This window comes from Wolbachia endosymbiont (group A) of Ancistrocerus nigricornis (genome assembly GCF_947250785.1).
In the GTDB taxonomy this organism is placed as follows: Bacteria; Pseudomonadota; Alphaproteobacteria; order Rickettsiales; family Anaplasmataceae; genus Wolbachia; species Wolbachia pipientis.
The window spans coordinates 173,014-288,356 of sequence record NZ_OX366348.1 but is presented as its reverse complement, the minus strand read 5'-3'; the positions used below and the strand labels follow the sequence as shown (position 1 = coordinate 288,356).

Genomic DNA, 115,343 nt, shown 5'->3' with positions numbered 1-115,343 from the left:
TGGACTTTGCTTTTCAGACAACGAAATTTCCGCTCACCTATTTTCATATAGCCCTTGCACGAGAATTTCTCTTCTGGTGTTATTATCCCGTCTTTTAAACCCGCAAGCGCAACTATTACTTTAAATATTGAACCAGGTGGAATTTGATATGATAACGCACGATTCACAAGCGGTAATGAAGGAGCATTCAAGCTCTCCCAAGTCTCATTTGATAGCCTGCTAGCAAAAAGATTATTATCGTAAGAAGGTGAATTATATAATGCTAAAATTTCTCCATTATTTACATCAATTACCACTGCGGAGCCTTGGTGATCTTTAAATACCTCTGCGGTTTTCTCTTGCAGATTAATATCAATTGTCAGTTGTACATCTTGTCCGTCTTGTTGTGGTATGCTTGATAATTCTTTTATGACGCGTTTTTTAGAATTTATTTCCTGCTCAGATTTTCCTGACTTGCCTTTCAATATATGATCATATGTATATTCAATACCGCTGATTCCTACTTCGCTTATGCCTTGCTGTCTTTTTGTATATCCGATTACATGAGAACACATTGAACCAAACGGGTAATAACGTTTATAAAGAGCAGTTATTTTTTCTGACGATTTTGCTATTTTAGACTCGACTTCTGATAATGTCTGCAAATCAACTTCCTTACCAGAACCATCAAACAAAACAACATACGAAATTTTGTTCATCGCAAGTTCAATGCTATTCCTATCTAAAATTTTGCCCCGCTTAGGCATAATAGTAGCAACTCTTATTCTATTACTATTAGATAGTGCTTCGTACTTTTGTCTGTTTCGTATTTGTAAATTATATAACCTGCAACTAAAAACCGCAGAAATGGTAAGCTGAATACCACCTAATATGAATGCTCTGCGGTTAAAGACTTTGTTTTTTGTCCACATAACATTCCTTCAAAACGCACTTTTTTCCCCTCTTTTATTGTTACACTTCTGGCTTTTACCGTATTACAAACCCTTTTTTCCCACTCACTTAAGGTCACAAACTTATAACCTGATTTTTTTAGTATTTTAATAATATGAGGTAAAGCTTCAATTGTGTTTGACCTGTTATTGTGATCATGAAACAGTATAACTGCTCCATTATGTACATTACTTAAAACTCTTTCAACTAAAGTTTCTGGCTTATCACCTTGCCAATCTAGCGAATCAACTGTCCATAATATTGAATACATATTTAATTGATCAGTATTTTCAATCAGATTATCGTCATAACATCCATATGGCGGACGAAACCATTTTACATCTTGTTTTATTGCATTTTTAATTGCTGTATTTGTCTTTTCCAATTCTTGCAATTGTTCCTCACTTGAAAGTGATGTCAACTTCCTATGCGACCAAGAGTGATTGCCTAACTCATGACCTGATTCATGAATTTTCTTTACTATTTCAGACGTTTTTTCATTTATACGTTCACCAAGCACAAAAAATGTTGCTTTTGCTTCATAGCTTTCCAGAACATTAATAATATCGTTTACTCTATTGTTAGACGGTCCATCATCAAACGTAAGCGCAACAAACTTATCGTCGTTATTCAATAATTTTTTTATATTACTTAAATTTCTATATGATAGATCTAGATTACAACTGAGCCCACAGTATGGTAAATTAAAATTACAATCACTACAAAAAGCCGTACTTGAATATAGTAAGAAAAAAGTGATTATCCTTATAAACATTTGTAATCAGCAAAGTGATAGAATACTACACTTTTTTGCTAAGTTAAGCCATCTTTAATTGCTGTAGCCTTTACTTCATCGCTTCTTTAATATATTGTATTAACAATTTTATATAATATATTATGATTGCAAATATAAATACCGTTGCGCTTCAGGGAATTAGCACAGTAAATGTCAATGCACAAATTCATATGGCAAATGGTATTCCAGCTTTTAATATTGTTGGATTGCCAGATAAAACTGTTGCGGAATCCAAAGAACGCATCAGAGCAGCGTTAAATTCAATCAATCTACTACTACCTCCAAAAAGAATTACAGTTAATCTCTCCCCTGCGGATTTACTGAAAGAAGGTAGTCATTATGACTTGGCTATTGCTATTGGACTACTTGTTGTAATGAATGTGATACCAGTTGAAAAAGTTCAGTCTTATATCATTATGGGTGAGCTTGCCCTTGATGGCAGAGTTATTCCAGTTTCAGGAGTGCTGCCAACAGCGATCAATGCAAAACAGGCAAATAAAGGAGTAATTTGCCCAAGGGGAAATGGAGTAGAGGCTTCATGGGTAAAGAATGTTTCAATTCTAGCTATAGAGAAATTAACTGATATTATCAGACACTTTAAGGGTGAGCAATTAATTCAGCCAGTAATTTTTAAATATAGTGATGCACCCAAAGAAAAAAGATTGGTTCCCGATATGAAGGATATTAAAGGCCAAGTTGTTGCAAAAAGAGCAGCTGAAATTGCAGCAGCAGGTGGGCATAATATGCTTCTTGTTGGCCCTCCTGGTACTGGAAAATCAATGCTTGCTAAGCGCTTTATAGGATTGCTGCCTGATTTAACCGAACAGGAGATGATTGACGTTAATATTATTTCCAGCATAACAAAAACTGGTAATGAAATATTCAAAGTAACTCGCCCCTTTCGTGAACCTCATCACTCATGTTCCATGCCAGCAATGATAGGAGGAGGAAAGAATGCAAAACCCGGAGAAATTACCATGGCTCACAATGGCGTGTTATTTCTTGATGAGCTACCTGAATTTCCAAGACTCGTGCTTGATTCTCTGCGCCAACCACTTGAAGATAGAAAAGTTACCGTTGCAAGGGCAAATGCTCACATAACCTACCCTGCCAATTTTCAACTGATAGCTGCAATGAACCCTTGCAGGTGCGGTTATTTAGGTGATGCAAGCAGATCGTGCAACAAAGCTCCAAAGTGTGGCACAGATTACAAAAACAAAATATCAGGCCCATTGCTTGATAGAATAGACATATGCATTGAAATGCCAAACGTTAGCATACTCTCTCCTGAAATCTCTGTGGAGGGAGAAAGTACTAAAATTATAAGAGAAAGAGTGATAGCAGCAAGAAAAGTTCAAACTGAGCGCTATAGTGAATTAAATATTCGTTGCAATTCAGAAGTAAGCGGTGAAGCATTTAATAAATTTACTGAACCAGATCAGGCAGGGTTAGAATTGCTAAAATACGTACTGAAAGAAAATTACATTTCCAATCGAGGCTACACACGCGTATTAAAAGTTGCAAGAACTATTGCAGATCTTGCAAAAAGTGAAGAAGTAAAAAGAGCACACATTGCTGAAGCGCTCAATTACAGAATAAAGGTATATTAAAAAATTAGTTTACTTGACAGGCAATTTTTTTTACTATATGCTTCCTTAATGAAATTTTAACATTCTATTTAAGGAGTAGAGTTATGGCATTAACAAATTATGAGTATAGAAAAGAGGATGGCATTTTTCATGCTATTTCAGAAGGATATATACAAGCTGAAAAATACTGGGGAATTCCTGGTGCTGCTGGTGGAGCTGGTCAGTACGCTATGCATAATAAAGGGAGAACAGCATTATTTCCGCTTGCAGTTGCAAGTGTTGTCTTTACAGCAATGAATATGAAAGCAGGCTTTGTTAGTGCAGCAGAAGCTTCTGGGTTTCTTGCTAAGACTGCCAGTTACTTTGTTGGAACAAATCAAGCAATAGCTGCTTCATTACCTGGATTTATCGGAACAGGTGTTGCTGGTCAGATAGTTGCGGGTGCCATAATGGCAATTGCTGCAGTTGCTGCTGTTTATGGAACATATCAAGTTGCCTCAAAATTAAAAGATGTTGCAGTTGAAGCATTGAAAGGGAAAGATCAGACAATATAATAATCTTCAACAAAATAAAAAGGGATAGGTTTCTGTCCCTTTTTATAAACGTTTTCTATTTTTTGCATCGGTTAAGTGATGTCATCTAAGAATCTAGTTATTATAATTAACGGCACTTATTAGTATAAATGTTAAGAATAAGTAAATCCCGTTTACTATTTACGCCTATAGAAGTGAAAAGTATTTGCATATTATTAAAAAAGCGGTAACTTATTATCAAGTGAATTCGCTAAATTTGAGTAATTTAAATGTCTATTGATCTTAGTCTGCCGGAGTTGCCTATATTACACCCAAGGATTACCGTTGTGGGAGTGGGTGGTGCTGGTGGAAATGCTGTGAATAACATGATCCAATCTAATTTGCAAGGAGTGAATTTTGTTGTCGCAAATACCGATGCTCAAGCACTAGAAAAGTCGTTATGTGATAAAAAAATTCAGCTTGGCATTAATTTAACTAAGGGGCTTGGTGCTGGTGCTTTGCCTGATGTTGGCAAAGGTGCAGCAGAAGAGTCAATTGATGAGATTATGGAGCATATAAAAGATAGTCATATGCTTTTCATCACAGCAGGAATGGGCGGTGGTACTGGAACCGGTGCAGCACCGGTAATTGCAAAAGCAGCCAGAGAAGCAAGAGCCGCAGTTAAGGATAGAGCGCCAAAAGAAAAAAAGATATTGACTGTTGGAGTTGTAACTAAACCGTTCGGTTTTGAAGGTGTGCGCCGTATGCGCATTGCAGAGCTTGGACTTGAAGAACTGCAAAAATACGTGGATACACTTATTGTCATTCCAAATCAGAATTTATTTAGAATTGCAAATGAAAAAACTACATTTTCTGATGCATTTAAACTTGCTGATAATGTTCTGCACATTGGCATCAGAGGAGTAACTGACTTGATGGTCATGCCAGGGCTTATCAATCTTGACTTCGCTGATATAGAAACAGTAATGAGCGAGATGGGCAAAGCGATGATCGGCACCGGAGAGGCAGAAGGAGAAGATAGAGCAATTAGTGCTGCAGAGGCTGCAATATCTAATCCATTGCTTGATAATGTATCAATGAAAGGTGCGCAAGGAATATTAATTAACATTACTGGTGGCGGAGATATGACTCTGTTTGAAGTTGATGCTGCAGCCAATAGAGTGCGTGAAGAAGTAGATGAAAATGCAAATATAATATTTGGTGCTACTTTTGATCAAGCGATGGAGGGAAGAGTTAGAGTTTCTGTTCTTGCAACTGGCATTGATGGTCGCAATAATAAATCAGAAACTTCACCTATAAGTCAGAGCGAAGACTCAGAGAAAGAGAAATTTAAGTGGCCATATAGTCAAAGTGAAAGTACACAAGACAAAACACTGGAAACAAAACCAGCTGAACAGGTAAGCGAAGGAGCTAAGTGGGGCAGCAATATCTATGATATACCAGCTTACTTAAGAAGAAAAAAATAATGCAATTTTGGCTACTTAAGTCAGAGCCAAGTGAATACTCATGGCAAAAAATGGAAAAGGAGCAGGTAGTTGAGTGGGATGGTGTGCGCAATTATCAAGCTCAAAATTACATGAAAATTATGAAAGCAAGCGATCTTGCGTTTTTTTATCATACAGGTAAAGAGAAAGCAATACTTGGAATCGTTGAAGTATTTAAAGAGTATTATCATGTTAATGATCCCAAGTTCGGATTAGTGAATGTAAAGTTTTTGAAACCTTTAAATAACCAAGTAACGTTAAATAATATAAAACAAAACCCACTTTTGAAAAATATGACTATATTAAAACAACCACGTTTATCAATTGCCCCAGTTTCGGAAATTGAATGGAATGAAATAATAAGGATGAGTGATGTGTAATACCTGTCATTTCAGTTCCTAAATGATGTCATCTCAGCACACAACGCACAGCTGTATGAATATTTGTCTCGAAGGCAGTGCATTAAACGTTATAGCCGATTTTGCATCAAACACAAAGGTGTCATTCCAGTGCTTGACACTGGAATCCAGCCTTAATGCAACCACATTAAAGCCGTTGTGTTTTAATATAAGATTAGCTACTTTTATATTCACTAACTTGATGTCTAATCAAAATTCCTGGATCCCAGTGCCTAGACACTGGGATGACATCCTTCTAGTGTACAATATTCGTACAGTTGTGTACATGACACAAGGGTCTATAACTCTTCTTTTTTGGATTCCAGTGTCAGCTATTTGCATGACACCCTTACTGATGTGTCACTCATGTTAGAAGTAAATATTCTTGACAAGAAATGGTGCAGCATTATAGAAAATCCTAAAAATTTTGTATTAGGTGTCATCAATGCTTCTCTAAAAGAATTAAAAATAGACCACTATAAACCAAATATATCAATAGCTCTGGCTGATGATGACTTGCTACATCAACTTAATTTAAAATTTAGAGAAATGGATAAGCCAACTAACGTACTATCATTTCCGTATGAACAATTGTCTAATGAGTGCGATTTAGGAGACATAGCAATTTCAATAGACACAATAAAAAGAGAATCGCATGAGTATTATATACCCATTCTTGCTCACATTGCACACATGTTAGTGCATGGATTACTGCATTTACTTGGTTATGATCACCAAAAAAAAGATGAAGAAATTATAATGAAAAATCTAGAAAGAGAGATTTTAGCTTCGCTTGGCTACAATATGTGTGCGATTTAAAAGGAATTTAATAAAAATATAGTAGATGATAATAAAATATGTTATCTACAAAGGGTTTTAGCTATAAACAATAAAAGGTAAGTGATATGGTTCAGTTTTCTTTGCCAAAGAATTCTAAAATTAATCAAAAGGGCAAAATTTATCCTATTCCTGCTAGAGCAAAAAACATCAGAAGATTTCAAATTTACCGTTGGTCTGCTGATGACGAGAAAAACCCTAGAATAGACACATTTTTTATTGATATGGATAGTTGTGGCCCTATGGTACTTGATGCATTAATAAAAATAAAGGATGAAATAGATTCGACTTTAACTTTCAGACGTTCTTGTAGAGAAGGCATATGTGGATCTTGTGCCATGAATATTGACGGAACCAATACTCTTGCATGTACTAGATCTATACATGATATAAAAGGTGACGTAAAAATATATCCATTACCTCACATGTATGTAATAAAGGACCTAGTCTCGGATTTGAGCCAATTTTATGAGCAATACAAATCAATTAAACCTTGGTTACAAGCAGATAAGCCTGCCCTACCAAATAAAGAATACTCTCAATCTTCTGAAGATAGAAAAAAATTAGATGGCTTGTCCGACTGTATATTATGTGCTTGCTGTTCGACTGGTTGCCCAAGCTACTGGTGGAATAGTGATAAATTTTTAGGACCAGCAATACTATTACAAGCTTACAGATGGATTGCTGACAGCCGTGATAATAAGACAGGTGAAAGACTTGATGTTTTAAACGACCCATTCAAGTTGTATCGTTGTCATACAATAATGAATTGCACAAAAACTTGTCCTAAAGGACTTAATCCAGCAAGAGCAATAGCGAAAGTAAAACAGCTCATGGTAGAGAGAGAAGGAGTTTAAGTATTATCTTTTGCATTCTTCGTAAGAGAACAGCAAACCTTCCGAAGCGTAGGGTATTGTTAATACCCTGAACGCTTTTCCGTTTGTGAAGTGCATCGTATCATCGTACGATTCAAATAATTTTTTGAACAACTCATGTCTTTGGTTACTAATAGTTTGAAAATCCTCTTTTTCTAAAAGCTTTTTAGATTCGAAGAGGTAAAGCATAACTTCGTGATAAGTTGGGTAAGATGCCAAAAATTTTGGGTCAAATTGAAAGGTTTTTATAAAAGCATTATTATAAAATTTTAGCTTTTGATTCTTACTATATATTACTATAGCAACCGGTAACCTCTCAAGCAAATTTTTCTGTGTAGCTAAATAACTGTTTAATTCAGTATATAATTTCTCTGCATCACTAACATCTTTCCCATACATTACTATGCTACCAGAACCTTGTATTGGAATTTTAACAAAATCGAAAACCTTAGGTTCGTTCTTATAAGTTATGACATGTCTTCCTGGTTTTGTGCTATGAGCGCTACCGGTAATAGCAAATTTCTTAGAACCATCTACATATTTATCATAAAACAAGTTATAAAATTCCACCTTTCTACTCTTGTTATATCTTAGTATTGGAAATGGTAAAGAGTTGAAAACGTTTTTATAGCTCTCCACTTCCTGTGTAAGCTTACTATTTTCTAACTCAAGTCCGTTAGCCTTTATCTTACAGTCTGAGACATTCCTTATCCATAACAGCACACCTATCACATTGTTAGAATCATCTATTATGCTTCTACCGTAACATATGCAATAAACCTCACTGTCTTTTGACTTTAAATCTAGAGTAAAAGATTTATTTATTTCCTTTGCCTCAACAAAATTTTTGATTAAGCTTTCTGATTGCTCAAAAAAATTCACAAACTCATTAAATGAGTAAAAAACAGTATTAAGCAAAATTAGTAAATTGGGAGAGAACTTTTCTATACGTTTTTTTGCATCCCAAATATAAAACCCATCATTCACAGTATCAATTAAATTATTTATGATAACATTTTGATGCTGTAAGTTCTTAATCTTATTACTAATTTTTAATTTAGAATAAGAGAGAAAGAATAATATTAGAATCAATATTAAAACCACTTCATACAAAAAAAACATAGCACTTTTAAAACAAATGTAAAAATTTGTAACCGCTCAGAATTATGCTGAAGAGGTATATAAGTAAAGATTGCCTAACATTTGAAAGCCCAATCTCTTATAAAGGTTCACAGAAGATTTCATACAATGTGCTACTATATATTTGCATTCAAGCTGTTTAGCTATCTTTATTCTTTCTAAAACCATTTGGGTACCTATTCCACGATTCCTGTAAATTGGTAAAACTCCATCACTATAAAAACCAGCTACGCTATCTTGAACATAAAGACCGCATGTCCCAATAATTTCATTATTTAGTGTTACAAGAAAAAATCTTAATCTTGAGTTCTTATCATCATAATTTGATAATCCGCGAAAAAATGTGCTGACAATTCCAACGCCATGATAAAAAATTTTAGAAGTGTGTAGATCTAACTGTTCTAAGAGGTTGCTACCATTCACAGCATTTAACCTCAAGTTTGGAATAACATCAGCAGGTAAAAAGTAATTTTTCATATTAAGTAAAGCTTTTTTTGGTGTGCTAACGTGTTTTATTTCACACTTTTCTAAAATATCTCTTATTTTCATATGTGAATTTATTACCCATGTTGCTTCTATATCTCTTGTTCTGAGATAATCTAGAGTTTTTTGTATAGAAAGCTCGGTACATTGATCTCCACAGAACACAAAATTAAATAATGACTCCCTGGTACCATTTATTGTAAATATGATGTTATCAAATTCATCGTGTACTTCCCACTCAGATAAATTCGCTGTGTACAGTATATAATCCTTTAGATTTTGAACAATTAAGCTTGAATAATAAATTTTTTTATCCTGCATACACCAACAATAAACAATAAAAGGCTCCTATAAGAACACAGGCTAAAATTGCAGCTATAACGTCATCTAGCATAATACCTAAAGGACCTTTGGTATTTTTATCGATTAAATTTATAGGCCACGTTTTTATTATATCAAAAAACCTAAAAGAAAAAAAGCACAACAACAATGAAGAACAATTCATCTCTTGGCTTAACAATATCGAAACTAAAAGTATCGTCAGCAATTGACCAACCACTTCGTCAATTACTACCTCTTTTGGATCACATGAAGTCTTGTAATGTTTTATATAATTACCTGTAGACCATAATCCAATTAAGAATAAAAAAGAAATAATTGCTGCACCTAAAATTTTGTTGCTCAGGATTACAGGAACAAGCGGAAAAGAAGCCAAACTACCCACAGTACCTGGCATTTTTTTTACTGTTCCAGACAGCCACCACGTTGATATTAATTTATATAAAAATTTCACAATATATCCAAATACAAAATTAACTTATAAGAACAGAAAGAGTATCCTCTATAGAGGCGCTTTCATACAATAATCTGTAGACCGCTTCACATATAGGCATTTTTATCTTTAGCTTTCCTGCTAAATTAAATATGGACTCAGCAGTGCTAAAACCTTCAATCACTGACTTGCCTTCTGACAAAATCTGCTGAACATTAAAGCCATTGTCACTATTACCTATTTTAAACCCAAAAGATAAGTTTCTTGAATTCAAGGATGTGCATGTCATAATTAGGTCACCCAGACATGCTGGCCCAAGTAGTGTATTTATATCCACACTACCGTCACCAATTTTTGCTGAGTATAAAGCCTTAATTTCGCTCATACTTTTCGTAATCAATGCTGCATGAGCATTAAACCCAAGTTTACTACCTAGAACAATCCCACACGCTATAGCAAAAACGTTCTTTAACGCTGCACAAATCTGTACTCCTATAATGTCGTTACTAAACTCCAATTTAACATTTTCTTGTTGCAGCTCTGATACTAGCTTTGAACCTAATGTGTTATTTTGGCATGCAAGAACCATTGAATAGGGTAATTTTCTTGCAACTTCTACAGCAAAGCTAGGACCTGAAAAAATAGCAATAGGATTGTTAGGTAAAATTTCATTTACTATTTCACTAGGTAATTTTAATGTAGACTTTTCTATTCCCTTACAAGCTAAAATTATTGCTACATCTTTTTTCAGATTACAATTATGCAATTGCTGACATACCTTCCTCAGAGACTGAGTGGGAACAGCGAGGATTGTTACTGAAGCATTAATTATGTCTTCAATAGCCAATTTTACTGACACATTATCAGAAATTCGACAACCGGGTAGCTTGTCACTTTCTCTTTTCCCGTTGATTGATTCAAATGTAGTTTCATTGTGAGTCCACAAAATCACATCTTTCTTACTACCTAATGAAATTGCGATTGCTGTACCCCATGCACCAGCACCTAAAATTGATATTGCCACACAATATTCCTGAAAATATTACTTATACTTTAAAATAGTAGGATAAGTAAATTAAAAATATAACACAGACATATAGAATAGTTAAATATTTATTAACCGAAGTATTCTTTTAATAATAGTAACTTTAATTCAATATTTACTAAAAATATTATTACTATCATGGTATGTCTATTATATTTTAGATCTATTTATATAACTTTGGAACAATATATTTACTATTAATTAATAAGTGTAATTTTGATCATTTGTTAATAAAAATTTGATTTATTACTTTCCTTAGTTATATATATTACTAAAATTATAAATTATTTATGGGGTGTAAAATATGCGTATATTATTAATTGAAGATGATCAAGTAAGTGCAAAGACTGTAGTTAACGCCTTAACTTCTGATGGACACTTCTGTGACGTTGTTACTTCTGCACAAGATTATAACAATAATATGGTTTCCTCAAACGGAGATTACTATGACCTAGTTATTTTAGATATACACTTACCTGGTGATATTGACGGATATGATATATTGTTAAGACTAAGAAGTGCAAAAATCAAAGTTCCTGTCTTAATACTTTCATGCATATCCGCTGTCAATCACAAAGCTAAAGGACTCGGGTATGGTGCCGATGATTACTTAACCAAGCCATTTCATAAAAGCGAGTTATTAGCTCGAATTAAGGCCATAGTGCGTCGTACTAAAGGCCATCCTGAATCGGTGATAAAGATTGGTAATATAAATATCAATTTTGATCACAGGGTTGTTGAGGTGAAAGGTAAAACGGTTCACCTTACTAATAAAGAGTATTCTATGATAGAATTGCTAGCACTGCGTAAAGGAACAGTACTAACAAAAGAAATGTTCTTAAATCATCTTTACAATGGCTTGGATGAACCTTCAGATAACAAGATAGTTGATGTTTTTATGTGCAAATTACGTAAGAAACTTGAAAGTGCAAATGATGGAAAAAGCCACATAGAAACCGTTTGGGGCAGAGGGTATGTTCTGAAAGAGTATATTGATGATGATGAATATTCTAATGTTAATGTAGGCGAAAGTAGTGATGGCTATCAAGCAGAACAAGTGAAGGACAACGCATGAAATGCCTACACATTTAAATATAGCATGGCTTATATCGCACGTATCATGTGAACGCCTAGGTGAAATATAAGCCGAGTTCTGTTTATGTAGCTATTTATCTGGAGTAAATGTTACCATTTACCGCATGCGATTTACCCGAGTAGATATGAGGAAAACATAAAATCTACTTCTATTTAATCTTGCTCCTAGTGTTGGTTACTCGACTACCAATGTTGCCATTGCCATGGTGTGCTCTTACCACACCTTTTCACCCTTACCTAAAAATATTTTAGGCGGTAATTTTCTGTAGCCCTATAACTGGAGTTACCTCCGGCGGGCATTACCCGTCACTATTTTTCCTTGGAGCCCGGACTTTCCTCTGCTATGTTTATCACACAACAGCAGCTACTTATTTCACCTAGGAATTATACTTTAACATGAAAATCACAAAAGCAAAAGACAATTTCCTAACAGTCTACATATTAAAAACATTTAGACAAATAGCTAAAGGTGATATTCCGGCACATCATCACTATCCCAAGATAAGCTTTTTTCACTTTTAGACTCCGCTTCAGTTAGTCAAGAGCCTGGTCCACCGCTTGAAGACGATGAGCTACTTCTTGATCGACTACTACTTTCTACTGATATACTATTTAGCACTGTTTCAGATTGATATATAGTTCGCATTCTGTTACCAGTGGTAAAAATTTCTTCATCGCTACTTGAAGATGATCGCCTTCTATAACCCAAATCAGTTAGTTCTAATACAGGAGCAGCATTACGACCCTTAACATATCTATATGCTATGAATCCTATAATTCCAACAATACCTATTGCTCCAACCAAAGATCCCCCTATCATTCCTGCCTTATTAGACCCTATAGCAAGTTGAGTAGGTTGTGGTGAAGAAGTAGACTGAGGAAGTAAAGTCGTGGTGAATATAGGAGTTGTTGACTCTTTTGTTCTAGTACTTGGTATACTAAATACTGTTTGTGTAGTTTTCTCTGAGCTTGTTGTTGGCGCAGTTGGTTCCACTGTTACTGTGCTTGTTTGAGTCGTTGACTCTGTTGAAGGTTTATTCGTTGTAGAAGTAGGTGCAACGGCTTCTGTTGTTGGCTTCACTGTTACTGTACTTGTTTGAGTCGTTGACTCTGTTGAAGGTTTACTCATCGTAGAAGTCGACGCACCAGTCGCTGCTGTAGGTTTTACAGTACTTGTCTCAGTCCCTGAAGTTACTATCGGCACACTAGTTGACGTTGTAGCAACCGTGGTCGCTTGTGAAGTAGTAGTTGTTTTTGCTACTGTCGTTGACTCCGTTGAAGGTTTACTTATTGTAGAAGTAGGTGCAACGGCTCCCGTTGTCAATTTAGTAGTCTTCACAGCGTCGGTTTCTGCTGTGCTAGTAATTGCAGCAGTCGGCGTCTTCTTAGAAGTCACAACCGTTTCTGCAACAGTTATAGGAGCCACGGTACTACTAGAAATAATATCTGGCGTTAATCGACCGTTAATGATATTAACAAAATCACTGAGAGTTTTGATGCTATTTGCCGGTATTATTGTTGCTTCAGAAGATTTTCCAGAGCCGTTTTGATTAAAAGTTACAATATTTTCTCCACTTACCGCAGTTACGATAAAACCACCCTGACCGTTGCCTTTAATATATAATTGCTCTATAGGATCTGTAAATTGATAGATAGGAAAATCTGACACTGATCCATTTTTAAGTAGAGTTGCTATATGTAACCTCTGCTCATTAGCTGATTGGTCATTTTCAAGAAAAGCAACTAGATCATTTCCTTCCGTTTGTTCAACATACTGCAAAAAGCTTATTTCATGTTCTCTAGAAAGAGATAGTGCTTTATTATCTATTTGACCTTTTCGATTACCAAGTAAAAAGCCATTAACTCCATCCTTCAGACCCTGAATCACTTTAGCCATATCAAATTTAAAAATACGTGTTTTTCTCACCTCTTGATTTTCCTTAGTAATCCTTTTGCTCACTTGCGAATAAAGCATCGTGTTTCCATTTAATGCCAATTGCCCCTGATTATCAAAATTGAACAATTTTCTTTCTGTAACACCTTTTTCTCCAGTCAATACCTTAAATTTTCCGCTCTCGCTTGACTTTAAGTACCAAGAAACTAAAGTTTGATCCTTTAAGTTATGGGCGATTACAATTACGTCACCATTACCAACTTTCACTGCTCTTGGTTGAAAGTAACTATTGCCCACATTTGCAAGACTATTATTATCAATATTCTTTTGTAATTTTCTTTTATCTAAATGTTCAACTGAAGGAGTATTAACTGATTGTTTAATTCCGTAAGTGTTAAAAGATAAGCCTTTAACGCATTTTTCTCCTTCTTCGCTAATTCCTTCTTCAGGAAAGATAACTCCAACTTTATCTATTTCAGCTGAATCTTCTATTAATGTGAGAGATAATTGATCTTTGAATTCATTTGCTACGCTGATATTTGTACCACATTCGTATGTTTTTGATTGATATAATGGACTAATAAGTAATTTTACTTTACTGCTCCCATTACCATTATCTTGATAGCTGAGTCCGTAAGCAACTCCATTCCCCTCAATTAATTCTACGTTTGTTGGATTAAAACCTATCGCTTCTTTAATTTCCGGTGTATTTGAGTTGATCCCGAGCAATCTTCTTAATATAGACATAATTTTATTTAAAATATTAATAAAATGCTATTATGATTACTCCTGTGTGTTAATGTCAATGAAAATTTTAACTAAAATTAAAAAATTAATATAATATTTTATACTAAAAGGTAAATATAAGCTTGAAGAGGGCTAAGAAGCTTTATGCTATTTCTCAAAAAACCAACAATTGCAATCATTGGTTCTACAGGTATAATCTGTTAAAGTTTACACGAGTCTCATGAATGATAGAAAAAGAAGAGCAGTTTAGTTTTACATCAGAAAACCTCAAGAAAGCGGGAAAGTTTATAGAGATGTATCCCAAAGGTAGAGAAGGTAGTGCTGTTATGCCTTTACTATATCTGGTTCAAGAGCAATGCGGATGGGTTTCTGAATCTGCTATGCGTTATGTTGCTGATATGCTGCATATTCCACATATTCGTGTATATGAAGTGGCAAATTTTTACACCATGTATAATTTAAAACCAGTAGGCAAATATCTAATACAAATTTGTAGAACAACTCCTTGCTGGTTGTGCAATAGTGAAGAAGTTTTAAATACCTTAAAAAAAAAACTTGGAATCAATATCGGTGAGACTACTAAAGATAATTTGTTCACTTTAAAAGAAGTTGAATGCCTAGGTGCATGCGTTAATGCTCCCGTTGTGCAGATCAATAATGACTTCTATGAAAATCTTACTCCTGAGAAAGTAGAAAACATCATAACAGAACTTTCAGGCAAATAGATGAAAGAAGAATTTTCATTCAAGAGAATCAAGCAATCAGGTTCTGCAAGAGTTGGAACAATTAAAACTCCAAATGGAAGCGTAGAAACCCCCGCTTTTATATTCTGCGCAACAAAAGCTGCAATTAAAGCTGCAGATATTGAAAGAATAAGTGAAGCTGGTACCCAAATCATACTTTCCAACACCTATCACCTAATGCTTCAACCAGGAGAGAATACTGTTGCAAAACTTGGTGGTTTGCGCAAGATGATAGGATGGAATGGGCCAATGCTAACTGACTCAGGTGGATATCAGATATTTAGCTTAGGCCACGGATCAGTTTCGGAAGAGATAAAAGGAATAAGAAAAAAACAAAAAACTTTGATCAAAATTAATGAGGATGGGGCAATTTTTCGTTCTTACATTAATGGTAAAATTTATTGCTTAACTCCTGAAAAATCTGTACAAATTCAACAGAAATTAGGTGCAGATTTAATCCTAGTTTTAGATGAATGCACTCCATTTCACGTAAGCAAAGAATACACAGCAAAATCAATGCTCATGAGCCACAGATGGGCTGAACGTTCTTTAAATGAATTTGAAAAAAACAATAATGGCAAGCAGGCACTGTATGGAATTAGTCAAGGCGGAGTGTATCAAGATTTACGTAGAGAAAGTTGTGATTTTATCAACGATTTGCCATTTTTTGGTCAAGCAATAGGTGGATCACTTGGTCAAAGTAAAGAGCAGATGCATGATGTAGTTTCTTTCACTATGGACCACCTGAAAAAAGACAGGCCTACTCATTTGCTTGGTATTGGTGGAATTGTGGACATCTTTCGCGGAGTAGAGCTTGGAATTGACACGTTTGATTGCGTGCATCCAACCCGCTTAGCAAGGCATGGTGGCGCACTTGTTAAAGTAAAAAACAGAAATTCTATTTCTTCAAAGTGCAAAGAGCATATTAATTTGCGGAATCAACGATTTGAGCTGGACAACAACCCAATTGAAAGTGACTGTTTATGCTTTACCTGCAGAAAACATTCAAGAGCTTATATACACCATTTACTGAAAGCTAAAGAGCTCCTGGCTTACACGCTCGTTACCATTCATAATATTTTCTTTATGAATAAGTTAATGGCATCAATAAGGCAGGCTATATTAGATGATAGGCTAGATCGGGAGAAAAATAATTGGATTAGTGAGACACCACTACACTGTGAATTATACACCTAGTTCATATTTTTCTACGCTTATTTTATATTCCCTAAAACAGAAAAAGCCTTCCTCTTCCTACTCTTTCTTCCTTGGCTAATCCATAGTTAGCGTTTTTTGCACATGTGCGTTGCATTTTTTAATCTTCTTTAAAAACTTGACAATACATGACAACACTGGTATGTTAAAAATATAGTTTTTGTGAGGTATTTATGGTTAACAATAAAGAAAAACATCAAATAGCGTTTTGCGTTTCAGCCGTTACATTCTTAGCTGGGTTATCATTAATCGCAACTGCAATTGCAGTGGGTACCGTACCTGCTATAGCTGCTTGTCTAGTGATAGGAGGAATTTTGACTGTCTTGTCTGGTGTGCAAGCAGTAGAAAGCTATTTATTTTTACGAAACAGCGAGAAAACTTTGAATAAACTGATAAGTAATATACGCGATGAACCAGAAAGCAAACTTTTTATAGAAAGGATTTTGCAACCGTTCATTGAACTTTTTAGTGAGCTTAAGCAACATAATTAAAGTACACTAAGCTTTAAGCATAGAAACCACTTTATCGTAACTTGGCAATGATTCAATTTCTCCAATTGCAGCTAGAGTGGTTTTTTCATGCTGAGATAACAATTCTTCTGCTGCTTTTTTTACGTTAGCAGTGGTAACTGCACTAATTTTTTCTATTAATTCATTTTTACTGATGTACCTATTATAGTTACCGTAGTAGTGTCCCAATGTTTCAGCACGTGAGCTAACACTTTCGCGTGACATTAAAATTTGGGATTTTACTCGCTCTTTCACTCTATTTACTTCTTCTTCCTTCAGATCATCTGTAGACAACTTCTTCAACTCTGTCGTTATAGATTTTAAAAGCTTATCTAAGTTACTACTGTCTGTACCAGCAAAAATGGAAAACATTCCTGTATTAGTATAGCTGGAATTAAATGAATAAACAGAGTAAGCTAATCCCTGCTTTTCCCTTACTTCCTGAAATAAACGTGATGACATTCCGCTCCCTAATATAGAATCAAGCACTTGAAACGTGTGATATTTATCGTCATGGCGAGAAACACTAGGTAGACCAATTAGCAAGTGTACCTGATCTAATTTACGATGTTCTAAATACTCACCACCAGTACAGCTCGCATTTTGGCTTTTTTTCAGCTTTTTAGAATGAATCTTTGAGAGAAAATCTTTGGTTAATGCAACAACTTCTTCATGTTCAACATTTCCTGCAACGGCAAATAGCATATTCTCACCAAAGTAATGCTCATTTATGTAATTATCTAGATCTCCTCGAGTAAAAGATTTTACAGTATTTTGCGTGCCTAAGATTGACCTACCAAATGGTTGGTCTTTATAAGCTGCCTCAAAATATTTGTCGAAAATAATGTCACTTGGTGAATCATTAGTTTGAAAAATCTCTTGTATTACAACACCCTTCTCACGTTCCAATTCATCTTCTGGAAACGTGGAATTCATCAATATATCTATTAATATATCAATACCAGTTTTTATGTCTTTCTTGAGGACTTTTGCATAATAGGTGGTGCTTTCCCTACCGGTGCTAGCGTTGAAAACTCCACCTATGTCATCAAAAGCTTTTGCAATTTCAAAGGCAGTTCTTGTCTTCGTCCCTTTGAAAGCCATGTGTTCTAAAAAATGGGATATTCCATTTTGCTTTGCACTTTCTGCTCTACTGCCAACACCAACTCGTATGCTTAAAGCTACGGAATCAATATCACGCACCTGCTCAGTTATTATGCGCAGACCATTATCTAATTTTGTTACCCGGGGTATATTCATCTCATATATTCTTCTAAGTTCTCTTCTGCAAAATCCCAATTAATCAAATGATCAAGGAAAACTTTTATGTAGTCAATTCTACGGTTTTGACAATCTAAATAATAGGCGTGCTCCCACACATCCATAGTGAGTAGTGGCACTTGGCCATAAATTATTGGCAAATCTGCATTTGGAGTCTTGGTGATTTTGAGCTTTCCTAACCTACCTTTTTCGAGCACTAACCATACCCATCCACTGCCAAACTGGCTTACTCCATGACTCGAAAATTCTTCATAAAATTTATCAAAGCCACCGATATCGTCTTGAATTTTTTTTGCTAGAAGACTACCATCTTTAGGCTTACCACCACCATTTTTTTTCATTGAATTCCAATAAAAAGTATGGTTCCAAACTTGTGCTGCATTATTAAATATAGGCAAGTTGCCGCTATTACCATGCACTTTTGTTATTAATTCCTCAATTTTTACATGTTGATAATCCGTATTTTCAACTAGCTCATTGAGTTTATTTAAATATCCTTTATGGTGCTTATCATAATGAAAATCTAAGGTTTTTGCAGATATATAAGGCTCCAAAGCTGTTTTATCGTATGGTAATTCAGGTAAAGTAAAACTCATAAAAACCTCTTTATTTCTAACCTACTTGGATGGTAGGGCAATATATGCTTTTGTGCAACATATAATTAATAGCTAAAACATTTAGGTATCTATTGCATTATTCTAAATTATACTACAATAACGATTATTATATAAGCCATAGAAATGGATTAAATGCAAAAGTTACTTGACACCCTTCGCCAACCCCCTTATCATGAAACTGAAGCTATTTATTTATCTTCTCTGTACAGATTAAATGACAAAAAAACTCACGTATCTGGCGTCTCATGTTTAATTTTTTGCACTATGTGCACCTTATGTCTTATAAAATTTCTACCTACATAAGCTGAAACGCGCTTATAAAGCGTTTAAAACATAAAAAAACGCCAACTTAAAAAATGGATAGTGAATAACTAGCTACCCTAGGGTTTCTTTTGCCTTTTTTTCTGTTTAGTAAATTTCTTAACGTTTATAATTTAGATTAGTTGCGGTTTAAAAGTAGCTGAATCGCGGTTATTAAACGTTTAGAATAAAAAAACGCCATACTTGAAAGTATAATGTAAGTAATTAGCCAACCACGGGGCTTCTTTTGCCTTTTTCTCCGCTTGGTAAATTTCTTAATGTTTATACGGAAGGTGTCATTCCAGCGCGTGACGCTGGAATCCCAAAAAAAGGATGATGTCATCCGAGTAGCTGACACTGGGATGACAAAAAAAGGAGCACTGGGATGACATCATAGGGGCGCTGGCCTGACAATCGTCATTCCGCTACGTGTTAGCGGGATCTAGAGATACCGTGACGGTATGACAAGGGAGAACAGTTGTATTCCTGCACAATTTATTCTCATGACAAAAACTTCTTAACTTTCTCTCTACTTTTTCTGGGTAAGGTCAATTTTGTGAAAAAATGGATTGAATTATAGGCAGATTTGGCTATTATTTGTAATACATGGGTATTAGGTAAAATGTTTAAATTTGATCCTTTATCATTAGCTCGAATTCAGTTTGCCTTCACAATAGGCTTTCACATTATATTTCCTGCTTTCACGATCGGGCTTGCAAGTTTTCTAGCCTTTTTGGAATGGTGTTGGCTTAAGACTGGTGATACACGTTTCCGTGATGTTTATAAATTCTGGATCAAGATTTTTGCCGTTGCTTTTGGCATGGGAGTGGTATCTGGAGTTGTAATGTCATATCAACTTGGTACCAATTGGTCGATTTTTTCTGACCGCATAGCCAATGTTCTCGGCCCTCTATTTTCCTTTGAGGTTTTAACAGCCTTTTTTCTGGAGGCATCTTTTTTGAGTATTATGCTATTTGGATGGAATAGAGTAAGTTCTCGTATGCACTTTGCTTCTACTTGTATTGTTGCAGTGGGAACGCTTATTTCAGCTTTTTGGATTATTGCGGCCAACAGTTGGATGCAAACACCCGCTGGATTCACGATTGGTGAGAATGGTCTCCTATATCCAACCAATTGGTTAGAGATTATTTTTAATCCTTCTTTCCCTTATCGCTTTATTCATATGGTAACAGCAGCCTATCTTACAACAGCTTTTGTGGTTGGTGGTGTAGGAGCATTTTATCTTTGGAGAAAACGACATGCTCCTCAAGCAAGAATTATGCTTGGTATGGCAACCATTATGGTAGCTTTAGCTGCACCATTTCAGCTGTTCATGGGAGATAGGCATGGATTAAATACACTAAAGCATCAACCTGCTAAGATTGCTGCAATGGAAGGTATATGGGAAACCGAAAAAGGGGCTGGCTTACTTTTATTTGCTTATCCGGATCAGCAAAATGAAATTAATCACTACGAGATAAAAATTCCTAATCTTGCCAGCTTGATCTTAACACATGATTTTTTAGGAGAAGTAAAAGGATTAAAGGAATGGAAAAAAGAAGATAGACCACCTGTAGTATGGGTATTCTGGTCCTTCCGTATAATGGTTGGAGTTGGAATTTTAATGATCATAATTGGGTCAGTAAGTGTTATACAGTATCTTCGTGGCAAATTATTCCAAAGTTGTTTCTTACATGGATGGTGGATATCAATGATGCCGTCTGGGTTCATAGCGTTACTTGCAGGTTGGTTTACTACTGAAATTGGCCGTCAACCTTACACTGTATATGGAATTATGCGCACAATTGAATCATTTTCATCTGCGATTACCGGTCCTCAGGTTGCATGGTCTTTGATTGCATTTATCGTTATGTATACCCTTATATTTGGAGCAGGTAGTTACTATATTCTGAAACTTATATACAAAGGAATTCCTGTCATTAAAGAAGAAGAGCAATTTTATAAACACGGTATTGGAGCTTCAGTGATTGATGCTGGTACATCTGGAAAGGACAACAATCATGTTTGATTTTTCTTCCTTAATTAATTTACCCCTAATCTGGGGATTACTAATTGCCATAGCTGTTTTACTGTATATTTTAATGGATGGGTTTGATTTAGGTATTGGTATTTTACTTCCTTTTGCACCGTCAGATAAATGCCGTGATCACATGATAAGCTCAATTGCACCATTTTGGGATGGAAACGAAACATGGTTGGTATTGGGTGGTGGAGGGTTGTTTGCTGCTTTTCCTCTTGCATATTCAATATTAATGCCTGCTTTTTATATTCCAATCATTATTATGCTGCTTGGCCTTATAGTGCGCGGAGTATCCTTTGAGTTTCGTTTTAAGGCAGAAGGAAAATACAGGCGATTATGGGATTATGCCTTTCATTTTGGGTCACTTGGTGCTGCATTTTGCCAAGGCATGATTTTAGGTGCATTTATACATGGTGTAGAAGTAAACGGACGCAACTTTTCTGGTGGCCAATTTGATTGGGCAAGTGCTTTTAGTGTAATGACAGGCATTGCTGTGATATTTGGATATGCACTTTTAGGTTCTACATGGCTCATAATGAAGACAGAAAATATAACACAAGAATGGGCACGCAAGGTTGCTTCTTATACGCTTGGTTTTGTAGGTATTTTCATGGGACTAGTGAGTGTAGTGACACCATTTTTAAATGAACGTATTAAAAACTTTTGGTTTAGCATGCCAAATTTTTATTATTTATTTTCTATTCCATTACTCACATCTTGGCTATTTTTCATGCTGTGGTTTGATCTTCAGAATACTAAACGGGAGTACCGTCCATTCTTTCTCAGTATTGCTATTTTTTTTATGGGATATTTAGGTTTAGGAATTAGTATCTACCCATGGATTATACCTTTTCAATATACCATTCTGGATGCAGCCGCTTCTGGGCCAAGTTTATCTTTAATGCTCATTGTTATAATACCGCTTTTACCAATCATTTTAACTTACACTGGTTATTGCTATTATGTCTTTCGTGGAAAATCAAATTATGAACACACATATTAAGGAGTTAGTGACCTTATGGTTAAAACGTTACCCTTAAATCAAGCAGTCGTTCAGGCAATGGCGTCAACTCAAGAACCTTCATTAGCAAACCCTCCTATGGATTTTCTGAAAAGTTTTTGAGTATATTGTATTTTTAATTTGTAGAATAAGTTTTTTTCCTTTTTGCATGCTAACCAAAAAGGGTTCTGTCATCCTTCTTGTCATATAAGTAGCTTGACGCGGGCATTCAGTTTTCTTTATAATTTTCTTTGTGAAAGAACAAAAATGCTTATTTGTAACCATAGCTGGCTTACCAAATGCTGGGAAGTCTACATTAATTAACAGCATCATAGGCAAGAAAATTGCAATTGTCACCCCTAAAGTGCAAACAACAAGGACGCAAATAAGGGGTGTTGCAACATGCAACAACACACAAATTGTCTTTACTGACTCCCCAGGAATTTTCTCAGCAGAAACAAAACTTGAAAAAGCTTTAGTCAAATCTGCATGGTCGGCAGTTAAGGATAGTGACATCACTTTGTTGCTTGTTGATGTAAGCAATTATTTGAAAAATATAGAAAGAATTAAGACTATATTTATGCGGCTGCAGCGCACAAAAGGCAGATGCATTTTGGTTATCAATAAAACTGATTTGGTAAAAAGGCCTGAATTAAAGATGGCGCATGAGCATCTGAATTTGCTTTATAAATTTGAAAAGGTTTTTATGATATCAGCATTAAAGAATGATGGACTTTCTGATTTGATGAATTACTTGTCTGAAGTTGCATCGGTGAGCCCCTGGTTTTATGAAGAAGATCAAATAACCGATTCCTCGACAAATTTTTTATCAGCAGAAATTACGAGAGAAAAATTATTCTTGAACTTGCGTGAAGAATTGCCATACTCTACAGCTGTTATAACTGAACAATTTGAGGAAAAAAAAGATAAGAGTTTAGTCATCAAACAGATCATATTTGTGTTGAAAGATAGTCATAAAAAAATAGTACTAGGAAAAGATGGCAGTAATATTAAAAAAATTAATATCGAAGCGCGTGCTGAACTAGAAAAATTATTTGAGTGCAAGGTACACCTCTTTTTATTTGTGAAAGTGCGACCTTGGATCGACCGTCCGGAGGAGTATATAGGCAATGCTTAATTCTTTATTGGTATTTGATATTGAAACTATACCAGATGTAAATTCCTGCAAAAATTTACTCAATATTAGTGATGATAGTAGTGTAGAAGAGAAGAGGGATGCATTAACAAAATATCATCTTGAAATAACAAACGGGCAAAACTCTTTTCTGCGTCAGCCTTTTCACCTTGTTGTAGTTATTAGTTTTTTACTTTGCAATATAAGCTACCAGAGTGGTTATGAGGTGTTCACACTGCAAGAAATAAGATCTGGAGGCACACTAAATTCCAGTGAAAAGGAGCTAGTGAAAGGATTTTTTAACTACATATCAGAGAAAAAGCCAAGATTAGTTTCGTTCAACGGACGCACTTTTGATATACCAGTGCTGAAGTATCGTGCTATGGTCCATGGCATTCAAGCAGAATATTTTCATAAAGCTGGCGATAAGTGGAATAGTTACAATCAGAGATATAGCAGTGATTGGCATTGTGATTTGCTTGAATCCCTCTCTGATTTTGGAGCTTCTGCGAGAGTAAAAATGAACGAAGTTTGTGCAGCATTTAATCTTCCTGGTAAGATTGGAGTTGATGGGTCACAAGTTATGGACTTATACGATAGCGGCAAGATACAAGAGATTCGAGATTATTGTGAAACAGATGTAATTAACACTTATTTGATTTACTTAAGGTTCATGCATCATCAGGGAAGGATTACTACTGAAAGCTACAACAAAAGTGTGGAAGAGCTACTTTTAGAGTGCGAAAAAAAAGAATACCTAAAGAAATTTAAAGAAGAATGGCAAATAACTTGTGGTGGAAAAATTTTACTTCCATAGAATAAATAGTCGAGTTATAATGCACTAACAAGCGAACCTCTGTACTAAATTTTGGTTAATATACACGTTGAGCATATTAAGAAAGTTGCTTTTAAGGTATTGCATTTTACTTTTATTTTCGTTATAAGGTTGCTTTAAGTTGAATTTTCAACATTTTTATACTATTTACATTTAAGATATGATTTCGAAATTTTCTGGGGGCACTTCATGAAAAAGTCTATGTATACTAGAACTGCTCTAGTTTCTTTATTAACTTTATGTTCTTTCAGCAGTTTTGCAGCTGACTTTCCTGATGAGAGTATGAAGGAAATAAAAAAGCAAGAGAGCACAAAAACTTCTGGAAAAGTGGAAGTTATGAAAACATCAAATAAAAAACTGAAAGAAAAGATGGACAGAATATGTAATGCTGATCCAAGAAAAAAAGCTGAAGAGCTTAAGAAAAAAGAGGAGCTAAGATTAGCAGCCGAGCAGAAGAAAAAAGAGGAGATCAGGCTAGCAAATGAGAAAAAAGCAAAGCTTATAGAGGATTCAAAAGCGAAAGCTCTAAACGCTAAGAATTCTAATATAGAAAAAGGTAAAGTTTCAAAAACTAAGCGTTCTAAAACTAAGAATGCTAAAGTTGAAGCTAAAGATGTAAAGAAGGATATAAAAGTTGTTAACAAAAATACAGAGGAAAAAGGTAAGGCAAGTCCTGTTGTTTCAGTTGGTGGAGTTGATATTATCGATACCAATCAAGGGCAAAGTAATTTAAGAATAACTTTTGGTGGTGTTGTTGATGCTCAAGGTTATGGCAAAGCTGGACCAAGTGGCGCAGATTATAAACGTTATAACGTTATGCCAAACAGATCTACAGAGTATTATAATGCCACTCCAGATATAACAAGAGGAGCAAATCCAATATTCTATGAAGGAATAGGAAATATTGGTGATTACAGCAACGATATGGGTATGATTGCTGACGCGATATTGCACCTCAGAGCAGAAAATAAGAATGAAGATTTAGGTCTTCTTTATGGTGCTGACGTGCAGTTTCATGTTCCAGTGACCGAAGGTAAGGGAGCTTCACAGGGTGTTTATGCTGCAAAAGGCAGAAGTGCGCATGTGTTTGTTAACTCAAAATATGGTGACGTGAAGCTTGGTTACCAATTTGGTCCTGAGGCTCTGATGAGGCTTGATGCAACAAGAATTGCGACTGTTGACGGAGCTGCAGATAGTGACTGGTTCAGAAAAGTGAACTTAGAAGGAAGCGCTGCTAGCTTTCCATTTTATGTAACACCACGTCTTTACACTGAAAGTTTTTCGAGTGAAAGTGAAAAATTCTCTTTCCGCATGGCAGGGAAATATAACAAAGGCGTTATGACTACACTGCCATTTAGAGTTGCTTACTACTCACCAAATTATATGGGCGCAAGATTTGGTATCAGCTACTCACCTCGTTATGATAGTGGTTTGTTTACTGTAAAAGAAACAGTTTCAGAAGATAAAGGCGGTAAGATAGAACATAAGGAAACGATAAAGCATGTCGGCCCAGACTATGAGCACATAGTAAGTGCTGGTGCATCATATGAATATGACTTTGATAAACATAACATAAAAGTTAAAACTTCTGCAGTTGGTGAATATGGCTTTCCAAAGCAACCAAGTAAAGATAAGCATCTTTATAAGGAATTTGTGGAGTATAATGACCTGATGGGTGTTAATTTTGGTGTAAGCGCTGATTATAAGATTAATGAAGATCAAGGCGTAAAGTTTGCTGCCTCTTTTGCATACTTGGGCAAATCTGGTCAACCGAAGGGTATTAAAAAATTAATTGGTGATACCTATACGGAAATTGATAGTAAAGATGCTACTGATGGCAAAAGAGTGGAAGGGCTGAAAGCTCAATTTGGTAAAGATAGTATAGATACCATGTATTGGACTGTAGGAGCTGGGTATCAACATGAGAATATCTACACAAGTTTGACGTATTTTGGCAGCAGAATGAATGACAAAGATATGCTTCATGATGGTGCACTTGGCGTTCAATATGATCTGTCTCCTGCATGCAGTAAGAGCAAATTTGTTCCTTACGCAGCTCTCCATTATTTTATGACTAACGAAACAGGTAAGCTGAAAGATGAGTCTGATGCTGATGTACCTTCTAACCAAGGAATTCTCCTTCTTACTGGTGTGAAGTTTTCTTTCTAACCAGCCAGTACACACCACAGTTAACTGTGGTGTATTCTTGTCTGTTAGTGTTTATTTGTCGATCAAATAAACATATGGTGTCCTCTCTCCTGTCATCCCAGTGCGTGACACACAACTGTACGAACATTGTGATTTGAGGACACTCCACCAAGAAGGATGTCATCCCAGTGCCCAGACACTGGGATCCAGCTTTCCATGCAACTTCATCAAAAGCGTTTATTCAGCATAAGATCAGCCACTTTTTATGCTCACCAAATCAGTTTGCTTACTTACAAGCAAAATTTCCTGGATTCCAGTGGGCTTTGTTGCATCGCTACTTATGAAAGGCTAACTATAGTTAGGATTATAAGTAACCTATTGAAAATCTTGTTTTTTTGCAATCAATCTGATCAAATTTAAGAATAGTAATTTATTATTTACATTAATAAATTTAATTCTATTGAAAATAGCTAAAGCATTGAAATTCTTGAATTTTAGCCGGATTAGTGAGTGGTAGTGAAATTTCTTTTACTCAAATTTAGGTATTCACTGACCGTTCTTGTTATAAATACCAGAATAATAAGCTACTGATATTCTCCATCTTTTTTATCTTTAATCCATCATAGCTAGCGATGCAACAAAGCCATTCCAGTGTCAAGCACTGGAATGACACCCTATGGTCACCGGAATGACGCTTTATGGCTACTTAGATGATGAGAAAAGAACACACTGCCCTTATTCTACTGGCCGTATAGCTACTTTCAAATTTAATCAATTAAGCAGGAGGCCCCTATGCAAACCACACTAAAAAATCATTTAGCTGGAGAATTACTTACCACCGCTACGTGCTGGAAATTAAAGCTCGCAGGTGGAGAAGTAATGGGATTCACTGACTATGATGAAGATTTAAATATTGATAATATACTCTATAAATCTTCAAGTGGATTTACAGCCAGTAGTATAATATTAAACAGCGATTTGAAAACTGATAATCTAGAAATTGAAGGGATATTAAATAGTGCTGATATTAAAGAAGAAGATGTTTTATCAGGAAAGTACGACTTTGCAAATATTGAAATATTTCTTGTGAATTATAAAGACTTGACCCAGGGAACAATGAATCTACATTCAGGAATTTTTGGTAAAGTGACATTAAGTAGTGGAAGATTTATTGTTGAAATTAGAGGGCTTTCAGCAAAGCTTGAGAGAAGCATAGCAGAATTATACTCTCCTGCATGCAGAGCACAATTTTGCGATGATAAATGTAAAGCCGATACTAAAAAATTTAGTAAAATAAGTACAATCACTAAAGTAATAGACGAAAGAAGATTTGAAGACACGAATTTAACTGAGAGTGATGAATATTATAAGCACGGAGTAGTAAAATTCTTTGGCTCAATAGCGTTTGAAGGTGTAGTAAAAGAATATAAAAATAAAGTAGTTACGTTGTTTACTTCGCCTCCATACCAAATTTTTGCTGGAGATAAATATTCAATACTCGCAGGTTGCGATAAAACATTTCCAACTTGCAGAAGCAAGTTTAACAATACTGTGAATTTTCGTGGTGAACCCTATATACCAGGTTTTTATATTGTTTAGCAGTACAATTTTCAATATTATGAATAAGCATGGAAAGGTGGCTGAGTGGTCTAAAGCACACGCTTGGAAAGCGTGCACATATGAAAATATGTCGGGGGTTCGAATCCCCCCTTTTCCGTATGTTACTTCTAGAATAGTATAAAACCCCCGGTCGCGCACACAACTGTACGAACATTGTAATATGGTACAATGTTACAACTATGCGGTGGTAATTTACGATAAATTCATGTAGCCATTTCAAATTTAGCCATACCAATGTCAGTAAATTGATTAAGCAAATAACACTTGAGTAGCAGTTCCTTCCCACGATTAATTTCAGATTTGTTCCGAAAATTAAACCCGAATGTTTGTTTCAGTCGCGAGAAAAAACTTTCTACATAAGATCTTTTTCCGTAGTTTGTTTGCCTTTTCCACCTCTTCATTCCATCTTCGCTGTATGACTTTATTAGTCTAATTGCAGCATTTCTCTCTGCCATACTTTGGATGCTCTGCTGCATTGTTTTTTTGGAGGAATTTTTGTCTTTATGCCGCATTCATCACACAATTTATAGAGTTTATGTCTGTCATATGCTCTGTCTGCATATAGTGCTTTTATGGCATGCTGAAAATTAACTCCTTTAAGTAAATCGCAAGCTCCATAGTGATCAGACCGTTACTGTATTTTGCAGCTATGGCTTTTTTGCTGTTTATATTCAACATTACATGCAATTTTCTTGTCTGTTCATAACCACGATATTTTCTGTCAGCGCTATTTTCCTTGCTGTGTGTTGTTATAAATGCTGATGCTTGTGCTATCTATGGCAATTTCGATATCTTCCATATTATTTTTATCAATTCTGCAATCATTGATCTTAATATTAAGTTTTTTTTGAAGCTTGCGAATAGCTGATAACTGCCAAATCTCTTCCTATTTGTTGCAAATATCCTTTTATAAACCCGACTGTTTGTCTTAAGCCAATTCTAAAAAGATTAACGATTATATGCACTAAAATCACAACTTTATCACTATAAATATAGTTGCCGCCCTGCATTTTTGGACTATTTTCATACCAATTTTCGATAGCTTTATCGATGTAACGAAAAATATTTCCTCTTTTTTCTAGAAATTTGTTATATTCATGGCAGTTACTAACTCTCATTTTTTGTGGCATATTTTTCCTTAAGCGGTTAAATGGCTATTTTATAATGAATTTTGTCAGTAGCCACCAGATTTTTTCAGTTGCGATGCAACAGAGCCATCCCAGTGTCAAGCACTTGGATGACAGGAAAAGAGGCTATTTGGATGACATCTTTCTTCTTGGTATAAATTACTTTTATATCTCAATGTTCGTACAGCTATGCACGTTGCCGCATAGTGGATGAGGTGTACTACCTCTAAGAGTATACATTATCTCACATAATAATATAATATTTCGTTCATAAATCAACGTTTTTAACATGCAGCAAGAACATTTCCGTTGTAATTAAGGTTCTTAAGATGTATATTAATGAATCTTGTTTTCAATAAATAATGAAAGTAATAATTGTCATGATAATGTTATTGTGTAGCAGTTACACAATGGCAAGCGAGCGAATAATTCTAGTGGATAAAAAACTATCTCAAGGATATGTAGCTCCAGTGCTTACAGAAGATAGCGTTATTTTATCAGACAAGCACGGCGCTTTATATTCCTTTGATATTGATAACTCAAAGGCTATGAATTGGAAATTACACCTCTCACATAGGAAAAAAATTAGTAACATGAGCCTATTGCGTCACAGAGGAAACGTTTTCTTTATAGTGGATAACGTTCTACACACAATAGATGCAAAAACCGGCGAGATTCAGTGGGAAAAAGAATTGAGAGCTCCAGTAAGAGGGAAAGCAGCAGTAATAAATAATAAATTGGTAGTATTGACTATTGATAATTATCTGTACGTGTTTGATATAAAAGATGGCAGCTCCGTTTGGACTTATCAAAACGGTATCAATGAGGTTCGAGGTTGGTATTCCATATCGCCAGCAATTTCTAACGATAAAATAATAGCGCCATTTTCAAATGGTGAGTTAATAGCTTTTAATGAAGACGGTAAAAAATTGTGGAGCCAAAAATTGGCTACAAACCTTTTGGATACACAGCTCACAGATGTAACTACTACACCAAGAGTGCTTGGCGATACTTTAATAGCTACAAATAATTCTTATATTTATAGCATTGACGTGAAATCAGGAAATATTTTATGGTCAAAGTCACTGCAAGTAAAAAGTGTATCAGACATTGAATCATATTACAGTCCTCTCATTCCTGTAAAGAAACAAAAAGAAGGCGGAAGAATTTTTATAGTTACTAAAGACGATAAAATAATTGGCCTGGATATAAAAAATGGAGAAACAGTCTGGGCATCTGATTTAATAGAAAATACGCAATTGTTTGCTCCAATTATGCATGCCCATACACTGTGGGTGACAAGCAATAAAGGTTCAATGTTTGCTTTTCCGGGATCTGAAAGTGCAGGAAAGGTAGTCAAAGTACCTGGTAATGTGTTTCACACTCCAGTGTTTACTCGCAATAAGATATATGTAACAACTGAGGGAAAAGGTGTTTATTCTTTAGAAAATAGGTTTGTTTTTTATGACTGATTATGATTTAATTGTTATAGGTGGTGGCCCAGGAGGCTATAAGTGTGCTATCGCTGCTGCAAAACTTGGATTGAAAGTTGCCTGCATAGATAAAAATAGCATTTTTGGTGGTACGTGCCTGCGGGTTGGGTGCATACCCTCCAAAGCATTGCTCCATTCTTCCTATCAGTATGCTCACACGAAAAATGATCTGTCGAAGCTTGGCATAAAAATTAAGGACGCAAGTTTCGATTTAAAAGAAATGCTAGGCTATAAGGACGCCAGAGTTCAGGAACTTGGAAAAGGTATAGAATATCTGTTTAACCTTCACAAAATCACTAAAATCAATGGGCTTGGGAAAATTACTTCTTTTGACCAAGGTAATCTTGAAGTTTCATTTGAAGGTAAGGTGCTGAAGACAAAAAATATAGTAATTGCAACCGGTTCTGATGTTATTTCTTTGCCAGGAATTAATATCGATGAGAAAAGTATTATTTCATCAACTGGTGCATTATCTTTAACTGAAGTACCAAAAAAACTTGTCGTAATCGGAGCTGGGGCAATAGGGCTTGAAATGTCTTCTGTATGGAGGAGGCTAGGGTCTGAAGTCACTGTAGTAGAATTTTTTGACAGAATCGCTGCAGCAATGGATGGAGAATTAAGTAAGTCTCTACTTTCTAGTCTACAAAAACAAGGAATAAAATTTTTACTTAGCACTAAAGTTGAGGAGATAAAACAAAGTAGTAATTCTTTGAGTATGAAAGTTTGCTCTGTAAAAGATAATCAAACAAACACTATAGAGGCGGATAAGGTATTGGTGGCAGCAGGACGCAAACCATGCACTGAGAATCTTGGTATTGATGAAAAAATAGAAAAAGATAATCGCGGTTTCGTTCAAGTTAACAACAGATATGAAACTAATGTGAAAGGAATATTTGCTATTGGTGATGTGATTGGTGGAGCAATGCTTGCTCATAAAGCAGAGGAAGAAGGAGTGGCAGTTGCAGAGATAATAGCAGGACAGTCACCTCACGTTGATTATGGAATCATACCATCTGTCATTTACACTCACCCTGCGGTTTCTTCGATTGGTAAAACCGAAGAGGAACTCAAAAATGCTGGCCGTAAGTACAAAGTTGGTAAATGTCAATTTGCTGCAAACGGCAGAGCAAAAATCACTGATGATGCTGAAGGATTCGTGAAAGTGCTGACTTGTAGCAGAGCAGATACAATACTAGGTGTGCATATCATAGGAGCATACGCTGATACGCTAATCAACGAAGCAGCAGTTGCAATGGCATATGGCGCAGCAGCAGAGGATATATACAGAATTTGTCACTCTCATCCTGATATAAATGAAGCCTTTCGAGATGCGTGCATCGATGCTTTCTTTAAAAAATAATTGTGGACCTCGGTTCAATCATTGAAAAATGGTATGAGTGGCTGAGGTGCAACAGATCTTATTCACCAAACACTTTAGAGTCATACATGAGGGACTTGAAGGATCTTATAAGTTTCCTAAATACTCACATTGGTGGAGAAGTAAATGTCGGCACTTTGGAAAAATTGAGCGTACCTGAGTTAAGAAGTTGGCTTACCTCTCGTTACGCAAGAGGTGTAAACGCAAGATCCAACACTCGAGCACTCTCAGTAATCAGAAATTTCTTCAAGTACATAAAAAATAACCACAATATAGACAATGAAGCTGTATTTTCCTTATCAAGGCCAATTCAGAGAAGAACTTTGCCCAAAGCATTATCAATACCTGATATAAAAACTTTATTGGAAGAAATGAAACTATCCGATCTGGGCGAATCTTGGGTGGTAAAAAGAGAAATTGCGATTATCGTCCTGCTATATAGTACAGGCTTAAGAATCAGTGAAGCGTTGAACCTTAGGGTTAGTGATATTAACAATGAAAGTTTAATAGTAACAGGTAAGGGAGATAAACAAAGGCAGGTATTCATTCTCCCAGTAGTAAAAAAATGTATACAAGAATATGTAAAAGCCTGTCCTTACCTTGATGAAGCACAACATCTTTTTGTGGGAGTAAGAGGAAAAAAATTGGGAAGAACTTATGTGGCCAATCGTTTGCAAAAAATAAGGAGAATGTTAAATTTACCAGAAATTTTATCTCCACATTCATTTCGCCATAGTTTTGCTACTCATTTGCTTCAGGAAGATATTGACATAAGATCAATACAACAACTGCTTGGTCACTCAAGCCTGGAAACTACTCAAATTTACACTCACCTCAATTATCAAGATGTTTTTAACATGTACAAAAATTTTCAGCAGGGCCTGGAGAAGAAATCAAAACTTTAACTTCGTTCTAAACCACCAAGCTGAGTGCTTTCAACATCACTAAGTATTGTGTTTGCTTTATATAAACTACAACATCCTAATAAAAAAAAAGCCAGTGCAACTGCTGTAAAGAAAGCACTTATTATCCCTGGATAATCTTCTATTACTAAACATGCAACAACAGTATATACTCCGAGCAATATAAAACATGCAGAAGCGTAGTTGCTTAGTTTTCTACCAGAAGAAATTGCTTGCGAGGATTTTTCGTTTTTATTACTACGGAGCAGTCTATTTTCTGATGAAAGCCTATCTCTTTCTTCCCTTACTTGTTCCAAATCTCTTTTAATCGTGAAATTTCGACAGTGTCGCTTGCTCTTCCACACACAATTCTTTTAAATTCAATCAATTCACTTTGTTGAGCCGATTTTTCCTGCCTTACTTGTACTAAATCTTTTTCTAATTGTGAAATTTTGCCAGTTTTATTCGTTAGCTCTTGCTCTTTCTCTACAAGTTGAGCTTTTGTTCTTTCAAGCCCTTGTAAAAACTTCTCAAAATCTTCTGGTATATTATTCGTATTTGCAGGAAATTTTTCATTTAAATAATCTTTAATAGAGTTAACTGGATTATCAACACCCCCCAATGCAGCAGTAACAACTGCACGATTTATAAAACAATTATCTTCTACTAATTTTTTCACATCATCTAAATCTTTTCTATTAATAGTATCAGTTAATCGGCTCTGAATAGCTTGTTCAATTGTTTGCTTTAATTGTGCATACTGCTCGTAACTAAAATCTAGGTCTTTATGTTTTAAAAGTTTTGTCAATACTTCTTTTTCATCTTCTGTTATCGTTCGTAAACATAATCGAATAATTAAGCTAAGTGGTGTTTTTATTCTTCCACCTTGGGTTCTTCTCCAGCAATTAGGATGAAGCTCTTGATTCAATAGTGTTTTCGCTTGGCAAATATTTCTGCTAGAAAGAGCAGCTAATAATTCTTTTCCTTTCTGTGCTTTTTGTATTTCTATTATCAAATGCCCAGCACGATTTTGTCTAGCACATCCCTCAGGATTTTGATGGTTTTTATTGGTTAGATAAGTGTTTATGTTTGGATGACTTAGTAAGAGTCGTAAAGTTTTCTTTTGTTGAAAGCACATTGCTAGATGCAAAACTGTATTGTTATTATTTTGTTCAGAAATATTAACATCTATGCTCCGGTGCAGTAGGAGCAACCTAATCATATTCTGATATTCTTTTTCTGTTTCAGAGCCTGCAGACAAATTAGTAACTATGGACATCAAAGGTGTCATGCCTTCTTTATCAAACGCATTAACATCCGCACCCTCTGCCAGAGCTTCTTTAAAATCTTCTAGGTTTCCATCATCAATAGCCTTAAATAGCTGTTTTGTTGATTCACTTAGCTGTCTTGAAGTTGTCGGATTTCGAGCTTGCGATGCCGTGTTATCACCACCTCCATAAGCTCCATAATATGCTACACCGTTTCTATAAGGCATACTAAACCCTCTTTATTAATGATTTACTAATATAATTATGTAAAAGAAAAGGAAAATTGCAAGCAATTTATCTAAAATCCTAGAATTAACTACGACTCCAAAAACTTTTCTGCATCAAGCGCAGCCATGCATCCTGTTCCTGCTGCAACTACTGCTTGACGATATACCTTATCTTGAACATCACCTGCAGCAAACACTCCTGCCCTACTAGTTAAAGTTGTTCCAGGTTTTGTAATGATGTAACCCTGCTCATCCATTTCAACAAAGCCTTTAAAAATACCCGTATTTGGTGCATGCCCGATTGCAATGAACACTCCATCCACTTTTAATTCTTGGGTTTTATCGATCTCTGCTGATTTAATCGCAATACCAGCAACCCTTTTTGGATTTTCTTCTCCAAGAATCTGCTCTACGGTATGGTTCCACATTACTTTTATTTTATCATTTTTAAAGAGCCTACCTTGCATTACTTTTTCCGCTCTTAATTTATCACGCCTGTGTATTAATATCACTTCTTTGGCAAATCGAGTTAAAAATATTGCTTCTTCAACAGCAGTGTTTCCACCACCAATCACAGCTACAACTTTATTCCTAAAAAATGCACCATCGCAAGTCGCACAAGCTGAAACCCCATAACCCTGAAATTTCTTTTCACTTTCTAAACCAAGCCACTTCGCTTGCGCACCAGATGCAATGATAATTGCATCTGAATAGTAGTCATTGATATTACCAGAAGATCTAAATCTATACTCATTAAAGTCCTCAAGTTGTTCAACGCTTTTTATCTCATCATCTATTATTTTTGCTCCAACCTTTTCTGCATGCAACCTCATTTGCTCCATTAGTTCTGGACCCTGTACTGAAACAAAACCAGGATAATTTTCAACATCTGTAGTAATTGTAAGCTGACCACCAGGCTGCATTCCCGTTACTACAATTGGCTCTAAGTTTGCACGTGCTGCATATATAGCAGCAGCATAACCCGCTGCCCCGGATCCAATAATAAGAACTTTTGTACTAAACTTATAATTCTTCACTATATGAGTTTAGATAATCAGCTACTCCTTCATCGCTTGCCTGCATTGCTGGCTTACCTTTTTTCCACCCTGCTGGACACACCTCACCATGCTCTTCATTATGTTTAATTGCATCAACGATTCTAACGAATTCATCGATATTACGCCCTAAAGGCAAATCATTTATCGATTGATGACGTACAATAAATTTATCATCAATAACGAAAGTTGCTCTCAGCGCAATTGAGTCATCATATAAGACCCCATAGTCTCTTGATATAGACTTTTTGATATCAGACACTAAAGTGTAGCTAATCTCTCCAATACCACCATCATTAACTGGAGTGTTTCGCCATTTATAATGTGAAAATTTTGAATCTACACTTATTCCTATCACTTCAACACCACGCTTTGCAAACTCATTTATTCTATTATTGAGCGATATCAATTCAGTTGGGCAAACAAAAGTAAAATCAAGTGGATAGAAAAAAAGGACAGCATACTTATTTTTTATGCGCTTACTCAGACAGAAATCATCAACAATTTCTCCGTCAGAGAGAACAGATGAAGCAGTAAAATCGATAGCAGATTTTGTTACAAGATTCATAATTAACCTATTCTTTTAAAATAACTTTAATTTTACATCTTGATAAACTTATATGCAAGTTTTCTTTGGTTTTAGTCCTATAAAAACTTCCTAAAATAGCTCTTCTTTTTTACCGATAAGATACAATCCAGGTTGGAATACTGAGTTGGTGAGTATAAAATTCTACGTCATGCCACCGCGAACCTTCATACCGCCACGAACCGTCATACCGCGATTCATTCGCGGTATCTCTAGATCCCGCTAACAAGTAGTGGGATGACGGTTGTCGTTTAGCTATAAATGTTAAAAAATTTACCAAACAAAAAAAAGGCAAAAGAAGCCCCGTGGTTGGCTAATTACTTACATTATACTTTCAAGTATGGCGTTTTTTTATTCTAAACGTTTAATAACCGCGATTCAGTTGCTTTTAAGCCGCAACTAATCTAAATTATAAACATTAAGAAATTTACTAAACAGAAAAAAAGGCAAAAGAAACCCTAGGGTAGCTAGTTATTCACTATCCATTTTTTAAGTTGGCGTTTTTTTATGTTTTAAATGCTTTATAAGCGCATTTTAGCTTATATTAGGTAAAAACCTAGAAGTTTTATAAAGACATAAGGTGCACATAGTGCAAAAAATTAAACATGAGACGCCAGATACGTGAGTTTTTTTGTCATTTAATCTGTACAGAGAAGATAAATAAATAGCTTCAGTTTCATGATAAGGGAGTTGGCGGAGTTTGTCAAGTAAGTTTTTCGCTTCTGCGGGCTACTTGAATAACGGCTACAATGTTCATACAGCTATGTACATAGCTGGAACCCAAAAAAAGAACCAAGTAGCCAAGCTACTTGGATGACAGAAGGTAATATAAGAAGTCTATTGGCTCTCGTATACCTTAGTGAAACTTAACAAGTTTATCTATAGTTTTAGTGATGATTCTTGGAGTATCCGGAGAAACTGCTGAGCTCAGCCTATTTAGTCGCTCTATAGCAAACTCGCTGTTCTCATTTGTTATGAAATCACATAAAATATTTTCTATATCCTTAGTAACACTTTCATGCTTCCTCAGAGGATGATTATGTGGATACCTATTGATGGTTCTGATGCTAGAATACTCAACAAAAGCTTGATCCTTAAAAGCAAGTTGTCTCAATTTCTCTTTGAATTTTCCTTCTTCCTCTTTTGCTAAAAGGCGAGACTTTATCAGTGATTTTATAATCAAATTTATAGCTTGATGCATTTCAGAATGCACTATAACTTTAATGGTATTTTCTTCTGCTATACAATCATAAATACTTTTTTCGCTCTTTAGTGACTCTATAAGCGTTCTGCTATTTTGTGAATTCAATTCCAAATTCTCTTCACTCATAGGAGTTATTATGAAGGTGTTCTTATTTACTCTGATGTTAAATTGTGGAAAGCCTTCAGAAAAGGAAAATGCTACATCCTTAGATTCAAGTGCGTGATTGCATGCAGAAAAAAGGGTATGTGCTATGATGCTGCTGGGCACTTCCATTCCGTGTTTACTCAGGTGATTCAATACATTTTCAATATCATGATATGTAAAGCCTGTATCTTTTAGCAATTCAACAACTTCTTTGCCGTTGTGCTGCTTGTACTCTATTTTCACTTCTTCTGTAAAAAGTGTTTTAGCTGCTATATGTTTATCAAGCACTGTGAAAATCTTGATGAAATTCTCTAAATCTTGTTTGTTAACTAATTCGATACTAATTAAGTTTCTGCTAATAATTGAAATATTTTTTGTCATTTTTTCCCACTAAAAAAACTCACTGAATGAATTGTATTTTTAATTCATTAAGAATTGTTTAAAGTGAGCATACTAGTTTTCATTTACGTATTACACGACAAAACAAGATAAAAAGTTACATAAAATCATCATGTGGTATAACACACTCTCCACATTCATCATTGCTGTTTGTGTAGGTTGTGACATCAGTGTGATTGTCATTATTATTTAGCATATCATCCAACTTTCCTTCTTTTTCAAGATCCATCAATTTGTCACACCCCCCAATGTGCTTATCGTTGATAAAAATCTGTGGAACTGTTCTAACGTTATACTTTGATTTTATGTCGTTAAATAGATCTGAGTTTTTGAGCACATCAATTTCTTCATACTTCACACCTTTTTTATCTAGTAAATCCTTTGCCCTTATGCAGTATGGACAGCCCTTCTTTACATATATCACAACATTTTTTACAATTTATCTCCGTAGCTTACTAAAATATAGTTATTATATATAAGAAACATGTAAAAACATCAAATTGTATGAAAATTATTTATAATTGTGAGCAAGGAATAGAAAATAATATAGCACTAACCTTCGGAAATTTCGATGGCATTCATTTAGGACACGAGTTTGCAATTTCTACTCTAAAGAAGGTAGCACAAGAAAGAGGATTACCCTCTGCAGTTTTAACTTTTGAGCCTCACCCATCAACTGTTTTATTTGGTAGAAACAATTTTAGGTTAATAGACCAAGAACAAAAAAAGGAACTAATCAGCAGCTATGGTATAGATTACTTATATATTATTAATTTTAATAGAGGTTTTTCTGAGGTTAGCTGCGATGACTTTATCAGTGAGATTTTAATAGATAAATATGGCGCTAAACACATAATTGTCGGAGAAAATTGCACTTTTGGTCATAAACGATTGGGTAATATATTAACTCTAGAGAAATATTCTGAAATATATGGATACTCTTTGACTAAATTAGAGCCATTAACAATTGACGGCAAAATTTGCTCTTCTTCTTCAATAAGGGAGTATGTACAAAGGGGCGAAATAGAAATTGCTAATAAATTGCTCGGCAGGCCTTATCAAGTTTCTGGTGTTGTGACAAAAGGTGCATGTAGAGGTAGAGAAATAGGATTTCCAACCATAAATATTCCTATAGAAGATTGCATGATAAAACCTAAGTTTGGCACATATTACGCTAGAGTGACTTTTCCTGATAGTAATCCAAATTGGTTATATGGAGTAGTCAATATTGGTATGAGACCTACTTTTAAGGATCTGAAAAAGCCTATAATAGAAATGCACATATTCGATTTTGATGAAGACGTATATAGTCATAAAGTCAATATACAACTTTTAAAATTCATAAGGTCAGAAAAAAAATTCCATAGTATTGAGGAGTTAACAAAACAGATAAATTATGATATACTTAAAGTTTATAGGTTAAAGGCAAATTTATGAAAAAGTTATGCTTAGTTGTTATATTAATTATAGTATTGATTGACCAAACGAGCAAATTGTACATAAACTCATTGATTGATGAAGGAGAATCAATTGAGATCGCTAGTTTTATAAAACTAGTTGAAGTTTGGAATTCAGGTATTAGTTTTGGAATGTGTAGCGCTTTACCACATGGCGGTTTCTTTTTTTCAGCATTTTCAATACTAATAATTGGTATACTTGCATATTTGATATACAAGTCTGACGATCAGTCAACTTACCTTGGTTTTTCTCTGATGATTGGTGGAGCAATCGGAAACGTAGTTGATAGGATCTATTGGGGAGCTGTATATGATTTCATATATTTTCATATTGATGATTGGTATTGGCCAGCCTTTAATTTAGCAGATTTATCTATAGTTTGTGGAATGTTTACATTGTTATATAAGTGGTATATATACGATATGCTTATTTCTAAACAAAATGAGGAATAAAATAATTGTTTTTATATTAGGTCGAAATAATGCTTCATAAGTTTTTTAGTTTTCTTATACTACCTGTACTTTTTTTTACTTACCCAATTTCTTCGAATGCTTTAAACATAGAGCACAACATAAAATATACTAAACTCAATAACGGACTAGATGTTTATGTTGTTTCTAATCATCGGATTCCAGCCGTTTTACATGCAGTAATATACAAAGTTGGGGGAATGGATGATCCAATCGGCAAAGCAGGATTGGCTCACTACTTTGAACATTTAATGTTTGAAACTACAGGAAAGTTCACAGATATAGAAGCCACTATGAGTAGCATTGGGGCTCAATTTAACGCGTTTACCACTAAAGAATATACCTGTTATTATGAGTTGGTCCCCAAAAAAGATTTACCACTGGCAATGGAAGTTGAAGCAGATAGAATGGGAAACTTTAATGTTACTCAAGACAAAATAGATAGAGAAAAAAACATTGTACTGGAAGAAAGAAAAATGAGATTTGATAACCAACCTCATAACTTGTTATGGGAAGAAATGGATAGTGCATTTTATCGTACTGGCTATGGTAGATCTGTTATTGGCTGGGAGAGCGATATCAAAACTTACAATCAGGATGACATAACGAGGTTTCATGATAACTATTATCACCCCGGCAATGCAATATTACTGATTGTGGGTGATGTGGAACTTGATGAAGTAGTGAAATTAGCAGAAGAAAAGTATGGCGAAATTAAAGCTAAGCCTATAATTAGGCATTACCCTAATCAGGACCCAGTACATAACGCAGGTCTATCGGTGACCTTAGAAAGCACTGAAGTAAAAGAACCAGTTTTATATTTTCGTTATCGTGTACCCTTATTTGAGCATATAAACGAAGCTTCCGCTGCTCATTTAGCGGTTGACATTTTAGGTGGCAGCAAATCCAGCAAACTGTATAAAGATTTGGTTTTAGATAAAGATGTGGCAGTATCAGTGTTTGCTTATTATAATAGCCTAGCTTTTAGTGATGGCTACATTGATATTATGATAATTCCAAAAAGTGGCGCTAATTTAGATATTGTTGAAAGAGAGTTAGATAATACTATTAATGGCTTCGTATCTAAAGGGGTGACGAGCGAGGAATTACAAAGCTCAAAATATAGGTATAAGGCAGCACAGTTTGATAATCTATCTGACTTAACTCATATAGCGATGTTCTATGTGCCACACCTTGCACTTGGTATTCCACTTGATGAAATAGATATTTCATATAGCAAGATTAATGATGTCAATCTAGAGGATGTAAATAATAAAATCCGTGCTATTTTTTCTGCTAATAAGTTAATTGGTCGTTTATTACCAAAAGGAGATAATAATGAGAATAAGTAAAATTATATTTCTATTTTTTTTCTGTCTAGGCTTTAATTTACAAGCAAGTGGTAACCTAAATATAGAGGAGGTCACTACCCGTAAAGGATTTAAGTTTTTATTTGTAGAAAATCATGATTTGCCAAAAGTTTCACTAAATATATCGTTCAAGGATGCAGGTTATGTGTATGAGAATAAGGAAAAACAGGGGCTTGCTTGGTTTACTTCTCTTGTAATCCAAGAAGGGGCAGGAAAAAATGATGCCAAAGATTTTGCGAAAAAGCTTGAAGATAAAGGGATTAGTTTAAATTTTATTGCTGATTTAGAAGCATTTAGGGTTTCATTAAATACTTTGTCTGACAATCTAGAGGAAGCAATTTCATTACTGAGCGATACTATAATGCGTCCTAAAGTTGACCCTGAAGGGTTGAATAGAGTTTTCGAGAAAGCCAAAGTTGATTTTAATAATCTTGAAAAAAATCCTTATTTTGTTGCTGGAAAAGAATTAGATACGTTATTGTTTAAAAAACATCCTTACTCAAAAAGTGTGTACGGTACTCTTGATACTATAATGAGCATTACTAGAGACGATGTTTTAACATACATAAAGCGTAATTTTGCTAAAGATAACATAGTTATCAGTGTTGCTGGTTGTACAAAAAAAGAAGAAATTATTACGCTATTAGATAAATATTTATCTAAATTGCCGTCAAAAAGATCAAAAGTTAGAAAAATACCTGTAAAAAATAATTTTGGTTCTGCAGAAAGTAAGAATATTTTTATGGATATACCACAGAGTGTGATACTTTTTGCTCAAAAAGGTATAGCTTATGAAGATCCTAATTATTATAACGCTGGTGTCTTAATTGATGCACTTGGTGGCATGAGGCTGAATTCAATATTAATGACAGAACTGAGGCAAAACTTGGGTATTACTTATGGTGTTTATGCAAGTATTATTTCCAATAAACATGGAAATATTATATCTGGATTTATAAGTACTGATAGTTCTACTGCTGGCAAAGCTATATCAGCAGTAAAAGATACATTTAGCAGAATAAAAAAGCAAGGAATTGACGAACAATTGTTCAAGGATGCAAAAATTGGCTTGGTAAATAATCTTGTCCTTTTCCTGTCCAATAACACAAATACAGCAACGCTGCTAGATAATATGCAGATAAATGATCGTGATGTTAACCGTATAAATAATTATGCGAATATCATTAATGATGTTAAATTAGAGGAAGTAAACGAACTGGCAAGTTCTTTACTGGAACCTGAAAATTTATTTTTTGTTGAAGTTGGAAAAAACGCTCAAGGTCAATAATTATTACAGTCATATATCTTCTGCTATTGACCTTACTGCTTCTACATAACACTTATGCTCCTCAGCTAGAATGCGTTCTGAGAGGCTTTGAATATCATCAGCTGGTAACACTGGTACAACAACTTGAGCAATTATGGCTCCAGCATCAACTTCAGGAGTGACATAATGTACAGTACAACCTGTAATTTTTACACCTGCTTTTAGAGCTTGCTCTTGAGCGTTTAGGCCTTTAAAAGACGGAAGTAAAGAGGGATGAATATTTATCACCTTGTTATGCCATTTACTCAGAAAATCAGCTTTGAGAATTCTCATAAACCCTGCAAGGCAAATTAAATCAACCTTATGTTGAACAAGTATTTCGTGAATTTTACCAGCATCAAGCGGTTTATCTTTAACAATAAACGCTGAGATTCCTGCTTGCTCTGCTATTTTCAGACCAGCAGCTTCGCTATTATTTGTGATAACACATGCAACTTCTGCGGAAAAATTCTGATCTTGACATGCTTCTATTAAGGCCTGCATATTCGACCCCCTACCTGAAATTAGTATTCCGAGTTTTATCTTTTTCATTATAGCACAGTTAGTTTAGAATTTAGTTAATACTAACAAAACAGCTCAAAAGGAAAACTTATTTTATAGCAAAGAAGGCAGACTAAACTCTTTATATAAGTGGACCTCTAATTTTGGACCTCACTGGACAACACAAAATAACGAATAGCCCCATGTACCCAGCTAAAACTAGCTTTAATGCTTAGATATTGTGCTATTTTTGTATAATATACTACTATAAGTATATATTTTTGTAATCGCGTTATTATTTATTTAACAAAGTATTAGTATAATTTATTACACTGGATTAAATGGAGAAAGTTCAATGAGTAAATTACCGAACAATGCAAAAATAGGTAAATCTCAGGTTACTCAGTGGGAGGTAATAAAAAATTGTGAATATGCTGATAATTGCTTGTCAAAAATAGTAACTTTGTACGTTATTAGAATAACTCAGCTATCAGATTTTTATACGAGTGACGAACCTGAAATTAACACTGTTTTAGCAAGAATAAGCGTGACAAGTGAAAATGTATTTTTAAACAAGGCTACTACTATTGAAGTTATGGAAGGTATTTTTCCGTATAAATTCAACAGCAAGAAGAGAAATAACGTATTAAGGTTAGAAGATTTGTATAATTATTTATGTTCTATTGTTAACAATAGCCTTCCAAAAGAAATGCTTGAAAGTCTTGTAAGGGAATATAAGGATGCTGTTAACTTATTTAAAGCAATTACTTAACTGAACGTAGTATTTTTAAGATTTTATTTTCTATTTCAGAAATGCCGCTTTCAAGATCTTTATCTATCAAATACATGGTAGAGAAATATGTTTTCTGCTTACTTTCAACATTGATAGTTAAAGTTCCGGGAGTGATTGTGACTGAATTGGCAAATAACGCAATGCTTTCATCATTATGCCCTTTGCATTTTCTTAGAATAATGATTGGCTCAAGCTTAGATTTGAGTTGTAGCACCTTTTTTGTTACATAAACACTTGATAAAATGATTTGGTACATTAACCATGGTATATAACTTACTAACTTATAAAACGACAGTCTACTCGTACTATTTAAAATCTGGCTAAGAGCTCTTTCAGCGTTTATCAACCTTCTAAAGATAAACGATGTGAATATAGAGGAAAACACTCCACAAAAAATAAAAAACGGCTCAAAATAACCAGACAATACAGTCCATAGAACAAATAAAATTATAAATGACAGAGAAAAAAACTTGATTTCCTTCCTAAAGTTGAGGTTTTTCATAGTCTGTAATATAACTTAAATGACTCTTTAAGGAAAGATAATAACGAATATTTAGGTTCTTGACTTCTATGTTAAAAGATATAACAACTAAGTTATGTATTTTAAGTGAGGAAGTTATGAAATATGACAAATTTATGGAAATATTAAAAAAATAAATGACCTTTCAGATTTGAGCAAGGACAATATAGTTGAAAAAATAAAAGCTAAGTTACAAGAAGAAGATCCAGATTTATGTCAAGAGTGGGAAAAGAGTAAACCTGACAACGATAGTGGATCTGGCATAAATTACATATTTACTATATCTCGTGGTCAAAATTCTAAGGAAGTCAAATTGTTACATCTTGCTTCTTATTGGAACTGTGCAAATGTAGCAAAAGCTCTGATTGAAAACGGGGCAGATATTAATGCAGAACATGATAATAAAATTACTCCTTTACATATTGCTGCTCACTATGGCCACGAAGATGTAGTAACCATTCTAACTGGAAAAGGAGCAATTGTTGATGCAAAAAATGGTGATGGATGGACTTCTTTACATTTTGCTGTTGAAAAGAACCACGAAAATGTAGTAAACACTCTAATTGGAAAAGGAGCAAATGTTAATGCAGAAAATGATAAAGGATGGGCTCCTTTACATCTTGCTATTACAAATGGCCACAAAGAGATAGTACAAGTTCTATCAAAAGCAGAAGGAATCAACGTTGATGCAAAAAATAGTGATGGGTGGACTCCTTTACATCTTGCTGCTGCAAATGGCCGCGAAGATATAGTAGAAACTCTAATTGAAAAAGGAGCAGATGTTAATGCGAAAGATCATTATAAATGGACTTCTTTAATATTTGCTTTTCAAAAAGGCCATGAAGTGGTAAAAGGAGCTCTATTAAAGGCACAAGAGAACATCAAAGCTTTGCATTCAGCTGTTAAACATAATAATGAGGAGGAGGAGGTGAAAAACCTATTAAATAAAGGAGTAAACGTTAATGCAAAAGATGATGATGGATGTACTCCTTTACATCTTGCTGCCAGAGAGGGCTGCGAAGATGTAGTAAAAATTCTCATTGCAAAAGGAGCAAATGTTAATGCAAAAGATGATGATGGATGTACTCCTTTACATCTTGCTGCCAGAGAGGGCTGCGAAGATGTAGTAAAAATTCTCATTGCAAAAGGAGCAAATGTTAATGCAAAAGATGATGATGGATGTACTCCTTTACATCTTGCTGCCAGAGAGGGCTGCGAAGATGTAGTAAAAATTCTCATTGCAAAAGGAGCAAATGTTAATGCAAAAGATGATGATGGATGTACTCCTTTACATCTTGCTGCCAGAGAGAGCTGCGAAGATGTAGTAAAAATTCTCATTGCAAAAGGAGCAAATGTTAATGCAAAAGATGATGATGGATGTACTCCTTTACATCTTGCTGCCAGAGAGAGCTGCGAAGATGTAGTAAAAATTCTCATTGCAAAAGGAGCAAATGTTAATGCAAAAGATGATGATGGATGTACTCCTTTACATCTTGCTGCTGAAAATAACCACATAGAGGTAGTAAAAATTCTAGTTGAGAAAGCAGATGTTAATGCAGAAGGTATTGTGGACGAGACTCCTTTACATCTTGCAGCCAGAGAGGGCCATAAAGATGTAGTAGACATTCTAATCAAAAAAGGAGCAAAGGTTAATGCAGAAAATGATGATAGATGTACTGCTTTACATCTTGCTGCTGAAAATAACCACATAGAGGTAGTAAAAATTCTAGTTGAGAAAGCAGATGTTAATATAAAGGATGCTGATAGATGGACTCCTTTGCATCTTGCTGCTGAAAATGGCCACGAAGATATAGTAAAAACTCTAATCGCAAAAGGAGCAAAGGTTAAGGCAAAAAATGGTGATAGACGTACTCCTTTACATCTTGCTGCTAAAAATGGCCACGAAGGTATAGTAAAAGTTCTGCTAGAAGCTGGAGCAGACCCTTCATTAAAAGATGTTGATGGAAAAACGCCAAGAGACCTCACTAAAGATCAAGGTATAATTCAGCTTTTAGAGGAAGCGGAAAAAAAGCAAACGTTAAAAAATGAGAATAAAAAAACGCCAAAGGATCTTACTGAAAATAAAGATGTAATGCAGCTTCCAGAGAAAAAGGAAGAAAAACAAATTGGAAAAAATGCAATTATGAAAGAAAAAGAACAGTCTGCAAAAAATGCAATTGTAAAAGGTGTTGTTGTGTGTTTTGTAACTGCAGTGATAGTTGGTGTTGCACTTGCATTTGCTACTGCCCTATCTGTACCAGCAATAATTGGGCTAGCTGCAGGATCTGCGCTCATAGTTGGTGCTGGTCAATATATAATGTCAAAGCCTAAAACTGAAATGAAAGAAGTAAAGGAACTTGTGCCTAGAGAGACAGAAAAAGCATTACTTGATTTTTGTTATCCTGTTGCTATCAGACTAGCCTGGCACCTTATATTTATTGGGATAACTGTTTTATTATGAATTAAGTCAAAAACTCTGTAATATATTGAAGCTTAAAGATATCTTTAGATATGGAAGTTATTGCAGAAAATAGGAAAGCAAGGTTTGAATATTTCATCTTAGAAGAATTTGAAGCGGGTATGGTCTTATTAAGCAGTGAAGTTAAATCGCTAAGAGAAAGAAAAGTAAATATTTCCGACGCCTACGTTGTTGAAAAGAATAGCGAAGTATGGCTGCACAATATGCATATTGCAGAATATAAAGCTGCGAACCGAAAAAATCATAAACCAAAAAGGGAACGTAAATTACTCTTGCATAAAAAGGAGATAAATAAACTAATTGGTCAAATCAAGACTGCTGGGATAACTGTTGTGCCGCTTTCGGTCTATTTTAACGATAAAGGATTTGCAAAAACTAAAATTGCCATTGTAAAAGGAAAAAAACTCTACGATAAGAGAGCAACCATAAAACAGAGAGAGTGGGATCGTGAAAAAAGTAGATTGTCTAAGAATAATTTATAGCAAAATATGTCTTTAAATCCAGTAATTTTCAGCATCGGTCCTGTTTCTATATATTGGTATTCCTTAGCCTACGTTTTGGGTATAGTGTTTGCATATTGGTATTTACATAAGCTAGATGACCAAAAAATATTTACTAAGAATTTTTACGATTCGTTATTAACAGCCACTATTGTAGGTATTATCCTTGGAGGTAGACTTGGCTACGTATTGATATATGATCCAGTTCTTTATATAAGCAACCCTATTGAGATATTGAAGACCTGGGAAGGAGGGATGTCATTTCATGGTGGTGCTATAGGAGTTTTGCTTGCAGTAATAATTTCGTGTAAAAGACATAATATCCCTACATTTTATGCACTGGACCTAGTTTCTTGCGGAGTTCCCATAGGTTTATTTTTAGGTCGCATAGGCAATTTTATAAACGGAGAGTTATTTGGCAGAGTTACAACTATGCCATGGGGTATGGTATTTCCAGAGAGTGGTGATAATTTGCTGCATCATCCAAGCCAGCTTTATGAGGCACTTTTTGAAGGACTGCTACTTTTTGCAGTTGCAAATTCACTGTTTTTCTTAACTAGAATAAGACTGTATCACGGTGCGTTAACTGGTATTGCAGTTATGTGGTATGGAATAGCACGTTTTTTCGTTGAGTTTTTTCGCGAACCAGACTATCAAATTGGCTATTTGTGGCTTGATTTAACTATGGGGCAGTTGCTTTCTATACCTATGGTTTTGCTAGGAATGCTTGTATATCTAGGCGCATTAAATTTAAAATTTAATACGAAATCTGTCACATAGAGAAAAGGTGAGTTCAATAGAAAAATGTAGCCAGAAGCCCCACATTATGCACAATTGTACGAATTTTCTGCGTTGCAGTAGAATGAATCGGTGGGCTTTGTTGCATCGCTAGCTATGATGGATTAAAGATAAAAAAGGTGGAGAATATCAGTAGCTTATTATTCTGGTATTTATAACAAGAACGGTCAGTGAATACCTAAATTTGAGTAAAAGAAATTTCACTACCACTCACTAATCTGGCTAAAATTCAAGAATTTCAATGCTTTAGCTATTTTCAATAGAATTAAATTTATTAATATAAATAACAAATTACTATTCTTAAATTTGATCAGATTGATTGCAAAAAAACAAGATTTTCAATAAGTTGCTTATAATCCTAATTATAGTTAGCCTTTCATAAGTAGCGATGCAACAAAGCCATCCCAGTGTCAGCTACTTTCATGACACCATTTGCTGTGCAGTTTACCTTCAAAAATGAATGTTCGTACAGCTATGGAATGAATCGCGGTATGACGTAGCTTCGCTATAGGCAATGAAGGAAATATTAACTATACTTCTTTTTACCATTGTTTATATTTCCTATTCACATATATTAATATTTTACTCACTTAAAGTAAGCTAACTACCGTTATTAATATTTTTGTAATAAAAATTGTATATGGTGCATGTAATCAAATTAAGAGGAAGATTGTGGAAATTACGCCATCAATAAAAAAAGAATTGAAGCAAAGTACTCTATATGTTTGCCTAGAAAAATGCAAAAGTGCATTTTGGTTTATCTTTTGGTTTAGTGCGGGAATCAATTTATTAATGTTATTCCTACCACTTTATACCTCTCAAGTGCTTGATCGGGTGATATCGAGCGAAAGTGTATCAACACTAACTATGCTGACAATTATCACTTTATCTGCATTTGCATGTTCTGCAATGCTTGAAACTTGTCGATATTTAGCCATGGCAAAAATAGGTGATTGGATCGATAAAACTGCAACACCAGATCTGATAGTAAGGTCAATCAGGCTAACGTCAGTGCAGAGCTCAACTTCAAGTGGTGAAGCAATACGAGATCTCGGAGTGATAAAAAATTTCATTACAGGAAATGGTATATTCTCACTGTTTGATACTCCATGGTCGTTAATTTACCTTGTTGTGATTTTCATGATACATACCTCCACGGGGTTTATAGCTATTACTGGAATTATTATATTAGTCTCTATGGCAATATGGAATGAACTTGCCACTAAACGAATATTACAAGAAACCAACGAAGAAACTATACGGAATATCAATGCTATAGATGTTGCAACAAGAAATGCAGAAGTGGTTGAAGCTATGGGCATGTCAGAATTCATAGTCTCTGATTGGTGTAAACGAAATGATCAGAACCGAGCAATGCAAATTAAAGCACAAAATCGCTCTAATGTAATTACTGGAATCACTAAATTTTTGCGCTCAACTCTGCAAATATCAGTAATTGGAACAGGTGCATTACTTGCAATCACAGCTCATAAGACTGCCGGTAGCATCATCGCTGCTTCAATTTTAATGGGTAGAGTATTAGCACCATTTGACGCTGCGGTTCATACTTGGAAGTTTTTAAATCAGGCTAGAATGTCATATGGAAGGCTACAAAGACTTATATTAACATCGCCAAAAAGAGAGCAAACGATGGCTCTACCAGAACCTGAAGGAAAATTGGAATTTGATAGAGTATTTTTTACTCCTTATGGAAGCAATAAGCCGACAGTAAAAGGAATATCATTCATTATAGATCCTGGAGATGTAGTTGGTGTTATTGGTGCAAGTGCTTCTGGTAAATCCACTATCGCAAAATTAACTGTTGGTGTATGGAAGCCAATATCTGGTGTAGTCAGACTAGATGGCGCTGATGTATATACTTGGAATCGAGAAAATTTTGGTAATTATGTTGGCTACTTACCTCAGGATATTGAGTTATTTAACACTAGTGTCAAAGCTAATATTGCTCGCATGAGGCCAGATCCAAATCCTGAAGAAATAATCAAAGCAGCAAAAATTGCAGGAATACATGAACTAATACTAAGCTTACCAAATGGATATGATACAACAATAGGAGGTCCTGGAGGAGTAACGCTCTCTGGCGGCCAAAAACAGCTTCTTGGACTTGCCAGAGCTTTTTATGGTCACACAAAACTTTTAGTACTTGATGAACCAAACGCTAACTTAGATAGCAATGGAGAGGCATGCTTAATTAATGCAATTGGCATTGCAAGAAAACAAAATACTACTACTGTTATCATCACTCACAAGCTACCGTTATTGTCCGTAGTTGATAAGGTGATCCTCATGTCAGATGGTGTCATTTACGCTATGGGACCAAAAGATGAGATTTTGAGCAAATTAGTTGCTCCATCATCAAGTACCACAGAAGATGAGCGCTCTTCAGCAAATGGTTAGTTTACTTACAATAAATTCTGTATCTGAAATAACAACTGTTCCAGAAAAATATATATTTCTTTACCATTAGAAATAATATTACAAGAATAGTAAATAGATTAATAACTCTTATTAATTAAAGTCAATCGGCAGATATAGCTAAAGTGGCTTAGGTTTACCTACAATTTGAAAAACAACAAATTCGTCTTAATGAATTTTCTTAATTTGTTATCTAAATAACTTAATATTAGTGGTAATTTTATAAAAAAATTATAATATAAATAATGTTGCTGCGAAAATTTATAACAATATTTCCCTCTAACGTTTAATGAATTTCAATAAATTGCCTTTTTAATTCTAGATAAGTATATGCTTTGTTAATATGTTTAGTTCAAAATCCAAAAGTAAGTTTATGCTTTCTATTGGAGAAGAAGGCATAATGTTACTATATTTTAAAAATAATACTTTAAATAAAAGGTATTTTGTTAAGGGCAAAAACGATAAAGCAGTTTCCGATTTAATTTCATGTCTTTCGTCAGATAAAAAAGCACCTTTATACCTGGTGCTTAATCATGCAGATCAAAATTACTCGCTACAGTTTATTACAAGGGCAAACAAGATTAGTGCCTATCTATCAGCAAAAACAAAGATGGAGCATTTTTCTCGTAATAATGACATAAGTTCAGTTTTTTTGGTTGAGAAGCCAAACAAATTCAATCAAAACTGGTGCTATCTTCTTGTTTCATCAAAAGCAAAGCATTTAGTAGAATATTGGTTGAATGTGTTTATTGAGATAGGCTCCAACTTTAAGGGAATATTAATGTTTCCTATAGAAATAAGTAATATAACAAAAAAGATTCTACATAAAGATCCTAATAATTGGAAAATTATAGTTGCTGCAACTAAAACGGGAGGCTATAGACAAGTGGTTCTTAAAGAGAATAAAATGGTATTTACGCGCTTAACATCATTTACTAATGATAATTTACCAGGAATTATCGCTGGTGGAATATATCAGGAAGTGCAAGATACTATTCGATCCTTAACTAAGTTTGGGTTTGAAAAAAATAACCCTATCGACCTTTGTATCATAGTGTCAGAAGATATCAAAGCTAGTTTATCAGTCATAAATTTTTCAGAGAACAGTGTGAACATATTAACTCCATATGAGTTAGGCAAACTATTAGGAGCAGAACTAGCTATAAGTGAAAAAGATAACTTTTGCGATGCCATAATTTTGTTTCATAGCTTTAAGAATAAATTAGCAGCTATTTTTAATACAAAGGAAACTAAAGAATTTTATCTATTCAATTACCTTTATTTAAACTCTCCTCGAATTTTTCTATACTTCGCCCTGGTTTTAGTTATAACAAACACCCTTTGTTTGCTAAATTTGTATTCAAATTTCAATGTCGCTGATAATTTATCAGCAAAGCAGAACACCTTAAATAACCAATTAACAAAACTTAGCCAAAGCTATAATGTAAAAAAAATAGATGAAATTTATGATTTTATTAATATCAATAATATTTTATCAAAAATAGAATACTCTCCTCTTACACAAGTTAAGTATGTAGAAAAGTTAAAAATACCAGGTATAGAGCTTCGATCATTTGAATGGAATTATAATGAGGCAAAAAGTTATATTACCACAACTTTAAAGTTTAATTTTCAATCCGGTAAAAATATTTCTCATCAATACGAGAAACTACGAAAAAATTTAAACGATAATTTTCGTACCTATGACATTAATATTTCTAGCTTACCTGCTGCTAAAGAGCAAAATCTATCTATTGATGTTGAAATAGGAGAGGCAATGTAGATTAATGACTATCTCTCAATTAAAAAGAAAAGCTACAATTCAGTTTATATCGTATTTGTTATTATCTGTTGGATTAATAGGGTTATTAACATATGTTGTTATCTATAACGAAAAGATTTATAATAAAAACCAAATTGCGATTGATAAAATACGTTCTATTAATTTACAGATTACTGGAATTCAAAAAAAGGAAGTTGTTCTAAATAAAAACCTAGATTTATGGAAAAAAATTTCTTCTTCAAATTTACATAGTAGCAGATACATTGCAAATTTAAATTTCGAGCTTAGCAAGTTATATAAAAAGTACTATATATTAGAACCTGAAATATCAATTTCTATACCCGAAGAAGTTGAGCTCCACAACAAAAGTGAACGCACAAAAGTAATAAAAAGTGAAGTGGTCCTAAATTTAAGCTCAATCAGCGATAAGCATATTTTTTTATTTCTACAGTCTATTCCAAATCTGCCCGGTTATGTTATGATCAAATCTCTTATTTTAAATAAGCAGAGAAATATTGATGCTGCAACTATGAATCAGATTTTGAATGGTAATATGATAGAGATAGTGAGAGCTAATATAGTCTTTGATTGGTATACTATATTAAGTAGATAAGGTGATGAACATAAAGCTGTTTTTTATTTTTACGCTACTCATTTCCAATGTTAATGCATATTGCAGTTGTGAAGATATCATAGAAAGCATAGAAATTTGTAAGGAGTATTCTTGCCGACAATATATTGGCAATGAAGATTTTATTGAGCATAAAATATTAGGATTAAATAGTGGAAATTTATGCGTATATATAGAAAAACAAGGTAATGATGAAATGGTTTGTCATCATTCTCAGTATGGAATGATGATAGAAAAAAGATATTTTGAAAGTATTCTTAAAGTTGGCAATCAAGAAATCGACGATTTTATTGATATAGCAAATTTGCGTGCAAAAGAGTGTTTCTTTATCAACAATCAAAAACTAAGCTATACAGATCGGGACGATATAATAAGAGAAGCAGTGGAAAGTGACTTTGACGTTTTGTCACAATATAGTAACGTAAAAAGCATTTTTTTTGATGAAGAGCCAGTTAATAGAATGGTCAATGAAATGGAAAAGTTCAATTTACAATCTTCAAGAGCTGCAAAAGAGGAGGTATCAGATAATTTCAACGGTAAGGTAGTGAGTTTAGACTCAATTTTATATCTTTCTCCCGATACATGGAAAATATGGGTAAATGGAAAACTGTTTATAAATACTAAGGATTTAAAAGTGCACTCAGTCACTGAAAATTATGTAACTTTTGTATGGACCGTAGATCAAAAAGCAATAAAAAAGCATGCGAATGATTCTCAAAATGTATATTTTGGATATGGGAGTATTATGTTTACGCTTTATCCAAAACAAAAATTTGACTTGGATGGCTTATCTATTAAATAACTTAAATATATATGCGCTTGTAGCTCAGTTGGATAGAGCGTTGCCCTCCGGAGGCAAAGGCCGTGGGTTCGAATCCCTCCAAGCGCACTTTTAATTAAATTTGACAATAGTATTTTCACATAAGATAATAAAAGGATTTATTTAGAGCATAATTATGTCTGGTGGTACCATAAACAAAGTCATACTAGTTGGTAATTTAGGAAAAGATCCTGAAATTAGGACTACACAAAATGGAAAAGAAATGGCAAGTTTTTCAATAGCCACGTCTGAAAGTTGGACTGACAAACTTTCCGGTATGCGCTCTGAAAAGACAGAGTGGCATAATATCGTAATTTTTAGTGAAGGATTAGTAAAAATCGTCAAAGATTTTGCACGTAAAGGCAGTAAAGTTTATGTTGAAGGTTCTTTGAGAACTAGAAAATGGACTGACCAAAACGGTGGTGAAAGATACACAACAGAGGTGGTTCTATATAATTTTAATAGCCCTCTTACTCTCTTGGATTCACGAAATAGTGCGCCAAATTCTGATTACAAGCCAAGTGAATACAAACAAGGTGAAACAGAACAAAAAGATAAACACGAAAGTTTTGACAACGATATAAAAGATGAACTACTCGACGATGAAATACCATTTTAACAATTTAAATTGAAATCTACATTTTTATGGACTGCTTGTGTTACTCCTTTTAATTGCAATGGAGATAGTATAGATTATAGCAGTTTGCAGCGTTTACTGACAATGCAAGTTAAAGCTGAAAATGGCGTAGTGTTGCTGGGTAGCACAGGTGAAGGCCTATCGCTTACTGATTCTGAAAAACGCGAGTTAGTTGAATTTGTATGTGAGCTAAAATTAAATACAAAAATTATAATTGGCGTACCAGGAGTGAATCTATATCAGACTCTTGAATGGCTTGATTTTTGCAAGGGTATGCCTATTCATGGCTATCTAATGACAACTCCCATTTATGCAAAGCCCGGAATTATGGGGCAGACTTTATGGTTTGAAAAGCTGCTTGAGAAAGCACATGTGCCGGTTATGTTTTACAATATTCCATCAAGAGCAGGAATAAATCTTCACGCTGAAACTGTACGCAACTTATCCAGCCACGAAAAATTTTGGGCTATCAAAGATTCAAGTGGCACTGTTGATACTTTAGCTCAGTATAAGAAAGTTGCACCAAATATTGAGGTCTTTTGTGGAGATGATAATATGATATCCGATATGGCCGCTTATGGTGCGGCTGGCCTGGTTTCCGTTGCTGCCAATGTTTGGCCGCGCGTAGCACATGAATACGTTAAGCAGTGTCTGAACGACGAACTTTCTTCACTGTCATTCCAGCGCGTGACGCTGGAATCCAGAAGGAAACCTGTTCAAATGACAGAAAATGACATGAAAAGTTCAACAGATATCTGGCAACAAGCCTGCAAAGCCCTATTTATTGCCAGCAACCCAATACCCACTAAAGCACTTTTGCATGATATTGGGCTCATAGAACATCAAACTGTCCGCCTACCGCTCAGCACAGAAGACTTGCCTTCTGTTGAAAAATTGAGGCAAGTCAATAAAATGATTCTTGGATGGAAAGAATTGGCTACTCTCTAAATAGTCTTGCAACTTTGATTTAATATACAATCCAAGTTTCATTTGAACACTCCCAAACTTATCACTTTATGCCACTGGTCTTCATCTAAAATTTCTACACCTAATTCCACTGCCTTTTTATATTTGGATCCTGGTTTTTCTCCTGCAATTAGGTAGTCAGTTTTAGCAGAAAGATGTGAGCTGACCTTTGCTCCTAGAGTTTTGGCTCTTACTTTTGCCTCTCCTCTACTCATAGCAAGTAGCTTACCAGTAAACACTATAATTTTATTATTTAAAACAGAGTTACTAGAGTTGGAGCTCACAGGAAGAATTTGAAGACAAGCAGTAAGATCATTTAACATTTTGATGTTATGTTCCTTAGAAAAAAATGATTCCAAAGATTCAGCTACTTTTTTTCCTATGCCGTCTATACCTACTAGCTCAGTATTATCTGATGACAGTTCAATCATCGAATTATACCAATTATAATAAGAAACATAATAATCTGCAAGCAATTCTGCTGCAACTTGGCCAATAAATCTAATACCTAAAGAAAATATAAACCTATCTAGAGTTATTACCCTTCTGCTTTGTATAGCATTTAATAAATGAGCTATTGATTTCTTGCCCCAACCAGACTGTTCTTCCAGATTAAATTCATCCAATCTTTCTTCTAAAGTAAAAATATCGGGAATTTGTTTTATCAGACCAAGGTCGTAAAAAAACTCTATCTGCTTATCACCAAGGCCAACAATGTCAAATGCATCTTTCGATACAAAATGCTTTAGTTTTTCTATTATTTGAGCTTTACAGGCAAATTCCTCAGGACATCTTACTGCAGCCTCTCCCTCAACCTGACGTACTTTACTACCACATTCAGGGCATACTTCAGGAAACACAAATTCAGGTGTATTTGGAAGACGAGAATCTCTGCTTACTTCAACGATCTGGGGAATTACATCCCCTGCCCTTTTGATTGTTACAATATCTCCCTCTCTTATGTCTTTACGTTTTATCTCATCTTGGTTATGCAGACTTGCTCTACTAACTAGCACCCCACCAACATTGACTGGCACTAAATCTGCAACTGGAGTTAAAACCCCTGTTCTGCCCACCTGTATAAATATCTTGTTTAACTTTGTTTTTGCATAAACCGCAGAAAACTTGTATGCAAGTGCTGAGCGCGGTGCTTTGTGAGTATTCCCTAGACGATTTTGTAGTACCAAATCATTTACTTTATAGACTATTCCATCAATATCATAATCCAAGTTATAGCGACAGTTATAGACTTCATTATAGAACTTCAGCATTCCATCTAAACTACTCGTTAAGGACTGATGCTCATTTACGCAAAAACCAAGTGCCTCAAGCTTATTTAGTACCTCACTTTGACTTTTCTCTGCTCCACCAATCAAAGAATAAGCAAAATATCTAAGAGGTCTGCTTGCTGTAATGTTTGCATCCAATTGCTTTAGAGAACCAGCGGCTGCATTTCGAGGATTGGCAAATTCATCGTTTTCATTTAACTTTAAAAAGTCGCTGTTACTGATGTATATTTCACCTCTTACTTCTAGTCTTCCTTGCACACCTTGCAAAAACTTAGGAAAGCCTTTTATTGTTGCAACATTGTGAGTGACATCTTCCCCTACAAAACCATCACCTCGAGTTGCAGCTTTAACAAATCTTCCATCCTCATAAATTGCAGAAAACGACAACCCATCAATTTTTGGTTCACATAATATCTCTATTTTGTCCTCAATTAAAAACCTCTTTATTTTAGACAAAAATTTCTCTACACCTTGTTCATCATAAGCATTCTCAAGGGAAAGCATAGGTTCTTGATGTTCCACCTTAGAAAACCTCTCATCAGGTGGAGCACCAACACTATCTTGTGTTGCATAAATTTCTGGCTCTATTTCAGCTAACTTTTTCTTCAGTTCATCATATTCAGCATCACTTATTTCTGGCTTATTTTTTTGGTGATACAAAACATTATGATAATTTATTTGATCTTGCAGTTTTTCTCTCATCTTTTCTAAGTTAGTCATGATACCAATATAATGCTACATTAGCCTTTGTCGTCAAGCTGTGAATTTTCTTGAATTTATCATATGGTCTTAATCCATCAAATATCAAAGGTGCCACAATGCTATAGCCATACTTATTCTTCTCTCGCTCAATTGTATTAGCAGATCTCACTTGCTTTAGCCATATATTTATATAAAATTAAAATAAATTAGAGTAAACAATATTGCTGTTTAAATGCTAACAAGATTCGCTCCAAGCCCAACTGGCTACCTCCACGCAGGAAACGTACGAACTGCCTTGGTTTGTTGGATGTACACACGCAATCAAAATGGAAAATTTTTACTCCGTTTTGATGATACTGACCTTCAGCGTTCAGATGTCAAATATATAAATGATATCATACAAGATTTGAAATGGATTGGTATCAATTGGGATGAAAGTTTCAAGCAATCAGAGCGCTTTGAGCGTTACAATGAGGTGTTTTTGCAGTTAATAAAAGAAGGGCATATTTATGCATGCTATGAAACAAGAGAAGAGTTAGACATTAAACGAAAATTGCAGTTAAAACAAGGACTTCCCCCTGTATATGACAGAAGCGCGTTACTTCTAACTGAGCAAGAGAAAATTAGTTATGAGCAAGAAGGAAGAAGACCACATTTTAGATTTAAGTTGAATAGAAATGAGGTTGTTAAATGGAATGATGAAGTTAAAGGTGAAATAAATATTGCAACCAGTAGCATAAGTGACCCTGTGGTAAAAAGAGAAGATGGAATTTACACATACATGTTACCTTCTGTTATTGATGATGTTGACTTTAATGTAACCCATGTTGTACGCGGGGAAGATCATGTAACTAATACCGCAGTTCAGCTCCAAATGATTAAAGCATTAAAAGCGAAAATCCCTACATTTGCTCACCTTTCTCTGCTACATTTTGATGATAGCAAGATATCCAAGCGAACCGGCGTGCTGGACATTAAATCTATAAAAGAAGATGAAATTGAACCGATGGCACTAGTTAGTTATTTAGTGAAGCTTGGAACATCCAATCCAATTGAAGCTTGCGCCTGTATGCAATCTTTGATTGATTCATTTGACATTAAAAAATTTAGCTCAGCATGTACGCAATTTAGCTTGAGTGAAGCATACAAGCTAAATAGCAAAGTGCTGCAACAAATGCCATTTGAAATTATACAAGAACGTTTAAATCAAATTGGAGTGGACTCCTCAGAGTTTTGGTATTTTATAAAGAACAATATAGAAAGGTTTTCTGAGGTGGCCAAGTGGTGGAAAATATGCAAATCCGATATAGAGCCTGTGATTCTTGATAAGGAGCTTATAAAAATTGCGTTCAATGCATTGCCCCAAGGTGATTGTAATGAAAACACGTTGTCAGAATGGGTCAAAACTATTCGACAAACAGTGGATATAAAGGCAAAAAACCTATTTACGCAGTTGCGTTCAGCTTTAACAGGAACAGAAACAGGACCAGAGCTCGCTAAACTATTAATTTTTATCGGCAAAGAAAATATCATTGCAAGGTTAAAAGAAAAGTGAAAACTAAAGAATTATAGCTAATGCAATCCCTACGTCATACCGCGATTCATTCGCGGTATCCCTTAGCCGCTAACAAGAGATCCCGCTAACAAGTAGCGGGATGACGGTTGTCGTTTAGCCATAAACATTAAGAAATTTACCAAATGAAAAAAAAGGCAAAAGAAGCCCCGTGGTTATTATCCGCTTTAAAATATTGGCGTTTTTTATGTTTTAAACGCTTGACAAGCGAGATTCAGCCGCTTTTAATTGCAACTAACTTACGCTGCAAATGTTTAAGAAATTTACTAAGCAGAAAAAAAGACAAAGAATCCCCGAGTTAGCTAGTCTTTTACTATCTCTGTCGAGTATTGGCATTTTTTGATGTCTTGTAACGCTTTATAAGCGCGTTCAGCTTATTTAGATAAAAATCTAGATGTAGATGAAGTTTTGTAAAGACATACAGTATCTATACACTGCAAAAAATTGAACATAAGACGCCGATACATTAAGTAATCCTTACCTTTTAATCTGCAGATTGGCGAAAGCAAATACAATAGCTTCACTATCATGATAAGGGAGCTGGCGGAGTTTGTCAAGTAAGTTTTTGTATTTTAATTTTAGAATTTTATAGGCTTTTGTTCTTATGAAAATTATGTTCTCATGAGTAAATTAATGTTATCCTTTTTTGTTGATCTAAAGTTTTTTATGTTCATACACTTGCGTGTTCATAGTGTTTATTCGCTGCTTGAAAGCTCGGTTAAAATTGAGAAGCTGATCGGCCTTTGTTTGCGAAATAAAATGCCAGCGGTTGCAATTACTGATTCAGGTAACTTGTTTGGCTCACTTGAATTTGCAGAATATGCGGCAAGTAGGGGAATACAGCTAATAATAGGATGCAATATTATAGTTAAACATTCAGAACAAAATTTACCTATATTATTGCTTGCAAAAAATGAGCAAGGGTACACTAATTTAGTCACTTTGGTGAGTGAGTCTTTTAGAAAGCGCAAGAATAACAGCGATATTCCTTACGTTGATTTTGATGAGCTATTGAATTTAAGTACGGGTCTGATCGCTTTAACCGGTGGATGTTTGGCTCAACTATTGTTGAGGCAAGATAAAGAAACGGTTGAAAAACTGCTTTCAGCATTCAATGGTCATTTATATGTTGAATTGCAGCGTCATGGGTTGAATAAAGAGCTAGAGCTTGAAGAAGCTTTGATAGACTTTGCTTATCAGCGCAATATACCACTAGTTGCAACGAACGATGTGTTTTTTCCAAATAGGTCTGACTATGAGGCTTATGATATATTAACGTGTATATCGGAGGGGAGTTATGCCCTGGAGAATAACAGAAAGAAGTTAACTACCGAGCATTACTTCAAGTCTGTGGCAGAAATGGAGGAGCTGTTCAGCGACATTCCCGAAGCAATTCATAACACTTTAGTGATAGCTAAGCGGTGCTCTTACATGCCAAGAAGCAGGCAGCCTATTTTGCCTAAATTTCCTTGTCGAGAAAATAAAACTGAGAATGAAGAACTGAGGGAGCAGGCAGTTGCAGGATTAGAATTCCGTATTGCGAATGAGACAGACATAGACCTTAAACAATACTACGATCGGCTGAATTACGAACTGAGTGTGATAACTTCGATGAACTACGCTGGCTACTTTTTGATAGTTTCTGATTTCATTCGTTGGAGCAAAGCAAATGGCATTCCAGTTGGTCCAGGAAGAGGCTCTGGTGCTGGATCAATTGTTGCTTGGGGCTTGCAGATTACAGACCTTGATCCAATAAAGTTTGGCCTAATATTTGAAAGATTTTTGAATCCTGATCGTGTATCGATGCCTGACTTTGATATCGATTTCTGCCAAGAGAAAAGGGACCTGGTTATTGATTATGTTCAGAAAAAGTACGGTTATGTTGCTCAAATAATCACTTTTGGAAAATTGCAAGCAAGGGCAGTATTGCGTGATGTTGGTAGAGTATTGCAAATGCCTTACTCTCAAGTGGATAAAATATCTAAAATGGTTCCATTTAATCCAGTAAATCCTGTAACTTTATCACAAGCGATAGAGTTTGATCAAAACCTGCAGAAAGAACGAGATAGTGATGAGGTAATTGCAAAGCTTCTTGATATATCTCTTAAGCTTGAAGGAATATATCGTCACGTTTCAACCCATGCTGCTGGAATTGTAATATGTGATCAAAAGTTGGAAAATTTTGTTCCTGTGTATTATGATCCAAATTCAGCTTTGCCAATCACTCAATACAGCATGAAATATGTGGAGAAAGCTGGGCTAATAAAATTTGATTTTCTTGGACTTGGTACGCTAACGCTAATAGATCATGTATGTCGTTTAATTAATCGTGATGGAAAAAAGATTGATATTTCTTCAGTTTCTTTGAATGATCAAAAAACCTATGAGATACTCTCAAGCGGTGATTCAATTGGAGTGTTTCAGCTTGAAAGTTCGGGAATGAGAGAAGCTTTAATTAAACTAAAACCGGACTGCATTGAAGATATTATCGCTTTAATTTCCCTTTATCGTCCAGGACCTATGGATAACATTCCAACTTATGTTGCAAGAAAACATGGACTTGAAAAGCCAGATTATATTCATCCGTTACTTGAGGAAGTATTAAAAGAGACATTTGGGGTAATAATTTACCAAGAACAAGTGATGGAAATAGCCCGTATTCTTTCCGGGTATAGCTTAGCGGAAGCAGATTTGCTGAGACGTGCTATGGGTAAGAAAATCAAGGAAGAGATGGATAAACAACGTGAACTTTTCATCCAAGGGGCAACGAAGAATGGCGTTGATTACGACAGGGCAAGTTATATCTTTGACCTTGTTGCAAAATTTGCTGGTTATGGGTTCAATAAATCTCATGCTGCAGCATATGCGGTGATATCTTATCAAACGGCTTACCTTAAAGCTAATTATCCATTAGAATTTTTTACAGCACTAATGAATCTGAATATTGATGATAGAGATAAACTGAATTTATTTTATCATGCAGCAAAGTTTAGTGGCGTTACCGTTCTTTCACCTGATATAAACAAGTCTCAAGCTGAATTCTCAATAGAGGATGAACGCATACGTTATGGTATTGCTGCCTTGAGGAATGTTGGTTTTTCTATAGCGGAAGGAATAGTGAACGTACGTTCAAGCGCTTGTAAGGACATATGGGAATTCATTCAAAATTCAGGTCATATAATAAATAAGAGAGCGCTAGAAAGCCTGATTAAATCCGGAGCATTCGATAGCGTGCATAAGAACAGAAAGCAGCTATATGAGTCAATGGACACGCTGATTTACTTTGCAAATAAAAACAAACAGGATAGAGAATCAAGTCAAGCTGCTTTGTTTGGTAGTCTTGATGTCCTCAAACCGAAACTTGAGAATGTGGAAGATTTTGATGAAGAGGAAAAATTAGAACATGAGTTATTTTCACTAGGATTTTATTTAACTAATCATCCGCTTGAAAAATTTAGAACTCTTCTGGAAAAGTTAAATATTGGGTTTATCGGAGAAAATAGAACAGCAAAAACTGCTGGGGTAATATTAAATGCACGTATGAGAACTTCAGAGCGTGGAAGGTTTGTTATCCTCACACTTTCTGATCCCCATAACGTTTCTGAAATAGCATTCTATAATAATGAAATAATAGAAGAAAAAAGAGATTTATTTTCACCAGGAACATTTGTGATAATTGATCTTGAAGCTTCGGAAAATACAACAAGATTAGCAGGCAAGGATATATCTGAGTTTACAAAAAGAGTCACTTCTACAATAAAAGAATTAGTTCTCACCACTGAGTGCACGGATTCGCAAAAAGCCGCTATGGAATTAAACACAATATTGAAAGATGAAGGCAGAACCAAAATAATGCTAAAACTTCTTCTCGAAAAACATAAAGTGAGCATCTTATTACCAGGTGCATACTCAATTGCTCCTCAAGTAATTTATGAAATATCTAATTTAAGCTGGATTAAAGGCGTAGAAATTAATACAAATAACTTGCTTATATAAAAAAGCTTTATATAATGAAATATTTAATCGGTATTAAAGGAAGATATAGTGAATCTTTATGAATTTACTTTTATAGCACAACAAGGATTGTTACAGCAAGAAGTAGAGGAGATGGTCCAAGAGCTAGCTGTTTCATTGAAAAATATTAAAGCAGATATTATGTTCCAGCAAATCAGGGATATTCTGAAAAAAGGAAATGACAAGCTTACAAAACAAGAGTTAGAAGTGCGTGCTGAGGACATTAAAGAAAGTCTAGTTGCTTACTCTGATTTCTTGGAAGATCTTACAAAAATTTTATGGGTTGAATTAGAAGAAGATCTTTCAAATTTGAAAGAAGTGAAGTCAAAAATCGATAAAGAGTTGAAAGATGACCTAAAAGATTTAGGAATAACGCAAGATTTTACAAAATTTCTAGGAGGCAGTACTAAAAGTGCGTTTATCCATAACGCAGTAAATGCTTTGAAGAGAAATATTTCAGAACATCTAATAAAGATTTTTCAAGATATTTTGAAAGATTTTAGAATAAACGGTCCAACTCAATCGAGCAAAGCGTTGGAAATGCTTTTGAAAAACATTGAAGCATCAGGATTAATCAAGTATGAACATTGGGGTCTTTTGGATTTTGCATATCACAAAAATAAAATGAAGAGTGGTCATTATTGTATAATGTGCATAAGTTCTACTGCAAGCATTCTGGATGAATTTATGCGTAGAATGAAACTTAATGAGAACGTTATTCGCCACTTTCCTGTGCAGGTTGATAAAATTTTTGAAGGTAAATCTCATATGATGAATAAACAAATTGAGGAGCAAAGCGCATAATGATGAAAAGACGAAATAGTTTTAATAATTCTTACGTATCTGTAAATAATAGGACTGGCTTTAGGCGTTCTAAAGTTTGCCCTCTTGCTGCGTCTAAAGATGAAGACATAGATTATAAGAATATAGATTTATTATCCAAGTTTACCTCTGACTATGGTAGGATATTACCTAGAAGATTAACAGGCGTATGTGCAAAAAAACAAAGGAAGTTACGCTTAGCGATCATAAGGGCACGTTTTTTAGCTCTTATTCCTTACTGTACTAAAAAAGTTTAGGTAATTTATGTTGATAATTTTAAAGGAAAATATAAGGACTTTAGGTAAGCTTGGTGAAGTTGTCAAAGTTAAACCAGGTTATGCACGTAATTTTCTTTTTCCACAAAGAAAAGCGGTGAAAGCTACCAAGGAAAATTTAACAAAGCTAGAGGAGCAACGTTTATTACTGGAAGAAGAGAATATAAAAAGATTAAATGTAGCAAAAGAGCTTGCGTTGTCACTACATGATAAGTTTGTGGTATTAATAAAGCAAGCTTCAGAGGATGGTAAAATTTTTGGTTCTGTAACAACACGTGAAATTGCGAAAATTTTACTACAAGAAGGACATGTGATAGATCACCGTAGTTTATCTTTTGGTGGAGTAAGCATCAAAAACTTGGGTGAATACCAAGTAAACGTAGAATTACATAGTGAAGTAGTAGTACCAATTACTATATACGTCGTGAAATCCGAAACAGATGCAAATGAGCTAAGGCAAGTAAAATTGCAAAATCAGAAGTCTGAGCAACAAGAGGCAGAGCAAGATGCGAATAAAGAAGCTACTGATGGTGATGATAGCTGATCAAAGATGATCCCTTGTTATAGTCGTAAAGAAATGTCTGCCATGGCTAAGCTGGTGTCATCCCAGTGCTTCCCTCATGTCATCCCAGTGCGTGACACTGGGATCCAGTTTATTTCATCATGGACATTATTTTATGCTTCTAGAATCCGTTGTCCATTGAATAATTTGCAAATACTTTTATACCTGGATTCCAGTGTCACGCACTGGAATGACACCATTATTGGAGTAAATCAAAAATGATCCCACGCTATAGCCGTAAAGAAATTTCTGCCATGGCTAAGCTGGTGTCATCCCAGTGCTTCCCTCATGTCATCCCAGTGCGTGACACTGGGATCCAGTTTATTTCATCATGGACATTATTTTATGCTTCTAGAATCCGTTGTCCATTGAATAATTTGCAAATACTTTTATATCTGGATTCCAGTGTCACGCACTGGAATGACACCATTATTGGAATAAATCAAAAATGATTCCCCGCTATAGCAGAAAAGAAATGTCTTCCATTTGGGAGGAAAATAATAAATTTAATATATGGCTTAAAATAGAAAAATTAGCGTGTGAAGCTCAAGCAAAGTTAGGAGTGATTCCGAATAATATTGCTGAGAACCTCTCTGGTGCTATTGAATTTGATGTTGAATGTATCAACGAAATTGAATCCATTGTAAAACATGATGTTATAGCTTTTCTGACATATATTGCTAAAAAAGCGGGAGTTGATGTTCGTTATCTTCATTATGGAATGACAAGTTCTGATGTTTTGGATACATGCCTTGCGGTGCAACTGAAAGAGTCCTGTGATATTTTGCTCGAGAATCTAAAAAATTTACTTGCAGCATTGAAAAAAAAAGCTGAGGACTATAAAGATATTGTTTGTGTTGGACGCAGTCACGGAATGCATGCAGAACCAACAACTCTTGGAATAAAATTTGCCAGATTTTATGCTGAATTTAAACGCAATTATCAGAGATTAATTAGCGCGCAAAAAGAGATCTCAATTTGTAAAATATCAGGTGCAGTAGGCAATTTTGCAAATGTTGATCCGTTTGTTGAAGAATATGTAGCGAAAGAAATGGGACTCATACCTGAAACCATATCATCTCAAATCATTCCTCGTGATAGACATGCCATGTTCTTTTCAGTTTTGGGAGTAATTGCAAGTTCAATAGAAAATGTTGCTGTTGAAATTCGTCATTTGCAAAGAACTGAAATCGGCGAAATTTCTGAGCATTTTTCCACTGGGCAGAAGGGAAGCTCTGCTATGCCACACAAATGTAATCCTATTTTAAGTGAAAATCTGACTGGACTCTCACGTTTAATACGCAGTTATGTTTTTCCTGCGTTAGAAAATGTTGCATTGTGGCACGAACGTGATATATCACACTCGTCTGTGGAAAGATGCATTGCTCCTGATGCTTGTATAACAATGGATTTTGCTTTAGTGCGATTAACAGATTTGATAGATAAATTGGTGATCAATAAGGAAAACATTGAAAAGAACTTAAATTCTTCAAAAGGTTTAGTTTTCTCACAGCGTGTATTGCTTGAGTTAGTAAATAGTGGTTTGGCGAGGGAAGAGGCGTATAAAATTGTTCAGAGCAATGCAATGAAAGTGAAACAAAACAACAGTGATTTTCTGGCCGAATTGAAACAAGATAAACCCTTACTTAAGGTTATTAACTCGGAAAAACTTGAATCTTTGTTTGATTTGAAGTATTATACGAAACATATAGATCGTGTGTATAATAAGGTTTTTAATTAGGCTGAGTAGCTCAGTTGGTAGAGCAGGAGGATCATAATCTCTTGGTCGGGGGTTCAAGTCCCTCCTCAGCCACTCGAACTAAACTATGTTTAGCAAAGCAGTGCTATTGGTGAAACCCAGTGTCAGTTACTTGGAATGAGTTGTATATCCACTCAGGTGAGGAGACAATGGATAAGAGATTGTGAAAAGGGTTTAGCTTTTGGCCTATGATCTCTTTAAATGACAGAATTTCACTACAAAACTTAACTTTCTTCTATGCAGTTAGCTAAGTCAAGAAAGGTGAATCTATCTCTTGTTGTAAACGCAAGATTGACCACTTTACAATATTGTTCTTTATTCCAACTGAGGTGCTCTGGTAAGTGTGGAATTGATAGATCTTCAAATATTTTTTGCAGGTGTTTTGCAGGTAGTAAATTTTGCTTAATTAAACTGGAAATATTATGCCATTCTTTACAAATAATCTCTTGGATTTTTTGCTGCATAATTTGCTTCTGTTCAAAAGTTCTTACAAATTCGATATTATCAAAGTACTGAGTTATATGTTTTACATCTAAAGTGGTCGGTTTGATAATCGGGTTTTGTATTGATAATATCTTTTCCTGTAAATTAGCCATAGTAATCGTTGTGACAGCAATTTTTTCACCATGTAGTGAGGAATAATCTTTTGTTACCATTTCCATTGCGTGAGCTATCATATGCTCTCCTTGGCTTGCAGAATAGCTGCCTTTTGACATCACCATTCCAAGTCCTGAAATTAGTAGAACTTCCATAAGTAATAGGACCTCTTTTCCACTTCTTTTAGTAAGCGCCGTATATTCTCTTAGCAAAATTTGCTCCAAATCGTGAACAAGTGTAAAAGGTAATTCATTGTATTCTGTGCTAAGCAACAAATGAGATAGTAGCCAGTCAGCCTGAACTGTTGAACGACAAATGAAATCTGCAAATCCGCTTAATGTGAGGCGCAGTGGCGCATTGGCAAGTATGTCTATATCTATATATATTGCTCTTGGAAGATGTGCTTTGAACGATTTTTTATATCCATTTACTAATATTGAAGCATTTGCGGATGTATATCCATTCATAGAAGCGGCTGTTGGAAAGGATATATAATCTTTTTTCTCGAGGTAGCTTGCATATTTGCAGATATCGTTAACGGTGCCGCTACCAAATGCAACTATTAAGTCACTGTCTTTTACTTTGTTTCTCACTAGATTTACGGTTTCAAGAGAGGCAGCTCTGCTTGGTGTCATTTCTCTACTTGATGTCATCCCAGCGCGTGACACTGGAATGGCAGGTGGGGTTGGAATAATTAAATGAGAAATTTTATTAAATACGTTTTTGTTTAAAAGTTTTGCTGTATTTTCATCTGCAACTAGAAAGATGTCATTTCCGTGTTGTGTGCATATTTCATAGATATCATCAGCAAGGTGGTAATCTGTTATTACTTCCCTTAGAAAAGTTTGTTCGGTTTGATGTAATATTTGTTTTAAATAGTGCATAGAGTGTTTACAATATAGCAGTATAAGTATTTTAAGATTGACATGAAAATTGACCCTGTAGAGCTAACTAGGAAATTGATCTCTTTTGAGAGTATAACACCAGAAGACAGCGGGGCAATAGAGTATATAGCAACAATCTTCAAGAAGAGCGGCTTTGATTGTGAGATTTTAGAATTTGGTGATAAAGTTAAAAATCTTTATGCGAAATATATAAATGGAGTACCAAATTTGTGCTTTGCTGGGCACGTTGATGTTGTACCACCGGGTCAGTTAAAAGATTGGGCATTTGGTCCATTTAAACCAGAAGTGAGGGATGGAATGCTATATGGAAGAGGGGCCGCTGATATGAAAAGCGGAGTAGCTGCATTTATTGCTGCTATGGTAAATTTGATTGCAGAGAAGTTTCAGTTCAATGGTTCAATAAGTGCATTGATTACCAGTGCTGAAGAAAGCATGGAAGAATATGGAACAAAGGCAGTTTTGGAATGGATGAAAAATAAGCAGAAAAAGATAGATTTTTGTGTGGTTGGCGAACCAACTAGTAGTGAGAAATTAGGTGATACCATAAAAATAGGCAGAAGAGGTTCTGTAACATTTGAATTAATTTGCCATGGAAAACAAGGGCACGTTGCCTACCCAGACCTAGCAGACAATCCAATATATAAGGTAATATCGATATTGAGTAAGGTAAAAAATACTACTTTTGATCATGGTAATAAATATTTTCAGCCTTCACATTGCGAAGTTACTACTATCGATGTTGGAAATAATACTAGCAATCTAATACCTGGCTCAGCAACTACACGTTTTAACATTCGATATAACAATGAACAAACACCGGGTGGCTTATATAAGCTGATTGATGAAATATGCTCCAGTGTAACTAACGATTATAAACTTTCTATGCATAGCAGCAGGGACGTTTTCCTCTCTACTCCCGATAGAAATACTGATATTATGCTTGATGCAATAAGTAAGGTTACCAACATTGATGCTATACTTAGCACAAGTGGTGGCACATCTGACGCTGCGTTTATCAAAGATGTTTGTCCAGTGATTGAATTTGGTATAATCAACAAAACTGCACATCAGATAAACGAATGCGTATCAGTAAACGATATACACAAGTTAACAGCTATATATAAGGAATTTATAGAAAATTATTTCAATCCCACTAATAAAATATTGAATCAGGTCAACGTAGTTAGTAATATATCTAGTGGTCCATTGTTAGCTTAGATGTAATCAGATCTCTTGCATAACTGTTGTTTGAATAATAACTTGTATCATTCCAGCAAAATGTGTCAAGTAAGTTTTTTCGTTTCTATAGCTACTTGGATGACAAAAAAAGAAATACTAGACTTTATACCTTTTGCACTCAAATTCACATAAATCATGAATTATGCACGTTTCACACGAAGGTTTCTGTGCTTTGCAAACATATCTACCATGCAAAACTAGCCAATGATGAGCATAAAGCAGGTATTTTTTGGGAACCACATTTAAAAGAGATTGTTCTGTTTTAAACACATCTTTTTCTTTCACAAGCCCGATTCTATTGCTCACTCTAAAAACGTGAGTATCAACTGCCAATGTTGGAATGCCAAGCCCCGAATTTAAGAACACATTAGCGCTCTTTCTTCCCACTCCCGGCAAAGACACCAAATCATCGAAATCAGTAGGCACTTTGCTATTGTACCTCTCAATCAATATTTTGCTGAGCCCGATTATGTTTTTTGCTTTGGAATTATATAAACCAATACTGCTTATGCATTTTCTTAGCTCACTCTGCCCAAAACTCAGCATTTTTTCTGGCGTATCAGTGATACTAAATAGCTCCTTTGTAATTTTATTAACGCTTATATCAGTTGTTCGCGCTGATAGAACTATCGCAACTAATAACGTAAAATCATTGGTATAATTCAGCTCTATTTTTGGTGCAGGATTTGATTGCTTGAATTTTTCAAATATCAGTTCTACTTTTTTTGAGTCCATGCATAGAGCTAAAAGCTTATACTACACTGGTTCTGTGCAAATTCAGTTCCTTTAGGCTTAGATAGTCCTTCAGCATTAAAATCAGACATATCAGTTTTTACCTCATCAAAATTCCTCTCAGCAAATTCGCTTGCCACTTCCGCAAAACACTTTTTAATAAGAGGCATAACAATTGGCATTAACAGTTCTCGTGGATCATACCATCCTAACAGGCCAGTTTCCTTTTGTACCCTATCTCTTGGATCCTCTTCTAGTAAATCTTTTGTGTGCTTTTCAGCATATATTTCACAGCCTTTTGAGAAAACAGAAGCTAACATTTCAATTAATACTGCCAATAACAATAGTGAACCAAGTATGGTTCCACCAACAGTTAATCTATTAGCAATGAAATTTGTTGTAAGTAGATAAACAGAAAAAGCAGCTAAAGGATAGTCGATAAGAAGCTTATTGCCTAGCGCGATATAGTTCATTTTACTTGTGAATTCATCAGCGGAAATTTCTGAATTTTTATACTTTTCCATATAATAATTCACTAATAAACCAAAGGCTATAATAATAGCGATGTTAAATGCTATGATCCACCATGAAAAATAGCAACCTATAGTAACTCTAGTTAACAGGCCTAAGGGTAGAACACTAAGAGCCAGAATAAATAGTAAGGGATTTTTACGTTCCATAAATCTTAACGCTAATTCTTTTTTATCCTCATCTACTAGGTTCTTTTTTTTCTTTAGAGGAGAAATATAAAGAAATAGCCGTATACTAGGTTTTGATAAGCGTTTATTAAGCTCGCCAGGGTCTGACGGCCTAAAAAAACTGCCATAAATATCTCCTGAAAAACAGTATTCCACATCCTCTTCAAACGCACTATCATTCTTTTTTAATATAGAAGTCAATTCATCAAAATCTTTACCTATAGCTTCTTCACCAATCCATAGTGTATCGAACAGCTTCTTTCTATAATGAAATTCACGTGCTGTTAAACGTCCATTACTTTCAGCACCAACACTGACTTTAACACAAGGATTTCCTGACTCTAAAGGTTCAATGTACTTTTTTAGCTCTTGATAAGCTTTATAAATCTGATCAAATCTATTTTTGTCTTCACATTTGTCAGGATGGTTTACAAGTATCAATTTATTATATTGTTTTTTCAGAAACTTGCTAAGAGCTTGATAATCCTTACCTACAATTTGTTCAGCTTTTATCTCTAGTACGTTAAACAGATCATTATTATCATAAAACTCCTGACCAGTTAACTTAAAATGTTGACTCATTACTACACCTCACATAAATACACGATACTATTAGTATAATATATTTAATGTTTCACACAAGCATAAAAATATCAAGCAACCACTAAGAGAAGAAACCCTCTTTCCCATCATACAAATACAACTTATCCATTCTCACCACATCAAAATTATGTTCCTCAAATTTGATTAGCAAGTTATTCACATCACTATTTGTAATTTCATTATTTGCAATGAACCTGCAGGTTATTTGGTCACTTGAAGACTTTGAACTTCCTGGCCAAATCGCAAGGCCTTTTGAATATATTGCTATAATCTGCGGATTACTTGTTTCAAACAACTTCACTATTTGGTCAAAGTCAGCCGGCTTACTCCAGGCAAGCGTTATATCGCTACCCACTAGTTTTTTAATCTTATAATCCTGTTCATAATTATCCTGTATTTTATCCACTTTACTATTTGGATCACTGCCAATTATAAGCTCAGATAATGTTTTCGGTTTTTTTCCTAGATTGTCTATAACAGCTTCTGCAAATTCTTTTGTACCAACTTTCTGTTTACTTCTTTTCTCCTTATATAAATCGGCAGTGTGTATTCCATCCTCCAAAGTCTTGAGCCATGCATCGTAGATTAGTTTTGCAGTACCCACTTGACCTATGTAAATTAGCATATGCACTGCAGCATTTAAAAGACCAGAAGGATTGGCTATGTTTTTTCCTGCAATATCAGGGGCAGAACCGTGCACTGCTTCAAACATTGCGTATTCATTCCCGATGTTGCTACTTCCGGCAAGCCCCACAGATCCAGAGGTTTGTGCGACTATATCTGATAATATGTCGCCATATAAGTTCTCGGTTACTATAACATCAAAATTCTCCGGTTCTGTTGCAACACGCGCCATTCCAATATCAACTATATAATGTTCTGCCTTTATATCTGGGTATTCCTTTGCAATGCGATCAAACGCGGCATGGAAAGTTCCGTCAGTCATTTTCATGATGTTATCTTTAGTCAGGCAAGTTACTTTTTTTCTGTTGTGTTTTTTTGCATATTCAAAAGCGTACCTGCATATCTTCTCTGAGCCAGATCTAGTAATAATTTTAGTGCATTGGTAAGAGTCACCAGTGAGCCTATGCTCTATTCCGGTGTAAACGTCCTCTTCATTTTCACGTATCACTACGATATCAAACTTATCGAATTTATTTTCTATAACAGGATGATATGAAATGCATGGTCTGATATTTGCATACAACCCTAGATTTTTTCTGAGTGCAACGTTTAAGCTTTTGTGCCCTTTACCTTGAGGAGTTGTTGTCGGAGATTTTAATAATATTTTTGTCCTTTCAATTGATTCCCAACCACTTGGAGAAATTCCGTGAGACCATTCTTTACTGTAAACACGCTCCCCTATTTCAATAATATCTATTGAGATTTCCGCTTCTGCTTCGCGCAATATCGACAGCACCGCTTCCATGATTTCTGGTCCGATACCGTCGCCATATGCAACTGTGATTAGTGTTGACATAACTTCCCTAGTTATAAATGATTTAATATTAATTTAAATAATAGAGTGGCACAAGTAGCTAATATTACCCAAGTTAGTATATTTACGGTTATTTAATAACGTATTTTTATATCATATGATGATATTATGAAATATAGGTGGGGTTATGAATACTGAAATAAATGTTAAAGTAAATTATGTAGGATTTACAAGGCGTATTGTAGCAGAAATACTTGACCTCATCATATTTTCCCCTCATTTTATCTTCGGTTTTATCTATGGTGTATTCATCGTATCATTACAAGATCAAGATAAAGACTCTTTTCAGGAACTTGCACAACTAGCAACAGAAATACCATTTATAGTTTCTACAGTGGTCGCAACATTAGTACTAACAATATCCAAAATATTAATGGTAACAAAACTTGGTGGTACCCCAGGAAAACTATTGTGTGGTATGCATATTAAAGATGCTAATACATTTACAAATGTTACCCTTATGCAAGCAACAATAAGATGTATTTCTAAGGGAAGCATCTGGATTATTTTTCGCTTTTTGCTTCATCTGCATTATCATGGTTATACTTTTCTATATCTTTTAATTGTGCTAATTTTATTTTTGTTTGCAGTATTTGATCAACGCAAACAGACTTTTTACGATAAAATTGCAAAAACAGTAGTGATAGACTATAAATCTAGTTGATATTTTTCTTTATAGGTAGTACATGGATAAAAAAGTAAACTACTCAACGATGACAAGACGTACTCTAGCATTTATAGTTGATTGTATTTTATTTATCGCAATACCATTTGGTTTAATGGCGGTGGATTTCTCACTTACACACGCAATACAAGGGATCATGGGTGCAATAATTGTAATCACCACGATTGTATTTTCTTTATTTTTAATGATACCATGTATATTTCATATATTCATGCTAGTAAAATTTGGCGGCACTCCAGGACACTTGTTATTTAGCATGCGGTGTAAAAACAAAGATACATTTGAGTCAATCACTACAATGCAAGCAATGAAAAGGACTATAGCTCTTTTTATAATTTATTGCATATCACTTTGTAATCCCATTTTATTCTTAGCTATACTAATCTTAGTTTTAGTATGTGCAGTAGGTGATGAACATAAACAAGCTTTTCACGACAAAATTGCAAACACGGTAGTGATAAATTATAAACCTAGTTGATATTTTCCTTTAGCTGTCTGCCACCAAGGGTGTCATTCCAGTGTCACGCGCTAACTTAAGGTAAATTGCCAACTTAACTATAAATATATTTTGGTAAATCCAAATTATTTTAGCTATAAGAGCGTTTTACTTTTTGCTCAGCATATCCATCATAACTGGCTTACTTTTAGTGATTCATGGAGTTAAAAAAGTCAGCATTGCTCTTTGTTAAAAGTAGTTTGTCACGTAAAAATTCCATTGCTTCAACGGGTCCCATAGGATTGAGTATCCTACGCACCACCCATATTTTATTTAGTATAGCCTTATCAACTAATAGCTCTTCCTTCCTTGTTCCGGATTTTGTAATATCAATAGCTGGAAATATACGTTTATCAGAAAGTTTTCTATCAAGTATGATCTCAGCATTTCCTGTACCTTTAAACTCTTCAAAAATAACTTCATCCATTTTTGAACCAGTCTCTATAAGAGCTGTGGCGATTATAGTTAAAGAACCCCCATTCTCAATATTACGAGCTGCTCCAAAAAAGCGTTTTGGTCTCTGCAGTGCGTTTGAATCTACACCACCAGTTAGAACTTTCCCAGACGAAGGAATAACCGCATTATAAGCACGTGCAAGTCTAGTAATATTGTCAAGTAGAATTACCACATCTTTTTTATGCTCAACCATTCTTTTAGCTTTTTCTATTACTATTTCAGCAAGCTGTACGTGACGGTAAGCAGGCTCATCGAATGTAGAACTTACTACCTCACCTTTTACAGAACGTATCATATCTGTTACTTCTTCAGGTCTTTCATCTATAAGTAACACTATTAATTCTACTTCAGGGTGATTTATAGCTATAGAGTTAGCCATTTGCTGAAGCAATACAGTTTTTCCTGTGCGAGGTGGAGCAACTACTAACGCTCTTTGCCCTTTTCCAAGAGGAGCTACTATATCTATAGCACGCATGCTTAAGCCTTTTTTATCATCACCATTATTACACTCAAGTACTATGCTTTCCTCAGGATAAAGAGGAAGCAAATTATCAAAATGGACGTACTTTCTTAATTCACTTACTTCAGTAGAGTTTATACTTTGAACCTTAGTTAAAGTAAAATATCTCTCTTTATCACCAGGTGGCCTTATTTCTCCATATGCCATATCTCCTGTACGTAAATTAAACTTCTTTATTTGCCCGTTAGAAATATAAACATCATCGGTACTTGGGGCATAATTTGCACTTGCTGAACGTAAGAAACCAAAACCATCAGGCAATATTTCCACTATTCCACTCCCTGTGGTTATGCCTCCTTCTTCACTCATTTTTTTCATTAAGCTGAATATTATTTCCTGCTTTAGCATTCTACCATTGCTTTTACCGTTAGTTGAAATTTTTCTTTCTTCAGCTAACTCTAACAATTCTTCTGCTGTTTTCTCTTTTAATTCGCTCAGATCTAATGTTTTTCTGTTTTTCTCAGTACCTTCATTGACCATCTGTTTTACTGTATCGTTATTGTAAATTTGCTCACTTTTTTCAGGTTGAGCTGTAACCTTTCCTTTTGCCAAAACATCTTCATTGATTGTTGTCATAATCCTCCAAAAATTTTAATTGATGCTTACTAACCTAAAATGTGACTATAAGATAATAAATTAGGCTGAGTTAGTTTCAGTGCGTATTAAGCTTAATTATCATTAAACCCCGTACTTTACTTACATTATACTAATAAACACTAGCAAGTCAAGTTAATTTAATGTTAACAAAACACAAAAATTTGAGGATTTTCAATAGCTATTCTTTATATTTTTTTAACCTTTCTTGCTTCTCCTCTTCTACTTTTGCTTTTTCCACTTCTGCTTCTAAATTTTCTTGACTACATAAGCCGAGTAGTACAGGATCTTGGGGTTTTATATTTTGCATGTTATGATGAGATCCATCTCTTACCTGCTCAACTGTGTAATTTGTTGTACTAATTAATTTAGCTATAACGTTATTGTCCAAGATAGGAAATTTTTTTACTAAATAATAAATCGCATCAGGTTTATCTCTACGTCTTGCCGTAGAGGCAAAGCCAAGAATGCTACCAATCGCTTTACTCCTTTTTTTTATATTTTTTATAATCAAATTTGGTACACGATTTGGATTTTTTTTGCAATCATCGATTTCTTTTTCAGTAATTATTCCAGAAATAATAGGGTTATATTTTTCTACTTCTATTTCCTCATCAGCTATGTCTTGTACTTCTTCAAGGGCCAATCTGCAACATTGTGCTATTTGATTAAAAGTTAAACCAGTGTTGTCTACTAACCAAGCAGCTATTTGCACTAGAAACTGTTTATTTCTATCGTTATTGCCCTTAGAAGATTCCATTGACATCAAAAAAGCATCTCCCATTTAAAGTATCCCTTACTGTTATACAGAGCTAAAATATAAACTATTAAAACTAAAAAAGCATTAATTTTGTCATTCAATAACTTTTTGTTTGTCACTTCCCACCTCTTAAGTTAATTAAATGCGCTTACCTTTAAGCATATTTCAAACAAAATATTTCCCCTTCCTAAGGTATAGTATAACTCAGTTAAACATATGTTCCTATTTAAGATTAGAGAGTTAAATTTTAAGTTAATATATTGTAATATTATATATATTAGCTAATAAAGCAACAGGTTTACAAGCATTAAATTATCACTATTCTATAATTAATCATTAATTAACTGGGTTTAAAATGAATGTTAAAAATTTTTTCACTAAAGTAACCGTTGTCCTTTTAGCTTGCTTGTTAATCTTCATGGGAATTGGCAACCTTTTATCAGGTGATGATGAAAAAGAAGAGGTAGCTAGGGTTGGAAAAGAAGTTATAACGTCAGATGAGTATAAGTCGCTATATCAAAATTATGGAAAACAAATTTCTGGATCTGATGCGAGTAGAGAACAAGTAAAAAAGCTGAAATATGATTTGCTTAACGCACTTATAGAGCAAAAACTATTGTTTAACCTAACTAGTGAGCTGGGGTTGACAGTTGGAGAAGAATCTATAAAAAACCATATTAAAAACACCAAATACTTTCAAAATGATAAAGGTGAATTTGACAAAAATAAATTCTATGAAACGCTAAATGACCTGCATATGACAGAGAAAGAGTATATAGCAAAGCTAGAGAAAGTCCTGCCTGCAATGATGTTCATGACTTCATTATTTAAAGATAATTATCCAGTAACTTTTGGCGAGAAAATTGATGAGCAGATATACAAAAGTCGCTACCAAACTAGAGTAGTTGATATTGTTAAAATAACTGAAGATGCAGTTACAAACATTCCTGAACCAGATGATCAAGCCTTACTTGATTTGTACGAAAGAAATAAATCCCATTTTTATTATCCTGAGTATCGAACTGCGCAATATATTTCCCTAGGCCAAAAGTATTTTGAAGATCAAATCAAGATCTCAGATGAAGAAGTTGATGGTATAATAGAACAACAAGAACTTAAAAATCAAAGAGATATATTCAATGCAATATTTTCTACCAAAGAAGAAGCTGAGACAGCAAGAAGAGCATTTGAGGAGGGTAAAACAAGCTTTGAACAGATAGTAGAAGAGTTTGGCAAAGCAAAACTTGAGGAAACTAGAGTAAATAATATAACTAAGGATTTTTTACCAGAAGACGTGAGAGAGAAGGTATTTGCTCTTAAAGTAGGTGAAGTAAGTGAAGTTTTAGCAAGCAGTTTTGGTTGGCACATAGTAAAAGTGGAAAGTGCGCATCAAATCTCTGATGAAGACTTAGTTGATTTAAAAAAAGACATAAAGTCAGTTCTAACTAACCAAAAGTCTTTTGAAAGAGTCAATGATTTCATAAACCAAGTGAACTATAAGATATACAATGGTTCAGAAATTGAAGAAATATTGAGTGAATATAATTTACCTATACAAACTATTGGTCCAGTAGATGCGAGTGGAAAAGATCAAAGCGGTAATAACGTAGGAGATTCTGGTGATTTGATTTCTTTCATTTTTTCGCGAGAAAAGGATCAGAAAGGTTATTTTAAGGGCGTTGGGGACGCCGTTGTTAGTGTAAAAATCGTCGATATCTTTCCACCCAAATTGCAAAGTTTTGAAGAAGGCAAGGCATTAGCGGTAGAGCTTTGGCGTAGTGAGTTTATAAAAGAAAGAATGTTTAAATTCGGGCAAGAGGTTGCAGTTCAACTAAGAGAAAAAACAGATTTGGAAGAAATTCAAGGTGTGGAATTAGTTAAAGGTCAGCAGATGCACCGCAATAAAGTGGATCAACAAAACTACCCCTTTTCTTTTGTAGAAGAGATTTTCAATATGAAAACAACTGGTTCAGTGACAGATCCTATTCAATACAATAATGAAATTATAATAGGTGTTCTAAAAGAAATGCATTCATCAAATGGCAAATTAAACACGCTTGACACCGGAAAACGTGTGATGATATCGCTAAAAGAGCAATTAATTAGCTATCTGGAATCAAAGTATAAAGTCGAAGTTAATCACGCTATACTTGATGATATATAATCAAAAATCTTATAAGCTGCTTCAAACGCATCCAGTGCCCAGACACACAACTGTACGAACATTGCGATTTGAGAGCAATCTTCACTAGAAAGGATGTCATCCCAGTGCCCAGACACTGGGATCCAGGAATTTTATTAAGTTGGTAAGCATAAAAGTAGCCGTTTTATGTTAAAATACAACGTTTTAATGATTAAAAAAAGGCTGGATTCCAGTGTCAAGCACTGGAATGACACCATTTGCTGTGCAATTTACCTTCAAAAATGAATGTTCGTATAGCTGTGCGCCCGGCACTGCCCTACATTATTGGTAATTATATTATAAGGTGCAAAAGCTGTATAATTCATTTGACTTAAAACGGCTCATTGTATAAAATTGTGGCTAATATATGAATAAAGGTTAACATGGCAGTTAAAATAAGGTTGGCGAGGTTTGGCGCAAAGAAACGCCCTTTTTATAGGATAGTTGTAGCTGATTCACGAGCACCAAGAGATGGGCGTTTTATTGAGAAAATAGGACAATATGATCCAATGTTACCAAAAGACAATAAAAATCGTGTTGTGGTGAAAGCTGATAGATTAAAACATTGGCTAAGTGTAGGCGCGCAGGCAACTGAAAGAGTACTGTGGTTTATCAAAAAAGGCATAGTAACTTTAGAAACAGAACCAAAGAAAACAGAAAAGAAGAAAGTAGAGAACGAGAAAGCACAAGGGCAAGAGGCATAAGTCTCTTAAAATGCTAAATACTGATTTAACAAACAGCGATAAATTAGACGATATTGTATCTTCTGATTTGTCAGCTATGAATGACTTTGTCTTCAAAAATGTCAATGATGAAGATGCTAAGCTTGCTACTGATATTATATCTCATCTTGTTAGGTCAGGTGGAAAAAAAATAAGGCCTAAACTAGTTTTTATTATATGTAAAATGCTAAACTATTCTGGGGAGAATAGGATCAACGTTGCTGCATCGGTAGAGTTTATACACAATGCTACTTTACTTCATGATGATGTGCTCGATGAAAGTGAGGCACGCCATGGAGTTAAAACAGCGAATAAGATTTGGGGAAATAAATCAAGCATTTTAGTTGGTGATCTATTGTTGACTCTAGCATTTAGATGGCTTATAGAGTGTGGAAATTTAAATATTCTCTCTATTTTATCTAAAGCATCGCATTTACTTGTGAAGGGTGAAATAAAGCAGATGACAGCACGCTTTGACCCCCACACAGTCAGGGAAAATTATTTTGATATCATTGGAGAAAAGACAGCATCTTTATTTTCTGCATGCTGTGAAGCTGCATCAACAGTATCTGGTGCAACAAATGACGAAACAGAGAGGCTAAAGAATTTTGGTTTTAATTTTGGTATGGCATTTCAAATAGTTGATGATATGCTCGATTATACTGCTAATCAAGGCACTTCTGGAAAGCAAGTCGGAAAAGACTTTTTCGAAGGTAAAGTCACCTTACCTGCTATTATAGCATACGAAAAGGGCAGTCCAGCAGAGCAAAAATTCTGGGAAAAATGCTTTTCTTCAGCTAGACACAATTTTGACCAAGCATTACACTATATTAATCACCATAATGCCATTCAGCTTTCTATGGAAAAAGCTAGACACTACATTAATATGGCACAAAATGATATTAGTACTTTTTCTGATTCTTTTTATAAAACTACTTTAATTAACTTTTTAAATGCGAGCATAGAAAGACGAATGTAGCTGGCGCTTGATATTTTCAGATTAATTGTTATATATTTATTAGATTCTTAAGGGTAATGATATGTCAGATAGCAGTAAGGAGAAAAAGAAGAAGTTTGCTGATATGGTAAGTAGGCAGAAAGGTGACGACCAACAAAGTGATAACCATAAGCAAACTGATGATTTAAATGAAGATCTCAATACATTAAAAGAACGTGCAGTTCAGCTTGAAGATCATTTACGCCGTGCTGTTGCAGATAATGAAAACGTCAAACGTATAATGCAAAAGCAAATTAGCGATGCAAGTGACTACGCAGTCACAAAACTTGCACGTGATATGATCGACTCGTGCGACAATTTAAAAAGAGTAATGGAAATTTTGAAAGACGGTGATCCTGTTCATGAGGGGATTAAAGTAGCTTATCAAAAAATTATAAATGATCTAAAAAAACATGGAATAGAGGAAGTAGATCCACTTGGTGAGCTTTTTGATAGTAATTTACACCAAGCTGTTGTGGAAAGAGAAGACAATGAAAAAAAGCCTGGCACCATTGTAGAAGTACTACAAACTGGTTATACTATCAAAAATAGGTTGCTCCGTCCTGCAATGGTTATTCTTTCTAAGAAATCTGCTGATTTTGGAAGCGATTAGCATGAGGTAAATGTATAATGACAAGTATTGTCTTTTCAGGTATCCAGCCAAGTGGCGTACTACATTTAGGTAATTATCTTGGTGCAATCAAACAGTGGATAGACTTACAGGATAAATACAAATCTCTTTTTTGTATTGTCGACCTACACGCAATCACAGCAAATAAGCTTCCCGCAAGTGAATTAAAAAGTAATATTTTCAAAACAGCAGCAGCTTATATTGCATGCGGAATAGATACAGAAAAGTCCATTATTTTTAGTCAGTCCACAGTTAGTGGTCATGAAGAACTGGGCTGGCTGCTTGGATGCTATACACCAATTGGTTGGCTTAATCGCATGACTCAATTTAAAGATAAAGCTGGCAGAGATAAACAAAAAGCCTCTCTTGGATTATATAGTTATCCAGTACTTATGGCTGCAGATATATTGTTGTATCAAACTAAATACGTTCCTGTTGGTGATGATCAAAAACAGCATTTGGAGCTTGCACGTGATATTGCATCAGCTTTTAACAATCATTATAAGCTGGATTATTTCGTCGTACCTGAAATCTTAACTTTGGATTGCACATCAAGGATAATGAGCTTAAGGGATGGCACAAGCAAGATGAGTAAATCTGATCCTTCAGAACATTCGTGCATTAACCTTGATGATACGGATGACTTAATTGTCAAAAAAATAGAAAAAGCAAAAACAGATTCAATTCTAGGCTTTGCTACTTTAAAGTGCCGACCAGAAATAAGCAATTTGATAAACATTTATTCAGTGCTTAGTAATGTAAATGCAGAAAAAGTATGTGAAGAAGTGAACAAACATGACATGAAGCACTTCAAAAAAGAGTTAGCTGATTTAATTATCAGTGTTATATCACCCATACGTGAGAAAATGAATGATCTTTTAAAAGACCAATTCCATTTACATGAAATATTAAAAAAAGGCACAAAGAAAGCAGCAGAAATTGCAACCCATAATATAAAAGAAATCAAGGATATTATTGGATTTGCTCAATATCTGTAAGGTTCCAAAGTGTGATGGTGCGAACCGTCATACCGCCGCGGTATCTCAGCCGCTAACACGTAGCGGGATGACGGTTTTTCAAATTGTCGGTAAATCTAAGTCAGTTTAGCTATAGGCAGCAATTTTCTGTATTTATTTTAAGTTGAAGAAAGCTCAAATGAAAAATCGTGTTTTGCTAAAAATCACAGAATGCAGTCTGGTTACAAAATTCTCTAATGGTCTTAAATAAAACTTCCAGTGAATGATTGTCAGACATATTGTGCTCTGCTGATTTTATTAAGTGTACTTCAACATCGGTTGACTTAATTTTTTCAGCTAAATTCAATGAAGTTTGATAAGGAACATCTTTATCATTAATGCTATGCAGCAAGCGCACAGGACAGTTTATATCTATTGTCTTTTTGTTTAAAAGAAGGTTCTTTCTGCCATCTTCGATCAAATTTTTAGTTATTTTGTATGTACAATGCTCTGAAGTAAAATCTATTACACCTTTAGAATCTAGTTCTTCTTTTTGCTTGCCTGACAATTGCTTGAATATCAAATCTTCAGTAAAATCGGGAGCAGACGATATACCAATTAGTGCTGCAATTTTTTCTGGAAATTGAAGGGCAGTGAGCAACATCAGCCATCCTCCCATACTTGAACCTATAATTATTTGTTTATCGCTAGTTAATTCACTCATTACTTTAGCACAATTTTTTTGCCAATCACTTATCGTGTAATCAATAAAATTACCACTTGAATGACCGTGACCAAAATAATCAAATAGCACAAGTGCTACGTCATTTTCTTGGCAAAATTTGTAAATAGCAGTTGCTTTAGTTCCATCCATATTGGATGCAAATCCACCGAAAAAAACTACAGAAGCTTTCTTTCCTTGTAGCTTTCGATATGCTATGTGACCATTATTTCCATCAAACAATTTACAATAATCCATACTACTTTGGCAAAGCAACCGGGCTATCACTCAATTGATGCAAATAACTAACTAGATCTGCAATTTCTTGTGGATTGGAAATACCTGCAAATGCCATACGTGTACCTTTTATATAGGCTTTTGGGTTCTTTAAAAAGGCAAATAGCTCCTCATACCCCCATTTTCCACCTCTTTCAAGCACTGCTTTTGAGTAATTGAATGAGTTACCAAGATGGGCCTTTTTATTTCCAACTATGTTCCATAAGTTTGGTCCTACTTTATTCATTCCACCTTTCTCAAAACTATGGCAGGCTATACATTTTTTTGCTGCTGATTTACCTTTCTCAAAGCTAGCATTCTGCATGAGCGCTCCAATATCAAGCGCCACTTGCTCGATTTTTTGCTGGAACTCATTGCTGCCAGCAGCTACTATCGTTTGGTGTTCAATCTTATATTCTTCTGGACTGTAAAGCATATCAACTACATTACTAACTATCATAATGATTAGCCCAGAAAGTAAAATCGATGCTGCAATCTTATTAAGCTCCATAGTTAATTTTTATTAAGTAATGTTACTTAAATTATGCGAATATTTTCGCAAATAGCAACCAATTACCTTGAAGCTCGCTAAAGATGAGAGTCTCTATAGCTGACCCAAGAAAGGTTTTCCTACGTCCATACCGCCGAGAACCGTCATACCGCGATTCATTCGCGGTATCTCAGCCGCTAACAAGTAGCGGGATGACGAGGTTCACTGCCATTAAGTTAAGGAAAGAATGGTTAAAAACTGAACTAAAAAGTCAGAAATAATTAAGGATTTATGACAAATACTGAAACAGAATAGAGTAAACTTTAAAGCAGATAAACTCTGAAGTGTAAATTACTTAAGAAATAGTTTGTTTAGAAGTCATTTTACAGGAGCTATGGCAATAAGCTACCCAGTTATTATCAGAAGATATGAATACTACCTCTAGTCAAAATATGTGTTTTCTAACCCTTTTTTGGTAATTGAACGAACGAAGATAAGGTACCTTATGACGATCAACTTTCCTTCCCTTTCTTACCGCCAAAGTGTTCATCAAAAATAGCTTTGATAATTGATCCATAATGCAGTCAGTATCTGATTCCGTAGCAAAAATGTCGAAAGCCAAGTTTTTGATCGCGTTAAATGAGACAGATTTGTTAATGCTCCTCTTAAGCTTATCATCGGTTAAGTCCATATTCAACGCTTCTTCTACATCTTCTGTCATAACACTTTCTAGGTTGCTAATAAAGATAGCTGACCAAAAATCCTGTTTAACAGACTCAACACTTTTTCCTGTAAAATTTTCTAGACTTAGTCTTCCTTTGAGTTTTGCAAAAAATGTCTCAACTCCCCAGCGTAAAAAATATAACTCCTTAAATCCTCCAGTTTGAAACTTTTGTTCATCCATTAATGATGTAGCTAACACTTCAATTTCACCAGATGGCAGTACCACTTTGAAGCGTTATTCCACTATTTTCTTGTTTTATCTTACGCTGAGCACATATGGTAACCTCAACACTAGATGGGCTTTTTTCTTCAAACATAGCATTCACTTCATTAAAAGATGATCTGGGACATCGAATGACATAAGCAATTTTTCTTTTTGTAAGGCTAGAAAGAAATTTATAAGATAAATATACAAATCAGTAAGTCATTAGTATTTACAACTTTAAGCATTTCATCTGCTAAGTTAATTTCATGAGTGTTACCTCTATCTAACACTGACCTTATGGCAACATTATTTAGCACATCTTAACAAACCGCAAAGGTTGCACTTGCATAATCACCTAAATCTTTTGGTTTTTGGTTACGTATTTTTCTTGAGCCAAATTCATTTTTTATTTCAACGCTTGTTGGTAAAATGATTTTGGAGGCATCAAGAGCTAACACTCTAAAGCCAAAACAAGTTTTAAATTTTTGGTCTTGGTAGTACAAGGAAACCACACCTTCGTTAATTTCTGAAAATGCACTGTGTTTCATTTTTTTTCTTGCTTGACTAAAAGCACTAGCAGTAACGGTATAGTCTTTTTTCCTATATAAAATAAATTCGTTTAGTATTACTTGCAGCGACTTTACACTTTTTCTTAAAATTAAGATAAATATGTCAATAAAAGATAACTTCCTCTTTCTCATAAAATCTTTTGAAGATGATTTATGGGATTCTATAAATTCTAGACTTGCCAATTCATTTTGAATAAATTTTATTACTGCCTTTTTTACTCATACTACCTTTAAACTTATTGGTATAAATCATTATCCCATAAAATCTATCTTTTTTCCTTAACTTAATGGCAGTGAGACGAGGTTATCGTCATGCCGCCACGAACCGTCATACCGCGATTCATTCGCGGTATCTCTTAGCCGCTAACAAGTAGCTGGATGACGATTGTCAGGGTGTAATCCCAGTGTCCCTATGATGTCATCCCAGTGCCCAGACACTGGGATCCAGGAAAGTTTGCTTGTAAGCAAGCAAACTAGCACAGAAAGTGGTTACAACATTTTCGATGAGATTATATGGAAAACTGGATCCCAGTGTCAAGCACTGGGATGACAAAAAAAGGAGCACTGGAATGGCACCATTTGTTATGTTTAACAAAGTTCGTACTTAGCTTCATGTTAGCCATAAATATTTAAGAAATTTACCAAATGGAAAAAAAGGCAAAAGAAGCCCCATGGTTAACTAGTTCTGACACTGGTTTCCATCCAAGACGGCAGTAGCCCCTTCGGTGTCATTCCAGTGTCAAGCACTGGAATGACAAAGGAGAGCAGTGTCAGCTACTTGGATGACACCTTTTTTCTACTTAGTGTGGGTTATACAAGAAGTCTATTGTATGGCTATTGCTGGTCGTATATTACTTATAGCTTATCTATTCAAATTGCAACTTTGTTTTTCATAATTAATTATTGACAGAAATTATTAATTGGGTTATTATTAAATTATCGTTAACAAGTGAGGCAAAGAAATGATGATATCCAATAATTCTTCATTGCTAAAAGATAGTCAGGAGCTTACTAAAACTAAGCAGACTATATGGAAACCTTTAATTGCTGTTTCATTATTATCTATATTTAGTTTCATATCTGGTCAATATCTTCCTTATGTTATTATAGCAGTTTCTGGTTCTGGTCCTATTGCAGCAGTTCCTTTAGCAATTTTTGCTGTTTCTACGGCTGTTGCACTTATTTCAGTGACATATCTTGTTAAACTGGCTATTTCTAGAGATGATAATAAGAAAGAAGTAGGTCTTAATGGACAGAAATTCGGCCATACTCCATCTCAAGAACCACAAAAATTTGTGTGTAAAAATTGTACTAATCTGGAGAATAAATCAAATGTACCTACTCCTCAATCACCTCCAGTAACGTTTGGAACACAACCAAATCCAAGTGTCAGTGTACCACCGCCGCCACCTCCTCCATTGCCACAAGATGCTGCACTACCACCTCCGCCTCCGCATTTTTTTACAGCTTCCAAGCGTACGGAGCAACCTAAGAATGATGCACCGAAGAAGGCTGGTGAACCTGAGAATAATAATCATTCTACTCTGTTTGAACAGATAAGAGGAGGTACTACGTTAAAAAGAGTGGGCAGCAACAAAATTTTACAAATGAATTGAAAGCAAAATTAGAAAGTAGTGGGGGCACTGACAAAAAAGAAACACCAGAAGAGTTTGCTGCAAGAATAGATAGGGAGCAAGCAGAGAGAAAGAAGTCGGATGATAATGATTCAGATTGGACAAAGAGACTTAAGGAGAGAGCAGCAGTCATGCAATTCTCAGATAGTGAAGAGGAGTCACCGGTACCGCCAAGTTCGTGTGTTGATTCACCACAAGTAAATAATGTTGACTCAGTGGATAATGAGGTGCAAGATTCACCTCCTCTTTCTGTTGAGGATCGCATAGCACAGTTTGGTGGAAAAGCGTTGCGATGCCAAAAGGAAAATGTTGTACAAGGACTATGATAACTATGAAATGGTCAGCCATGCACTTCCCTTCCTTTTCAAAATAAGTTTACCTACAGGTCTGATTGTATTAAGATTACTTAATACAATCAGATCTATTATATGCGCTTATCCAAATATTACCTGCCAACTCTAAAGGAAAAGCCTGCCCATGCTAAAATTATCTCCCATCAATATTCTTTGCGTGCAGGTTTAATAAAGCAGATAGCATCTGGCATCTATACGTGGTTACCACTTGGTCTCTTAGTGCTTAAGAATATTGAAGATATTATCAGAGATGAAATGAACAAATCCGGTGCTATTGAAGCATTAATGCCTTGTGTGCAACCAGCAAGTCTTTGGCGAGAATCAGGGCGTTACGATGATTACGGTAAGGAAATGCTACGCATAAAGGATAGGCATGAGGAAGATATGCTTTTTGGTCCAACGCATGAGGAGATAGCAACTGATTTAATTAGAGATGTGGTAAAAAGTTACAAAGATTTGCCACTTTGTTTATACCAAATTCAATGGAAATTCCGTGATGAGGTAAGACCACGTTATGGTGTTATGAGGGGCAGGGAATTTTTGATGAAGGATGCATACAGTTTTGATGTAGATTACGAAGGTGCACTGAATTCATATAATTTGATGTACAAAACTTACATAAAAATCTTCAAACGCATGGGATTTACTCCAATTGGAGTTCGAGCTGATACGGGGCCAATTGGAGGAAATTTGAGCCACGAGTTTCATATATTGGCAAACACTGGTGAGAGCACTTTATATTATGACAATAAATTTTCTGAACTACTAGAGAGTGAAGATATTGAAAGTTTAAAGAGTATATACGCAGTTGCAGATGATATGCATGATCCTGAGACTTGCCCTATATCACAAGAGCAGTTAAATGTTAGTAAAGGTATTGAAATAGGGCATATTTTTTATTTTGGCGACAAATATTCAAAGCCTATGAAGGCAAGTGTTACTTCTCAAGATGGAAAAAATGTCAATATACATATGGGTTCGTATGGCATTGGGGTTTCAAGACTTGTTGGTGCGATAATAGAAGCTTTTCATGATGATAAGGGAATTATCTGGCCGGAGGAGGTAGCTCCTTTCAGAATTGGTTTAATCAATTTACAAACGAAAGTAACGGAGGCTGCAGATAAAATATACAAAGCTTTGAAGAGCGATGAAGTGCTTTACGATGATACGGAAGGAAGTGTAGGAGTAAAATTTTCTAGAATGGATCTGATAGGCTTGCCGTGGCAAATAATTGTCGGAAAGAAAGCAGTAAGTGAAAATATAGTTGAAGTAAAAAATAGAGCAACTGGAGAGGTAAAGGAAATGCAGATTGAGGAAGCAATAAATCACTTTAGCGCAAAATGATACACGGTATCGGCACTGACATAGTATATATACCAAGAATATTGAGAATATTACAAAAATACGGGGAAAAATTTCTCAATAGAATCTACACTGAAAAGGAAATAGAGCTAAGTAGAAAGTATAATAGTCAAGAAATGCGAGCAAGGTATTTTGCTAAACGCTTTGCAGCAAAAGAAGCTTTTGTTAAAGCACGAGGTAGTGGTCAGGGTATTACAATGAAAGATATAGAAATATACAATGATGTAAGAGGCAAGCCATATCTTACCGTTAGCAAGGATTTTATCTCCAAAATTCATCTTTCTTTAAGTGACGATGGAGATTACGCTACTGCATTTGTTGTAATTTGCGTCTATAGCTCACACAGATAAAGTTTACTCTTTTGTCATCTTATGGCTTACTGTATGAACATTCATTTTTAAAGGTAAACTGCACAGCAAATGGTCAGTGCTTGACACTGTCCTCCTTTGTCATCCCAGTGCCCAGACACTGGTTTTCTGCAATCTCATCGAAAACGTTTTTCTATGCTAGTTTGCTTGCTCACAAGCAAACTTTCCTGGATCCAAGTAGTCAGGGCACTGGGATGACATCTTTGTTGTGTTTAACAAAAACAAATGTTCGTACAGTTGTGGAATGAATCGCAGTATAGCTATAGCATACACAAACGACTAGTTTGCCAAAAAAACATAGCGGTTTTTCTATGATTTTAGTATAATTCTAGCTTTACCTAAACAAAAAGATGAATTATTTAATGGACTGTGTTTTAACGTCTCTTTCCTTACCATTTTCAATTACTGAGAATTATTTATTAATTACTGCGTTGATTCCACTTTTAAGTGCGTTAGTTATTTTTTTTACTGGTAAATGGCCCGGAGTGAACAATAGTATTACTGTCACTTCTTCTGTACTTCTGTTTACGTATACGTGTCTGTGCACTTTATATTGGGTATATGGTGATCATTCTCAATTTATTCTCATGGATTTTGGTAATAATTTGCACATTAGTTTAAAGCTAGAGTCTACCGGAGTAATATTCAGTTTATTAATATCGTTTTTATGGGTGCTGACCAGTATATATGCAATATGTTATATGCAGAATAACTATGCTGATAGCAATCACTCAAGTTTTCTATGCTTTTTTTCAATATCGATTGGCTGTGCAATGTTTATTGCTTTTTCTGGAGACTTGCTCACTACATTTGTCTTTTATGAGCTTCTAACTATTAGTACATACCCTCTGGTTACTTACAACTCAACAAATGAATCAATGATTGCAGGACGCTATTACTTTGGCGTGCTATTTTTCTCTTCTTTGGTATTATTTTTTCCTGCAATAGGCCTTTTATATCATGAATTTCATACTTTAGACTTTGTAAGCGGTGGAATATTCAAATTTGATACTTCACTCATCACTTTCATTGCAGTGTGTTTTGCTATGCTGATTTACGGAATAGGAAAAGCTGCATTAATGCCAATGCATTTTTGGTTACCAAAAGCAATGGTTGCACCAACTCCTGTGAGTGCACTACTGCACGCTGTTGCTGTTGTGAAATCCGGAGTTTTCATCATCATAAAAGTTATATTATACACTTTCGGCGTCGATAATATGCAACGTTTTGTGCAGCAAAATTGGTTTGCTGGAGGGTGGCTTCCGTACGCTGCTGGATTTACTATTATTACTGCATCATTGATTGCACTAAAGCAAAAAGAATTAAAGAAATTGCTTGCTTACTCTACCATCTCTCAATTGTCGTATATTATATTATTCGCTTCAATTTTTAGTGATCTCAGCATGAGGGTTGCAATTTTTCAATTAGTTTGCCACGCATTTGCAAAAATCACTTTGTTTTTCGTTGCCGGAGCAATAATAACGAGAGCAGGTGAGAAATATATAGATAAGATTTACGGTATAGGACGCAGTATGCCAATTAGCATGACAGCATTTGCTATAGGTGCATTGTCTATGATAGGGGTGCCGCCTGCTCCGACTTTTTGGGGTAAATTTCTCATTTTTCAAGCTGTTTTCAACTCTGGCAATGTAATACTTTCTGTGTTTGTAACTCTAGTGTTAATTGTTAGTACTATACTCAACGCTCTGTACTTTTTACCGATAATTTACAACGCCTTTTTCTTAAAACCTTCTCAGAATTACTTTATTAAAAAAACACCAATTCTTCTAGTTTTACCTCCAGTTATTACTGCTATGTGCACTTTGGTTATTTTTTTTAGCTACCAAGTAATATTTTAAAATCTGTATTTATAACCATTAACAATAAATTTAAATGGTATTATACCAGCCAGAGTTGCTTTTATATTCGACAAAGTGAAGCTAATCTCCACAGTATCCTCCTTATTTTGCTCGGTTGTAAAAACTACAGTAGCATTTCCAGCAAATGTAACTAAGTCCTTGGTCGATCGATCAATAGATAATGTTATTACATTTATGTTGGCGATTTTTCTTTTAGATAAAGACAAATTACCAGCTTCATTATTCGTTTTTTCCTGAAAGCCTTGATAGATTTTATGTATAGAATTGCTTCTTATAAAATTTTCTTGGTACTTCGGTTCAACGATCTTAATGGACTCGTATATTTCAATGTATTTACTTATTAAGTACCTCGCTGTGGAAGTGTATTCATCTTCCTTTTTACTGAAACTAAGCTTATGCATTGCAGAGAACTCATCTTCTGTGTGGTTCATATACTTCACAAAATTTAAATCTTTTTTAATAGGAAATAACAGGTATATGTTTAATGTTAATAAACATAAGCATACTAGGAGAAGCGATACTATTAATGCCATCCAAGATCTTTCTGCTACACAAAACAGATACCTATGGCAGTACCATTCGACTGCTTTACTGAAATAACTTTTGTTTTTTACTGATTCAAGCAATTTATCTTCCATAACACAATACTACCAGACCTAATCGGATCATTATAATAACAATAAGCTTAGATACTCTAAAAAAAACTTTAAAATATGTCTAAATTTTCCCAAATAGGATGAATGATTATATCACCTTGTTCTGCAATGAGGTAGAATTTATCGATTTTGCTCACATCTATATTTATCATTTTTACACTGAAATTTTCAGGATCATAAGTATTACTTTCTACACTTTTGTGATAATTATAATAATGTAATTTATTTTGATCATCAAAATAACCAAATTCATCAGCAAAGGTTCCCACTTTTCTACCTTTACCACTTTTGACTAGCTCAAATAGATCAATTACATGGTTTTGGGATCCAGGCTCAATAGGCCCTTCTGCAGCAAAAAATTTAGGTGCATGACCAATGTATTCCTTAAATTTTAGATTATGAGTCTTTTTTACACTACCAAAATCCACAAATTTATATTCATCTGAAATACCAGAATATTGTGGATCATACTTTTTATATTCAAAAAACTCATTACCTAAAAAATTACAAAACGTTAATTTATAATTATCATGATCGGATTTTACGACTTTAAGGTAATGAAAATCTCCAGGAATCTTTACTTCCTCTTCCGTAATATGATTACGTACAACAAGCTCACCATTTAGCATATGATAGCCAATTTTTGGCAAAGTAGCTATATTGATTGTCTTGTTTAGCTTAAAATTTGCTTCATAAATGCCACTTAACAACTCCTTTCCTTTTTCTAGGGTTATGTCTTGATCTGAAGCTATATTCTTAATTAAGCTTAATTTTTTCTGCATGTTCAATATGGCTTTCGTCAAAACTTCTATTGATTGCCATACAGTTAATTTATTATCAGTCAAATTATATACTTCGAGTATTAAATTAACAGAATTTTATCATGAATTTATGTTAAAAGTATTATACTTTGTAAACTTATGTCATGATATTAACTACATTAGCTAAAACATGCTTTTTATCTAAGTGGAGTTGCTTTGCGGCAACGAAAAGTTCATCTATTTTTTTCCACTGACTTAGCAGAATTTCAACACCATTTACCTCTCTCTTTATGCTTTCTAAAATGAAGGCCTGAATTATATATGATGCTAGTTCTAGTTCGATTTCGCTATTAATTACTTTATTAATCATATTGGGATTCTTTAAATCATGAAGAAATTTATAAAAGCATTTGTATGCTTCATAAGCATCACTACTTATTGTATTTATTATCATTCCTGGCATTCCAGGAAATAAAGTAATCATTTCGTCAAACGTTTGATTATCAAATTTACATTGAGATGAAGCAACTTGCTTTGTTTCATCATAAGTTAATGGGAGTAAATTTAGCTGAAAGCACCTACACCGGATAGTGGTTTGTATATCATATGGCTTATGGCTAATTATAAATATCTTAGAATTTTTTGGCGGCTCTTCTAATATTTTCAATATTGCGTTTTTAGCGTTATTAGTCATTGCCTCTAAGCTATCTATTATAGCTATTTTGTGTTCTGATTGAATGGGACTTAAGTGTAGAAAGTTTTTCATTTCTCTGACTTTTTCTATTCCGATAGTATCACCTTCAACAATGTGTAAGTCCAATGCTACTTCATTATAGTTTTTTATGAGTAACCAATTGGAGAAGGATTTTGCAAGTGTTGCTTTTCCTATACCTTTTTTACCACAGATCAGCCAAGACTGAACAGATAAGTTGTTCATTATTTTTTTTTTGGCTTGGTTGTGGCCTATTACTTTTTTCATTCTTTCTCCTATAGATTTTAGTTTGAAAATGCGTTGTTTACTGTTTGTAATGAAATTGCACCTTCCCTTAAAACCTTAATCTTATCTTCGGTTAAGTCAATAATAGTAGATTCTATACCAGAAACTAGTTCGTCATCTTCAATCACTACAGATAAATGTTGCTTAATGGATTGTGGTATATCGTTTGCCTTACATACACTTTCTTTTCCTGAAATATTTGTACTAGTTGCAACTATTGGAACTTTCAGTTTGTTTAGTATTGAAATTGCAATAGGATGCTCAGGAATTCTGATACCTATACTATCTTTAAAGAATTCGTTTGGCAATATGTTGTTGTTTTTAAGTGGTAAAATATAGGTAATTGGTCCAGGAGAAAAGTGGTTTATTAAATCAATATATCTTTCCTTTACCTTTGCTATTTTTGTCAAATTGTAAATATCACTAACAAATATAGACAGTGGTTTATTTTGAGAGCGTTTCTTTATCTGATATATTTTTCCTATAGATTCATTATCTAGTGCATTACAAGCAAGAGCATACACTGTTTCTGTTGGAAAACACACTAATAAATTGTTCTGTATTGCATTTATTATTTTAGATACCATATAGCTAAAAACTTATTCATAACAACTAGATCAGTTTTGTTGCACTGTATCTTATATAGTAACTGCTAGTTTTTGTAAACGTAATGCAACGCAGCTTACCATTTGTTATGCAGATTTGCTACAACCCAAACTCTTCATTGACTTTATCAATTATTGCCTGTGGTGGATCCTCTCCCCATCCTGAATACAAAATCTCTCCATAGTCTGCAACATCTATAGAGCCAGTTCTGCTTTTTGCTAGAAACATTTCTCTTTTCTCTTTATCAACTAATACATAATGCCACGCTGATTTTCCACGATCTTTACCACGGACTAAGTATATAAGATCTGACCTACTTCTTTTTGTTGCATCAGCAAAAGATCTTTCATTGACAGTTCTGCTTTTACTTTTTATGCCGCCACTTTCAGAAAAAGCTTCCTTGGATTCGGTTTTTTTGCCTGCTAATTCAGAAATTTTTCCTTTTTCCCCTAATGCCCGTTCTTTGGTGTTTTGAGACGAATACTTACTGGAAAAACCTTCCCCTGTACCGCCAGGAGTCCTGTTTGTGAAACGCTTAGTAAATGAATTATTGTCGTTGTTTTCTGCCATAAAAATCTCCAAACTTTAGATTGTAGAATCCAAACTTTTACTACACTTTATCATATGTTAATTAAATTAATATAAATGAAAAATAATATAGTAATTATTACAGGAATTACGGCCTCAGGTAAATCAGAATTATGCGATAACCTGAGAGAAAAATATGGAAATATTAGTATAATAAATTGTGATTCAAAGCAGGTATACAAAGAAATTCCCATAATTACTGCTCAACCACTAAAGCAAGAAGAATTTTATAAATTATATGGTTATGTTTCAGCAAAAGAAAATTATTCCGTGGGTCTATGGTTAGAGGATTTAGAAAAAGAAGTTAATCACGCATTAGAAAATGCTCAAATACCTATCATCACTGGAGGAAGCGGGCTTTACATCAGCAGTTTAATCAAAGGCTTATCATCAATGCCACAAATAAGTCAGAAAGTAAGGAAAAATGTAAGCGAATTAAGGAAAAATTTAAGTAAAGAGGAGTTTTACAAATTAGTGCTAAGCAAAGATCCAAGGATTCAAGGTAAAGTATTCATGAATGACTCGCACCGCCTTTCAAGGGCACTTGAAGTTATCACTGAAACTGGCAAGTCGATTTTCGTATGGCAGAAAAATCGACAGCCTCCTTTATTCAATAATTTTAAGATATATACAATTTTGCCTAAACGTGAGGATGTATACCAAAAAATAAATTCTCGTTTTATCAAAATGATTGAAAATGGAGCAATTGATGAAGTAAAAAAGCTACTTAACATGAACCTAGCCCCACATTTGCCAGCTATGAAAGCACACGGAGTGCCAGAAATTATAAAGTACTTGAAAGGTGAGATTACTTTAGACGAAGCGATACAGATTGCTCAAACCAATACAAGACACTACGCGAAACGTCAGTATACTTGGTTTAAAAATCAATTTCCGAGTTCTAAAGTAATTGATTGTGCAAATAAGCTTACAGAGATTGAGATATCTTAATCATTATCAAGGCTAAGTCCTACCCTTATCGTGGGTAAGTGACTCTACACTGTTCACTTTCAGTTGCTTATCCAAGTCATGCTCTATTTTCAACTTAAATCCTAGCTTCTCGCAGAATTCGTAAAAATACTCCTTAATGACATCAAATAAATTTCTGCCATCAATTTTGTAATCTCTCAATTTTCGAGGAACAGTGAGCGACAATTTACCATCTTCATATGTTACATCTTTGTCACCTTGAGACTTAAGTGTGAATTCTAGCGAGCTATCCAATTTACATAATTCTTCTTCCAGTTCTGCAAAAGTGCGAACTGCAATTTTTTCTTCAATTCTGATTGCCGCATGACTTGGATCACTACAATTAATATGTGTTACATGATTAGACTGAAACAATAACCCATATGTTTCAGCTAAATGAAGGATAGGTCCTCCTTTACCATACAATGCACCCACATAAGCAGCCTGGTTACAATTAGTGATTAGTTCTTCTAGAATAGAATCATTTGGAACTTCTGCTTCAGCATATTCAAATAGCTCTGTAAAAACTTGTTTTACAAATTGGCGGTACTTATTTTTGTCATTTGAAATGAGGTTGGTATGTTTATTATATAATTCATCAACAAGCTCTTTTGTTATAACTTTGTTCTGAATAACAAGTTTCATTCTTGGAAGATCTACGTACATAGTTGCACCAGAATTCGCTTCAGCATTATCTTTACCAGCCCTCAACCTGCTAAAACCAAACTTTTCTGCTTGAGCTCTTAGTGTAACTATTGGATTTTCCTTTTCTTTTGGTGTAGAGCTGTTCATCATTAATACCTTGATATAGACTGCTAATGGTATAATAATACATAAAAATGATTAATAAGTTAATAAAATACCTACTATAAGCCCTATGATAGCAAATATAGTTAGGGATAACTTAGGCTTACCGACGATTTTAAAAACAACAAATTCGTCATTCCGTTACGTGTTAGCGGCTGAGATACCGCGAATGAATCGCGGTATAACGTTAGAGAGCTGTGCTAGCTATAGTGCATACCTGACCATAAGGTGACAAGATTTTAAAAAGGCTCTATAACAGTTTTACACATGTATGAATCTCAATGAGCAATCAGATTTTTCTAAATAGCAGGCTGGAGAATATACCTAAATTTCATTCCGCAATATTACCTAAACTTTGTGGTGGGGACAAGGTGGTGGATCTGCTGTTTTATAAGCCACTTAGTTATGTGGATAGAAGCAAGTTACTATCTGATGCTCGAGTTGGAGAATTTACAACTTTCATTGCAAAAGTTTATGAACATCAGTCGCCCACTTTTAGAGGTAGACCATATAAAATAGTCGTTGAAAGTGAGAGTCAGTATATATTCATAGTCTTTTTTAATTACTCAGTTAAGTATTTATATAAACTATTTCCAATTGGAGCGAATGTGATCATCAGTGGCAAACTCGAAAAATTTGCTGAACATTGGCAAATTACTCATCCAGATTACGTGTCGCTTGACATCAACCAATTTAAAGAAATAGCTTGCATAGAGCCAGTTTACCAATTATGCCGTGGCATTACCAATAAGCGCATTGGGAACATAATAAGCTCTAATCTAAAGGAATTGCCTGATTTACCAGAGTGGATAGATGATACATTAATCAAGCAAAAAAAATGGTTAAGTTGGAGGGAAAGCATCATAAAGTTGCACAGACCAAGCTCATTGGCGGAAGCTGAGGTTTGTAGAAAAAGGCTTGCTTATGATGAATTGTTTGCGTATCAGCTAGCGCTGAAACTTGCAAGAAAAAATCATGTGAAAGAAAGGGGAAGAGAATTTATAATATTGAGTAAATACAAAGAGCAAGTTTTAAATGAATTGTCGTTTCAATTAACAAATGATCAAACTCGTGCAATAGATGAGATCTCAGAGAGACAAAAATCCAAGTATCGCATGATAAGCTTGCTGCAAGGTGATGTTGGTAGTGGCAAAACCGTAGTTGCACTTTTTGCAATGATAAATGTGGTAGAAAACAACATGCAGGCAGCTCTAATGGCACCGACTACTATCTTGGCGGAGCAACATTATAATTGGATTGAGGAAGTTTTATCCTGTACCGATATAAAAGTTGCGCTGCTTACTGGTAAAACTTCGCGCAAGGAAAGAAAGATTATCATGAACGAACTTGCAAGTGGTGTTTTAAATATAGTGATTGGCACTCATGCACTATTTCAAGCTAAAGTTACATTTAAAAATTTAGGGCTTGCAGTCATAGACGAGCAACAGCGATTTGGAGTGATGCAGAGAAATCGCTTGGTAGGAAAAGGAGAAAATGCCGATATACTTTTCGTTACTGCAACTCCCATTCCAAGAACCTTGCAGCAAGCTATGTATGGTGATGTTGAATGTTCAATTTTGAAAGAAAAACCAAAATCCAGATTGCCAATAAAAACTGTAACTATGAACATTAGTAGGGTGCCAGATGTTATTGAAAAGCTAAAAGGTGCTATAAACAGGGGCGAAAAAGCATATTGGATTTGTCCATATATAGAAGAAAACGAAGAGACCAATATTGCTGCAGCAGAGATGCGTTTTCAGGAATTACAAAAAACATTTCTTGATAAAGTCGGGATAATACACGGAAAATTGACTCAGGAGCAGAAAGATCAAGTTATGTTTTCCTTCAAAAGGAATGAATTTTCTCTGCTTGTTGCAACCACTGTGATAGAAGTTGGTATAGATGTGCCAGATGCAACCATCATGATTATAGAAAATGCAGAGCAATTTGGGTTATCACAATTGCATCAGTTAAGAGGCAGAGTAGGGCGAGGAAACAAGCCATCTTTTTGTGTATTATTATACGATAATTTAAGTAAAAGCTCATCTTCAAAGTTAAAGATCATGTGTGAGTCACAAGATGGATTTTACATTGCTGAAAGGGATATGATGCTAAGAGGCAGTGGAGATATTTTAGGCACAAAACAATCAGGATGTATGGAATTTAAATTTGCTGATTTATATCAGGACAAAGAGCTGCTCAATCTCGCGTATAATAACGCAAAAGGCGCAATGGCTGATTTTGAATTACTGCTTGATATATTTGAATATAGGAGTAGATTACATTTTTCAAAATTTCAGTAGAAAAACCAGGTAGCCCGCAGAAACAAAAAAACTTACTTGACACCCTTCGCCAACCCCCTTATCATGAAACTGAAGCTATTGTATTTGCTTTCGCCAATCTGCAGATTAAAAGGTAAGGATTACTTAATGTATCGGCGTCTTATGTTCAATTTTTTGCAGTATATAGATACTGTATGTCTTTACAAAACTTCATCTACATCTAGATTTTTATCTAAATAAGCTGAACGCGCTTATAAAGCGTTACAAGACATCAAAAAATGCCAATACTCGACAGAGATAGTAAAAGACTAGCTAACTCGGGGATTCTTTGTCTTTTTTTCTGCTTAGTAAATTTCTTAAACATTTGCAGCGTAAGTTAGTTGCAATTAAAAGCGGCTGAATCTCGCTTGTCAAGCGTTTAAAACATAAAAAACGCCAATATTTTAAAGCGGATAATAACCACGGGGCTTCTTTTGCCTTTTTTTCATTTGGTAAATTTCTTAATGTTTATGGCTAAACGACAACCGTCATCCCGCTGCTTGTTAGCGGGATCTCTTGTTAGCGGCTGAGATACCGCGAATGAATCGCGGTATGACGTAGATTGCTGTCATTCCAGTGCTCCTTTTTTTGTCATCCAAGCAGCCTCCTATGGTGTCATCCCAGTGCCCAGACACTGGGATCCAGCATTTCATGCAATCCCATCAAGAACGTTGTATTTTACATAACACTTTTATGCTTACCAACCCAGTGTCCAATCAAAATTCCTGGATCCCAGTGGGCTTTGTTGCATCGCTCTTCGGATAGTAGGTAACGCACAATAAATTTATGAAGCTATCTCAAATTTAGCCATACCAATATCAGTGAACTTATTGAGCAAATAGCATTTAACAAGTAGTTCCTTCTCTCTATTTGTCTCAGATTTATTCCTAAAACTAAACCCGAATGTTTGTTTCAGTCGCGAGAAAAAACTTTCTATATAAGATCTTTTTCCATAACTCATCTCTTTTTTCCACTTCTTTATACTATCTTCATCATATGACTTTATGAGCTTGACTGCAGAATTTCTCTCAGCCATATAGTCTAACTTTGGATGCTCTGCTGCGTTGTTTTTCGGAGGAATTTTCGTTTTTATACCATATTGATTACACAGCTTATAGAGCTTTTCTCTGTCATATGCCCTATCTGCATATAGTACTTTTATGACATACTGAAAATCGACTTCTTTTAGCAAATCACAAGCTCCATAGTGATCAGAGTAGACACCGTTACTGTATTTTACAGCTATGGCTTTTTTGCTGTTTGTATTCAACATTACATGCAATTTTCTTGTCTGTTCATAGCTGCGATACTTTCTATCTTCGCTATTTTCTTTGCTATGACCAGGAGTGTTGTTGTATATACTAATTCCTGTACTGTCTATAGCAATTTCGATATCTTCCATATTATTTTTATCAATTCTGCAATCATTGATCTTAATATTGAGTTTCTTAAACCTTCTTGATGATTGTGAATAGCTGATAACTTGCAAATTTTTCCCAATTTGCTCAAGGTATCCTGCTATAAACCCAACTGTTTGCCTCAGGCCTATTCTAAATAAACAAGTTATTATGTGCACCAAAATTACAACTTTATCGCTATAAATATTGTTGCCACCTGGTATTTTTGGACCATTCTCGTACCACTTTTCTATGGCTTCGTTGATATAATGAAAAATATTTCCTCTTTTTTCTAGAAATTTGTTATATTCGCTATGGTTACTGACCCTCATTTTTTGTGGCATATTTTTTCTTTCAAGGTTAAATGGCTATTTTATAATGAATTTTGTCAGTAGCCACCAGATTTTTTCAGTTGCTATGCAACAAAGCCATCCCAGTGTCAAGCACTGGGATGACACCATAGGGGCACTGCCGTCATAAAGGAACCAGTGTCAGCTACTTGAATGACATCATAGGGGCGCTGGCCTGACAACCGTCATCCCGCTGCTTGTTAGCGGAATCTGCTGTGGCGACATAAACTCAAATCATTTCAAATTTCAATCCAAAGAGGTATCATTATGTCAAACAACTTCAATTTTAAAGAATTTTTTAACCACTATGAAACAAATAGTACGTCAGATGATATACAAAGGTATTATTTGCTGTGGAAATCAGTAATAGCGCAGGCAATGATTGATGCAGCAAGTCACTGCAAAAAAACAGAAAGCTTGGTAGAAAAACGTAAGGCAATTTCTTGGTTATCAGACTTTAGTCAAGATTTTGTGCACACATGTATATTGGCTGATTGTGATCCGGTATACGTAAAAAATAAAATACAGCCAACCTTAAAAAGCCTTACTAGATAAAGCCTTTTTATATACTTAATGAGGTTTACTCCTTTTACCGAAAAAAATATAATTCAATCTCCTATCTATAGTTGCCTCTATATCTTTGATTAATAGCTGCTTTATCATGTTTACTTTTCGCTTTGCATCTTGAGCTTGACGCTCATTGTTACCACTGTTATTGCTGTAATTATTCTTATCACTATAACTACTGCCACTTGGTTTGCTACTGTTACTGAACTCACTACCCTTTTTTCTTCTTGTGTTGAGTATCTGTATTATCTTTTCCTTTAAAAAGGACTTCCAGCCTGTGCCAAGTAATAATTTATAGAGAAAATGCGGAGTAAGAAACGCCACTAATATTCGAATAGAAATTCCGTAACCGAGATCTTCCCTATTTTCATAATACCACTTGCAATATTGAAACAAACGGTAAAACGCATTTTTGAAAGAGCAAAATTCTACAGCATACCAAAAACCATTGCTGAGAAACATGAGCACAATGCTGAATGTGTAAAGATACATTGTGAAGAGAAACAGTTTCACAATTATATCTTTGAGACTACCTAATATATAATTCAATAATCTTAATTTATAGAAAAGTGATATCATTTCACACCCACTTCAATATGGCTGGGGTGGAAGGATTCGAACCTTCGCGTGGCGGTATCAAAAACCGCTGCCTTACCACTTGGCTACACCCCAATACTACTTACATCAATAACACTATTAGCCCAATTAGTAAAAGATTTATTTGCTTTTTCTATGGGCATCACAGCAATAGCTGGCTGATCATAAGAATGCATTGCTTCGATTTTTTCTACAATTTTATCAACTTGATCATTCCTGCTCTTCATAATTGCCACTACTTCACAACTATTACTAATTTTACCTTCCCATAAATACAGAGAATTCACTTCGGGAAATATATTTACACATACAATTAATTTCTCGTTTAACAATTCTTCAGAAACAGTTTTAGCCTCCTCAAAATTTGAAAAAGTTGTATAAACCAAAACTAAATTATTCATTAGTAGCTACATAAATGCATTGCTACTATACTCTACCGAGATTTATTCATCAAGAGAAAATAACGCCAGCGCGTACTGTATGAACATTTGTTTGCAAAGGTAGTATGTTAAGTGTTATAGCTAGTTTGCCTCAAACGTAAAGGTGTCATCCCAGTGCCCCTGTGATGTCATTCCAGTGCTTGACACTGGAATCCAGTTTTCCATATAATCTCATCGAAAACGTTGTAACCACTTTCTATGCTAGTTTGCTTGTAAACAAGCAAACTTTCCTGGATCCCAGTGGGCTTTGTTGCATCGCTAGCTATGATGGATAAAGATAAAAAAGATAGGGAATATCAGTAGCTTATTATTCTGGTATTTATAACAAGAACGGTCAATGAATACCTAAATTTGAGTAAAAGAAATTTCACTACCATTTACCAATCCGGCTAAAATTCAAGAATTTCAATGCTTTAGCTATTTTCAATAGAATTAAATTTATTAATATAAATAACAAATTACTATTCTTAAATTTGATCAGATTGATTGCAAAAAAACAAGATTTTCAATAGGTTGCTTATAATCCTAACTATAGTTAGCCTTTCATAAGTAGCGATGCAACAAAGCCATCCCAGTGTCAGCTACTCGGATGACACCTTTCCTAGCAGAGAAATCACAATGTTCATACGGTTGTACGCATACCGCTGGGATCTAGGATTTTTCTATAGTTTAAAAACAAAAAAAGGACGTTACTCATTGAGTAACATCCTTTTGGAGAAGGTAGAAGTTTTACTTATTACACTGTTCCTGGAGTTGCTGTAGCTCTTGAGTTGACAGGTTCTGCACTAGGTTGATCTAGAGATGCGCGTCGTTTTGCCAACTTTTCTTCGAGTTCTCTATCAAATTCTTCTTTTAAAGGAAGAACTTGTTTTCTTGTTAGCGTAGAAGAACCAGAACCCATTCCACTATCAGTAGAATTACTGTGAGTGAGAGTTCTGTTACTCAAACTATCCAGGTTTTGCTCCACAATAGGATCACTGAGAACATCTTCACTGAAAGAACTTTGTCCATTTAAGTTAGTCAATGAGGCGCTTCTAGGTAGTTCTGGTGGAGCAACTGGAGTAAGCTTAGGAGTTAAGCTACTAGATGAATTGCTTCTACGGACTGTTGCAAAGTTCTGAGAATCTGAATCAGAGACAGTAGCAGTACTTTCAGTTCCTATAGAATTTAGTGAATTGCTTTTTGACAAGCTGTTAGATTGTTCAGAGCCTTTTCTTCCCAGTGAAGAGAATGATGATGACACAGACCTAGTTAAACTTTTGACAGAAGGCCTGTTAGCTTTTTTCTCTGCTCTGTCAAACATATTGCTTACGCTTGAGTACAAATGATTTTCTCTACATTCTTTAATAACCTTCTTAATTTCATCGTGATGTTCAGAGAAAACACTTTCGATGAAATAACTACCTTTAGGTAATGACCTTTGTGTTAACAAGTTATGCAAGCTTTTTTCATTTAAATTATTAATGAATTCTTTCTGTAGTTGCCATCCAGAAGTATGTTCAATCTCCCCTGATTTTGCCTTCTCTGCCATTTTTAAATCAATTTCTGACGATATTCCAGAAAGTATATTTTTCACTAACCCAGAATTATTTCCTTTATCAGCAAAAATTGCTTTCATATCATTTCTTATTTCGTCAGATTTCTTAATTGCATCTGGAGTAAACCTTTTTACCTTATCTAAATAGTCCGTCTCACCAGATGCCTTATGGAACTTATTTGCCACTCCTTCGCCTACAAAACTAGCGCCTTTTTTCAGTGAATCTACTGAATGTTCATAACCTTCTTTCACCTTATCTTTAACATGCATAGCACCATCTCTAACTTTTCCGGCAGCGTATGTTGATGCGTCCTTAACTTTCCCAGCAGTATATTTCGCCCCATCAACTGTTTTTTCTGCTGACCACTTGAGCCCTTTATATCCAGATTGAACTGCTTTTACAGCGACTTTTACAGCGAAATATAAAGCAAGACCAACTATAGCACCCGGTATAGCAAGTGTTGCACCAACTGCCAAAAGTGGTAGTACTGCCGTAAATAACCCACTTGCTGTACTTACTACAAGAATCTTATCTCCTTGTTTCATCTTAGAGAATTCTGTATCTCCTTTTAACAGGTCAGTCATTCTTTCTTTTAGCTTCTTGTGATCATTAGCAATATCTGAATTTGGTAGATTTTGCATCGTTTTATTCAAATCAAAACTATCTTCTGGTTGGTTTTGTTGAGTTCCAACAGAATTTGAATTTTTTTCATTATGTAACATTTTAAACCTCACTATTAATTAAATATATTATATTGTACACCCTCGATTCTTAAGTTAGTGTTAAATTGATTGCCAGTATTTATTTGTCTTCAAATAATTTCGCTTGACGTGTTTTGTGGTAACATAGAAAATTAGGTCAAGAAGCTGCAGCATTTATGAAGTATAGAAAAAGAACACTCATCTTTTTGGCTGTTATAACTTTAATAATAATAGCTTTACTATTTAGGTATAATTCCCATTTTCACAAAGACGTAGTGCACTTAAAGAGTGACAACAAAGAATTCAAAAAAAAGCCAGAAAATTCCATAGAGTCGACCATATTACATAGAGAAAAGGAAGTGTACGATCATGTTTTCCATCCTGATGATTAATTTGTAAATAAAATAGCAATTTATGTTTGCATTTTCTTATTAAAGAAGTAATATTAGCGTATTAATTATAGAATCAATCATTATGTTTGATGATAATAATCCTTGGAATCTGGGAAAGAAACCGGTAGGGAACAAAACTCCTAATAATGAAGATATTTTAAGTAAAGCTGTATCTGATATAAGGTTCTTTCTTAATGGATTAACCAGAAACAGGGGCAAAAAACCTTATTTCATCATTTTCATTATTTTGCTGTTCTATGCTTGCACTGGCTTTTATATTGTCCATCCTAGTGAAGAAAGTATAGAACTTACCTTTGGTAAATATTCTAATACAGAAACACCTGGTTTGCGTTATCACTTCCCCTACCCTATTGGCAAGGTTTTTAAAGTGAACGTTAAGGAAGTAAATCGTGAAGAAATTGGGGTAAGTAGTTCTTATGGGCGAGATACAGATCGCGGTGAAGGCGTGATGCTAACTGGAGATGAAAATATAGTCAACGTTAACTTCGAGGTTCAGTGGCGCGTTAGAGATGCTAAGGACTATTTATTCAAAGTGCGGGATTACAAACCCGGTTTCAGTGTTAAAAATGCTGCTGAAAGTGCCATGAGAGAAATAATAGGTAAAAATACGATCTCTTTTGCACTTGGTCAAGGCAGACCAGAAATTTCTAGAGATACTAGAATTCTATTGCAGCAGATTCTTGATGGATACCAAATGGGTATAGAGATTTTATCTGTTCAAATGAAAAAAATTGATCCACCAGAAAAAGTAATCAGTTCGTTTAGAGATGTACAAAGTGCTCGTGCAGACAAAGAGCGTACTATAAACGAAGCATATGCTTATAATAATGATATTATACCTCGAGCAAAGGGTGAAGCGATAAAGATAAAATTAGATGCACAAGCATATGAAAATGAAATAATAAATGAAGCAAAAGGTAATGCAAATCGCTTTTTATCTCTTTATGAGGAATATAGACAGAATCCTTCTCTCGTTAAGAATCGTATTTATCTTGAAACTATGGAAAATATTTTCAGTAAGGTAGACAAAGTTGTTGTAACTGATGATCTGAAAGGTATGTTTTCTTATTTACCTCTTACAAATTTAGGAAAATAACCATGAGTAGTAATATTAAAATTGTTTTTGTTTCTGTATTTGTTGTTTTATTGATTGTTTTATTTAATTCAATATTTGTTGTGCAAGAAACAAAGCAAGCGATAGTTATACAACTCGGTAAAGTTGTAAGGGATGTTAGGGAAAGTGGCTTATATTTTAAGTTGCCATTCATAAATAGTGTAGAGTTTCTTGATAAAAGAGTTTTAGATTTAAGTCCTGATAAGATCCCAAGGGAAGTGATAACAGCGGATCAAAAACGTATTATAGTAGATGCATATGCAAAATATAAAATAACAAATCCTGTTATTTTTTACCAGGCTGTGAGGAATGAATCAGGGCTGGTTAGAAGATTATATCCGGTTATAGAAGCACACATAAGAGAAAATATAGGCAGATTTTCGTTGATTAGCTTGTTGAATGAAAAAAGATCAGAGGTTATGCAATTGATTCAGCGTGGAGTTTATTCTGAAGCTGAAAAATTTGGCATAGAAATAATAGATGTAAGAATTAAGAGAGCAGACTTACCAGAAGAAAATAGTTCTGCAATATTTCGCCGTATGCAAACTGAAAGGGAAAAAGAAGCAAAAGAAATTAGAGCAGAAGGAGAGCAATCTGGGCAGGAAGTTAGATCAAAAGCTGATAAATTAAAAAGGGAAATTATCTCTAGTGCAGTAAAAGAATCGTACGAAATAAGGGGCCGTGGTTATGCTGAAGCAACTAGAATTTATAATGAGGCATTTAAGGTCGATGAAGAGTTCTTTAACTTTTATCGCTCTATGAGCGCTTACAGTAAATCATTTGCCGAAAATAATACTAAATTTGTACTTTCACCAAACAATAACTTTTTAGATATTTTAAATAAGGGGTGGAAATAGTCTATGAAAAGTAAGGTATTTATTTTATCTATATTTGCATATTTTCTAATTGCGTTTTCTTCGTATGCTAATATGTTTGATTGGAATGCAAAAAAGGTCGTTGATGCTAGCACTACTGCATGCAACTGTAATCAAGGACTTGCCGATTTAGTGGAAGAACTCATTCCTGCGGTTGTAAATATTTCAAGCGAACAAATCATCAAACAAGAAAATAACAGCAGAACTAGAGTTCCATCTATGCCAGGAAATAATTTTTTTGATGATTTTAGAGAGTTTTTTGAGCATTTTGATCAGTTTTTTATGGATAGGGGCCCTAGTGTTAACAAAGAGGTGGTGTTGCTTGGTTCTGGGTTTATTATAGATAAAGGTGGAACTATAGTAACCAATTATCACGTTATTAAAAACGCCAAAGATATCACAGTTACTATGAACGATAATACTTATTTCAAAGCAGAAGTTTTAGGCTATGATGCAAGAACTGATCTTGCTGTGCTTAAGATTAATTCTGATAAAGATCTTTCTTCTGTTGCATTTGGTGATTCTGATAAAGCAAGGGTTGGTGATACGGTTATGGCAATAGGTAACCCATTTGGTTTGGGTGGCTCTGTAAGCACAGGAATTATATCTGCAAGGTCCAGGAACATTAGTATTGGCACTATGAATGAATTTATTCAAACTGATGCTGCAATTAATAGGGGTCATTCTGGAGGACCGTTATTTGATTTAAATGGAAAAGTTATAGGTATTAATACTGCTATCTATTCTCCATCTGAGTCTGGCGGCAACGTGGGTATAGGTTTTGCCATACCATCTAATTTAGCTATGTCAATTATTGACACATTAAAAAGTGGCAAAAAAATAAAACATGGTTGGCTTGGTGTGCAAGTTCAGCCTATAACGAAAGAATTTGCTGAGTCCTTGGGTTTAAAAGATATAAAAGGCGCATTGGTTGCAAGTATAGTAAAGGATAGTCCTGCAGAAAAAGGTGGGATTAAAGTAGGTGATATATTATTAGAATTTGACGGTAAAAAAATCGATAGAATGACACAATTACCTCAAATGGTTTCAAGAGCTGGACCTGAGAAAAAAGTGCAAGTTAAGTTACTTAGAAAGAGCAAAGAGGTTAATATTAAAGTTGTGATCGGAGAATCTACAAATGATGGCCAAGATAACAATCAAGAAGAAAATAAATCAACATCTGATTATGTAACCGGTTTAACTGTTTCAAATCTGCCAAAAGAATCAAAAGAAAGTAAAAATAATGTACCTACAAAAGGTGTGATAGTTACCAATGTAGATAGTAACAGTAATGCCACGTTGCGTGGTATTAAAAAAGGAGACATTATTATCCAATTAGATGGAACCGATATAGAAAATACTAATGATTTTCAAAAACAAGTTGATTCAGCAGTAAAGAAAAACGGTAAAGATTCAATAATGTTGCTCATTTACCGCAATGGAAATCAATTCTTTACTTCGATAAAGTTGAAGAAATAGCACTCGTAGGTTATTTACTAAATTAGCAGCATTGTAAGCCTGTCACTGTAACACCTCAATCTTACAAGACAAATCAAAACTATTAAAGTCTACATTCCATTCACTAAAATACACATATGGATAATATAAATTTTCTAAAATTCATTGAACTGTGCTTTCAAACAGTGGTGCCGGGATGTGAGTATAATGATTATCAGTACATAAAAGTCATAGCAGACAGGCTGGAAGCAGCGAATGCTGGCGAAGTAAGGCGCATAATATTCAATATGCCTCCGCGTTCAATGAAGTCCATATGTATGAGTGTTGCGTGGCCCGCATGGATACTGGGAAATCAGCCAACTGCAAGAATAATAGTTGCAAGTTATTCTAAGTTGCTTAGTGAAAAACATTCGCTTGATACCAGGTGCATAATGCAATCTGATTGGTATAAAGAACTATTTCCAGAGGTAGAACTATCCAAAGACCAGAACACTAAATATAAATTCCAAACAGTGCAGAGAGGATACAGAATCGCAACATCAGTTGGAGGAACATTAACCGGTGAAGGTGGTGACTCTATTATTGTGGATGATCCGCTTAACCCTGCTCAAGCTTTGAGTGAAACATTTAGAAAACGTGCCACAAACTGGTTCGATCAGACTTTAGTAACGAGACTCAACGATAGAAAAAAAGGAGTAATTGTGCTTGTGATGCATAGGCTCCACCTGGAAGACTTAACTGGGCACCTCTTATCTAAGCCAAAAAACATATGGCATCACATTTGTTTGCCAATGATTTCTGAAAATAAGGAGGTTATTTATTCAATTAATAACCATACTGGTGTCATTCCAACCCCCCCTCCTGTCATCCCAGTGCCCAGACACTTGTATCTGGGATCTCGTTCCTTAACTTTATAGTGTAAATTATTTCAAATTGTGTCTAGCTGCAAGTATAATAATTTCCATTTATAGATAAAGTATGTTGCAAATGTTATGCCAAAGAGTATAATAAAATCTATATCAAATACTTTACAAGAAAAAGTGGGATAGAGGCAAAAGCAAATATTAATAAGGATAATTTAAGAAAAGCGCATGCTAGAGTTTGAAGAAGCAGTAAAAATAAAAAATATTATTGAAAGGATAATTTAAGAAAAGCGCATGCTAGAGTTTGAAGAAGCAGTAAAAATAAAAAATATTATTGAAAGGTTAAATAGCACATGATATAATATATATATATAGTGTAAAAATGTAAATAATTTTATTGACATCTTTACATTAATAGTTCTTAAATATTTAGTACTGTAGAATTAAATTATTCAGTTTTATGAAGGAAGTAAAGAAGTAAAAATGGTGGAAAGCTTTTCAGATAATAATAAAGATAGTAATTTTATTGAGGGGGCAAAAATAATGGAAAATTTTTCAGATAATAACGGAAACGGTAGCTCGATCTTCCAAGGAAAAATCAGGGAGCAAGATTTCTCTGCAGAGCAGAAGCTAAATGAACTAAAAGCAGCCATAGAGGAGCTCACCAGACAAGATTTGCTCGGGAGGCTCGAGTGTGAGCGTCAGGCTTCTAGTTGTATCGATGAAATATCATCTCAAGCAGAGCTACATATCGGAGAAGGTGATGATAAGGATTACTTCACTGGTGAAAGAAGAGTACTCGGAGATTTCTGGAATTTCTTTGAATCTCTCTTCAACCTTTTTGAAGTAGATGTAGATGATCCGAAAATCTACCAAATGCTCAAAGAGAAGAAAGAAAAAAATTGGCTTTTTTCGATAATTAAATTTATGTGTGACAAGCTTAAGGAGTTAATCAAGAAGATTTTTGCACGCGATTTAAGTTTCAATCAGAGGTTGGACAAAGAGATAAAAGAATTGCAGGAAAAATTAGGCAGTGGTGAGTTATCAGAAGAAGAGTTTGCAAGGGCGTTAGAAAGATTAACTGCATTGCAAGATCTGAAACTCAGGTTACAAATGGCCGTTGTCGGATGGATTGTTACAATGTTCGCAGAGATGTTTGGAGTTGAGTTGGCGGCTGCGGTAGAGGCATCTACAGAAAAAGAAGATAAAAAAGCAGAAAAAACATCATTAGAAGCAATTAAAGAAGTTCATAAAGACGTAGAAATCAAGGTAGATGAAAGAGAAAAACCTAAAGTGCCAGTTTTCCTTTTTGAAGTTTCACCAGGATTTGTAAGACCGGTTGTTCTGAGCAAACCAGAACTTGAAATTGCGTCAGATCCTTTGAAACATCTATTGCGTCTTACTGAGCTTGAAAGAAAATATCATGAAAATTCACAAAAACCAAAAGTGGAAGAAGAGAAAAAAGCGAAGCAGGAGGAACCGAAGAAAGAGGTGTGTCCACCTGCTCCAAAAACTGCAACGAATACGACGGGGACGGGGCAGAGGAGACAGGATGTTCAAGGATGCGATAGTAGTAAGGAAAGAAAGAAAAACCACGATGAAAATAATAATAAGCAAGCTCCAAACCAACCTACTCAAGGCTCTGTTCCTAACGGAAAAGCTTCGAACCAACCTATCCCAAAATCTATGTCTGACAGAAAGGCTTCAGAGCAATTTGTTAAAAATCCTGTTGCTGATCGTGAATATGATCTTACAGTTGGTTTTTGGAATGGTCCTGAGAATGAAGGTTCTGTGAGTAATGCTCAACCACCAAAAGAATTGACTAATGATGTAAAAGTTGAGAAATGTGCAGAAGGTCAGTCAGTAGGAAAGACACCATAGTGGGGATAGCTAATACTTAGATGACAAAAAAGGGTGTCATTCCAGTACTGGAATCCAGGGGCATATAGATAGATGTCGACAGTTCGTCATTCCGCTACGTGTTAGCGGAATCTATGCTTGAGATACCGCGAATGAATCGCGGTATGACGTAGGGAACTTAGGGTTGCCGATGACTTGTCATTCCAGCGCGTGACGCTGGAATCTTGAAATTTGTGTTTTATGAAAAAGAGTGAATAAAATTTTTTGAAAAAAAATATAAAAAAGTGCTTGCACTTAATTTTATTTTTAGTATATTAATTGGATAATATTTTTACTGGAGGGTAATATGCCGAATGATAATGGTAAGGAAAGTTTTAAGGGAGAAAAAGAGTGGGATCTCCGGAACAAGGGGCTAGGTGGTGGAATAGTGACGCATGTTAAAGGAGCAAGGATTGATGATCATCGTGATGCACTTAAGGACGTGCGAGAGAAGCTACGTCAGCCTAGCAGTTCTATGAGCGGGTCAAGCTCTAGTGGAGTTGGTAGCGGTAATAAAAGGTAGTAATAAAAAATAGTTGTTGTAATTTAAAAATGGGGAGCTTGGTATGCCTAATATAGAAACAGTAAGGGCGTTGATCAACGCTTTTAATGTACATAATTATTTTTCTAATGCAGTTAAAACTAATTTTAAGCTGCAAAGCGAGGGCAAGAAGAACTATATCGTAGTCTCATTTGATAAGAGTATGGATACGTATCAGTGTAGAAGATATCTGGACAGTATAAAAAGGAAGATAATACGTGAATTCTACGGCATTGAGGAAAGTAATGATGCAGAAATATTGGATACAGCTAAGCTAATTTTTGATGTTAATTCTTTTCCGTTTGATATCAATGATAGAGACTGGTCTTGGGATAAACAGCATGGGTTTAAGTTTGTAACACCTGTAGATAAAGGTGTAATTTTTAATCTAAAGTCTCACTTAGCTTCTTCACTTAAAAAAGATGTTCTAGAAGGTATGCCAACTTGTAGCATATTCACTAATGCATTTGACAAGGAAAAATATTTATGGTGCGGTGAATTTGATAATGAAGAATTAAGTCAGCAATTTAAGAGTAACTTTTTATCAAGGATGAGAGAAAAATATAAAAATGTTCCTAAGAGCCCTCTGAAGGTTGAAGGTAATGATGTATATATCAAAGATGTTTTTGATGACGCTCGTTTTATTGATAGTGTAACACGGTATAAGGCATGGCTTACAGGTATGGACCTTGGAGTTGGCAATGATGTTGATCATAGTGTGAAGTCATTTAAAAATATGATAATAAGATCTACTTATTCGGTGACAAAAGTGATGGTAGATGGTTTTATACTTGCTCCTCCTTTAAATCGGAGAGTAGTTTCAATTCTTACACCTATTACACAAAATGGTAAGGGGATTAAATTGTTAACAAAAGAAGAGGTACGTGCTATAAATCGTGCATTTAATCATGCTGTACTTGATGATATTAGTGGTAGAACTCAAGCAAAATTATCAGTGAATGGAAGCAGTGGAATATATGGCATAGACTTTTCCAATCCGTACATTTCTCACTGTGTGATAACCAAAATAATAAAAAACTCTGTAATCAACAAAGACCATGAACTGGCCATTGACCCTGAGCTTCGTTTTCGAGCATTGTCGCGATCACCATCGACTGAACTGTCAGATATGAAATGGGAGTCTTCCACGCGGAGTCAGGGTGGAGTAAAGGATTCTCCCAGGCAAGGATCAGAAAGAGAGAAAGAAACAGAGCCTTTTCGGGGGGTGATGGGGGAAGAGATAGGTCAGGCTAGTACTTCTTCTCAGCAAACGGACATGCCATCCAGTTCATACACGTACATAGATAAACAAGATGAAAGTATGCCAGAGGGTTCGTACTTTTTGCCATCAACGTTAACTTCTTTTCCACGTTTTACAATTCTTCCAGTTGATTACACAACACCGACGGAACCAATTCTACTTACGACAGAGAATGATCAAAAGTCCTCAAGTCTTGAGTTTTCTCCACGTTCTCCATGTTTGAAAGATGTGAACATTTTGGGTATGAAATCTGAAGAACATGATAAAAGCGAGCAAGGGGCTTGCTCACAGGTGGGTGTGAGAGCATTGGAAGGTGATCAGGCAGATGATGAAAGTATGATAATAAAGACTCAGGTTCAGGAAGTGAGCTATAGGCCATCATTGACTCCTTTGCTTGCAGCATGGGATAATTCAACATTCTTAAATCTTGAGGTTTCTAATGAGGAATCTGAAAAACAGCAAGTTACTGATAAAAGTGATCGAAAAAGTAGTAATGAGTGTTTTAAAGCGAAGCCACAAAAGAATGAATCTTCGGAGGAACATGGGGGTTGTGTTCAAAAAATGAAAAAATGGCTCTCTTCAGCTTTTAGTAAGCAATATGACGTAAACCTTAAGCTACATGATGAAGGGCGTGGTACAACGCGAAGTACTCCTGAAACTTCTGTAACTAAAAAATTATCTTTGTATAGATTATTTTCTTCATTGTCAGATGTAGTAAGAGCAGAAAATAATTCACCCTCAAAAGAGACTTCTCATGTAAGTTCTCTAGATGGTGATCCAGGCCCGTCACAAGGTACTATTTCGGGGAAAGGGGAGGTACTACCTGTAGAGTATAGATCTGATAACTCTAGTTCTAAAACAGCAGTTGATAGAGGTGGTGGTTTTTGTTCTACGGGTTCTCCTGCTGCGCAACATAAGGGAAGTGTCTCTTCAGAGCTTAAACATCTGCAACAGGTAAAGAATATATCAGAAGCTTTGAGGAAATAAATTTAGGTTTTTAGATATATCTTAACCATCTAAATGGTTTATTAGGGTTGGGGCCAAAGTCCCTGACCCTGAAAGCACTGGTGTTAGTTTTTCTCATCCATTGCAGATATTGCGCGGTACTAAATGTTTAAAAAGTATTAATATAAAGATATCAATAAAATTATTTACACTTTCATGCTATGCCCATAGCATCATATATTACTTAACCTTACAATAATTTTTTTATTCTTGCTGCTTCTTCAAACTCCAAATTTTTAGCATGCTCTATCATTTGCTTTCTCAAATCATCCTTATTAGTATTTACTTTCGGTTCTGCTATTGCCCTCTCTTGTAAGGTGTTTGATATAGGTTTTATTATAGTCTTCGGGATAATATTGTGCAATATATTATGTTCTTCTTGTTTTTTTCTTCTTCTTTCGGTCTCTCTTAATGCACGGTCCAGAGAACCAGTGATTTTATCTGCATACAAAATTACTCTACCTTCAGCATTACGCGCAGCACGACCGATCGTTTGAATTAATGAAGTTTCCGATCGCAAAAATCCTTCTTTATCAGCATCCAAAATTGCAACCAACCCACACTCTGGAATATCAAGACCTTCCCTCAGCAAGTTAACACCTACTAAAACATCGATTTCTTTAGATCTCAATTTGTATATAATTTCTATTCTCTCCAGCGCAGCAATATCAGAATGCAAATAACTCACTCTCATATTCAATTCACTCATATATTCAGCTAAATTTTCAGCCATTTTTTTCGTCAATGTAGTGATTAAAACACAAAATCCCTTCCCTATTGTCACTTGTGCCTCATGAATTACATCATCAATTTGACTCTCTATTGGTTTTACAATGCAGATTGGGTCTATAAGCCCTGTTGGACGGATAACTTGCTCTATAAATACATTACTGGTCTTTGCCAACTCATACTTTCCGGGAGTGGCTGAAATGTAAACAGTCTGCGGCCTAACTCCCTCCCACTCTTCAAATTTTAATGGACGATTATCAAAAGCGGAAGGGAGCCTGAAGCCATAGTCGATCAATTTCTTTTTACGCGCCTCATTACCACTATACATCGCACCAACCTGAGGAACGGTGACATGACTCTCATCAACAAATAAAATTACGTCTTTGGGTAAATATTCAAACAAAGTAGGCGGTGGATCCCCAGCTTCCATTCCATAGAGATAACGCGAATAATTTTCAATACCTTTACATATTCCTGTTGTTCTCATCATTTCGATATCAAAATTAGTGCGTTGCTCGAGGCGCTTTGCTTCAACAATTTTTTTCTGTGAATAGTAATAATCCAAGCGTTCATGCAGCTCTTTTTTGACTAGTTCAATTGCCTGCAACAAAGCCTCACGCGGGGTTATGTAATAGCTATTTGGAAAAATGGTGATTTTATTTACGCCTTTGGTAACATTGCCCGTTATAGCATCAACTTCAGAAATTTCTTCTATTTCATCGCCAAATAACGATAAACGCCAAGCTTTATTTTCATAATGGGAAGGAAATATATCAACAATATCGCCGCGCACTCTGAAATATCCTCTCTCAAACCTGGCATCAGAGCGCTTGTATTGAAGATCAGTTAAGTTGCTCAGGAAATCATTAATACGAATTTTATTTCCAACACTAAGCGGTATGATCATGCTGCGGTAGCTCTCAGGCGAACCAAGACCGTATATGCAGGAAACACTGGCAACTACGATCGTATCCCTGCGCTCCAAAAGGGAGCAGACGGTGGAATAACGCAGCATCTCAATTCTTTCGTTAATTGCAGAATCTTTTTCGATATAAGTATCAGTTTGTGGTAAATAGGCTTCAGGTTGATAATAATCATAATAAGAAATGAAGTATTCAACAGCATTATGGGGAAACAATCCTTTCATTTCCTCATAAAGCTGTGCTGCTAAAGTTTTATTGTGTGCCATAATTAATGCAGGCCTGTTTGTCCTTGCAATAACATTTGCCATAGTAAAAGTTTTCCCAGAACCAGTAACTCCAAGCAAAACCTGATCTCTTTTATTGCTATTTAGCCCTGCAATTAAGCTATCGATTGCCTGTGGTTGATCCCCAGCCGGTTGAAAATGTGTAGCGATTTGAAATTCCATAGACTTTACTTACTATCTTTGATTCATTGTATAGTAAACACTATATTGCTTTTAAGATAAGTTGTATAGCTATCGTAAAGCCATAAAACATTAACCAACAATGTCATGCAAGTAGCTGACACTGGAATCTTGTTTCAATGTTAAACAAAATACCATAGAATTCAAGAAGACAATTCCTAAAAAATCCCTACATCCAAAAAAAGGCAAAATGCTGCTTGAATAAGCTAAATTTTTTTAGATGCAAAAACAATAAAACATAGTTGATACTAAAGTTATAGTACTCCTATGACAACGTTACAAAAATTAAGGAAATGGATAGCTCTGATCAATTGGAATAGTATTTTCAGGTACCGGTGGTCA

The 115,343-nt window shown here is 34.9% G+C and carries 107 protein-coding genes, 4 tRNA genes, 1 other RNA gene and 3 pseudogenes (1 of these 115 running past the window's edge); 71 read left to right on the top strand and 44 right to left on the bottom strand.

What is annotated here, in order from left to right:
• Both OOK90_RS01455 and OOK90_RS01450 read right to left on the bottom strand, forming a co-directional pair.
• Window positions 1-911, bottom strand: partial view of a penicillin-binding transpeptidase domain-containing protein gene (locus tag OOK90_RS01455; RefSeq protein WP_209472678.1) — the 5' portion only. The gene continues 664 nt to the left of window position 1, outside the view; the window shows 911 of its 1,575 coding nt (coding positions 1-911); the start codon lies at window positions 909-911; the stop codon falls past the left edge of the window.
• The gene (locus OOK90_RS01450) at window positions 866-1,705 is read right to left on the bottom strand and encodes a polysaccharide deacetylase family protein (protein WP_264706004.1); all 840 of its coding nucleotides are present in this window, start codon (window positions 1,703-1,705) and stop codon (window positions 866-868) included. Before OOK90_RS01450 ends, OOK90_RS01455 begins: the two co-directional genes overlap by 46 nt.
• A 122-nt stretch (window positions 1,706-1,827) precedes the next feature.
• Here OOK90_RS01450 and OOK90_RS01445 point away from each other — a divergent pair, with 122 nt between their 5' ends.
• The 4 genes from OOK90_RS01445 (at window position 1,828) to OOK90_RS01430 (ending at window position 5,712) form a co-directional block, all read left to right on the top strand.
• On the top strand, window positions 1,828-3,336 hold the full coding sequence (locus OOK90_RS01445; RefSeq protein ID WP_095742738.1) for a YifB family Mg chelatase-like AAA ATPase: 1,509 nt from the start codon (window positions 1,828-1,830) through the stop codon (window positions 3,334-3,336).
• 83 nt (window positions 3,337-3,419) lie between these two features.
• Window positions 3,420-3,869, top strand: coding sequence for a hypothetical protein (locus OOK90_RS01440; RefSeq protein ID WP_264706003.1), 450 nt, complete (start codon window positions 3,420-3,422; stop codon window positions 3,867-3,869).
• A gap of 248 nt (window positions 3,870-4,117) precedes the next feature.
• The gene (gene ftsZ, locus OOK90_RS01435) at window positions 4,118-5,314 is read left to right on the top strand and encodes a cell division protein FtsZ (protein WP_010962790.1); all 1,197 of its coding nucleotides are present in this window, start codon (window positions 4,118-4,120) and stop codon (window positions 5,312-5,314) included.
• Complete coding sequence (locus OOK90_RS01430; RefSeq protein WP_007549395.1) at window positions 5,314-5,712, top strand: EVE domain-containing protein; 399 nt, start codon at window positions 5,314-5,316, stop codon at window positions 5,710-5,712. Before ftsZ ends, OOK90_RS01430 begins: the two co-directional genes overlap by 1 nt.
• Before the next feature lie 33 nt (window positions 5,713-5,745).
• On the opposite strand, the gene OOK90_RS01425 is transcribed toward OOK90_RS01430, so the two are convergent.
• A complete protein-coding gene (locus OOK90_RS01425) occupies window positions 5,746-5,925 on the bottom strand; it encodes a hypothetical protein (RefSeq protein WP_022626337.1) in 180 nt (59 codons plus the stop codon).
• 15 nt (window positions 5,926-5,940) lie between these two features.
• Window positions 5,941-6,072 (bottom strand): hypothetical protein, encoded by a 132-nt coding sequence (locus tag OOK90_RS06620; RefSeq protein ID WP_255322244.1) that lies wholly within the window; start codon window positions 6,070-6,072, stop codon window positions 5,941-5,943.
• Between the two features lie 24 nt (window positions 6,073-6,096).
• Here OOK90_RS06620 and ybeY point away from each other — a divergent pair, with 24 nt between their 5' ends.
• Together ybeY and OOK90_RS01410 are read left to right on the top strand one after the other, a co-directional pair.
• A complete protein-coding gene (ybeY, locus tag OOK90_RS01415; protein WP_010082473.1) occupies window positions 6,097-6,549 on the top strand; it encodes an rRNA maturation RNase YbeY in 453 nt (150 codons plus the stop codon).
• A gap of 86 nt (window positions 6,550-6,635) precedes the next feature.
• Window positions 6,636-7,424: a succinate dehydrogenase iron-sulfur subunit gene (locus tag OOK90_RS01410; RefSeq protein ID WP_010082472.1), complete on the top strand. Its 789-nt coding sequence runs from the start codon at window positions 6,636-6,638 to the stop codon at window positions 7,422-7,424.
• 3 nt (window positions 7,425-7,427) lie between these two features.
• Here OOK90_RS01410 and OOK90_RS01405 read toward each other — a convergent pair whose 3' ends face one another.
• The 4 genes from OOK90_RS01405 to OOK90_RS01390 are packed head-to-tail and all read right to left on the bottom strand — an operon-like array spanning window position 7,428 to window position 10,861.
• Window positions 7,428-8,564: a hypothetical protein gene (locus OOK90_RS01405; protein WP_010962793.1), complete on the bottom strand. Its 1,137-nt coding sequence runs from the start codon at window positions 8,562-8,564 to the stop codon at window positions 7,428-7,430.
• A gap of 42 nt (window positions 8,565-8,606) precedes the next feature.
• Entirely contained in the window at window positions 8,607-9,386 is a 780-nt protein-coding gene (locus OOK90_RS01400) for a GNAT family N-acetyltransferase (protein ID WP_006280097.1), read from the bottom strand.
• Window positions 9,376-9,858 carry a phosphatidylglycerophosphatase A family protein gene (locus tag OOK90_RS01395; protein ID WP_006279290.1) on the bottom strand — a complete coding sequence of 161 codons (483 nt, stop codon included), beginning with the start codon at window positions 9,856-9,858 and terminating at the stop codon, window positions 9,376-9,378. The genes OOK90_RS01400 and OOK90_RS01395 overlap by 11 nt, the downstream gene beginning before the upstream one ends.
• Before the next feature lie 19 nt (window positions 9,859-9,877).
• Window positions 9,878-10,861, bottom strand: a complete 984-nt coding sequence (locus tag OOK90_RS01390; protein WP_010962796.1) for an NAD(P)H-dependent glycerol-3-phosphate dehydrogenase — start codon at window positions 10,859-10,861, stop codon at window positions 9,878-9,880.
• A gap of 325 nt (window positions 10,862-11,186) precedes the next feature.
• On the opposite strand from OOK90_RS01390, the gene OOK90_RS01385 reads away from it, so the two are divergent.
• A complete protein-coding gene (locus tag OOK90_RS01385) occupies window positions 11,187-11,957 on the top strand; it encodes a response regulator transcription factor (protein ID WP_010962797.1) in 771 nt (256 codons plus the stop codon).
• A 51-nt stretch (window positions 11,958-12,008) separates the two neighbouring features.
• Here the strand turns inward: OOK90_RS01385 and rnpB are convergent.
• Window positions 12,009-12,358, bottom strand: an RNA gene (gene rnpB, locus OOK90_RS01380) — RNase P RNA component class A.
• 157 nt (window positions 12,359-12,515) lie between these two features.
• A complete protein-coding gene (locus OOK90_RS01375) occupies window positions 12,516-14,618 on the bottom strand; it encodes a hypothetical protein (RefSeq protein WP_264706001.1) in 2,103 nt (700 codons plus the stop codon).
• Between the two features lie 224 nt (window positions 14,619-14,842).
• Between OOK90_RS01375 and nuoE the strand changes: the two genes are divergently transcribed.
• From nuoE to OOK90_RS01360, 3 genes are all read left to right on the top strand, one after another.
• A complete protein-coding gene (gene nuoE / locus OOK90_RS01370) occupies window positions 14,843-15,343 on the top strand; it encodes an NADH-quinone oxidoreductase subunit NuoE (RefSeq protein WP_264329512.1) in 501 nt (166 codons plus the stop codon).
• Window positions 15,344-16,558, top strand: coding sequence for a tRNA guanosine(34) transglycosylase Tgt (tgt, locus tag OOK90_RS01365; RefSeq protein ID WP_010082445.1), 1,215 nt, complete (start codon window positions 15,344-15,346; stop codon window positions 16,556-16,558).
• Between the two features lie 191 nt (window positions 16,559-16,749).
• Window positions 16,750-17,067 carry a WD_0736 family protein gene (locus OOK90_RS01360; RefSeq protein ID WP_010082444.1) on the top strand — a complete coding sequence of 106 codons (318 nt, stop codon included), beginning with the start codon at window positions 16,750-16,752 and terminating at the stop codon, window positions 17,065-17,067.
• A gap of 6 nt (window positions 17,068-17,073) precedes the next feature.
• Here OOK90_RS01360 and OOK90_RS01355 read toward each other — a convergent pair whose 3' ends face one another.
• Window positions 17,074-18,345, bottom strand: coding sequence for a M16 family metallopeptidase (locus tag OOK90_RS01355; protein WP_010962800.1), 1,272 nt, complete (start codon window positions 18,343-18,345; stop codon window positions 17,074-17,076).
• Window positions 18,342-18,962: a superoxide dismutase gene (locus OOK90_RS01350; protein WP_010082437.1), complete on the bottom strand. Its 621-nt coding sequence runs from the start codon at window positions 18,960-18,962 to the stop codon at window positions 18,342-18,344. The genes OOK90_RS01355 and OOK90_RS01350 overlap by 4 nt, the downstream gene beginning before the upstream one ends.
• A 943-nt stretch (window positions 18,963-19,905) precedes the next feature.
• Here OOK90_RS01350 and OOK90_RS01345 point away from each other — a divergent pair.
• From OOK90_RS01345 to OOK90_RS01315, 7 genes are all read left to right on the top strand, one after another.
• Complete coding sequence (locus OOK90_RS01345; RefSeq protein WP_264706162.1) at window positions 19,906-21,312, top strand: cytochrome ubiquinol oxidase subunit I; 1,407 nt, start codon at window positions 19,906-19,908, stop codon at window positions 21,310-21,312.
• Window positions 21,305-22,327 carry a cytochrome d ubiquinol oxidase subunit II gene (gene cydB / locus OOK90_RS01340; protein ID WP_010962802.1) on the top strand — a complete coding sequence of 341 codons (1,023 nt, stop codon included), beginning with the start codon at window positions 21,305-21,307 and terminating at the stop codon, window positions 22,325-22,327. Before OOK90_RS01345 ends, cydB begins: the two co-directional genes overlap by 8 nt.
• A 250-nt stretch (window positions 22,328-22,577) precedes the next feature.
• A complete protein-coding gene (era, locus tag OOK90_RS01335) occupies window positions 22,578-23,462 on the top strand; it encodes a GTPase Era (protein ID WP_010082484.1) in 885 nt (294 codons plus the stop codon).
• Window positions 23,455-24,276, top strand: a complete 822-nt coding sequence (locus OOK90_RS01330) for a 3'-5' exonuclease (RefSeq protein WP_006279435.1) — start codon at window positions 23,455-23,457, stop codon at window positions 24,274-24,276. Before era ends, OOK90_RS01330 begins: the two co-directional genes overlap by 8 nt.
• A gap of 207 nt (window positions 24,277-24,483) precedes the next feature.
• Entirely contained in the window at window positions 24,484-26,463 is a 1,980-nt protein-coding gene (locus OOK90_RS01325) for a WD0745 family porin (RefSeq protein WP_010962806.1), read from the top strand.
• A gap of 771 nt (window positions 26,464-27,234) precedes the next feature.
• The gene (locus OOK90_RS01320) at window positions 27,235-28,041 is read left to right on the top strand and encodes a DUF2163 domain-containing protein (RefSeq protein WP_010962809.1); all 807 of its coding nucleotides are present in this window, start codon (window positions 27,235-27,237) and stop codon (window positions 28,039-28,041) included.
• A 31-nt stretch (window positions 28,042-28,072) separates the two neighbouring features.
• Window positions 28,073-28,159, top strand: a tRNA-Ser gene (locus OOK90_RS01315).
• Window positions 28,160-28,265: 106 nt separating this feature from the next.
• On the opposite strand, the pseudogene OOK90_RS06675 reads toward OOK90_RS01315, so the two are convergent.
• A pseudogene (locus tag OOK90_RS06675) lies at window positions 28,266-29,192 on the bottom strand (IS5 family transposase).
• A gap of 359 nt (window positions 29,193-29,551) precedes the next feature.
• On the opposite strand from OOK90_RS06675, the gene OOK90_RS01300 reads away from it, so the two are divergent.
• From OOK90_RS01300 to OOK90_RS01290, 3 genes are read left to right on the top strand one after another with little or no spacing between them, the layout of a single operon-like run.
• Window positions 29,552-30,661: an outer membrane protein assembly factor BamB family protein gene (locus OOK90_RS01300; protein WP_264705999.1), complete on the top strand. Its 1,110-nt coding sequence runs from the start codon at window positions 29,552-29,554 to the stop codon at window positions 30,659-30,661.
• Entirely contained in the window at window positions 30,654-32,042 is a 1,389-nt protein-coding gene (gene lpdA, locus OOK90_RS01295; RefSeq protein ID WP_264705998.1) for a dihydrolipoyl dehydrogenase, read from the top strand. The genes OOK90_RS01300 and lpdA overlap by 8 nt, the downstream gene beginning before the upstream one ends.
• A gap of 2 nt (window positions 32,043-32,044) precedes the next feature.
• Entirely contained in the window at window positions 32,045-32,965 is a 921-nt protein-coding gene (locus OOK90_RS01290) for a tyrosine recombinase XerC (protein WP_264705997.1), read from the top strand.
• Here OOK90_RS01290 and OOK90_RS01285 read toward each other — a convergent pair.
• From OOK90_RS01285 to grxC, 6 genes are all read right to left on the bottom strand, one after another.
• Window positions 32,962-33,279 (bottom strand): hypothetical protein, encoded by a 318-nt coding sequence (locus OOK90_RS01285; protein WP_264705996.1) that lies wholly within the window; start codon window positions 33,277-33,279, stop codon window positions 32,962-32,964. The genes OOK90_RS01290 and OOK90_RS01285 overlap by 4 nt on opposite strands.
• Complete coding sequence (locus OOK90_RS01280; RefSeq protein WP_264705995.1) at window positions 33,267-34,457, bottom strand: ankyrin repeat domain-containing protein; 1,191 nt, start codon at window positions 34,455-34,457, stop codon at window positions 33,267-33,269. The genes OOK90_RS01285 and OOK90_RS01280 overlap by 13 nt, the downstream gene beginning before the upstream one ends.
• A gap of 89 nt (window positions 34,458-34,546) precedes the next feature.
• Window positions 34,547-35,494 carry a thioredoxin-disulfide reductase gene (gene trxB / locus OOK90_RS01275; RefSeq protein WP_209472656.1) on the bottom strand — a complete coding sequence of 316 codons (948 nt, stop codon included), beginning with the start codon at window positions 35,492-35,494 and terminating at the stop codon, window positions 34,547-34,549.
• Entirely contained in the window at window positions 35,481-36,080 is a 600-nt protein-coding gene (locus tag OOK90_RS01270; protein ID WP_012673206.1) for a peroxiredoxin, read from the bottom strand. Before OOK90_RS01270 ends, trxB begins: the two co-directional genes overlap by 14 nt.
• Window positions 36,081-36,954: 874 nt before the next feature.
• A complete protein-coding gene (locus OOK90_RS01265; RefSeq protein WP_209472654.1) occupies window positions 36,955-37,827 on the bottom strand; it encodes a hypothetical protein in 873 nt (290 codons plus the stop codon).
• 115 nt (window positions 37,828-37,942) lie between these two features.
• Window positions 37,943-38,269 (bottom strand): glutaredoxin 3, encoded by a 327-nt coding sequence (gene grxC, locus OOK90_RS01260; RefSeq protein ID WP_264705993.1) that lies wholly within the window; start codon window positions 38,267-38,269, stop codon window positions 37,943-37,945.
• An 80-nt stretch (window positions 38,270-38,349) separates the two neighbouring features.
• Here grxC and ribF point away from each other — a divergent pair, with 80 nt between their 5' ends.
• Genes ribF through OOK90_RS01240 form a run of 4 tightly spaced genes read left to right on the top strand, consistent with a single transcriptional unit; the run spans window position 38,350 to window position 42,431 of the window.
• Window positions 38,350-39,282: a riboflavin biosynthesis protein RibF gene (gene ribF / locus OOK90_RS01255; protein ID WP_010082493.1), complete on the top strand. Its 933-nt coding sequence runs from the start codon at window positions 38,350-38,352 to the stop codon at window positions 39,280-39,282.
• On the top strand, window positions 39,279-39,755 hold the full coding sequence (gene lspA, locus OOK90_RS01250; RefSeq protein WP_006279329.1) for a signal peptidase II: 477 nt from the start codon (window positions 39,279-39,281) through the stop codon (window positions 39,753-39,755). The genes ribF and lspA overlap by 4 nt, the downstream gene beginning before the upstream one ends.
• Window positions 39,756-39,784: 29 nt before the next feature.
• Window positions 39,785-41,125 carry a M16 family metallopeptidase gene (locus OOK90_RS01245; protein WP_264705992.1) on the top strand — a complete coding sequence of 447 codons (1,341 nt, stop codon included), beginning with the start codon at window positions 39,785-39,787 and terminating at the stop codon, window positions 41,123-41,125.
• Window positions 41,112-42,431 carry a M16 family metallopeptidase gene (locus tag OOK90_RS01240; RefSeq protein ID WP_010962819.1) on the top strand — a complete coding sequence of 440 codons (1,320 nt, stop codon included), beginning with the start codon at window positions 41,112-41,114 and terminating at the stop codon, window positions 42,429-42,431. The genes OOK90_RS01245 and OOK90_RS01240 overlap by 14 nt, the downstream gene beginning before the upstream one ends.
• Before the next feature lie 9 nt (window positions 42,432-42,440).
• Here OOK90_RS01240 and purN read toward each other — a convergent pair whose 3' ends face one another.
• Window positions 42,441-43,001 carry a phosphoribosylglycinamide formyltransferase gene (gene purN, locus OOK90_RS01235; RefSeq protein WP_010082490.1) on the bottom strand — a complete coding sequence of 187 codons (561 nt, stop codon included), beginning with the start codon at window positions 42,999-43,001 and terminating at the stop codon, window positions 42,441-42,443.
• Between the two features lie 304 nt (window positions 43,002-43,305).
• On the opposite strand from purN, the gene OOK90_RS01230 reads away from it, so the two are divergent.
• Entirely contained in the window at window positions 43,306-43,722 is a 417-nt protein-coding gene (locus OOK90_RS01230; RefSeq protein WP_010082489.1) for a hypothetical protein, read from the top strand.
• On the opposite strand, the gene OOK90_RS01225 is transcribed toward OOK90_RS01230, so the two are convergent.
• Complete coding sequence (locus OOK90_RS01225) at window positions 43,715-44,245, bottom strand: Na+/H+ antiporter subunit E (protein WP_010962821.1); 531 nt, start codon at window positions 44,243-44,245, stop codon at window positions 43,715-43,717. The two genes, OOK90_RS01230 and OOK90_RS01225, sit on opposite strands and share 8 nt — an antisense overlap.
• Before the next feature lie 169 nt (window positions 44,246-44,414).
• Between OOK90_RS01225 and OOK90_RS01220 the strand changes: the two genes are divergently transcribed.
• The 10 genes from OOK90_RS01220 (at window position 44,415) to dapA (ending at window position 55,295) form a co-directional block, all read left to right on the top strand.
• Window positions 44,415-46,724 (top strand): ankyrin repeat domain-containing protein, encoded by a 2,310-nt coding sequence (locus OOK90_RS01220; protein ID WP_264705989.1) that lies wholly within the window; start codon window positions 44,415-44,417, stop codon window positions 46,722-46,724.
• A 50-nt stretch (window positions 46,725-46,774) separates the two neighbouring features.
• Window positions 46,775-47,224: an SsrA-binding protein SmpB gene (smpB, locus tag OOK90_RS01215; protein ID WP_007548863.1), complete on the top strand. Its 450-nt coding sequence runs from the start codon at window positions 46,775-46,777 to the stop codon at window positions 47,222-47,224.
• A gap of 6 nt (window positions 47,225-47,230) precedes the next feature.
• Window positions 47,231-48,022: a prolipoprotein diacylglyceryl transferase gene (gene lgt, locus OOK90_RS01210; RefSeq protein WP_010962823.1), complete on the top strand. Its 792-nt coding sequence runs from the start codon at window positions 47,231-47,233 to the stop codon at window positions 48,020-48,022.
• A 690-nt stretch (window positions 48,023-48,712) separates the two neighbouring features.
• Window positions 48,713-50,458, top strand: coding sequence for a type I secretion system permease/ATPase (locus tag OOK90_RS01205; protein ID WP_015589192.1), 1,746 nt, complete (start codon window positions 48,713-48,715; stop codon window positions 50,456-50,458).
• Between the two features lie 361 nt (window positions 50,459-50,819).
• The gene (locus OOK90_RS01200; RefSeq protein WP_264705987.1) at window positions 50,820-52,259 is read left to right on the top strand and encodes a hypothetical protein; all 1,440 of its coding nucleotides are present in this window, start codon (window positions 50,820-50,822) and stop codon (window positions 52,257-52,259) included.
• 4 nt (window positions 52,260-52,263) lie between these two features.
• On the top strand, window positions 52,264-52,872 hold the full coding sequence (locus tag OOK90_RS01195) for a hypothetical protein (RefSeq protein ID WP_065094800.1): 609 nt from the start codon (window positions 52,264-52,266) through the stop codon (window positions 52,870-52,872).
• 4 nt (window positions 52,873-52,876) lie between these two features.
• Window positions 52,877-53,692, top strand: coding sequence for a hypothetical protein (locus OOK90_RS01190; RefSeq protein ID WP_209473389.1), 816 nt, complete (start codon window positions 52,877-52,879; stop codon window positions 53,690-53,692).
• 13 nt (window positions 53,693-53,705) lie between these two features.
• Window positions 53,706-53,779: transfer RNA gene (locus OOK90_RS01185), tRNA-Arg, on the top strand.
• Between the two features lie 67 nt (window positions 53,780-53,846).
• Window positions 53,847-54,329: a single-stranded DNA-binding protein gene (gene ssb / locus OOK90_RS01180; RefSeq protein ID WP_264705985.1), complete on the top strand. Its 483-nt coding sequence runs from the start codon at window positions 53,847-53,849 to the stop codon at window positions 54,327-54,329.
• Window positions 54,330-54,338: 9 nt separating this feature from the next.
• A complete protein-coding gene (gene dapA / locus OOK90_RS01175) occupies window positions 54,339-55,295 on the top strand; it encodes a 4-hydroxy-tetrahydrodipicolinate synthase (protein ID WP_209472642.1) in 957 nt (318 codons plus the stop codon).
• Between the two features lie 38 nt (window positions 55,296-55,333).
• Here the strand turns inward: dapA and ligA are convergent, their stop codons facing one another.
• Window positions 55,334-57,322 carry an NAD-dependent DNA ligase LigA gene (ligA, locus tag OOK90_RS01170; protein WP_209472640.1) on the bottom strand — a complete coding sequence of 663 codons (1,989 nt, stop codon included), beginning with the start codon at window positions 57,320-57,322 and terminating at the stop codon, window positions 55,334-55,336.
• Complete coding sequence (locus tag OOK90_RS01165) at window positions 57,315-57,473, bottom strand: hypothetical protein (RefSeq protein ID WP_187470058.1); 159 nt, start codon at window positions 57,471-57,473, stop codon at window positions 57,315-57,317. The genes ligA and OOK90_RS01165 overlap by 8 nt, the downstream gene beginning before the upstream one ends.
• 63 nt (window positions 57,474-57,536) lie before the next feature.
• On the opposite strand from OOK90_RS01165, the gene gltX reads away from it, so the two are divergent.
• From gltX to OOK90_RS01120, 9 genes are all read left to right on the top strand, one after another.
• Complete coding sequence (gltX, locus tag OOK90_RS01160) at window positions 57,537-58,859, top strand: glutamate--tRNA ligase (RefSeq protein WP_264705984.1); 1,323 nt, start codon at window positions 57,537-57,539, stop codon at window positions 58,857-58,859.
• Between the two features lie 684 nt (window positions 58,860-59,543).
• Window positions 59,544-62,873: a DNA polymerase III subunit alpha gene (gene dnaE, locus OOK90_RS01155; RefSeq protein WP_264706161.1), complete on the top strand. Its 3,330-nt coding sequence runs from the start codon at window positions 59,544-59,546 to the stop codon at window positions 62,871-62,873.
• Between the two features lie 48 nt (window positions 62,874-62,921).
• Complete coding sequence (locus OOK90_RS01150) at window positions 62,922-63,695, top strand: 30S ribosomal protein S6 (RefSeq protein ID WP_010082465.1); 774 nt, start codon at window positions 62,922-62,924, stop codon at window positions 63,693-63,695.
• Window positions 63,695-63,970 (top strand): 30S ribosomal protein S18, encoded by a 276-nt coding sequence (gene rpsR, locus OOK90_RS01145; RefSeq protein WP_007548890.1) that lies wholly within the window; start codon window positions 63,695-63,697, stop codon window positions 63,968-63,970. The genes OOK90_RS01150 and rpsR overlap by 1 nt, the downstream gene beginning before the upstream one ends.
• A gap of 7 nt (window positions 63,971-63,977) precedes the next feature.
• On the top strand, window positions 63,978-64,532 hold the full coding sequence (gene rplI, locus OOK90_RS01140) for a 50S ribosomal protein L9 (protein WP_006279792.1): 555 nt from the start codon (window positions 63,978-63,980) through the stop codon (window positions 64,530-64,532).
• Between the two features lie 42 nt (window positions 64,533-64,574).
• A complete protein-coding gene (locus OOK90_RS01135; protein ID WP_264329665.1) occupies window positions 64,575-64,772 on the top strand; it encodes a hypothetical protein in 198 nt (65 codons plus the stop codon).
• Between the two features lie 32 nt (window positions 64,773-64,804).
• Complete coding sequence (locus OOK90_RS01130; RefSeq protein ID WP_236717745.1) at window positions 64,805-65,002, top strand: hypothetical protein; 198 nt, start codon at window positions 64,805-64,807, stop codon at window positions 65,000-65,002.
• Complete coding sequence (gene purB, locus OOK90_RS01125; RefSeq protein ID WP_010962833.1) at window positions 64,999-66,291, top strand: adenylosuccinate lyase; 1,293 nt, start codon at window positions 64,999-65,001, stop codon at window positions 66,289-66,291. Before OOK90_RS01130 ends, purB begins: the two co-directional genes overlap by 4 nt.
• Window positions 66,291-66,363: transfer RNA gene (locus OOK90_RS01120), tRNA-Met, on the top strand. The genes purB and OOK90_RS01120 overlap by 1 nt, the downstream gene beginning before the upstream one ends.
• Window positions 66,364-66,533: 170 nt before the next feature.
• Here OOK90_RS01120 and OOK90_RS01115 read toward each other — a convergent pair.
• Window positions 66,534-67,790, bottom strand: a complete 1,257-nt coding sequence (locus OOK90_RS01115) for an iron-containing alcohol dehydrogenase (RefSeq protein ID WP_264705983.1) — start codon at window positions 67,788-67,790, stop codon at window positions 66,534-66,536.
• A 42-nt stretch (window positions 67,791-67,832) separates the two neighbouring features.
• Here OOK90_RS01115 and dapE point away from each other — a divergent pair, with 42 nt between their 5' ends.
• Window positions 67,833-69,029 (top strand): succinyl-diaminopimelate desuccinylase, encoded by a 1,197-nt coding sequence (dapE, locus tag OOK90_RS01110; RefSeq protein ID WP_010082500.1) that lies wholly within the window; start codon window positions 67,833-67,835, stop codon window positions 69,027-69,029.
• A 117-nt stretch (window positions 69,030-69,146) separates the two neighbouring features.
• Here the strand turns inward: dapE and nth are convergent, their stop codons facing one another.
• From nth to icd, 3 genes are all read right to left on the bottom strand, one after another.
• Window positions 69,147-69,785, bottom strand: a complete 639-nt coding sequence (gene nth, locus OOK90_RS01105; protein ID WP_209472633.1) for an endonuclease III — start codon at window positions 69,783-69,785, stop codon at window positions 69,147-69,149.
• Between the two features lie 8 nt (window positions 69,786-69,793).
• Window positions 69,794-71,062: a J domain-containing protein gene (locus OOK90_RS01100; protein ID WP_264705982.1), complete on the bottom strand. Its 1,269-nt coding sequence runs from the start codon at window positions 71,060-71,062 to the stop codon at window positions 69,794-69,796.
• Window positions 71,063-71,144: 82 nt separating this feature from the next.
• Window positions 71,145-72,563: an isocitrate dehydrogenase gene (gene icd / locus OOK90_RS01095; RefSeq protein WP_010082497.1), complete on the bottom strand. Its 1,419-nt coding sequence runs from the start codon at window positions 72,561-72,563 to the stop codon at window positions 71,145-71,147.
• A gap of 145 nt (window positions 72,564-72,708) precedes the next feature.
• Here icd and OOK90_RS01090 point away from each other — a divergent pair, with 145 nt between their 5' ends.
• Window positions 72,709-73,245 (top strand): RDD family protein, encoded by a 537-nt coding sequence (locus OOK90_RS01090; protein WP_006279799.1) that lies wholly within the window; start codon window positions 72,709-72,711, stop codon window positions 73,243-73,245.
• Between the two features lie 22 nt (window positions 73,246-73,267).
• Complete coding sequence (locus OOK90_RS01085) at window positions 73,268-73,744, top strand: RDD family protein (RefSeq protein WP_264705981.1); 477 nt, start codon at window positions 73,268-73,270, stop codon at window positions 73,742-73,744.
• A 166-nt stretch (window positions 73,745-73,910) separates the two neighbouring features.
• Here OOK90_RS01085 and rho read toward each other — a convergent pair whose 3' ends face one another.
• Together rho and OOK90_RS01075 are read right to left on the bottom strand one after the other, a co-directional pair.
• On the bottom strand, window positions 73,911-75,314 hold the full coding sequence (gene rho / locus OOK90_RS01080) for a transcription termination factor Rho (protein ID WP_007549497.1): 1,404 nt from the start codon (window positions 75,312-75,314) through the stop codon (window positions 73,911-73,913).
• Window positions 75,315-75,513: 199 nt separating this feature from the next.
• Complete coding sequence (locus tag OOK90_RS01075; protein WP_010082495.1) at window positions 75,514-76,116, bottom strand: cell cycle transcriptional regulator TrcR; 603 nt, start codon at window positions 76,114-76,116, stop codon at window positions 75,514-75,516.
• Between the two features lie 331 nt (window positions 76,117-76,447).
• Here OOK90_RS01075 and OOK90_RS01070 point away from each other — a divergent pair, with 331 nt between their 5' ends.
• The 5 genes from OOK90_RS01070 (at window position 76,448) to trpS (ending at window position 81,622) form a co-directional block, all read left to right on the top strand.
• On the top strand, window positions 76,448-78,256 hold the full coding sequence (locus tag OOK90_RS01070; protein WP_095742751.1) for a peptidylprolyl isomerase: 1,809 nt from the start codon (window positions 76,448-76,450) through the stop codon (window positions 78,254-78,256).
• A gap of 401 nt (window positions 78,257-78,657) precedes the next feature.
• Window positions 78,658-78,978, top strand: coding sequence for a 30S ribosomal protein S16 (rpsP, locus tag OOK90_RS01065; RefSeq protein WP_006279266.1), 321 nt, complete (start codon window positions 78,658-78,660; stop codon window positions 78,976-78,978).
• A 10-nt stretch (window positions 78,979-78,988) separates the two neighbouring features.
• Window positions 78,989-79,975, top strand: a complete 987-nt coding sequence (locus OOK90_RS01060; protein WP_010962840.1) for a polyprenyl synthetase family protein — start codon at window positions 78,989-78,991, stop codon at window positions 79,973-79,975.
• A 61-nt stretch (window positions 79,976-80,036) separates the two neighbouring features.
• Window positions 80,037-80,606 (top strand): nucleotide exchange factor GrpE, encoded by a 570-nt coding sequence (locus OOK90_RS01055; protein ID WP_264705979.1) that lies wholly within the window; start codon window positions 80,037-80,039, stop codon window positions 80,604-80,606.
• 17 nt (window positions 80,607-80,623) lie between these two features.
• The gene (gene trpS / locus OOK90_RS01050; protein ID WP_264705977.1) at window positions 80,624-81,622 is read left to right on the top strand and encodes a tryptophan--tRNA ligase; all 999 of its coding nucleotides are present in this window, start codon (window positions 80,624-80,626) and stop codon (window positions 81,620-81,622) included.
• A gap of 175 nt (window positions 81,623-81,797) precedes the next feature.
• Here the strand turns inward: trpS and OOK90_RS01045 are convergent, their stop codons facing one another.
• The 3 genes and pseudogenes from OOK90_RS01045 to OOK90_RS01035 all read right to left on the bottom strand — a co-directional run bounded on the left by OOK90_RS01045 (window position 81,798) and on the right by OOK90_RS01035 (window position 84,768).
• Window positions 81,798-82,559 (bottom strand): alpha/beta hydrolase, encoded by a 762-nt coding sequence (locus OOK90_RS01045; protein WP_012673268.1) that lies wholly within the window; start codon window positions 82,557-82,559, stop codon window positions 81,798-81,800.
• A 1-nt stretch (window position 82,560) separates the two neighbouring features.
• Entirely contained in the window at window positions 82,561-83,088 is a 528-nt protein-coding gene (locus tag OOK90_RS01040) for a c-type cytochrome (protein WP_010082469.1), read from the bottom strand.
• Between the two features lie 424 nt (window positions 83,089-83,512).
• A pseudogene (locus OOK90_RS01035) lies at window positions 83,513-84,768 on the bottom strand (IS4 family transposase).
• 181 nt (window positions 84,769-84,949) lie between these two features.
• Here OOK90_RS01035 and OOK90_RS01030 point away from each other — a divergent pair.
• From OOK90_RS01030 to OOK90_RS01000, 7 genes are all read left to right on the top strand, one after another.
• Window positions 84,950-85,114, top strand: a complete 165-nt coding sequence (locus tag OOK90_RS01030; RefSeq protein WP_162829040.1) for a hypothetical protein — start codon at window positions 84,950-84,952, stop codon at window positions 85,112-85,114.
• A gap of 412 nt (window positions 85,115-85,526) precedes the next feature.
• Window positions 85,527-86,180 (top strand): hypothetical protein, encoded by a 654-nt coding sequence (locus OOK90_RS01025; RefSeq protein WP_264705976.1) that lies wholly within the window; start codon window positions 85,527-85,529, stop codon window positions 86,178-86,180.
• Complete coding sequence (locus OOK90_RS01020; RefSeq protein ID WP_010962849.1) at window positions 86,177-86,524, top strand: hypothetical protein; 348 nt, start codon at window positions 86,177-86,179, stop codon at window positions 86,522-86,524. The genes OOK90_RS01025 and OOK90_RS01020 overlap by 4 nt, the downstream gene beginning before the upstream one ends.
• A gap of 102 nt (window positions 86,525-86,626) precedes the next feature.
• A complete protein-coding gene (gene proS / locus OOK90_RS01015) occupies window positions 86,627-87,895 on the top strand; it encodes a proline--tRNA ligase (RefSeq protein ID WP_022626352.1) in 1,269 nt (422 codons plus the stop codon).
• On the top strand, window positions 87,892-88,263 hold the full coding sequence (locus OOK90_RS01010) for a holo-[acyl-carrier-protein] synthase (protein ID WP_010082456.1): 372 nt from the start codon (window positions 87,892-87,894) through the stop codon (window positions 88,261-88,263). The genes proS and OOK90_RS01010 overlap by 4 nt, the downstream gene beginning before the upstream one ends.
• 11 nt (window positions 88,264-88,274) lie before the next feature.
• Window positions 88,275-88,529 carry a hypothetical protein gene (locus OOK90_RS01005; protein ID WP_010962852.1) on the top strand — a complete coding sequence of 85 codons (255 nt, stop codon included), beginning with the start codon at window positions 88,275-88,277 and terminating at the stop codon, window positions 88,527-88,529.
• A 114-nt stretch (window positions 88,530-88,643) separates the two neighbouring features.
• Window positions 88,644-90,140, top strand: a complete 1,497-nt coding sequence (locus tag OOK90_RS01000) for a proton-conducting transporter transmembrane domain-containing protein (RefSeq protein ID WP_010962853.1) — start codon at window positions 88,644-88,646, stop codon at window positions 90,138-90,140.
• On the opposite strand, the gene OOK90_RS00995 is transcribed toward OOK90_RS01000, so the two are convergent.
• The 5 genes from OOK90_RS00995 to OOK90_RS00975 all read right to left on the bottom strand — a co-directional run bounded on the left by OOK90_RS00995 (window position 90,137) and on the right by OOK90_RS00975 (window position 93,751).
• A complete protein-coding gene (locus tag OOK90_RS00995; protein ID WP_264705974.1) occupies window positions 90,137-90,799 on the bottom strand; it encodes a conjugal transfer protein TraJ in 663 nt (220 codons plus the stop codon). The genes OOK90_RS01000 and OOK90_RS00995 overlap by 4 nt on opposite strands.
• Window positions 90,800-90,867: 68 nt before the next feature.
• Window positions 90,868-91,662 (bottom strand): hypothetical protein, encoded by a 795-nt coding sequence (locus tag OOK90_RS00990; RefSeq protein WP_022626354.1) that lies wholly within the window; start codon window positions 91,660-91,662, stop codon window positions 90,868-90,870.
• 73 nt (window positions 91,663-91,735) lie between these two features.
• Window positions 91,736-92,557, bottom strand: a complete 822-nt coding sequence (locus OOK90_RS00985; protein WP_038199127.1) for an AAA family ATPase — start codon at window positions 92,555-92,557, stop codon at window positions 91,736-91,738.
• A 17-nt stretch (window positions 92,558-92,574) separates the two neighbouring features.
• A complete protein-coding gene (locus OOK90_RS00980; RefSeq protein WP_006280292.1) occupies window positions 92,575-93,162 on the bottom strand; it encodes an L-threonylcarbamoyladenylate synthase in 588 nt (195 codons plus the stop codon).
• Window positions 93,163-93,280: 118 nt separating this feature from the next.
• Window positions 93,281-93,751: a hypothetical protein gene (locus OOK90_RS00975; protein WP_010082479.1), complete on the bottom strand. Its 471-nt coding sequence runs from the start codon at window positions 93,749-93,751 to the stop codon at window positions 93,281-93,283.
• A 75-nt stretch (window positions 93,752-93,826) separates the two neighbouring features.
• Between OOK90_RS00975 and miaA the strand changes: the two genes are divergently transcribed.
• Entirely contained in the window at window positions 93,827-94,720 is an 894-nt protein-coding gene (gene miaA / locus OOK90_RS00970; protein WP_264329657.1) for a tRNA (adenosine(37)-N6)-dimethylallyltransferase MiaA, read from the top strand.
• A 12-nt stretch (window positions 94,721-94,732) separates the two neighbouring features.
• Here the strand turns inward: miaA and OOK90_RS00965 are convergent, their stop codons facing one another.
• Window positions 94,733-95,530 carry a hypothetical protein gene (locus tag OOK90_RS00965; protein ID WP_209472619.1) on the bottom strand — a complete coding sequence of 266 codons (798 nt, stop codon included), beginning with the start codon at window positions 95,528-95,530 and terminating at the stop codon, window positions 94,733-94,735.
• A gap of 296 nt (window positions 95,531-95,826) precedes the next feature.
• Between OOK90_RS00965 and recG the strand changes: the two genes are divergently transcribed.
• Window positions 95,827-97,848 carry an ATP-dependent DNA helicase RecG gene (gene recG, locus OOK90_RS00960; RefSeq protein ID WP_264705973.1) on the top strand — a complete coding sequence of 674 codons (2,022 nt, stop codon included), beginning with the start codon at window positions 95,827-95,829 and terminating at the stop codon, window positions 97,846-97,848.
• A 594-nt stretch (window positions 97,849-98,442) separates the two neighbouring features.
• Window positions 98,443-98,631: a hypothetical protein gene (locus OOK90_RS00955; RefSeq protein ID WP_264705972.1), complete on the top strand. Its 189-nt coding sequence runs from the start codon at window positions 98,443-98,445 to the stop codon at window positions 98,629-98,631.
• 19 nt (window positions 98,632-98,650) lie between these two features.
• On the opposite strand, the gene OOK90_RS00950 is transcribed toward OOK90_RS00955, so the two are convergent.
• Window positions 98,651-99,607, bottom strand: coding sequence for an IS5 family transposase (locus OOK90_RS00950; protein WP_209472359.1), 957 nt, complete (start codon window positions 99,605-99,607; stop codon window positions 98,651-98,653).
• A 273-nt stretch (window positions 99,608-99,880) separates the two neighbouring features.
• Between OOK90_RS00950 and OOK90_RS00945 the strand changes: the two genes are divergently transcribed.
• The gene (locus tag OOK90_RS00945) at window positions 99,881-100,168 is read left to right on the top strand and encodes a hypothetical protein (RefSeq protein WP_007549783.1); all 288 of its coding nucleotides are present in this window, start codon (window positions 99,881-99,883) and stop codon (window positions 100,166-100,168) included.
• A 15-nt stretch (window positions 100,169-100,183) separates the two neighbouring features.
• Here OOK90_RS00945 and OOK90_RS00940 read toward each other — a convergent pair whose 3' ends face one another.
• The 4 genes from OOK90_RS00940 to walE1 form a co-directional block, all read right to left on the bottom strand.
• A complete protein-coding gene (locus tag OOK90_RS00940; RefSeq protein WP_022626355.1) occupies window positions 100,184-100,642 on the bottom strand; it encodes a hypothetical protein in 459 nt (152 codons plus the stop codon).
• 135 nt (window positions 100,643-100,777) lie between these two features.
• Window positions 100,778-100,852: transfer RNA gene (locus OOK90_RS00935), tRNA-Gln, on the bottom strand.
• Window positions 100,843-101,178, bottom strand: coding sequence for a divalent-cation tolerance protein CutA (gene cutA, locus OOK90_RS00930; RefSeq protein ID WP_006279213.1), 336 nt, complete (start codon window positions 101,176-101,178; stop codon window positions 100,843-100,845). The genes OOK90_RS00935 and cutA overlap by 10 nt, the downstream gene beginning before the upstream one ends.
• A gap of 775 nt (window positions 101,179-101,953) precedes the next feature.
• Window positions 101,954-103,477, bottom strand: a complete 1,524-nt coding sequence (gene walE1, locus OOK90_RS00925) for an actin bundler (RefSeq protein ID WP_264705971.1) — start codon at window positions 103,475-103,477, stop codon at window positions 101,954-101,956.
• A 155-nt stretch (window positions 103,478-103,632) separates the two neighbouring features.
• Between walE1 and OOK90_RS00920 the strand changes: the two genes are divergently transcribed.
• The 8 genes and pseudogenes from OOK90_RS00920 to OOK90_RS00885 all read left to right on the top strand — a co-directional run bounded on the left by OOK90_RS00920 (window position 103,633) and on the right by OOK90_RS00885 (window position 112,867).
• Window positions 103,633-103,848 carry a hypothetical protein gene (locus tag OOK90_RS00920; RefSeq protein WP_006279848.1) on the top strand — a complete coding sequence of 72 codons (216 nt, stop codon included), beginning with the start codon at window positions 103,633-103,635 and terminating at the stop codon, window positions 103,846-103,848.
• Window positions 103,849-103,930: 82 nt separating this feature from the next.
• Window positions 103,931-104,965, top strand: coding sequence for an FtsH protease activity modulator HflK (gene hflK / locus OOK90_RS00915; RefSeq protein ID WP_010962866.1), 1,035 nt, complete (start codon window positions 103,931-103,933; stop codon window positions 104,963-104,965).
• A 2-nt stretch (window positions 104,966-104,967) separates the two neighbouring features.
• Complete coding sequence (hflC, locus tag OOK90_RS00910) at window positions 104,968-105,840, top strand: protease modulator HflC (protein WP_264705968.1); 873 nt, start codon at window positions 104,968-104,970, stop codon at window positions 105,838-105,840.
• Window positions 105,841-105,843: 3 nt separating this feature from the next.
• On the top strand, window positions 105,844-107,337 hold the full coding sequence (locus tag OOK90_RS00905) for a DegQ family serine endoprotease (protein WP_264705967.1): 1,494 nt from the start codon (window positions 105,844-105,846) through the stop codon (window positions 107,335-107,337).
• A gap of 116 nt (window positions 107,338-107,453) precedes the next feature.
• Window positions 107,454-108,191: pseudogene (locus OOK90_RS00900) on the top strand (hypothetical protein); the annotation flags it as partial.
• A gap of 471 nt (window positions 108,192-108,662) precedes the next feature.
• A complete protein-coding gene (locus tag OOK90_RS00895; RefSeq protein ID WP_264705965.1) occupies window positions 108,663-110,060 on the top strand; it encodes a hypothetical protein in 1,398 nt (465 codons plus the stop codon).
• A gap of 325 nt (window positions 110,061-110,385) precedes the next feature.
• Window positions 110,386-110,601 carry a hypothetical protein gene (locus OOK90_RS00890; RefSeq protein ID WP_209472615.1) on the top strand — a complete coding sequence of 72 codons (216 nt, stop codon included), beginning with the start codon at window positions 110,386-110,388 and terminating at the stop codon, window positions 110,599-110,601.
• 43 nt (window positions 110,602-110,644) lie between these two features.
• Entirely contained in the window at window positions 110,645-112,867 is a 2,223-nt protein-coding gene (locus OOK90_RS00885; RefSeq protein ID WP_264705963.1) for a hypothetical protein, read from the top strand.
• A gap of 208 nt (window positions 112,868-113,075) precedes the next feature.
• Here OOK90_RS00885 and uvrB read toward each other — a convergent pair whose 3' ends face one another.
• On the bottom strand, window positions 113,076-114,983 hold the full coding sequence (gene uvrB, locus OOK90_RS00880; RefSeq protein ID WP_264705962.1) for an excinuclease ABC subunit UvrB: 1,908 nt from the start codon (window positions 114,981-114,983) through the stop codon (window positions 113,076-113,078).
• Window positions 114,984-115,343 lie beyond the last annotated feature (360 nt).

What these genes read in the sequence shown, in the direction of transcription:
- OOK90_RS01450 (WP_264706004.1), bottom strand. Translation starts at nt 1,705, where the DNA reads ATGTTTATAAGGATAATCACTTTTTTCTTACTATATTCAAGTACGGCT.
- OOK90_RS01445 (WP_095742738.1), top strand. Translation starts at nt 1,828, where the DNA reads ATGATTGCAAATATAAATACCGTTGCGCTTCAGGGAATTAGCACAGTA.
- OOK90_RS01440 (WP_264706003.1), top strand. Translation starts at nt 3,420, where the DNA reads ATGGCATTAACAAATTATGAGTATAGAAAAGAGGATGGCATTTTTCAT.
- ftsZ (WP_010962790.1), top strand. Translation starts at nt 4,118, where the DNA reads ATGTCTATTGATCTTAGTCTGCCGGAGTTGCCTATATTACACCCAAGG.
- OOK90_RS01430 (WP_007549395.1), top strand. Translation starts at nt 5,314, where the DNA reads ATGCAATTTTGGCTACTTAAGTCAGAGCCAAGTGAATACTCATGGCAA.
- OOK90_RS06620 (WP_255322244.1), bottom strand. Translation starts at nt 6,072, where the DNA reads ATGCAAATAGCTGACACTGGAATCCAAAAAAGAAGAGTTATAGACCCT.
- ybeY (WP_010082473.1), top strand. Translation starts at nt 6,097, where the DNA reads ATGTTAGAAGTAAATATTCTTGACAAGAAATGGTGCAGCATTATAGAA.
- OOK90_RS01410 (WP_010082472.1), top strand. Translation starts at nt 6,636, where the DNA reads ATGGTTCAGTTTTCTTTGCCAAAGAATTCTAAAATTAATCAAAAGGGC.
- OOK90_RS01405 (WP_010962793.1), bottom strand. Translation starts at nt 8,564, where the DNA reads ATGTTTTTTTTGTATGAAGTGGTTTTAATATTGATTCTAATATTATTC.
- OOK90_RS01400 (WP_006280097.1), bottom strand. Translation starts at nt 9,386, where the DNA reads ATGCAGGATAAAAAAATTTATTATTCAAGCTTAATTGTTCAAAATCTA.
- OOK90_RS01385 (WP_010962797.1), top strand. Translation starts at nt 11,187, where the DNA reads ATGCGTATATTATTAATTGAAGATGATCAAGTAAGTGCAAAGACTGTA.
- OOK90_RS01375 (WP_264706001.1), bottom strand. Translation starts at nt 14,618, where the DNA reads ATGTCTATATTAAGAAGATTGCTCGGGATCAACTCAAATACACCGGAA.
- nuoE (WP_264329512.1), top strand. Translation starts at nt 14,843, where the DNA reads ATGATAGAAAAAGAAGAGCAGTTTAGTTTTACATCAGAAAACCTCAAG.
- tgt (WP_010082445.1), top strand. Translation starts at nt 15,344, where the DNA reads ATGAAAGAAGAATTTTCATTCAAGAGAATCAAGCAATCAGGTTCTGCA.
- OOK90_RS01360 (WP_010082444.1), top strand. Translation starts at nt 16,750, where the DNA reads ATGGTTAACAATAAAGAAAAACATCAAATAGCGTTTTGCGTTTCAGCC.
- OOK90_RS01355 (WP_010962800.1), bottom strand. Translation starts at nt 18,345, where the DNA reads ATGAATATACCCCGGGTAACAAAATTAGATAATGGTCTGCGCATAATA.
- OOK90_RS01350 (WP_010082437.1), bottom strand. Translation starts at nt 18,962, where the DNA reads ATGAGTTTTACTTTACCTGAATTACCATACGATAAAACAGCTTTGGAG.
- OOK90_RS01345 (WP_264706162.1), top strand. Translation starts at nt 19,906, where the DNA reads ATGTTTAAATTTGATCCTTTATCATTAGCTCGAATTCAGTTTGCCTTC.
- cydB (WP_010962802.1), top strand. Translation starts at nt 21,305, where the DNA reads ATGTTTGATTTTTCTTCCTTAATTAATTTACCCCTAATCTGGGGATTA.
- OOK90_RS01330 (WP_006279435.1), top strand. Translation starts at nt 23,455, where the DNA reads ATGCTTAATTCTTTATTGGTATTTGATATTGAAACTATACCAGATGTA.
- OOK90_RS01325 (WP_010962806.1), top strand. Translation starts at nt 24,484, where the DNA reads ATGAAAAAGTCTATGTATACTAGAACTGCTCTAGTTTCTTTATTAACT.
- OOK90_RS01320 (WP_010962809.1), top strand. Translation starts at nt 27,235, where the DNA reads ATGCAAACCACACTAAAAAATCATTTAGCTGGAGAATTACTTACCACC.
- OOK90_RS01300 (WP_264705999.1), top strand. Translation starts at nt 29,552, where the DNA reads ATGAAAGTAATAATTGTCATGATAATGTTATTGTGTAGCAGTTACACA.
- lpdA (WP_264705998.1), top strand. Translation starts at nt 30,654, where the DNA reads ATGACTGATTATGATTTAATTGTTATAGGTGGTGGCCCAGGAGGCTAT.
- OOK90_RS01280 (WP_264705995.1), bottom strand. Translation starts at nt 34,457, where the DNA reads ATGCCTTATAGAAACGGTGTAGCATATTATGGAGCTTATGGAGGTGGT.
- OOK90_RS01270 (WP_012673206.1), bottom strand. Translation starts at nt 36,080, where the DNA reads ATGAATCTTGTAACAAAATCTGCTATCGATTTTACTGCTTCATCTGTT.
- OOK90_RS01265 (WP_209472654.1), bottom strand. Translation starts at nt 37,827, where the DNA reads ATGACAAAAAATATTTCAATTATTAGCAGAAACTTAATTAGTATCGAA.
- ribF (WP_010082493.1), top strand. Translation starts at nt 38,350, where the DNA reads ATGAAAATTATTTATAATTGTGAGCAAGGAATAGAAAATAATATAGCA.
- lspA (WP_006279329.1), top strand. Translation starts at nt 39,279, where the DNA reads ATGAAAAAGTTATGCTTAGTTGTTATATTAATTATAGTATTGATTGAC.
- OOK90_RS01245 (WP_264705992.1), top strand. Translation starts at nt 39,785, where the DNA reads ATGCTTCATAAGTTTTTTAGTTTTCTTATACTACCTGTACTTTTTTTT.
- OOK90_RS01240 (WP_010962819.1), top strand. Translation starts at nt 41,112, where the DNA reads ATGAGAATAAGTAAAATTATATTTCTATTTTTTTTCTGTCTAGGCTTT.
- purN (WP_010082490.1), bottom strand. Translation starts at nt 43,001, where the DNA reads ATGAAAAAGATAAAACTCGGAATACTAATTTCAGGTAGGGGGTCGAAT.
- OOK90_RS01230 (WP_010082489.1), top strand. Translation starts at nt 43,306, where the DNA reads ATGAGTAAATTACCGAACAATGCAAAAATAGGTAAATCTCAGGTTACT.
- OOK90_RS01225 (WP_010962821.1), bottom strand. Translation starts at nt 44,245, where the DNA reads ATGAAAAACCTCAACTTTAGGAAGGAAATCAAGTTTTTTTCTCTGTCA.
- smpB (WP_007548863.1), top strand. Translation starts at nt 46,775, where the DNA reads ATGGAAGTTATTGCAGAAAATAGGAAAGCAAGGTTTGAATATTTCATC.
- lgt (WP_010962823.1), top strand. Translation starts at nt 47,231, where the DNA reads ATGTCTTTAAATCCAGTAATTTTCAGCATCGGTCCTGTTTCTATATAT.
- OOK90_RS01200 (WP_264705987.1), top strand. Translation starts at nt 50,820, where the DNA reads ATGTTTAGTTCAAAATCCAAAAGTAAGTTTATGCTTTCTATTGGAGAA.
- OOK90_RS01195 (WP_065094800.1), top strand. Translation starts at nt 52,264, where the DNA reads ATGACTATCTCTCAATTAAAAAGAAAAGCTACAATTCAGTTTATATCG.
- OOK90_RS01190 (WP_209473389.1), top strand. Translation starts at nt 52,877, where the DNA reads ATGAACATAAAGCTGTTTTTTATTTTTACGCTACTCATTTCCAATGTT.
- ssb (WP_264705985.1), top strand. Translation starts at nt 53,847, where the DNA reads ATGTCTGGTGGTACCATAAACAAAGTCATACTAGTTGGTAATTTAGGA.
- ligA (WP_209472640.1), bottom strand. Translation starts at nt 57,322, where the DNA reads ATGACTAACTTAGAAAAGATGAGAGAAAAACTGCAAGATCAAATAAAT.
- gltX (WP_264705984.1), top strand. Translation starts at nt 57,537, where the DNA reads ATGCTAACAAGATTCGCTCCAAGCCCAACTGGCTACCTCCACGCAGGA.
- dnaE (WP_264706161.1), top strand. Translation starts at nt 59,544, where the DNA reads ATGTTCATACACTTGCGTGTTCATAGTGTTTATTCGCTGCTTGAAAGC.
- rpsR (WP_007548890.1), top strand. Translation starts at nt 63,695, where the DNA reads ATGATGAAAAGACGAAATAGTTTTAATAATTCTTACGTATCTGTAAAT.
- rplI (WP_006279792.1), top strand. Translation starts at nt 63,978, where the DNA reads ATGTTGATAATTTTAAAGGAAAATATAAGGACTTTAGGTAAGCTTGGT.
- OOK90_RS01135 (WP_264329665.1), top strand. Translation starts at nt 64,575, where the DNA reads ATGGCTAAGCTGGTGTCATCCCAGTGCTTCCCTCATGTCATCCCAGTG.
- OOK90_RS01130 (WP_236717745.1), top strand. Translation starts at nt 64,805, where the DNA reads ATGGCTAAGCTGGTGTCATCCCAGTGCTTCCCTCATGTCATCCCAGTG.
- purB (WP_010962833.1), top strand. Translation starts at nt 64,999, where the DNA reads ATGATTCCCCGCTATAGCAGAAAAGAAATGTCTTCCATTTGGGAGGAA.
- OOK90_RS01115 (WP_264705983.1), bottom strand. Translation starts at nt 67,790, where the DNA reads ATGCACTATTTAAAACAAATATTACATCAAACCGAACAAACTTTTCTA.
- dapE (WP_010082500.1), top strand. Translation starts at nt 67,833, where the DNA reads ATGAAAATTGACCCTGTAGAGCTAACTAGGAAATTGATCTCTTTTGAG.
- nth (WP_209472633.1), bottom strand. Translation starts at nt 69,785, where the DNA reads ATGGACTCAAAAAAAGTAGAACTGATATTTGAAAAATTCAAGCAATCA.
- OOK90_RS01100 (WP_264705982.1), bottom strand. Translation starts at nt 71,062, where the DNA reads ATGAGTCAACATTTTAAGTTAACTGGTCAGGAGTTTTATGATAATAAT.
- icd (WP_010082497.1), bottom strand. Translation starts at nt 72,563, where the DNA reads ATGTCAACACTAATCACAGTTGCATATGGCGACGGTATCGGACCAGAA.
- OOK90_RS01090 (WP_006279799.1), top strand. Translation starts at nt 72,709, where the DNA reads ATGAATACTGAAATAAATGTTAAAGTAAATTATGTAGGATTTACAAGG.
- OOK90_RS01085 (WP_264705981.1), top strand. Translation starts at nt 73,268, where the DNA reads ATGGATAAAAAAGTAAACTACTCAACGATGACAAGACGTACTCTAGCA.
- rho (WP_007549497.1), bottom strand. Translation starts at nt 75,314, where the DNA reads ATGACAACAATCAATGAAGATGTTTTGGCAAAAGGAAAGGTTACAGCT.
- OOK90_RS01075 (WP_010082495.1), bottom strand. Translation starts at nt 76,116, where the DNA reads ATGGGAGATGCTTTTTTGATGTCAATGGAATCTTCTAAGGGCAATAAC.
- OOK90_RS01070 (WP_095742751.1), top strand. Translation starts at nt 76,448, where the DNA reads ATGAATGTTAAAAATTTTTTCACTAAAGTAACCGTTGTCCTTTTAGCT.
- rpsP (WP_006279266.1), top strand. Translation starts at nt 78,658, where the DNA reads ATGGCAGTTAAAATAAGGTTGGCGAGGTTTGGCGCAAAGAAACGCCCT.
- OOK90_RS01060 (WP_010962840.1), top strand. Translation starts at nt 78,989, where the DNA reads ATGCTAAATACTGATTTAACAAACAGCGATAAATTAGACGATATTGTA.
- OOK90_RS01055 (WP_264705979.1), top strand. Translation starts at nt 80,037, where the DNA reads ATGTCAGATAGCAGTAAGGAGAAAAAGAAGAAGTTTGCTGATATGGTA.
- trpS (WP_264705977.1), top strand. Translation starts at nt 80,624, where the DNA reads ATGACAAGTATTGTCTTTTCAGGTATCCAGCCAAGTGGCGTACTACAT.
- OOK90_RS01045 (WP_012673268.1), bottom strand. Translation starts at nt 82,559, where the DNA reads ATGGATTATTGTAAATTGTTTGATGGAAATAATGGTCACATAGCATAT.
- OOK90_RS01040 (WP_010082469.1), bottom strand. Translation starts at nt 83,088, where the DNA reads ATGGAGCTTAATAAGATTGCAGCATCGATTTTACTTTCTGGGCTAATC.
- OOK90_RS01025 (WP_264705976.1), top strand. Translation starts at nt 85,527, where the DNA reads ATGATGATATCCAATAATTCTTCATTGCTAAAAGATAGTCAGGAGCTT.
- proS (WP_022626352.1), top strand. Translation starts at nt 86,627, where the DNA reads ATGCGCTTATCCAAATATTACCTGCCAACTCTAAAGGAAAAGCCTGCC.
- OOK90_RS01010 (WP_010082456.1), top strand. Translation starts at nt 87,892, where the DNA reads ATGATACACGGTATCGGCACTGACATAGTATATATACCAAGAATATTG.
- OOK90_RS01000 (WP_010962853.1), top strand. Translation starts at nt 88,644, where the DNA reads ATGGACTGTGTTTTAACGTCTCTTTCCTTACCATTTTCAATTACTGAG.
- OOK90_RS00995 (WP_264705974.1), bottom strand. Translation starts at nt 90,799, where the DNA reads ATGGAAGATAAATTGCTTGAATCAGTAAAAAACAAAAGTTATTTCAGT.
- OOK90_RS00985 (WP_038199127.1), bottom strand. Translation starts at nt 92,557, where the DNA reads ATGAAAAAAGTAATAGGCCACAACCAAGCCAAAAAAAAAATAATGAAC.
- OOK90_RS00980 (WP_006280292.1), bottom strand. Translation starts at nt 93,162, where the DNA reads ATGGTATCTAAAATAATAAATGCAATACAGAACAATTTATTAGTGTGT.
- OOK90_RS00975 (WP_010082479.1), bottom strand. Translation starts at nt 93,751, where the DNA reads ATGGCAGAAAACAACGACAATAATTCATTTACTAAGCGTTTCACAAAC.
- miaA (WP_264329657.1), top strand. Translation starts at nt 93,827, where the DNA reads ATGAAAAATAATATAGTAATTATTACAGGAATTACGGCCTCAGGTAAA.
- OOK90_RS00965 (WP_209472619.1), bottom strand. Translation starts at nt 95,530, where the DNA reads ATGAACAGCTCTACACCAAAAGAAAAGGAAAATCCAATAGTTACACTA.
- recG (WP_264705973.1), top strand. Translation starts at nt 95,827, where the DNA reads ATGAGCAATCAGATTTTTCTAAATAGCAGGCTGGAGAATATACCTAAA.
- OOK90_RS00950 (WP_209472359.1), bottom strand. Translation starts at nt 99,607, where the DNA reads ATGCCACAAAAAATGAGGGTCAGTAACCATAGCGAATATAACAAATTT.
- OOK90_RS00945 (WP_007549783.1), top strand. Translation starts at nt 99,881, where the DNA reads ATGTCAAACAACTTCAATTTTAAAGAATTTTTTAACCACTATGAAACA.
- OOK90_RS00940 (WP_022626355.1), bottom strand. Translation starts at nt 100,642, where the DNA reads ATGTTTCTCAGCAATGGTTTTTGGTATGCTGTAGAATTTTGCTCTTTC.
- cutA (WP_006279213.1), bottom strand. Translation starts at nt 101,178, where the DNA reads ATGAATAATTTAGTTTTGGTTTATACAACTTTTTCAAATTTTGAGGAG.
- walE1 (WP_264705971.1), bottom strand. Translation starts at nt 103,477, where the DNA reads ATGTTACATAATGAAAAAAATTCAAATTCTGTTGGAACTCAACAAAAC.
- OOK90_RS00920 (WP_006279848.1), top strand. Translation starts at nt 103,633, where the DNA reads ATGAAGTATAGAAAAAGAACACTCATCTTTTTGGCTGTTATAACTTTA.
- hflK (WP_010962866.1), top strand. Translation starts at nt 103,931, where the DNA reads ATGTTTGATGATAATAATCCTTGGAATCTGGGAAAGAAACCGGTAGGG.
- hflC (WP_264705968.1), top strand. Translation starts at nt 104,968, where the DNA reads ATGAGTAGTAATATTAAAATTGTTTTTGTTTCTGTATTTGTTGTTTTA.
- OOK90_RS00905 (WP_264705967.1), top strand. Translation starts at nt 105,844, where the DNA reads ATGAAAAGTAAGGTATTTATTTTATCTATATTTGCATATTTTCTAATT.
- OOK90_RS00895 (WP_264705965.1), top strand. Translation starts at nt 108,663, where the DNA reads ATGGTGGAAAGCTTTTCAGATAATAATAAAGATAGTAATTTTATTGAG.
- OOK90_RS00890 (WP_209472615.1), top strand. Translation starts at nt 110,386, where the DNA reads ATGCCGAATGATAATGGTAAGGAAAGTTTTAAGGGAGAAAAAGAGTGG.
- OOK90_RS00885 (WP_264705963.1), top strand. Translation starts at nt 110,645, where the DNA reads ATGCCTAATATAGAAACAGTAAGGGCGTTGATCAACGCTTTTAATGTA.
- uvrB (WP_264705962.1), bottom strand. Translation starts at nt 114,983, where the DNA reads ATGGAATTTCAAATCGCTACACATTTTCAACCGGCTGGGGATCAACCA.